The 115,343-nt window shown below is 42.6% G+C and carries 99 protein-coding genes, 5 tRNA genes and 6 pseudogenes (1 of these 110 only partly in view); 70 read left to right on the forward strand and 40 right to left on the reverse strand.

Annotated features, from left to right (window positions below):
- Window positions 1-487: 487 nt before the first annotated feature.
- Window positions 488-973, reverse strand: a complete 486-nt coding sequence (locus BM135_RS00270; RefSeq protein WP_092516747.1) for a thioesterase family protein — start codon at window positions 971-973, stop codon at window positions 488-490.
- A 221-nt stretch (window positions 974-1,194) separates the two neighbouring features.
- On the opposite strand from BM135_RS00270, the gene pldA reads away from it, so the two are divergent.
- The 6 genes and pseudogenes from pldA to BM135_RS17795 all read left to right on the forward strand — a co-directional run.
- The gene (pldA, locus tag BM135_RS00275) at window positions 1,195-2,055 is read left to right on the forward strand and encodes a phospholipase A (RefSeq protein ID WP_092516749.1); all 861 of its coding nucleotides are present in this window, start codon (window positions 1,195-1,197) and stop codon (window positions 2,053-2,055) included.
- A gap of 167 nt (window positions 2,056-2,222) precedes the next feature.
- The gene (recQ, locus tag BM135_RS00280; RefSeq protein WP_092516751.1) at window positions 2,223-4,040 is read left to right on the forward strand and encodes an ATP-dependent DNA helicase RecQ; all 1,818 of its coding nucleotides are present in this window, start codon (window positions 2,223-2,225) and stop codon (window positions 4,038-4,040) included.
- A gap of 36 nt (window positions 4,041-4,076) precedes the next feature.
- On the forward strand, window positions 4,077-5,075 hold the full coding sequence (gene pldB / locus BM135_RS00285) for a lysophospholipase L2 (protein ID WP_092516752.1): 999 nt from the start codon (window positions 4,077-4,079) through the stop codon (window positions 5,073-5,075).
- A 21-nt stretch (window positions 5,076-5,096) separates the two neighbouring features.
- Window positions 5,097-5,921, forward strand: coding sequence for a sugar/pyridoxal phosphate phosphatase YigL (gene yigL / locus BM135_RS00290; RefSeq protein WP_092516754.1), 825 nt, complete (start codon window positions 5,097-5,099; stop codon window positions 5,919-5,921).
- 729 nt (window positions 5,922-6,650) lie between these two features.
- Window positions 6,651-6,962: pseudogene (locus BM135_RS00295) on the forward strand (DUF805 domain-containing protein); the annotation flags it as partial.
- A gap of 309 nt (window positions 6,963-7,271) precedes the next feature.
- A pseudogene (locus tag BM135_RS17795) lies at window positions 7,272-7,496 on the forward strand (carboxymuconolactone decarboxylase family protein); the annotation flags it as partial.
- Window positions 7,497-7,664: 168 nt separating this feature from the next.
- Here the strand turns inward: BM135_RS17795 and mscM are convergent.
- The 3 genes from mscM to rsgA all read right to left on the reverse strand — a co-directional run bounded on the left by mscM (window position 7,665) and on the right by rsgA (window position 13,120).
- Window positions 7,665-11,018, reverse strand: a complete 3,354-nt coding sequence (mscM, locus tag BM135_RS00305) for a miniconductance mechanosensitive channel MscM (protein WP_092516757.1) — start codon at window positions 11,016-11,018, stop codon at window positions 7,665-7,667.
- A gap of 25 nt (window positions 11,019-11,043) precedes the next feature.
- The gene (gene asd / locus BM135_RS00310; protein WP_092516759.1) at window positions 11,044-11,967 is read right to left on the reverse strand and encodes an archaetidylserine decarboxylase; all 924 of its coding nucleotides are present in this window, start codon (window positions 11,965-11,967) and stop codon (window positions 11,044-11,046) included.
- 94 nt (window positions 11,968-12,061) lie between these two features.
- Window positions 12,062-13,120 (reverse strand): small ribosomal subunit biogenesis GTPase RsgA, encoded by a 1,059-nt coding sequence (gene rsgA, locus BM135_RS00315; protein WP_092516761.1) that lies wholly within the window; start codon window positions 13,118-13,120, stop codon window positions 12,062-12,064.
- 111 nt (window positions 13,121-13,231) lie between these two features.
- Here rsgA and orn point away from each other — a divergent pair, with 111 nt between their 5' ends.
- From orn to BM135_RS00335, 4 genes are all read left to right on the forward strand, one after another.
- Window positions 13,232-13,777, forward strand: a complete 546-nt coding sequence (gene orn / locus BM135_RS00320; RefSeq protein ID WP_092516762.1) for an oligoribonuclease — start codon at window positions 13,232-13,234, stop codon at window positions 13,775-13,777.
- 272 nt (window positions 13,778-14,049) lie between these two features.
- A tRNA-Gly gene (locus BM135_RS00325) sits at window positions 14,050-14,125 on the forward strand.
- A gap of 53 nt (window positions 14,126-14,178) precedes the next feature.
- Window positions 14,179-14,254: transfer RNA gene (locus BM135_RS00330), tRNA-Gly, on the forward strand.
- A gap of 274 nt (window positions 14,255-14,528) precedes the next feature.
- Window positions 14,529-15,965 carry an NAD(P)/FAD-dependent oxidoreductase gene (locus BM135_RS00335; protein WP_092516764.1) on the forward strand — a complete coding sequence of 479 codons (1,437 nt, stop codon included), beginning with the start codon at window positions 14,529-14,531 and terminating at the stop codon, window positions 15,963-15,965.
- Window positions 15,966-16,085: 120 nt separating this feature from the next.
- Here the strand turns inward: BM135_RS00335 and BM135_RS00340 are convergent, their stop codons facing one another.
- On the reverse strand, window positions 16,086-19,466 hold the full coding sequence (locus tag BM135_RS00340) for an indolepyruvate ferredoxin oxidoreductase family protein (RefSeq protein WP_092516766.1): 3,381 nt from the start codon (window positions 19,464-19,466) through the stop codon (window positions 16,086-16,088).
- A gap of 373 nt (window positions 19,467-19,839) precedes the next feature.
- Between BM135_RS00340 and BM135_RS00345 the strand changes: the two genes are divergently transcribed.
- Window positions 19,840-19,915: transfer RNA gene (locus BM135_RS00345), tRNA-Gly, on the forward strand.
- A 715-nt stretch (window positions 19,916-20,630) separates the two neighbouring features.
- Here BM135_RS00345 and queG read toward each other — a convergent pair.
- Window positions 20,631-21,788: a tRNA epoxyqueuosine(34) reductase QueG gene (queG, locus tag BM135_RS00355; protein WP_092516769.1), complete on the reverse strand. Its 1,158-nt coding sequence runs from the start codon at window positions 21,786-21,788 to the stop codon at window positions 20,631-20,633.
- Between the two features lie 205 nt (window positions 21,789-21,993).
- Between queG and tsaE the strand changes: the two genes are divergently transcribed.
- From tsaE to cysQ, 20 genes are all read left to right on the forward strand, one after another.
- Complete coding sequence (gene tsaE, locus BM135_RS00360) at window positions 21,994-22,458, forward strand: tRNA (adenosine(37)-N6)-threonylcarbamoyltransferase complex ATPase subunit type 1 TsaE (protein WP_092516771.1); 465 nt, start codon at window positions 21,994-21,996, stop codon at window positions 22,456-22,458.
- Window positions 22,455-23,732, forward strand: a complete 1,278-nt coding sequence (locus BM135_RS00365) for an N-acetylmuramoyl-L-alanine amidase (RefSeq protein ID WP_092516772.1) — start codon at window positions 22,455-22,457, stop codon at window positions 23,730-23,732. Before tsaE ends, BM135_RS00365 begins: the two co-directional genes overlap by 4 nt.
- Window positions 23,733-23,826: 94 nt before the next feature.
- Window positions 23,827-25,827 (forward strand): DNA mismatch repair endonuclease MutL, encoded by a 2,001-nt coding sequence (mutL, locus tag BM135_RS00370; protein ID WP_092516773.1) that lies wholly within the window; start codon window positions 23,827-23,829, stop codon window positions 25,825-25,827.
- A complete protein-coding gene (gene miaA / locus BM135_RS00375; RefSeq protein ID WP_092516774.1) occupies window positions 25,820-26,761 on the forward strand; it encodes a tRNA (adenosine(37)-N6)-dimethylallyltransferase MiaA in 942 nt (313 codons plus the stop codon). Before mutL ends, miaA begins: the two co-directional genes overlap by 8 nt.
- Window positions 26,762-26,869: 108 nt before the next feature.
- Window positions 26,870-27,172 carry an RNA chaperone Hfq gene (hfq, locus tag BM135_RS00380; protein WP_092516775.1) on the forward strand — a complete coding sequence of 101 codons (303 nt, stop codon included), beginning with the start codon at window positions 26,870-26,872 and terminating at the stop codon, window positions 27,170-27,172.
- A 97-nt stretch (window positions 27,173-27,269) separates the two neighbouring features.
- Window positions 27,270-28,550, forward strand: coding sequence for a ribosome rescue GTPase HflX (hflX, locus tag BM135_RS00385; RefSeq protein ID WP_092516777.1), 1,281 nt, complete (start codon window positions 27,270-27,272; stop codon window positions 28,548-28,550).
- A 320-nt stretch (window positions 28,551-28,870) separates the two neighbouring features.
- Complete coding sequence (gene hflK, locus BM135_RS00390; RefSeq protein ID WP_092516778.1) at window positions 28,871-30,082, forward strand: FtsH protease activity modulator HflK; 1,212 nt, start codon at window positions 28,871-28,873, stop codon at window positions 30,080-30,082.
- 2 nt (window positions 30,083-30,084) lie between these two features.
- Window positions 30,085-31,089 carry a protease modulator HflC gene (hflC, locus tag BM135_RS00395; protein WP_092516779.1) on the forward strand — a complete coding sequence of 335 codons (1,005 nt, stop codon included), beginning with the start codon at window positions 30,085-30,087 and terminating at the stop codon, window positions 31,087-31,089.
- Between the two features lie 255 nt (window positions 31,090-31,344).
- On the forward strand, window positions 31,345-32,643 hold the full coding sequence (locus BM135_RS00400; protein WP_092516780.1) for an adenylosuccinate synthase: 1,299 nt from the start codon (window positions 31,345-31,347) through the stop codon (window positions 32,641-32,643).
- Between the two features lie 247 nt (window positions 32,644-32,890).
- Complete coding sequence (gene nsrR / locus BM135_RS00405) at window positions 32,891-33,310, forward strand: nitric oxide-sensing transcriptional repressor NsrR (protein ID WP_092516781.1); 420 nt, start codon at window positions 32,891-32,893, stop codon at window positions 33,308-33,310.
- 44 nt (window positions 33,311-33,354) lie between these two features.
- The gene (gene rnr / locus BM135_RS00410; RefSeq protein WP_092516782.1) at window positions 33,355-35,838 is read left to right on the forward strand and encodes a ribonuclease R; all 2,484 of its coding nucleotides are present in this window, start codon (window positions 33,355-33,357) and stop codon (window positions 35,836-35,838) included.
- Window positions 35,839-35,956: 118 nt separating this feature from the next.
- Entirely contained in the window at window positions 35,957-36,694 is a 738-nt protein-coding gene (gene rlmB, locus BM135_RS00415) for a 23S rRNA (guanosine(2251)-2'-O)-methyltransferase RlmB (RefSeq protein ID WP_092516784.1), read from the forward strand.
- A 195-nt stretch (window positions 36,695-36,889) separates the two neighbouring features.
- Window positions 36,890-37,297 (forward strand): 30S ribosomal protein S6, encoded by a 408-nt coding sequence (gene rpsF, locus BM135_RS00420; RefSeq protein WP_092516786.1) that lies wholly within the window; start codon window positions 36,890-36,892, stop codon window positions 37,295-37,297.
- 5 nt (window positions 37,298-37,302) lie between these two features.
- Window positions 37,303-37,620 carry a primosomal replication protein N gene (priB, locus tag BM135_RS00425; RefSeq protein WP_045960003.1) on the forward strand — a complete coding sequence of 106 codons (318 nt, stop codon included), beginning with the start codon at window positions 37,303-37,305 and terminating at the stop codon, window positions 37,618-37,620.
- A 4-nt stretch (window positions 37,621-37,624) separates the two neighbouring features.
- Window positions 37,625-37,852, forward strand: coding sequence for a 30S ribosomal protein S18 (rpsR, locus tag BM135_RS00430; protein WP_000135199.1), 228 nt, complete (start codon window positions 37,625-37,627; stop codon window positions 37,850-37,852).
- Window positions 37,853-37,890: 38 nt separating this feature from the next.
- Complete coding sequence (gene rplI, locus BM135_RS00435) at window positions 37,891-38,343, forward strand: 50S ribosomal protein L9 (protein WP_092516788.1); 453 nt, start codon at window positions 37,891-37,893, stop codon at window positions 38,341-38,343.
- A gap of 432 nt (window positions 38,344-38,775) precedes the next feature.
- Window positions 38,776-39,066 (forward strand): type II toxin-antitoxin system RelB/DinJ family antitoxin, encoded by a 291-nt coding sequence (locus BM135_RS00440; protein WP_092516790.1) that lies wholly within the window; start codon window positions 38,776-38,778, stop codon window positions 39,064-39,066.
- Window positions 39,047-39,322, forward strand: a complete 276-nt coding sequence (locus BM135_RS00445; protein ID WP_092516791.1) for a type II toxin-antitoxin system YafQ family toxin — start codon at window positions 39,047-39,049, stop codon at window positions 39,320-39,322. The genes BM135_RS00440 and BM135_RS00445 overlap by 20 nt, the downstream gene beginning before the upstream one ends.
- A gap of 210 nt (window positions 39,323-39,532) precedes the next feature.
- Entirely contained in the window at window positions 39,533-40,153 is a 621-nt protein-coding gene (gene bamJ / locus BM135_RS00450; RefSeq protein ID WP_092516793.1) for a BamJ family beta-barrel-assembly machinery protein, read from the forward strand.
- 250 nt (window positions 40,154-40,403) lie between these two features.
- Complete coding sequence (gene cysQ / locus BM135_RS00455) at window positions 40,404-41,147, forward strand: 3'(2'),5'-bisphosphate nucleotidase CysQ (RefSeq protein WP_092516995.1); 744 nt, start codon at window positions 40,404-40,406, stop codon at window positions 41,145-41,147.
- Window positions 41,148-41,265: 118 nt separating this feature from the next.
- On the opposite strand, the gene BM135_RS00460 is transcribed toward cysQ, so the two are convergent.
- Window positions 41,266-41,823, reverse strand: coding sequence for a YtfJ family protein (locus BM135_RS00460; RefSeq protein WP_092516795.1), 558 nt, complete (start codon window positions 41,821-41,823; stop codon window positions 41,266-41,268).
- 326 nt (window positions 41,824-42,149) lie between these two features.
- On the opposite strand from BM135_RS00460, the gene BM135_RS00465 reads away from it, so the two are divergent.
- On the forward strand, window positions 42,150-42,356 hold the full coding sequence (locus BM135_RS00465; protein ID WP_092516796.1) for a DUF1107 domain-containing protein: 207 nt from the start codon (window positions 42,150-42,152) through the stop codon (window positions 42,354-42,356).
- A gap of 124 nt (window positions 42,357-42,480) precedes the next feature.
- Here the strand turns inward: BM135_RS00465 and paeA are convergent, their stop codons facing one another.
- Complete coding sequence (gene paeA, locus BM135_RS00470) at window positions 42,481-43,812, reverse strand: polyamine export protein PaeA (RefSeq protein ID WP_092516798.1); 1,332 nt, start codon at window positions 43,810-43,812, stop codon at window positions 42,481-42,483.
- A gap of 156 nt (window positions 43,813-43,968) precedes the next feature.
- The gene (msrA, locus tag BM135_RS00475) at window positions 43,969-44,616 is read right to left on the reverse strand and encodes a peptide-methionine (S)-S-oxide reductase MsrA (protein WP_092516800.1); all 648 of its coding nucleotides are present in this window, start codon (window positions 44,614-44,616) and stop codon (window positions 43,969-43,971) included.
- A 137-nt stretch (window positions 44,617-44,753) separates the two neighbouring features.
- On the opposite strand from msrA, the gene tamA reads away from it, so the two are divergent.
- Genes tamA through BM135_RS00490 form a run of 3 tightly spaced genes read left to right on the forward strand, consistent with a single transcriptional unit; the run spans window position 44,754 to window position 50,640 of the window.
- Window positions 44,754-46,496 carry an autotransporter assembly complex protein TamA gene (gene tamA, locus BM135_RS00480; protein ID WP_092516802.1) on the forward strand — a complete coding sequence of 581 codons (1,743 nt, stop codon included), beginning with the start codon at window positions 44,754-44,756 and terminating at the stop codon, window positions 46,494-46,496.
- Window positions 46,493-50,290 carry an autotransporter assembly complex protein TamB gene (gene tamB, locus BM135_RS00485; RefSeq protein WP_092516803.1) on the forward strand — a complete coding sequence of 1,266 codons (3,798 nt, stop codon included), beginning with the start codon at window positions 46,493-46,495 and terminating at the stop codon, window positions 50,288-50,290. Before tamA ends, tamB begins: the two co-directional genes overlap by 4 nt.
- A gap of 2 nt (window positions 50,291-50,292) precedes the next feature.
- Window positions 50,293-50,640, forward strand: coding sequence for a gamma-glutamylcyclotransferase family protein (locus BM135_RS00490; protein WP_092516804.1), 348 nt, complete (start codon window positions 50,293-50,295; stop codon window positions 50,638-50,640).
- A 102-nt stretch (window positions 50,641-50,742) separates the two neighbouring features.
- On the opposite strand, the gene ppa is transcribed toward BM135_RS00490, so the two are convergent.
- Both ppa and fbp read right to left on the reverse strand, forming a co-directional pair.
- Window positions 50,743-51,273, reverse strand: coding sequence for an inorganic diphosphatase (ppa, locus tag BM135_RS00495; protein WP_092516805.1), 531 nt, complete (start codon window positions 51,271-51,273; stop codon window positions 50,743-50,745).
- A gap of 107 nt (window positions 51,274-51,380) precedes the next feature.
- Entirely contained in the window at window positions 51,381-52,385 is a 1,005-nt protein-coding gene (gene fbp, locus BM135_RS00500) for a class 1 fructose-bisphosphatase (RefSeq protein WP_092516806.1), read from the reverse strand.
- A 172-nt stretch (window positions 52,386-52,557) separates the two neighbouring features.
- Here fbp and mpl point away from each other — a divergent pair, with 172 nt between their 5' ends.
- Entirely contained in the window at window positions 52,558-53,928 is a 1,371-nt protein-coding gene (gene mpl, locus BM135_RS00505; RefSeq protein ID WP_092516808.1) for a UDP-N-acetylmuramate:L-alanyl-gamma-D-glutamyl-meso-diaminopimelate ligase, read from the forward strand.
- Between the two features lie 117 nt (window positions 53,929-54,045).
- Here mpl and argR read toward each other — a convergent pair whose 3' ends face one another.
- Window positions 54,046-54,516: a transcriptional regulator ArgR gene (gene argR, locus BM135_RS00510; protein ID WP_092516809.1), complete on the reverse strand. Its 471-nt coding sequence runs from the start codon at window positions 54,514-54,516 to the stop codon at window positions 54,046-54,048.
- A gap of 505 nt (window positions 54,517-55,021) precedes the next feature.
- Here argR and mdh point away from each other — a divergent pair.
- Entirely contained in the window at window positions 55,022-55,960 is a 939-nt protein-coding gene (gene mdh / locus BM135_RS00515; protein ID WP_092516810.1) for a malate dehydrogenase, read from the forward strand.
- 105 nt (window positions 55,961-56,065) lie between these two features.
- Here the strand turns inward: mdh and BM135_RS00520 are convergent, their stop codons facing one another.
- On the reverse strand, window positions 56,066-56,332 hold the full coding sequence (locus BM135_RS00520; protein ID WP_092516811.1) for a helix-turn-helix domain-containing protein: 267 nt from the start codon (window positions 56,330-56,332) through the stop codon (window positions 56,066-56,068).
- A gap of 187 nt (window positions 56,333-56,519) precedes the next feature.
- Here BM135_RS00520 and BM135_RS00525 point away from each other — a divergent pair, with 187 nt between their 5' ends.
- Together BM135_RS00525 and BM135_RS00530 are read left to right on the forward strand one after the other, a co-directional pair.
- Window positions 56,520-56,867, forward strand: coding sequence for a DNA-binding protein (locus tag BM135_RS00525; RefSeq protein ID WP_092516812.1), 348 nt, complete (start codon window positions 56,520-56,522; stop codon window positions 56,865-56,867).
- Window positions 56,868-56,942: 75 nt separating this feature from the next.
- The gene (locus BM135_RS00530; protein WP_092516813.1) at window positions 56,943-57,323 is read left to right on the forward strand and encodes a DNA-binding protein; all 381 of its coding nucleotides are present in this window, start codon (window positions 56,943-56,945) and stop codon (window positions 57,321-57,323) included.
- A 27-nt stretch (window positions 57,324-57,350) separates the two neighbouring features.
- On the opposite strand, the gene ispB is transcribed toward BM135_RS00530, so the two are convergent.
- Window positions 57,351-58,322 (reverse strand): octaprenyl diphosphate synthase, encoded by a 972-nt coding sequence (ispB, locus tag BM135_RS00535; RefSeq protein ID WP_092516815.1) that lies wholly within the window; start codon window positions 58,320-58,322, stop codon window positions 57,351-57,353.
- 251 nt (window positions 58,323-58,573) lie between these two features.
- Here ispB and rplU point away from each other — a divergent pair, with 251 nt between their 5' ends.
- From rplU to cgtA, 3 genes are all read left to right on the forward strand, one after another.
- Window positions 58,574-58,882, forward strand: coding sequence for a 50S ribosomal protein L21 (gene rplU, locus BM135_RS00540; protein ID WP_010845219.1), 309 nt, complete (start codon window positions 58,574-58,576; stop codon window positions 58,880-58,882).
- Window positions 58,883-58,902: 20 nt separating this feature from the next.
- Complete coding sequence (gene rpmA, locus BM135_RS00545; protein WP_010845218.1) at window positions 58,903-59,160, forward strand: 50S ribosomal protein L27; 258 nt, start codon at window positions 58,903-58,905, stop codon at window positions 59,158-59,160.
- Between the two features lie 127 nt (window positions 59,161-59,287).
- On the forward strand, window positions 59,288-60,454 hold the full coding sequence (cgtA, locus tag BM135_RS00550; RefSeq protein WP_092516821.1) for an Obg family GTPase CgtA: 1,167 nt from the start codon (window positions 59,288-59,290) through the stop codon (window positions 60,452-60,454).
- A gap of 86 nt (window positions 60,455-60,540) precedes the next feature.
- On the opposite strand, the gene dacB is transcribed toward cgtA, so the two are convergent.
- A complete protein-coding gene (gene dacB, locus BM135_RS00555) occupies window positions 60,541-61,989 on the reverse strand; it encodes a serine-type D-Ala-D-Ala carboxypeptidase (RefSeq protein ID WP_092516830.1) in 1,449 nt (482 codons plus the stop codon).
- Window positions 61,990-62,261: 272 nt separating this feature from the next.
- Here dacB and greA point away from each other — a divergent pair, with 272 nt between their 5' ends.
- Complete coding sequence (greA, locus tag BM135_RS00560) at window positions 62,262-62,738, forward strand: transcription elongation factor GreA (RefSeq protein ID WP_092516831.1); 477 nt, start codon at window positions 62,262-62,264, stop codon at window positions 62,736-62,738.
- A gap of 139 nt (window positions 62,739-62,877) precedes the next feature.
- On the opposite strand, the gene yhbY is transcribed toward greA, so the two are convergent.
- A complete protein-coding gene (yhbY, locus tag BM135_RS00565) occupies window positions 62,878-63,171 on the reverse strand; it encodes a ribosome assembly RNA-binding protein YhbY (protein ID WP_139204057.1) in 294 nt (97 codons plus the stop codon).
- Window positions 63,172-63,305: 134 nt separating this feature from the next.
- Between yhbY and rlmE the strand changes: the two genes are divergently transcribed.
- The 16 genes from rlmE to BM135_RS00645 all read left to right on the forward strand — a co-directional run bounded on the left by rlmE (window position 63,306) and on the right by BM135_RS00645 (window position 81,864).
- Window positions 63,306-63,935, forward strand: a complete 630-nt coding sequence (rlmE, locus tag BM135_RS00570; RefSeq protein ID WP_092516835.1) for a 23S rRNA (uridine(2552)-2'-O)-methyltransferase RlmE — start codon at window positions 63,306-63,308, stop codon at window positions 63,933-63,935.
- A gap of 48 nt (window positions 63,936-63,983) precedes the next feature.
- Complete coding sequence (gene ftsH, locus BM135_RS00575; protein ID WP_092516837.1) at window positions 63,984-65,921, forward strand: ATP-dependent zinc metalloprotease FtsH; 1,938 nt, start codon at window positions 63,984-63,986, stop codon at window positions 65,919-65,921.
- Window positions 65,922-66,248: 327 nt separating this feature from the next.
- Window positions 66,249-67,103: a dihydropteroate synthase gene (folP, locus tag BM135_RS00580; protein ID WP_092516839.1), complete on the forward strand. Its 855-nt coding sequence runs from the start codon at window positions 66,249-66,251 to the stop codon at window positions 67,101-67,103.
- Window positions 67,104-67,204: 101 nt separating this feature from the next.
- A complete protein-coding gene (glmM, locus tag BM135_RS00585; RefSeq protein ID WP_092516841.1) occupies window positions 67,205-68,542 on the forward strand; it encodes a phosphoglucosamine mutase in 1,338 nt (445 codons plus the stop codon).
- A gap of 179 nt (window positions 68,543-68,721) precedes the next feature.
- Window positions 68,722-69,063, forward strand: a complete 342-nt coding sequence (gene secG, locus BM135_RS00590) for a preprotein translocase subunit SecG (protein WP_092516843.1) — start codon at window positions 68,722-68,724, stop codon at window positions 69,061-69,063.
- Between the two features lie 97 nt (window positions 69,064-69,160).
- Window positions 69,161-69,250: transfer RNA gene (locus BM135_RS00595), tRNA-Leu, on the forward strand.
- A gap of 58 nt (window positions 69,251-69,308) precedes the next feature.
- Window positions 69,309-69,385: transfer RNA gene (locus tag BM135_RS00600), tRNA-Met, on the forward strand.
- Between the two features lie 223 nt (window positions 69,386-69,608).
- Entirely contained in the window at window positions 69,609-70,061 is a 453-nt protein-coding gene (gene rimP / locus BM135_RS00605) for a ribosome maturation factor RimP (protein ID WP_139204059.1), read from the forward strand.
- Between the two features lie 21 nt (window positions 70,062-70,082).
- Window positions 70,083-71,591: a transcription termination factor NusA gene (gene nusA / locus BM135_RS00610; protein ID WP_092516845.1), complete on the forward strand. Its 1,509-nt coding sequence runs from the start codon at window positions 70,083-70,085 to the stop codon at window positions 71,589-71,591.
- Window positions 71,592-71,616: 25 nt separating this feature from the next.
- Window positions 71,617-74,388, forward strand: coding sequence for a translation initiation factor IF-2 (gene infB, locus BM135_RS00615; RefSeq protein ID WP_092516847.1), 2,772 nt, complete (start codon window positions 71,617-71,619; stop codon window positions 74,386-74,388).
- A 75-nt stretch (window positions 74,389-74,463) separates the two neighbouring features.
- Window positions 74,464-74,874, forward strand: coding sequence for a 30S ribosome-binding factor RbfA (gene rbfA / locus BM135_RS00620; protein WP_092516849.1), 411 nt, complete (start codon window positions 74,464-74,466; stop codon window positions 74,872-74,874).
- A complete protein-coding gene (gene truB, locus BM135_RS00625) occupies window positions 74,874-75,818 on the forward strand; it encodes a tRNA pseudouridine(55) synthase TruB (protein ID WP_092516851.1) in 945 nt (314 codons plus the stop codon). Before rbfA ends, truB begins: the two co-directional genes overlap by 1 nt.
- A 198-nt stretch (window positions 75,819-76,016) precedes the next feature.
- The gene (gene rpsO, locus BM135_RS00630) at window positions 76,017-76,286 is read left to right on the forward strand and encodes a 30S ribosomal protein S15 (protein ID WP_092516853.1); all 270 of its coding nucleotides are present in this window, start codon (window positions 76,017-76,019) and stop codon (window positions 76,284-76,286) included.
- Between the two features lie 260 nt (window positions 76,287-76,546).
- The gene (pnp, locus tag BM135_RS00635; RefSeq protein WP_092516855.1) at window positions 76,547-78,685 is read left to right on the forward strand and encodes a polyribonucleotide nucleotidyltransferase; all 2,139 of its coding nucleotides are present in this window, start codon (window positions 76,547-76,549) and stop codon (window positions 78,683-78,685) included.
- Window positions 78,686-78,865: 180 nt separating this feature from the next.
- Entirely contained in the window at window positions 78,866-79,750 is an 885-nt protein-coding gene (nlpI, locus tag BM135_RS00640) for a lipoprotein NlpI (RefSeq protein WP_092516856.1), read from the forward strand.
- Window positions 79,751-79,920: 170 nt separating this feature from the next.
- The gene (locus BM135_RS00645) at window positions 79,921-81,864 is read left to right on the forward strand and encodes a DEAD/DEAH family ATP-dependent RNA helicase (RefSeq protein WP_092516858.1); all 1,944 of its coding nucleotides are present in this window, start codon (window positions 79,921-79,923) and stop codon (window positions 81,862-81,864) included.
- A gap of 287 nt (window positions 81,865-82,151) precedes the next feature.
- Here BM135_RS00645 and BM135_RS16825 read toward each other — a convergent pair whose 3' ends face one another.
- The 6 genes and pseudogenes from BM135_RS16825 to BM135_RS00670 form a co-directional block, all read right to left on the reverse strand.
- Window positions 82,152-82,310: a hypothetical protein gene (locus tag BM135_RS16825; protein ID WP_175485859.1), complete on the reverse strand. Its 159-nt coding sequence runs from the start codon at window positions 82,308-82,310 to the stop codon at window positions 82,152-82,154.
- 58 nt (window positions 82,311-82,368) lie between these two features.
- Entirely contained in the window at window positions 82,369-83,088 is a 720-nt protein-coding gene (gene btsR / locus BM135_RS00650; RefSeq protein WP_092516860.1) for a two-component system response regulator BtsR, read from the reverse strand.
- Between the two features lie 2 nt (window positions 83,089-83,090).
- On the reverse strand, window positions 83,091-84,788 hold the full coding sequence (locus BM135_RS00655) for a sensor histidine kinase (RefSeq protein WP_092516862.1): 1,698 nt from the start codon (window positions 84,786-84,788) through the stop codon (window positions 83,091-83,093).
- Window positions 84,789-85,091: 303 nt separating this feature from the next.
- Complete coding sequence (locus BM135_RS00660) at window positions 85,092-88,154, reverse strand: inverse autotransporter beta domain-containing protein (RefSeq protein ID WP_092516871.1); 3,063 nt, start codon at window positions 88,152-88,154, stop codon at window positions 85,092-85,094.
- A gap of 297 nt (window positions 88,155-88,451) precedes the next feature.
- A pseudogene (locus tag BM135_RS00665) lies at window positions 88,452-89,077 on the reverse strand (IS1 family transposase).
- A 239-nt stretch (window positions 89,078-89,316) separates the two neighbouring features.
- Entirely contained in the window at window positions 89,317-89,979 is a 663-nt protein-coding gene (locus BM135_RS00670; protein WP_245737244.1) for a LysR family transcriptional regulator, read from the reverse strand.
- Between the two features lie 124 nt (window positions 89,980-90,103).
- On the opposite strand from BM135_RS00670, the gene BM135_RS00675 reads away from it, so the two are divergent.
- The 3 genes from BM135_RS00675 (at window position 90,104) to BM135_RS00685 (ending at window position 92,532) form a co-directional block, all read left to right on the forward strand.
- Window positions 90,104-91,297 carry an MFS transporter gene (locus tag BM135_RS00675; RefSeq protein WP_092516876.1) on the forward strand — a complete coding sequence of 398 codons (1,194 nt, stop codon included), beginning with the start codon at window positions 90,104-90,106 and terminating at the stop codon, window positions 91,295-91,297.
- 348 nt (window positions 91,298-91,645) lie between these two features.
- A complete protein-coding gene (ubiT, locus tag BM135_RS00680; protein ID WP_092516884.1) occupies window positions 91,646-92,020 on the forward strand; it encodes a ubiquinone anaerobic biosynthesis accessory factor UbiT in 375 nt (124 codons plus the stop codon).
- Window positions 92,014-92,532 (forward strand): GNAT family N-acetyltransferase, encoded by a 519-nt coding sequence (locus BM135_RS00685; RefSeq protein ID WP_092516892.1) that lies wholly within the window; start codon window positions 92,014-92,016, stop codon window positions 92,530-92,532. Before ubiT ends, BM135_RS00685 begins: the two co-directional genes overlap by 7 nt.
- A 58-nt stretch (window positions 92,533-92,590) precedes the next feature.
- Here BM135_RS00685 and BM135_RS00690 read toward each other — a convergent pair.
- Window positions 92,591-92,875 (reverse strand): annotated as a pseudogene (locus BM135_RS00690) (GIY-YIG nuclease family protein); the annotation flags it as partial.
- A 292-nt stretch (window positions 92,876-93,167) separates the two neighbouring features.
- On the opposite strand from BM135_RS00690, the gene bhsA reads away from it, so the two are divergent.
- Window positions 93,168-93,419 carry a multiple stress resistance protein BhsA gene (bhsA, locus tag BM135_RS00695; RefSeq protein WP_092516899.1) on the forward strand — a complete coding sequence of 84 codons (252 nt, stop codon included), beginning with the start codon at window positions 93,168-93,170 and terminating at the stop codon, window positions 93,417-93,419.
- 117 nt (window positions 93,420-93,536) lie between these two features.
- A complete protein-coding gene (locus tag BM135_RS00700; RefSeq protein WP_092516901.1) occupies window positions 93,537-93,968 on the forward strand; it encodes a YhbP family protein in 432 nt (143 codons plus the stop codon).
- Between the two features lie 46 nt (window positions 93,969-94,014).
- Here the strand turns inward: BM135_RS00700 and nrdG are convergent, their stop codons facing one another.
- From nrdG to pyrI, 4 genes are all read right to left on the reverse strand, one after another.
- A complete protein-coding gene (nrdG, locus tag BM135_RS00705) occupies window positions 94,015-94,479 on the reverse strand; it encodes an anaerobic ribonucleoside-triphosphate reductase-activating protein (RefSeq protein WP_092516998.1) in 465 nt (154 codons plus the stop codon).
- 4 nt (window positions 94,480-94,483) lie between these two features.
- Window positions 94,484-96,412 (reverse strand): anaerobic ribonucleoside-triphosphate reductase, encoded by a 1,929-nt coding sequence (gene nrdD, locus BM135_RS00710; protein ID WP_422646159.1) that lies wholly within the window; start codon window positions 96,410-96,412, stop codon window positions 94,484-94,486.
- Window positions 96,413-96,702: 290 nt separating this feature from the next.
- Complete coding sequence (gene ridA, locus BM135_RS00715) at window positions 96,703-97,089, reverse strand: 2-iminobutanoate/2-iminopropanoate deaminase (protein ID WP_092516903.1); 387 nt, start codon at window positions 97,087-97,089, stop codon at window positions 96,703-96,705.
- Between the two features lie 131 nt (window positions 97,090-97,220).
- Window positions 97,221-97,694 (reverse strand): aspartate carbamoyltransferase regulatory subunit, encoded by a 474-nt coding sequence (pyrI, locus tag BM135_RS00720; RefSeq protein WP_092516905.1) that lies wholly within the window; start codon window positions 97,692-97,694, stop codon window positions 97,221-97,223.
- Window positions 97,695-97,948: 254 nt separating this feature from the next.
- On the opposite strand from pyrI, the gene BM135_RS00725 reads away from it, so the two are divergent.
- Window positions 97,949-98,698 carry a M15 family metallopeptidase gene (locus tag BM135_RS00725; RefSeq protein ID WP_092516907.1) on the forward strand — a complete coding sequence of 250 codons (750 nt, stop codon included), beginning with the start codon at window positions 97,949-97,951 and terminating at the stop codon, window positions 98,696-98,698.
- A 65-nt stretch (window positions 98,699-98,763) separates the two neighbouring features.
- On the forward strand, window positions 98,764-99,975 hold the full coding sequence (locus tag BM135_RS00730; RefSeq protein WP_092516909.1) for a DUF819 family protein: 1,212 nt from the start codon (window positions 98,764-98,766) through the stop codon (window positions 99,973-99,975).
- 75 nt (window positions 99,976-100,050) lie between these two features.
- Here the strand turns inward: BM135_RS00730 and BM135_RS00735 are convergent, their stop codons facing one another.
- From BM135_RS00735 to BM135_RS00750, 4 genes are read right to left on the reverse strand one after another with little or no spacing between them, the layout of a single operon-like run.
- Entirely contained in the window at window positions 100,051-100,794 is a 744-nt protein-coding gene (locus BM135_RS00735; RefSeq protein ID WP_092516911.1) for a metallophosphoesterase family protein, read from the reverse strand.
- Window positions 100,791-101,489, reverse strand: coding sequence for a VUT family protein (locus BM135_RS00740; RefSeq protein WP_092516913.1), 699 nt, complete (start codon window positions 101,487-101,489; stop codon window positions 100,791-100,793). Before BM135_RS00740 ends, BM135_RS00735 begins: the two co-directional genes overlap by 4 nt.
- Window positions 101,486-101,968, reverse strand: a complete 483-nt coding sequence (locus BM135_RS00745) for a hypothetical protein (protein WP_092516914.1) — start codon at window positions 101,966-101,968, stop codon at window positions 101,486-101,488. The genes BM135_RS00740 and BM135_RS00745 overlap by 4 nt, the downstream gene beginning before the upstream one ends.
- 10 nt (window positions 101,969-101,978) lie before the next feature.
- Window positions 101,979-102,632 (reverse strand): helix-turn-helix domain-containing protein, encoded by a 654-nt coding sequence (locus tag BM135_RS00750; RefSeq protein WP_092516916.1) that lies wholly within the window; start codon window positions 102,630-102,632, stop codon window positions 101,979-101,981.
- A gap of 865 nt (window positions 102,633-103,497) precedes the next feature.
- Here BM135_RS00750 and BM135_RS00755 point away from each other — a divergent pair.
- Complete coding sequence (locus BM135_RS00755) at window positions 103,498-105,816, forward strand: FdhF/YdeP family oxidoreductase (RefSeq protein WP_092516918.1); 2,319 nt, start codon at window positions 103,498-103,500, stop codon at window positions 105,814-105,816.
- A gap of 365 nt (window positions 105,817-106,181) precedes the next feature.
- Here BM135_RS00755 and pyrB read toward each other — a convergent pair whose 3' ends face one another.
- The 4 genes from pyrB to BM135_RS17845 all read right to left on the reverse strand — a co-directional run bounded on the left by pyrB (window position 106,182) and on the right by BM135_RS17845 (window position 108,865).
- Window positions 106,182-107,129: an aspartate carbamoyltransferase gene (gene pyrB, locus BM135_RS00760; protein ID WP_092516920.1), complete on the reverse strand. Its 948-nt coding sequence runs from the start codon at window positions 107,127-107,129 to the stop codon at window positions 106,182-106,184.
- A gap of 299 nt (window positions 107,130-107,428) precedes the next feature.
- A complete protein-coding gene (locus tag BM135_RS00765) occupies window positions 107,429-107,626 on the reverse strand; it encodes a carboxymuconolactone decarboxylase family protein (RefSeq protein WP_245737246.1) in 198 nt (65 codons plus the stop codon).
- Between the two features lie 117 nt (window positions 107,627-107,743).
- Window positions 107,744-108,661, reverse strand: a complete 918-nt coding sequence (rnz, locus tag BM135_RS00770; protein WP_092516922.1) for a ribonuclease Z — start codon at window positions 108,659-108,661, stop codon at window positions 107,744-107,746.
- A 45-nt stretch (window positions 108,662-108,706) separates the two neighbouring features.
- Window positions 108,707-108,865: a hypothetical protein gene (locus BM135_RS17845; RefSeq protein WP_422646158.1), complete on the reverse strand. Its 159-nt coding sequence runs from the start codon at window positions 108,863-108,865 to the stop codon at window positions 108,707-108,709.
- 110 nt (window positions 108,866-108,975) lie between these two features.
- Here BM135_RS17845 and BM135_RS16465 point away from each other — a divergent pair.
- Window positions 108,976-109,080, forward strand: a pseudogene (locus tag BM135_RS16465) (RtcB family protein); the annotation flags it as partial.
- A 59-nt stretch (window positions 109,081-109,139) separates the two neighbouring features.
- Here BM135_RS16465 and BM135_RS00780 read toward each other — a convergent pair.
- Window positions 109,140-109,532 carry a type II toxin-antitoxin system VapC family toxin gene (locus tag BM135_RS00780; protein WP_092516924.1) on the reverse strand — a complete coding sequence of 131 codons (393 nt, stop codon included), beginning with the start codon at window positions 109,530-109,532 and terminating at the stop codon, window positions 109,140-109,142.
- The gene (locus BM135_RS00785) at window positions 109,532-109,795 is read right to left on the reverse strand and encodes an antitoxin (RefSeq protein WP_092516926.1); all 264 of its coding nucleotides are present in this window, start codon (window positions 109,793-109,795) and stop codon (window positions 109,532-109,534) included. Before BM135_RS00785 ends, BM135_RS00780 begins: the two co-directional genes overlap by 1 nt.
- A 197-nt stretch (window positions 109,796-109,992) precedes the next feature.
- On the opposite strand from BM135_RS00785, the pseudogene BM135_RS00790 reads away from it, so the two are divergent.
- A pseudogene (locus BM135_RS00790) lies at window positions 109,993-110,352 on the forward strand (LysE family translocator); the annotation flags it as partial.
- Between the two features lie 97 nt (window positions 110,353-110,449).
- Here the strand turns inward: BM135_RS00790 and BM135_RS00795 are convergent.
- Genes BM135_RS00795 through BM135_RS00805 form a run of 3 tightly spaced genes read right to left on the reverse strand, consistent with a single transcriptional unit; the run spans window position 110,450 to window position 114,081 of the window.
- Window positions 110,450-111,445, reverse strand: coding sequence for a D-cysteine desulfhydrase (locus BM135_RS00795; protein ID WP_092516939.1), 996 nt, complete (start codon window positions 111,443-111,445; stop codon window positions 110,450-110,452).
- Between the two features lie 22 nt (window positions 111,446-111,467).
- Entirely contained in the window at window positions 111,468-112,892 is a 1,425-nt protein-coding gene (locus BM135_RS00800; protein WP_092516941.1) for a Na+/H+ antiporter NhaC family protein, read from the reverse strand.
- 43 nt (window positions 112,893-112,935) lie between these two features.
- Window positions 112,936-114,081 carry a trans-sulfuration enzyme family protein gene (locus BM135_RS00805; RefSeq protein WP_092516942.1) on the reverse strand — a complete coding sequence of 382 codons (1,146 nt, stop codon included), beginning with the start codon at window positions 114,079-114,081 and terminating at the stop codon, window positions 112,936-112,938.
- 1,257 nt (window positions 114,082-115,338) lie between these two features.
- Here BM135_RS00805 and BM135_RS00810 point away from each other — a divergent pair.
- Window positions 115,339-115,343, forward strand: the 5' end (the start) of a protein-coding gene (locus tag BM135_RS00810) for a beta-ketoacyl-[acyl-carrier-protein] synthase family protein (protein WP_092516944.1). It continues 1,231 nt past the right edge of the window; the window shows 5 of its 1,236 coding nt (coding positions 1-5); it begins with the start codon at window positions 115,339-115,341; its stop codon lies beyond the right edge, outside the window.

A 115,343-nucleotide genomic window follows, 5' to 3' on the forward strand; every position in this document is an offset into this window, starting at 1 on the left:
AATAGTTGTTTTGAATGTTTTAGCGATTGAATTAGTGGCTCTATGATTGGTTTATTTATGCGTCTTATATTTATAATATATTTTGGAGTATTATTTAAAAATCAACTAAAACAGAACGTTTCTTGGAACTGTGAAAGGTATTTTTTCAAAAGTGTCTTCCATTATCTCAAATAATTTTTTTAGTAGGGTAGTATCATGAATTGGTTTATACCTACAAAATAAGAAAAATCGCCATTTTTACTATTATCTTTAAAGTATCCTTCACCTTCTGTATCTGTTGCTATTATTACTATTCGTTGACCAATAGGATGATTTAATTCACATGACGATAATAAAGATGTTAAAGACTCGATATCAGGATAAATACGCCTAAATGACTTGCCTAACAAGGGGCGTCTATGTATGCATGATAAAGTCATCGCTACTTTCATTGAACGTGAATACTCTGTTTGATGTCAATCAACGGATTGAATACACGACCAAATCATCAACCAACCAAATAAGTTCCTACTGCACTAGCAATATGCACTTGTTTCTCATTATGTAATTCAATTCTGGCGACAGAAACTTTATTGCCAGCGCGGATAATGTTGCAACTGGCGGTAAATACTTCACCACGTCCGGGTCTCAGGTAATCCACGCGCAAATCAATAGTGCCCAATGTCGTAAGACGTTTTTGGATCTCTGCGATTGTGAGCGTTTCAATCGCTGTCAGTGCATTGCCTGCACAAACCAGCCCTCCGGCAACATCTAATATGGAAGCAATCGCACCACCGTGCAGAATTTTATGCACCATATTACCGACCAATTTTTCCTGATAGCGAAATTGCAATTCTACGTAGTCTTGTTCGAAGCGGAGCAATTCGAGACCCAACAGCTGGTTGAATGGCATATGATAAACAAACACTTCACCAATAAATTTACGGGCTTCTTCTGGAGTTAATGTTGTGTCTGTTCGCTGGATATTTTCCATGGTGGATTTCCTGATAATGAAAAGTAAAACCGACTGATATTAGATGGATCTTTATAGTTAATAACTTGTTAAGTTTATTCTTTCGTTACCGACTTTGCCAGTCTGTGACGCATTTCGAAAAACAATACATAGAAAAAAACAGACTACAAAAAATAACCATATAGTGTGTAGAATAAGCAGTAATTTTTTAGTTTGAAATTACCACAATAGGAAAACCAGAAATGCGCTTGTTATGGAATATACTGGTTATTATCGGTTTATTATCGCCATTGGCTCATGCAGCAGGCAATCAGGTTGGTGAAGTGAGAGGAAGCGTGCTCTCAATGATGTTGGGCGAGCAAGAGTCTACGTTAATGCTCTATCCCTATGATACGAATTACATTATTTATACTTACGGGAGCCATATTAATAAATCGGCGATTCATAGCTATAATTGGGCAGATCACGCCCGTAAAGATGAAGTCAGTTTTCAGATAAGTTTTGGCTTTCCATTGTGGCGGGGAATTGTTGGAGAGAACTCGTTGCTTGGCGCTTCTTATACACAGCGTTCATGGTGGCAGTTCAGTAATAAACCGGAATCGTCTCCGTTTCGTGAAACGAATTATGAACCACAACTCTTTCTGGCATGGCTAACTGACTATGAATTTGCTGGTTGGCACTTGCGGGAAATTGAGGCTGGGTTTAATCATCAATCAAACGGGCGACCAGAAGCGACTTCCCGCAGCTGGAATCGGCTTTACTCGCGCTTCATGGCACAGAATGGCAATTGGCAGGTGGATTTGAAATCGTGGTATCGACTACCTGAAAGCTCCCGTCGTGACGATAACTTGGACATGAACCGTTATATGGGATATTACCGACTGAAAGTTGGCTATATCTGGGGAGATAGTGTGTTTACTGTTCAAGGGCGCTATAACTGGAACCATGGTTATGGTAGTGGAGAATTGGGGTGGAGTTATCCGATATCGAAATATGTTCGTATTTATACCCAGTTTTTCAGCGGTTATGGCGAATCGATGATTGACTACAATTTCAAGCAGACCCGTTTTGGTATCGGTGTCATGCTGAATGATATGCTGTAACCATTTTTATACTGTAACTGTTTTTTTATACTGTCACTACTTTTTATACTGTCACTACTCTTACAATGAGATTGCATAATATACAGGCGATTGGATCGCGGGTGTATTTTTTATAGCCTGATTTTTAGGCTTTTTCAGGGATTAGCTTCTAACGATCGAGGAAAGGCGTGTCTACCGCAGAACTCATCAGCACGGCATCGCTGGCTGAACAAGCATTACGAAAAACATTCGGATACCAGCAATTTCGTCCGGGACAGCAGCAGGTTATCGACGCCGTTCTTGACGGGCGAGATTGTCTGGTAATTATGCCAACGGGAGGTGGTAAATCGTTGTGTTACCAGATTCCCGCGTTGGTTAAAAATGGGCTGACTCTGGTTGTGTCTCCATTAATCTCATTGATGAAAGATCAGGTTGATCAGCTACGTGCGAATGGAGTTGAAGCAGAATGTCTGAACTCAACCCAGAGCCGTGAACAGCAATTTGATATCATCCAACGTTGCCGTCAAGGGATCATTAAGCTGCTCTATATCGCCCCTGAACGGTTGGTAACGGATAACTTTCTTGATCAACTTCACCATTGGCAACCTGCTTTACTGGCTGTTGATGAAGCCCATTGTATTTCTCAATGGGGACATGATTTTCGCCCAGAATATCGAGCATTAGGGCAACTTCGCCGCCATTTCCCCGATCTTCCTGTGATTGCACTAACAGCGACAGCAGATAAAACTACCCGCCAGGATATCGTACGTTTATTGGAGTTGCATGAGCCGATTATCCATATCAGCAGCTTTGATCGTCCCAACATTCGTTACACTTTAGTGGAGAAATACAAACCGCTTGATCAGCTTTGGTTATTTGTCCGTAGTCAGCAAGGGAAAAGCGGAATTATTTACTGTAATAGTCGCACTAAAGTGGAAGAAACTGCGGAGCGTCTGCAAAAGCGGGGGCTAAGTGTTGCGCCTTATCATGCGGGGCTGGAAAACAACCAACGTGCATGGGTACAGGATGCTTTTCAGCGGGATGATTTGCAGGTCGTTGTGGCAACCGTAGCATTTGGTATGGGAATTAACAAACCTAATGTGCGCTTTGTTGTGCACTTTGATATTCCCCGCAATATTGAATCTTATTATCAAGAAACTGGCCGGGCTGGGCGAGATAGTTTACCAGCAGAAGCAGTATTGTTTTATGATCCTGCGGATATGGCGTGGCTGCGTCGTTGCTTGGAAGAAAAAACCGCTGGTGAACAACAGGATATTGAACGACACAAACTCAATGCCATGGGTGCATTTGCAGAGGCACAGACTTGCCGGCGTTTAGTGTTGCTGAATTATTTCGGGGAGAGCCACCAAACAGCTTGCGGCAATTGTGATATTTGCCTTGATCCCCCCAAGCGTTATGACGGTCTGGTGGAAGCACAAAAAGCGCTATCCTGCATCTATCGCGTTGGACAACGTTTTGGGATTGGCTATATTGTAGAAGTGTTACGCGGCGCGAATAATCAACGCATTAGAGATTTTGGGCATGATAAATTGCCTGTTTATGGCATTGGTAAAGAGCAGAGTCAGGAACATTGGATGAGCGTTTTGCGTCAGCTCATTCACTTGGGACTGATTAGTCAAAACATCGCCAACTATTCTGCGCTGCAACTGACGGAGGCTTCACGGCCTGTATTGCGCGGCGAAATGCCTCTACAACTTGCCGTACCACGCATCCAGAACTTGAAAAGCCGCAATCAGCAAAACAAATCATACAGTGGGAACTATGATCGTAAATTATTTGCCAAATTGCGCAAATTACGTAAATCCATTGCTGATGAAAACAACATTCCACCCTTTGTCGTTTTCAATGATGTCACATTAATTGAAATGGCAGAACAGTGTCCAATAACACCAGATGAACTTTTGCTGATTAATGGTGTTGGGCAGCGGAAATTGGAACGTTTTGGAGATGCATTTATGACGTTGATCAGTGAGCATTTTGAATGACTTGAGTAACCAAAGGATAATGACAGAGGATGATGAATGGTGCCTGAGATATTGAAAGCAAGCTGGTTAAACCGTGAACCTCAGTTCTCTGCCTTTACAAATGGACTATTACTGGACTTTTGGCAAACGAGGGAAGAAAGGCAATTTATGGGGATTGATGATGTTCCCATCCATTATGTCTCCTTTTGTTCCCCCCTCCACGACAAAACACTCGTGATTTTGCCCGGCCGAAGTGAAAGCTATGTGAAATATCCTGAAGTGGCTTACGATTTTTATCACTTGGGTTACGATATTTTTATTATTGATCATCGCGGGCAAGGTCGTTCTGGGCGAATATTGGATGATCGACAAAAAGGCCATGTCGAAGAGTTCGATCATTATGTGGATGACTTAGCTAAATTTATTGATCTTGAAGTGGCTCCCCGTCAGGCTCATCGCTGTTATGCACTGGCCCATTCGATGGGCGGTGCGATTTTGAGTCGTTTTCTGATGCGTTACCAAGAGCCGATTTTTCGTGCTGTGGCGCTATGTGCACCGATGTTTGGTATTTATTTACCGATGCCTCGTTGGTTAGCCAATATTCTGGTTGAACAGGCGGAACCCCATTTCAAAAGGCGTACCGCTTATGCTCTCTCAACGGGGAAATGGCAACCATTGCCCTATTTTATCAATTTATTAACGCACAGCTATGCGCGTTACCAGCGTTATTTGCGTTACTGTGCTGATTATCCTGAATTGCGCCTTGGTGGGCCGACTTATCATTGGATGCGTGAAAGTATGCTGATGGGGGATAATCTGATTGAAAATGCGGGTAAAATTCAGAACCCACTCATGGTCTTGCAAGCGAGTGAAGATAAGATAGTGAGTAATCGGGAGCTATTGGCTTTTTGTGAGTCACGCCAAAAAGCAGAAACAGGAAAAGAAGAACAAAATCCTCTAATTATCCAAGGAGCTCATCACGAAATCCTGTTCGAAGAAGATGCATTGCGGGCGCAGGCTCTCAATGCAATTTGTGATTTTTTTGACCAGAACTGATCTAGTTTAGGAACCATAACCATGTACCATGTTGTTGCTTCAGATTTAGATGGCACTTTGTTGTCTCCCGACCATAAATTAACCCCGTATACCAAGGAAACGCTGAACTTGCTGACGGAACAAGGAATTCATTTTATTTTCGCAACAGGGCGCCATCATGTTGATGTGGGGCAGATCCGTGATGGGTTGGGCATTGATGCTTATATGATCACATCTAACGGTGCAAGAGTTCACAATATTCAGGATGAATTGGTATTCAGCCATAACTTAGATCCTGAGATTGCCCATGATTTATGTTTATTGGAGTTTGATAATCCCGATATCCTGACAAATTACTTCAATAATGACGCTTGGTTAATGAATAGGGAAGCTCCCGAGCAAGAGGAGTTTTTTCAGGAGTCAGTATTCCATTATCAGCTTTTTCAACGCGATAATTTTCCCACTGATGGCGTGTGTAAAGTTTATTACATCAGTGAAGATCATGATTATTTGGTGGATTTGGAAGAGAGAATTAAAGCGCGTTGGGGAGCAAGGGTTAATGTCAGCTTTTCACTGAGAAATTGCTTGGAAGTGATGGCTGGTGGTGTTTCTAAAGGTCATGCGTTGGAGCAAGTTTGTCAATTGATTGGATACCAATTGAGTGACTGCATTGCTTTCGGCGATGGTATGAATGATCGGGAAATGTTGAGTGTGGCAGGCAAAGGCTGCATTATGCAGGGAGCGCACCAGCGCTTGAAAGACATTCTACCTGATATGGAAGTTATTGGTTCCAATGCTGATGATGCTGTTTCTTGTTATTTGAGGAAAATGTATCAAGTTGGAAGCTATTTGAAGCTAATAGTCTGAATAATTGTTTTAAAACAGCATCCGATGTGATGCTGTTTTTTATGTCATGATAGATGTTTTCTCAGTCACATTTGATAACTCCCCTGCCGTGTAATGTAGAAAATCGCAAAATAGATTTGGATAAATATTAGGATTGATTTTCGATTAAAAGAGTCAATAAGCTTGCCAATAAAAGGGGTTAAGAAAAGAATCAAGATAGCGGAAGGAGTGCGGGTTCACCTGAGGTATTACTGATATACCACGGAATAAGATACATCCCGATGGAAACGGTAACTGATGAAGAGAAGTTGGATATCAAAAAAGTGCTATCAGAAGCCAAGTCCGCCCGGAAAAAAAATAGATATTTTCATATCTATACTAATGATTTTAAAACAATAAAATAATTAATTACTTTTATAAGACAAATCATAATCTAACCCAGATTAATAATAGAATAATTAGTTTTGTTTTCCTGATCAAATCATACATAACTTTGATATATGCTAGAGATATTTATGTTGTTTTTGTTTTAAATTTTGTATTTGGAAGTTTTTTTTAATTCACTATCTACTAATGGTATAAATAATGAGATGTTAATCAACCAATAATTGGATATAGACTTTAAAAGATAAATAGGTATAAAATTTACCATCATTTATAGTTTGCCTGTTTTTCTTTTATATAAATTAATTTCAATAAAGAGACATTATGAATTAGTATCTTAGTTTTTTTAAAAATTATGCTGAGTTTTCAGGTCGTGCGCGTCGTGAAGAATATTGGATGTTCCGTTTATTTGATATTATTATATCTGTATCCTTATTTATATGTGGAACAGTAATTAATGAAAGCGCTGGTTTTGGGTTATTGGTTGTTTATGGGCTCTTAACTCTTATTCCAGGTCTGGCTGTAGCAGTGCGCCGCCTTCATGATACGAATCATTCTGGTTGGTGGTTATTGATGTCCCTAATTCCATTTGCCAATATTGTTTTATTAATATTTTTCTTCCTGAAAGGAACGACTGGCGATAATAATTACGGAGAAGATCCGAAAAAATTATCCTAATATATCAGAGTATATATAGTATGAGTTAAAAGTTTAGTTTGCCATATAATATAAAACGCCACTTTATCCTTTAGTGGTGTTTTTTTTTACTAATCGTATAATTTATTTTATTGATTTCTTTTTGAGAGAATGAATTTTTTATAAAAAATAATCATGCCCTTTGCATAAATAATTTATCTGGAATATAGTGCTTGCGATATTAAAATAAGGAATATTATTTATGAATGATTTACGCTTTGCTTACTATAAATTATCTCCAGAACTATTGCAGGGGTTCCGTGCGGTAAAAGAAGGGTTGGAAAAAGCTCACTAGATGAATTAGCCGGATGGCGGGTCAGCGGTCAGTTTAGTCCCCGTGAAAAGGCAGCGTTAGAATGGGCGGAAGCTCTTACTCATATTGTGGCAACATACGCAGACGATTATGCCTATTTACCTTTGAAAGGTTATTTCACTGATCAAGAAATTTCTGATTTGACCTTTGCTATTGCGCTTATGAATGAGATGAATCGGCTTGTAATCGGAATGCGTCAGTAACATGACGTTATTAATTCTGCAATATATCCGATAGGCTTCAAGTTGCAGCGCTGCCAATAAAGCTGCAACTTGAAAGAAAAAGAAGATATGTTTTATTTGGTTCTTTTATGCATCAACCAATAATCCACTAACCTGAAAAGGTATGCGTCTGGTCATGTTGCTGTAAGGTTACAGTGATCCCGGTTTACGTGGAGGATTACGACCCGTGTAGTTAGTTGTCGCACTGCGGATCTCTTGCCCAAAAATATCAACACGTGCCTGAAATGGTGGAAATGGCAAGGTGATATCATGTTTGCGGAATTCCTGCAAAACGTGCTGATGTATTTCATGACGGGCAGGCATACGATGCCCCATTTCTGCCGCGTAGGCACGCAGTTCATAAATTTGGATGCCTTGTTGTAAATCCACTAAATATACTTCCGGCACCGGATTATCAAGAATTAATGGTGAGCTTTTGGCTGCGGTCGTTAATATGTCGGTGGCACGGATAGAGTCAACATCAGCCGGAACTGGGATCGTCAGGACGATACGAGTAATCGTATCAGACAGTGACCAGTTGATGAATTGCTCTGTAATAAATGCCTTATTGGGAACAATAATCTCTTTCTTGTCCCAGTCAGACAGCGTTGTTGCCCGTGTATTGATTTTTGTGATGCTGCCGGTCAGACCACGGATAGTCACGGTATCACCAATGCGGATCGGTTTTTCAAATAAGATGATCAGTCCGGAAATAATATTGGCGAAAATTTCCTGCAAGCCAAAACCAAGCCCAACCCCCATTGCGGCAACCAGCCATTGTAACTTCGACCACTCAATTCCCACCAGAGAGAAACCAACCAAACCGCCAATGAGTGTAATGCTGTATTTGGTCAGTGTCGTAATGGCATAACCTGTTCCTGGTGACAGCACCAGATGTTGTAATAGAGCAAGTTCCAACAGGGCTGGCAAATTACGGACAAGTTGCGTAGTAATGACAATAACCAAAATAGCAATTAACACTGAGCCTACGGTAATTGGCTGAATGCTATTAACACCGTTGATGGTTGTACTGACGTTCCAGAGCCGAATATTTTCAAGGAAAGAGAAGGCTGAATGTAACTCAGACCACAATAGGATCAGAGAAACTAGCGCAATCATTGCCAGAATTGAACGCACTAACCCTAACGACTGGGCACTGATGGCATCCAAATCAATAACAGGTTCCTCAACCTCGATCGAACCCTCTACACTACTATTAATATTGGTTGAATCTTCTTCACTTTTAGCACGCTGGGCCAATATATCCGCACGGCGTTGTTTTGCTCGTTCAAAAGCGATTTTGCGGCGCTGGATCAGCATCCATCGACGCACAATATGGTAAATTACCAGCAGGAAGAACCAGATGGCGACAGAAGTTTCCAGACGCACCAATAGCGCCTGTGAGGTTTGCAGATAACCAAGGGTCGAAGCAAGTGCCGCCAGAATTGGAGCAGAGAGCAGAATCCACCATAGAACAGAACTAAAGATATTTTCTCCTGAACCATGTTTGTCCATATAGAGTGGAACGCCGGCACGCTTTAAGCTGTTAGTGACTAAACTCAGCGCAATGCACAGCATGATAAAACACAGTCTGCCGAGGGTTGAGATAAATTTTGAGTCGTCGTAATAATTAAAGGCAATCACTGCCATCATAAGAGGTACGATTAGGAAAATGGAAAGACGATAGAAACGCATAGCCCGCTTGATACGTTCTTCCGGCCAGCGAAAATGTGCGATAAATAAACCATTGGGATGGGCAAATGCTGCGCTAAGCATAAAGACCCACAAAATTGGAGTTGTTGCACTTATACCGTCGCCTATTGCCACAATTATCGGATATTGCCAAGCATTTTTCAGGCCGTAGCCAATGGCTGACCAGAGCATGGGTAGCGGTGATGCTGCGACGATAGACCAAAAAACTGTTCGCATAGTCAGAGAGAAATGATCTTGTGTTACTTTGCCAATGCGATTGCTGGAACGTTCAAGAAAAGCATGATATTGGCGGTGTGAGCTAATACTGAAAAAGACCAGTAGCAAGGTGCCTAGCAAATAAAGCAGAGTATTCTGCGTGGTCAACATTTCGAGGATTGCGACACCCAACTGCGAGAACGTATCCAGAGACAGTAGGCGTGTCAGATCTTGCACTACCAATAGTGGATAATTCAGCGATATGGGATCGACATTTACTACCCAGAATAGATAGCGGTGGGTAACATCCTTTACTTCTTTTAAAACATCATTTAATTGGCTGGTGGTTACCTTTAATTTTGTCAGTTCCAGTATTTTATTGTCATATACTGAGAGCAGAGAAGTTAATAGCTTTTCCTGCGTGCGTATTGATGAGTTATAGGTTTCCTTTTGTTTTGGCGTCAGTGAATTGTATAAAGGTGATGTCTGCCAGGAAAATAATTGTTGTATGTTTTCCCGCATATTTTCATATTTCAGTCTGCTGAGACGTAATTCGGCAATATCTTTGTCAATTTGCTGAATTTTTTGCGTTTTAGGGATAGAAGTGAATTGAGCTCTCAAAGATTCGCTAAGTGCAGCGGATGAGTTTAGCCATTGTGCCTGTTCACGGATTGTATTGAATATTTTGTGCAGTTTCAGAATAGTATTGGTTACTAAGCGTTGTTGCGAGCTAATGTCATCCATGCTCTCCCTTTGCTGCTCAGTTATTTGTGATAATTGGCGGTTTTGCAGGATTTTATCCTGCAATAATTTAGGAATCTGTTCTCCGCTCTGCTCCGCCAGCATTTCTGTGTGCTTTAAGTCAAATTCTGTTTTCTTCTGTTGTTGAATATTTAACTGATAGCGCAATTGCTGGAGTTTATTATCCAGTCGTTGAGAGCGTTTTTTGAATAAATCGGCGCGCATGTGCGCAATTTCCTGACGATTATTGACAGAAAGTTGAGCTATCCTCAGCTCATTGATTACAGCGTTATGAGCTTCGACTTCCGCTTGCGCCAGTTTCAGTTGTGCAAAGGCCAGTGGCGTGGAAGGTGAGCTCAGAGACTGGAGCCGAGAAGCTGCTTCAGCCTGCAAACTCTTTGCTTCAGTCTGCTGTTCAGGTAATTGACTTATGAACTCACTGATTTTTCGGGTTTCGTCCAGTTCTTGCTGTAATTGGTGTTCTTGCTTCTGTAATTCGCTATTTGTCTGGGTGATTTGCTGATCTAACTGGCTGATAGTCTGATTGGTTGGGATGGATATGTTCGTATTGCTTTCAGTAAGAATTTCCTGACGTAATTTTTTGATAATATTAGGAAATTCATCAATCGTTTTTTGGTACTCCCGGGCATTTGCATTGGCAGAGTTGGCCTTGTTAATCCAACTTATAGCCCCTTGATTTGTTCGAGCGATTTCAGAATATTGTGGGTTTTTGTTGCCTTCAACTTTCTGCAACTCTTGCTTCAGTTGGTTTTCATCCAACGGTATTGGTATTATAGAGGCAAAAGCCGAATTCGCAATTAAAAGGCTGAACAGTAAACTGATAATCAGGCGCACAATAAGGGGCTCCATGGATCTAAAATTAGTTGACGATATCTTTATTCATTGATTCATCAATATTCACTGAAGGTTCTTCTGATGATGTGATGGCTTGCGCCATCATGGTTCCCATGCGGGTTTGTGAACCACTGTATAAGTTGTTGGCAAAACTAATCTGATTAGCAGCAAATAGGTTGATAACGGTTGAACCCAGCTTGAAGCGTCCCATTTCTTCTCCTTTTTTGAGGAAAACTACACCCTCCTGACCCTCTGTTGGGTAGGTCCAGCGCTTGATGATCCCTTCACGCGGAGGTGTGACACAACCACTCCAGACGGTTTCAATACTACCCACAATAGTAGCACCAACCAAAATTTGTACCATTGGCCCGAATGCCGTCTCAAATAAACAGATAACACGTTCATTACGTGCAAACAGGTTTGGTACATTGGCTGCTGTCAAGGGGTTGACTGAAAACAGATCGCCGGGAACATAAATCATCTCTTTAAGAACGCCGTCACATGGCATGTGAACACGGTGATAATCCTTTGGCGATAAGTAAGTCGTGATAAATTGACCATTGCGGAACTGTTCGGCCAGCTGATACTGTCCTGCCAGTAGTGCTTCTATCGTGTAATAGTGGCCTTTGGCCTGAATAATCTGATCTTCGCGGATCGCCCCAAGCTGACTTACTGTGCCGTCTGCTGGCAGAGCCAATTGGTGGACTTCATTGACAATAGGGCGAATGTCCTCTTTGAGGGAACGGACAAAAAACTCATTGAATGTTGAGTAAGCGGTGAATAAAGGATCTTTGGCTTCATTCATATCCACTTTATAGGCTTTGGCGAAAGCTTTGATTACAAGCTGTGTCAGCCAGCCAGCCTTTTTATTGGCAAACCAACCAGCCAGATTAGTAATGCATTGTTTTGGAAGTAAATATTGTAGCCTGATTTTAAAATTATCCAGCACGTGAACCTCTTAGATCTTTTCTTGGCAAATTGGACAAAAGGCGACTATTGTACCTGCCATTATTTTGAATGTCAGGGTATCGTTAATTATTGTCTTATTTTTGACCGTCTGTGAAATTTCTGCGTGGTTTAACCTGTGCCATGCTTTCCAGAATCCGGTGATAATTTTCGAAACGTTCTTCAGCAATGGTACCTTGTTCCAGCGCTTCTCTTAAGGCACATCTAGGATCATCCTGATGTTTACAATCACGGAATTTACATCCTCCCAGATATTCACGGAATTCGACAAAGCCTTGTGTAACTTGTTCTGGCGTTAGATGCCACAATCCAAACTCACGGACACCTGGGGAATCGATCACATTTCCCCCCAGTGGGAAGTGGTAGAGGCGCGCGGTGGTGGTGGTATGCTGACCAAGACCAGAGTTATCTGAGACATTATTGACCAGAATATCTTTTTCATTGTCAGGCAGCAGGGTATTGAGCAAGCTGGATTTCCCGACACCGGATTGCCCAGCAAAGACACTGATTTTTTCAGCCAGCAGAGAGGTAAGCTCAGGAATACCTTCATTAGTATAGCTGGAAACTTCAAGTACGCGGTAGCCGATATGACGGTAGATATTCATGACATTATTGACCCATTCACGGCTTTCGGCATCCAACAGATCAATTTTATTGAGTACGATCAAAGGCTCGATATTGAGTGTTTCACATGCGACTAAATAGCGATCGATAATATTCAATGAGAGTTCAGGTAAGATAGCGGAAACAATCACGATCTGGTCGATATTTGATGCAATTGGTTTGATACCATCATAGTAGTCAGGGCGTGTAAGTACGGAAGTGCGTTCATGGACCGCTTCTACGATACCATTAACTTTGACATCAGACTGGAGTTGCAGCGCAGGGCGCCATATAACACGGTCCCCTGTGACCAATGAGCGTATTGTCCTGCGGATATTGCAACGTTGTATGGAAGAATCTGCTGCTTCAATATCGGCATGTTGCCCGAATCGGCTGATCACCAGCCCTTCCTGTGGTTCACCAAACTGGCTATCATCCATTTCTGGTTTATTGGTATCAACTTTATGTAACCTGCGTTGATGATTGGCTTGCACACGGCGTTGTTGCCCTTTGGAAAGTTTACTTTTAGCCACCGAATCTCACTTATTTTCACTTATCTTGCTGATTATCGCTGTGAATGTTCAAAAACGTTATGATACATCACGGATACAGACTACCTCTTTTGAAGGAAATTAGGATATATCATGTCAAAAAGCGAGAACAATCTTATCTGGATAGATTTAGAGATGACTGGATTAGATCCCGAGCGCGATCGCATAATTGAAATTGCGACCATTGTTACCGATTCGGAATTGAATATTCTTGCAGAAGGGCCGATCATTGCGGTTCATCAGCCGGATGAGCAATTGGCATTGATGGATGATTGGAACGTACGGACGCATACCGCTAGTGGGTTGGTGGAACGTGTAAAGCAGAGTCAATTTGATGATGCACAAGCTGAAAAAGCAACTATTGCTTTTCTGGAACAATGGATTCCGGCTGGAAAATCACCAATTTGTGGTAATAGTGTGGGGCAGGATCGTCGTTTCCTATTCCGTTATATGCCTGAATTGGAAAAGTATTTTCATTACCGTTATTTGGATGTCAGTACGCTTAAAGAATTGGCTCGCCGTTGGAAGCCAGAGATGTTGTCGGGGTTCAGCAAGAAAAATACTCATCAGGCATTGGATGATATTCGAGAATCCATTGCCGAATTAGTGTATTACCGTGAACACTTTATTCAAAAATAGACATAGTCAACAATAAACAATAGCTATTAGTACATAGTTTGTATGTAAATGTTTGTGCATAAATAGTTTGTACATAATTAGTTTGCACAAATGGTTTGTACGTAAAACGTTCTCTGAGTTGATGGTTAAACGGATTATTTGCCGATTTAATCATCAATCAGAGAAAAAACGCAATTTTTTATGTTTTGGGGACTTGCCAGAAGAATAATTCCTCGTATAATGCGCTCCCCGTACCGATGAAGAATTTCAACAGTACAGTACACTAAATATATGCGGGAATAGCTCAGTTGGTAGAGCACAACCTTGCCAAGGTTGGGGTCGCGAGTTCGAGTCTCGTTTCCCGCTCCAAATTAAAAGTTATTTAGGTGTGAAAGAATTGGCTGACAGAAGCCATAATAAATGCGGGAATAGCTCAGTTGGTAGAGCACAACCTTGCCAAGGTTGGGGTCGCGAGTTCGAGTCTCGTTTCCCGCTCCAAATTCAGGACGGTAGATTTTTATTAAAATCTGCAAGTCATACAAAAAAAGCGCCCTTGATCGGCGCTTTTTTTGTTTTCAAAAATCAAAATCCTTTGGTAGATTAAATCATTCGATATAATCACTATTAGACACAAATCTGTCGTGATCTCCCTAAAGTGAAAATAAGCTCATAACGGAAGCGCTCTCCATAACCTAGCTGTCTGCAAAGCATCTCTAATCTGTCTCTAAGAGTTTCTTAGGGACGTTTATCTATCAATGAAGAGGTAGAGCCGATGAACTATGATGTCATTGTTGTAGGATCTGGCGCTATTGCAGGTTCGATTGCGTATGAACTTGCTAGTCGCCAATTGAAAGTATGCAGGTTGGGACGCCTTGATCGTAGCAATGCTGCGTCAAAAGCCGCAGGGGCAATGAATGGTTGTTTTGGTGAAGTAACCAGCGGGCTTGTCGCGAGCGATTATGGAAAACTGAAACTCAGAATGGATCGTATTGCGAAGGATCGCTGGTCAATATGGGCGCAGCGTTTGGTCGCGTCTTCAGGGGATACCCGCCCTCTGTTTACCGCAAAAGGTACTCATGTCATTCTTAATACCGCAGGAATGGCTGCCGTTGATAGTGGTAATTATGATGCTATAGAGAGTACTCTTCGTGAGTATAATGAACCTTATGAGGTTGTTGATCCGCAATCGATTAAGGGAATGAAAGCTAATGATTTGGTGCGTTCGTTACAAGGACTTTATATCTCAGAAGAACATGCCCTTAATTCCCACATATTGCTTGAAATGTTGGATGCTGCATTTCTTAGGGAAGGGGGAGAGATCGTCGATAACAATGTTAAATGCGTTCTCACAGAAAATGGAGCCGTAACGGGTGTTGAAACGGTCGATGGAGTGCGCTTTACCGCAGATAAAGTGGTTATTGCGGCAGGAGTGCAGTCACTCGATATATTATCAGACCAGCTTTCTATCGTGCAGAAAATTCCTCCGCTCTTCGCTGGTCATGGCGTGTCTGTTTTACTCAAAGTTAAAAATCCCGATGAATTACCAACATCAGTGATTCGTACACCTAATCGTGCGTTTGCTTGTGGGCTACATTGTGTTCCGCGTGGTGATGGTGTTCTTTACGTCGGCGCGACCAATCTTTTGTCCAATCAACCTCATGCATATGCGACAGTTGCTACCATACAATTCCTTGTGGAGTGCGCTTATAACCAGATAAACGTTGATTTGTTTGAATCAGAGGTTCTTGCAATTCAGGTCGGCAATAGACCCATTTCCGCTGATGGTTTTCCATTGATTGGGGAGTGTGGCATAGATGGGTTGTGGCTTGTGACTGGCACATACCGGGATGGCCTACACCAATCACCGCTTTTGGCGGATTATGCTGCGAATGCACTCATGGGGCTACCTAATTTGGAGATTGACTTAGGCGATTTTACGCCTATTCGTCGACCCTTAATCGGACTTGACCGAGATATGACCATTTTGGAGGCTGCACAGCAAACAGCAGCGATGGGTTATGAATGTCTCTGGAATATTAGACCGGGATGGAGTGAATTAATCCATGAATGTTTACTCAATAAGTATCGTGCGCAAGTTGAATCTATTGATGCTACCTATACGCCTCCCCCTGATTTAGTTGCATTTTCTTGTCATGACGAGCAGATAACAAAGCGGTTACGTGATTACTATAGTTGTTGGAGAAAATGAGTTGTTGGAAGAAATGAGTAACTGGAAGGAATTAAAATTGCTGGAAATAATGGATTATGAAGAAAAGCAGAATCTCGAAAAGTGTTGGACATTACTATTAATAATGTCCAACACTTATTATCACATCATTTTTTGCAATTCTTTCAGCAATGTTTCCTTACGTTCCATCATGTTTTTTATCGCTTTGTGTTTCACATGACCAAAACCACGTACTTGATTGGGAAGCTCTGCGAGTTGCTGACAGGTTACCAAATTATAGCGATCCATTTTTTCGATCAAAACATCAATTAATCGCTCATATTCAAGCAGCAAATTTCTTTCCTGCTTACGCTCTTCCTGATAGCCAAAAATATCGAAAGCAGTACCACGCAGTGGCTTACATGCAGCGAGGAAACGCAATACAGGAATGATCCACGAGCCATATTCTCTTTTTCCTCGCTGGCCTGTGCGGGGATCTTTGCGATTAAAGAGCGGAAGGCTGAGGTGAAAGCGGATGTTATCCGTATTATCAAATTGCAAGCGAAGCTTATCGAAAAAATCGGTTTTGACATAGAGTCGGGCGACTTCATATTCATCTTTATATGCCATCAATTTAAATAAATTTTCAGCAACGGATTTAGTAATTTCTTCTGCATCGATCTGCTGGGCCACCATTTGGATTTGGGCAATACGACTGAGATAACGCAGCGCATATCTTTCATTTTGATAATCCACCAGAAATTGATACCGATGCATAATGAGGTCGTCCAGACTTTTTATATTTTCTGACGAGGTCATATTGAGGTTTTTTTGTAGAATATCTGGTTGTACTGCCGCGATTCTTCCTATACAGAAAGCCCGTCGGGCATGATCTGCGGAGGAGCCTAGTTCTTGAATGACATTATCAATGGAAGATAATGTGATTGGGATTTTGCCGAGTTGCCAAGCATAACCAATTAATATGATATTTGTTTGGTTCCTGTCACCAACTAGATGAGCAGCCATCATTTCTGCATCAATGGAGCGTAATGTCTGTGTGTGTTGACTTAGGACATCTAGCATTTTGCGATGATCCAAATTCAGCATAGGGGTGCGAAGCATAGTACCGATTTGGGTTTCGTGGGTGTTCAATATGCATTTTGTTGATCCCCTCGACATCACTTCCAGAGAGTTTTGTCCTGTTGCTGCTACTAAATCAGCGGCGATGATCAAATTGGCACGTCCGCGATCGATCCTGACTTGGTGCAGTTTGTCCTGATCATGGCATAACCGAACATGAGCTATGGCTTCCCCTCCCTTTTGAGCAAAACCAGTAAAATTCAGCAGACTGACGAAGCAATTATCCAATTGTGCCGAATTTGCAAGCAGATGCCCAGCAGTGATGATTCCTGTACCGCCGATACCGGCTAACAGGATTTCATAAGGTGTTTCGGTAGAAGCCAGCGTTGGTAGTGGTAATTTGTGGATAATTTTGTCTAACTCAGTATGTGGGATGATTTTGCTGAGATCTGCCCGTGGATTGGCATTCTCGACAGTGATAAAGCTGGGACAAAATCCTTTCAGGCAAGAGAGGTCAGAGTTGCAAATATGTTGGTCTATCTTACGTTTAGTGCCTAAAAGCGTTTTAACCGGAATGACGGCGAGGCAATTTGATTGTATTTGACAATCACCACATCCTTCACAAACCAATTCATTGATGACGGCATGGCTCGTCACTTTTGGCATCAAGCCCCGTTTTCTTTTACGGCGTAGTTCCGTGGCACAGATTTGATCGTAGATGATGACGGTTACACCAACGATATCTCGAAGACGTTTTTGTACATCTTCGAGATAATCCCGTTCATAGAGTTTCACATTGGCAGGAAGGCTATTTTTACCTTTGTATTTATCAAGATCATCCGTCACGATAACCACTTCTTTCACACCTTCTGCCAGCATCAAAGAAACAATTTGCGATATGGTTATATTCCCATCCAGCGGCTGCCCACCTGTCATTGCTACGGCATCATTGAATAGCAATTTGTAAGTAATATGACTCCCAGCGGCAACTGATTGGCGAATAGCTAAGTGACCAGAATGGAAATAGGTGCCATCTCCCAGATTTTGAAAGACGTGGGAGCGATTCACAAACGGAGCATGTCCTATCCAGTCGATACCTTCTCCCCCCATAGGCAAGAGGCCGCTTCCGGTGTTGCGATCCATCCACGCTGCCATGACATGGCATCCTATGCCAATCTGGGCTTGGCTACCTTCCGGTAAGCGTGTTGAAGTGCTATGAGGGCATCCAGCGCAGAAATAAGGTGTGCGTTTTGGCAAAGCGGCATCGTGCTGAATGGGATTTATGGACCATTCCGGAGGCACGGAAAGAAATAGATTGAATTGCTGTAACCATCCTGAAAGTGGGGCGGCAACCCGTGAAGGGCGTAACTCAACGTCAGCGGGCAACAATTTTTTACCAAGATGGTTATGCTTACCTATCAGGTTGGTATTTTTTTGTAATTTAACCAATTGATGTGCCAACAGCATTTCAACTATGGCCGCTTTTTCTTCAATGACAAAAATATTATTGACTTGAATGGCAAGTTTGCTGAGAAGTGGTGATAAAGGATAAACCAAGCGGACATGGAGAAGGGCAACGCCTTGTTGGGCCAGTTCTGAAGGCGTTAAGCCTCCGACACGCAAGGCTTCCATAACATCCTTGTGGGCTTTGCCAACAGTGACTAATAAAGCGTGTGGATGCCCGCAAGGGGCGAGTAGGTAATCAATGGGATTAAGTTTAGCGAAATCTTCAACGGCTTTCAGTTTATAGGCCAAACGCTTTTCAATTTGCGGGCCGGGAAGATCAGGCCAGCGCCAATGCAGCCCATCAGGGCCAGAGTCAACCTGCGGAATTTTATAATCAGGGAATGGCTTACTTTCTATGGCAGTACCACTTTCCACAATTTCACTGATTGCCTTAAAACCAAACCATGCACCACTTATACGTGATGCCGCCCAGCCCCATAAGCCGACATCACGATAATCAGCAATTGATGCAGGATGTAAGATGGGCATAGTCCACGCCATCATTGCGAGATCAGATTGATGGGACATGGAAGAAGAGACACAACCATGATCGTCTCCGGCGATAACAAGCACACCTCCGTGCGGAGAGGAACCGTAGGCATTGCCATGTTTAAGTGCATCACCCGAACGATCTACGCCGGGTCCTTTGCCGTACCACATCCCAAAAACACCGTTAACCTGCCTGTCAGGATCTGTTTCGACTTTTTGCGTGCCGATCAATGCATTGACAGCAAGATCTTCATTGACAGCAGGCTGAAAACGAATCTTGGCTTGGATAAGTTCTTTGCTGTGTTGCCATAATGTTTGATCTAAACGGGCTAAAGGTGAACCACGATAGCCCGAAACAAATCCTGCTGTGTTGAGATTGTGGATTTCATCTAGCTCAGCTTGAGCGAGTAGAAGGTCAACCAGCGCTTCAGTGCCCGTGACAAATTTAGATTGATAATATCGAGCCATAATTTTGACCCTCTCTCAGGAGAATAATCATCTAAGTAACAACCAAAATTGATGCTAATCTATTTCTACAAAATACTTACGACAACCATAAATCTTGTTAGATGTTGGTTATTTGTTTATTTAATGTTAATTTCCGGCTATTGAGTATTCAAGATAACTATTGAGGTTATGGTATGGTTTTTTTGTATCAAACTCCGGCGAATGTCTTTTGAGCGTTTAGCGCGGGAGTGGATGCAAAGGGGTTGCCATCTTATCTGAACATGTTCATAATGGCGCCCATATCCTGATATGCAGGTTTTACGGGTTATATCGTTAGCCGAACTCAAAATTAGCATTCAGGCATCTCAGGTTAATCATGTTAACCATCAGTGACGCGGGAATAGCTCAGTTGGTAGAGCACAACCTTGCCAAGGTTGGGGTCGCGAGTTCGAGTCTCGTTTCCCGCTCCAATTCTCTTCATACTACTTTTCTACATTAATTATTTCCTATATCTTAAATCCGTGGAATTTTAATAAACCTAGCTTAGAACCATAGCTTCCGTTGATTAAGTTAATCCATCTGTTATTCATTATCACTATGTTAAAAAGTAAGTCCTTTTTTTGTTGGCACTGGGAAGGCAATGTATCTCCATGATCATCATTGTAAGCCTGCGGTTTTAGCTTAATCTCACCCCAAATATAACTCCCTATTAAAAATACAATTTCACTCAAAAATAAATTGTTCATAAAGCGCTTGCTATCTTACTTCAACAGGCTCATAATGCCGCCTCATTTTTGAAGAGGCAGAGGAAAATTTCTCCATTAGCGTCTAGAATGGATGAGTGGACTATTACTTTGCTGCTGATTTCTGGTGTTTTCTACTAGAATTCAATTCTTGTTTTTTATCCACAGAATTTAACATTACCGCTCTATTGAGTCACCTGATGATGCTCGTCTTATTACACAGAGTTATCCACAGGAGGCTATTTCGTATTTGGCTTTTCTAACTTATCTATTAAAATAATAGTTAAAGCTTAACTTATTGATTAATTGAAATAATTGATCTGATTTCAAAATATCGTTATCAATATTCATTTTCTATTTGTTAGTTGATCAGAAAAGTATTTCTATTTTATTCACAAGGAGATAAAGGATTTTTTTGACAATAAATTCAGCTGACTGATTATTAAGCATCCCGGGGTAATCCTTTGGTTATTGCTCGTATCAATCGTTTTTGTTGTGAGGTTTGAACTTCAATTGTATTAGCATTTCGGCGAACCATTTGTTGAGCTATAGCCCAGTGGATATGTTCATCCAAAACTTCACTTAAACCGATTCTTTTTTCCAACGCCAACACGATATCAGCTTGATACGGCGCGTTGCCTAAAGCGACGGAAATGTTGCGTAGCCAGCGTAAATATCCAATACGGCGAATTGCCGAGCCTTCTGTGATACGCAGGAACTTTTCCTCACTCCAATTGAATAGATCTAGTAGCTCAGGAGTATGCAGTGCTGCTCGTGGGCTGAAGTCGGCTTCATCCGTCAATTGAGAAAAACGGTTCCAGGGACAAATAAGCTGGCAATCATCACAGCCATAAATCCGGTTGCCCACCAGTGGACGAAATTCTTCCGGAATAGCACCTTCCAATTCAATAGTCAGATAAGAAATGCAGCGTCGGGCATCTATCGTGTAAGGCTCGACAATAGCACCCGTTGGGCAAGTTGTCATACAGGCTACACAGCGTCCACATTGCTCATCTTGTGGAGCATCAATGGGTAAGGGAAGGTTAACCAGCAGCTCACCAAGAAAAAACCAGGAACCTGATTCACGGTTCAATATAAGTGAGTGTTTACCAACCCATCCAAGCCCTGCTTTTTCTGCGAGTGGGCGTTCCATTATAGGGGCGGAATCGACAAAAGGACGAAAATTCAGCGTTCCCTGATATTCATGAGTGTCACAATATTCTTGAATCTTGTCACCCAGTTTTTTGAGACGTTGACGCAGCAGTTTATGGTAATCTCTGCCTAGCGAATAGCGGCTGACATAACCCATTTGCGGATTGTTAAGTGTACTGGCAAACGCGGCCTTAGCGGGCAGATAATTCATGCGTATACTGATAACCCGCAAAGTTCCCGGCAGAAGTTCATGAGGGCGTGCACGCATCATGCCGTGACGATCCATCCAGTCCATTTCGCCGTGATATTTCTTATCAAGCCATTCCTGTAGTTTTGGCTCTTCTGCCGATAAATCGGTGTCACAGATGCCGACTTGCTGGAAGCCAAGGGAAAGGCCCCATTGCTTGATATTTGTTGCTAGAAGATTCAGATCGAGGGGGGTTGTCATGGAATATCAAATTACTGCTGAAAGAAGGCATTTAGCTTAACACAGTAGGGATTGAATACAAAAAATGTAGTATGTGACCTTACGGCAGTGTAGAAGATGCTAAATGGTAATGTCTGAATTATGTTATGGTTATTGGTTAAGCTGTTTAACTGATATGTCTACCTGATTAGTCTCTAATTCAATAAATCAAAATAGATATTTTTCGATGAAAGAACTCATTTTATCACTTCCAAATGAAGATGCTACAGTCGCATTGGGTAATGCAGTGGCGGCAGTTGGCGATCGTGGCTATGTTATTTATTTATACGGCGATCTTGGCGCGGGGAAAACTACGTTCAGTCGTGGTTTTTTACAAGCCCTCGGTCATCAGGGGCATGTGAAAAGCCCAACTTATACGCTAGTCGAGCCTTATACCTTACAACCACGGCCTGTCTATCATTTCGATCTTTACCGTCTGGCGGATCCTGAAGAGCTGGAATTTATGGGGATTCGTGATTATTTTCATCAGGATTCCATTTGTTTGGTGGAGTGGCCTCAGCAGGGGGGGGGTGTTTTGCCTGATGCTGATATTGAGCTGCACTTAAGTTATGACAGTGAAGGGCGACAGGCTCGTTTTGTTGCGTTATCTGAATATGGTGAAAGTCTGTTGGATAATTTGAAGTCCTTATGAAGGAATACCCAACCATGATGAATGCCTTTTTCGTGAATATTTTCGTGAATGTGATAAAAAATCGGCGTGCCCATTGGGTGATGGCCTGTGTTTTGTCTTTCATGTTGAACCAGTTGGTTATGACAGCAGCAGCGGCTACGTTGTCGAATATTCATGTGAATAGTGGTCCATCCAAGACCATAGTGACGTTGGAATTCGTTGGCGGGTATCCTGATTATCGATTCTTTCCTTTGCATTCTCCTGAACGAGTGGTGGTAGACATTCGGCAAGCCAGTAAAATTTCTGGATTGCCGATGCGTTTATCTGATCAGAATCTGGTAAAACTGGTACGTTCCAGTCAATCACCTGATGCACATCATCAACGGGTGGTGCTGGAGTTGGCACATAAGGCCACGACCATTTCCACGGTGAAACATGTTGGTAATAAATCGCAAGTAGTGATGACGTTGAAAGCCAATGGAGCAGGGATAAATTCATCTGTATCCAATAAACACATTTCACAAAGTGAAAGTAAGTATTTACTTACAAATAATGCGCCAATGACGGGAAAAGAAATAGAACGCCGTACGGTTGTTATCGCCATTGATGCGGGGCACGGTGGACAAGATCCTGGTGCGATTGGGCAACGAGGGCTGAGAGAGAAAAACGTCACTAATAGCGTTGCCCGTAAACTGGAAGCCCTTTTGCGTAATGATCCCATGTTTACGCCTGTATTGACGCGAAACGGCGATTATTTTGTCTCTGTGGCTGGGCGTTCTGAAGTTGCCCGTAAGCATAAAGCCAATATGCTGGTCTCGATTCATGCGGATGCAGCTCCTAATCACAGCGCCAGAGGTGCTTCTGTCTGGGTGCTCTCTAACCGTCGTGCAAACAGTGAATTGGGGAATTGGCTGGAGCAGCATGAGAAACAATCGGAATTATTGGGAGGGGCGGGAAATGCCCTCGCCAATGGCACTGATCCTTATCTGAGTCAGGCGGTGTTGGATTTGCAATTTGGGCATTCCCAGCGGGTTGGCTATGACGTTGCTATGCAAGTGTTGAACCAGTTATCTAAAATTGGTTCCCTGCATAAGCGTACGCCAGAACACGCCAGCCTTGGCGTGTTGCGTTCGCCGGATATCCCGTCCATTTTAGTCGAAACGGGTTTTATCAGTAACTTGTCTGAAGAAGGGTTATTAGGTTCCAATCAGTATCAAGAAAAATTGGCACAAGCCATTCATTTGGGATTGCGTCACTATTTTCTGGCTAACCCATTACAGGCGGAGCCGAGATAAATAGGCTGTGCCAAAGTAACCAATGTATGTCTGTCAAAATAGGCTCGGTAGGTTCTAAATTGCGATAGGCTCTAAATTGTAAGTAAGGTTAAATATGGCTATCAAGATATTACCCCCGCAATTGGCAAACCAGATTGCTGCCGGTGAAGTGGTTGAACGTCCTGCTTCTGTAGTGAAAGAATTGGTGGAAAATAGCCTTGATGCCGGTGCAACCCGCATTGACATAGATATTGAACGGGGTGGCGCAAAGCTGATTCGGATTCGTGATAATGGCTGTGGCATTAGCCAGCAGGATTTGACTCTGGCATTGGCGCGCCATGCAACCAGTAAAATAGCTTCATTGGATGATTTGGAAGCGATTGTCAGTATGGGGTTTCGTGGGGAAGCTCTGGCTAGTATCAGTTCTGTTTCAAGGCTGACATTAACTTCCCGCCCTGAAAGCCAGACAGAAGCGTGGCAATCTTATGCAGAAGGCCGTGATATGGAAGTCACGGTGAAACCTGCCGCTCATCCTGTGGGGACAACGGTTGAAGTGTTGGATCTGTTTTATAACACACCTGCCCGCCGAAAATTTCTGAGAACGGAAAAAACAGAATTTGGTCATATTGATGAAGTGGTGCGCCGGATAGCTCTGGCACGGTTGGATATCGCCATCAATCTGAATCACAATGGAAAATTGGTTCGCCAGTATCGTCCTGCTAAAGATGAGTCTCAGCATGAGAAACGCTTATTGGCCATTTGTGGGGCAGCGTTTGTGCAGCAGGCATTGGCGCTGTCATGGCAGCATGATTCGTTGTCTATTAAGGGTTGGGTTGCTGATCCTGTGAATGCCACGGCAATAAGCGATATTCAATATTGCTATGTTAATGGACGCATGATGCGGGATCGTCTGATTAATCATGCGATTCGTCAAGCTTATCAGGACTTGATTCAGGGTGAACAACAGCCTGCTTATGTTTTGTATCTCGAAATCGATCCGCACCAAGTGGATGTCAATGTGCATCCAGCCAAACATGAGGTACGTTTCCATCAGGCTCGCTTGGTGCATGATTTTATTTACCAAGGAGTGGCTGCGGTACTTAAACAACGCAGAGCAGGAGATGAGTTGGAGCTTGGCTGTCAAGAGACTGCTGCAAGCTGGGTGCCGGAAAACCGTCCTTCTGCGGGAGAAAACCATTTTCTCCGTAATCGTGTAAATCGTGTAGTACAGGCAGATGCCGTATTTTCACAACATCATGAGCATCATGATGGCAGCAAGGATCATGGTGGCAGTGGCGCACAGCACATGCATCATGGGGAAAACTACCAGAAAAAGCAGGGTGAGTTGTACCAGAAGTTAATGCAGCTTTCACCGGAAGAAAAACGTCCGTTATTTCCAGAAAAAGATCAACGGGAAAGCACTCTTCTGAGAAAAGATATACCCAAATCGGAAAGAATTTCTCCATCACCGAGCGCGCCGGCTTCCAATCCGGCATCTGTTCCTGCTGCATCTGTCCTTACTACATCTATCCTTACTAGATCAGTGCAAGCAGGGCAGGGAAAATATAGTTTCGGAAAAGTATTGTGTATCTATGCAGGTTGTTATGCTTTGATCGAATCCCCATTGGGAATTGGGCTGCTTTCTCTGCCAGTGGCTGAACGCTGGTTGAAACAGGCACAACTGACTCCGGGGGAGCAAGGGCTAAAATCTCAGCCGCTATTGATCCCACTGAAACTAGCTCTCAATCAGTCAGAAATGAATGTATTGAAGCAGAATAGTGACCTGTTAAAGACTTTTGGCATTGAATCGACAGTCACGCATGGAAAAGTAACCATTCATGCGGTATCGTTGCCTTTGCGACAACAGAACCTGCCGAAACTCTTGCCGGAGCTGTTGGGTTATCTAGGGGAACAACCAGCGGCTTCTGCTGAGCAGGTTGCCATTTGGCTTTCCCGTCACGTGGGTAGCGAGCATGAAATGTGGAACGTCGCGCAAGCCGTCCAGCTTTTGGCTGATGTCGAGCGTCTTTGCCCTCAACTGGTGGGATCGCCACCGGATGGGTTATTACAGTTAATTGATCTACAAGCAGTGGTGGCACTTCTTAATCATGAGTGATTTAAAAACTCAACATCTGCCGACAGCCATTTTTATCATGGGGCCGACGGCCTCCGGGAAAACGGCATTATCGATCGCCTTGCGTCAGCATCTTCCTGTTGAATTAATCAGCGTTGATTCTGCGTTGATTTATCGTGGAATGGATATTGGGACAGCAAAACCTTCCGCAGAAGAGCAGGCACTGGCACCTCATCGTTTGATCGATGTTCTTGATCCTGCCGAAGTTTATTCTGCGGCTGATTTTCGCCGTGATGCATTACAAGAAATGGCAGAAATCACCGCTGCTGGGAGAATTCCACTCCTGGTTGGTGGAACCATGCTATATTTCAAAGCCTTGCTGGAAGGATTATCGCCTTTGCCTTCTGCAGATCCAGAAATTAGGATTCAGATTGAGCAACAGGCGGCGGAACTTGGATGGAATGCATTGCATCGGCAATTACAGGAAATTGATCCGGTTTCTGCTGTAAGAATTCACCCTAATGATCCACAACGCCTTACTCGAGCACTGGAAGTTTTTCGGATTTCGGGTAAAACTTTAACGGAATTAACTGAAATATCAGGGGAAGTGCTGCCTTATAGAGTTCATCAATTTGCGATCGCGCCAGCAAATCGTGAAATTTTGCATCAGCGCATCGCGGCTCGTTTTGAACAAATGATCAAATCAGGGTTTGAAGATGAAGTGAAAGCGCTTTATGCTCGTAAGGATTTGCATACAGATTTACCCTCCATTCGTTGTGTTGGTTATCGTCAGATGTGGTCTTATCTTGCGGACGAAATATCTCATGATGAGATGGTTTATCGTGGTATCTGTGCGACACGCCAGTTGGCGAAGCGTCAGATCACGTGGCTCAGAAGTTGGAGCAATGTGACCTGGTTGGATAGCGATCAACCTAAACAAGCCTTAAATACAATCATGAAGGTTATTAGTACATAAATTCATTGATTGTGTACAATTGATCAGTACAAAGTATCATTTTTGAGTAGTTACTTTTTCGAACCAATCGGTTCTTAGTTAAAAACAACAAAATAAGGAAAATATAGAATGGCTAAGGGGCAATCTTTGCAAGATCCATTCCTGAACGCTTTACGGCGTGAAAGGGTCCCGGTTTCTATTTATTTGGTCAATGGCATCAAATTACAGGGTCAGATTGAATCTTTTGACCAATTTGTCATTTTACTGAAAAACACGGTTAGCCAGATGGTTTATAAACACGCCATCTCGACTGTTGTGCCTTCCCGTCCGGTATCTCATCATGGTAACAACCAGAATGCGCCGACTGGAGTTGGAAATTATCATGCTGGCACTAGCACAGCAGCACAACAAGAAAGTGATGGCGCTGAGTAAATCAGCGGCCGTGCCTGACGTAAATAAAACATAGGTAGGGAGACTTTACCTATGTTTTTTCTTATTGGGTTTTTACTTAGCCTGAGGGGTTGCACCGTTGTTTGATCGTTATGAAGGCGGAGAGTTAGCCGTTCTGGTGCATGTTTTCTTCTCACAGGAAAAAGATACGGAAAATCTCAGTGAATTCGAGTCATTGGTAACTTCCGCAGATGTTTCTCCTGTGCAGATTGTAACGGGAAGCCGGAAGGCGCCTCATCCGAAATATTTTGTCGGAGAGGGCAAGGCAGAGGAAATTGCTGAAGCTGTCAAAAACAGTGGTGCAGATGTGGTGTTATTTAGCCATGCCCTTAGCCCTGCTCAGGAACGTAATCTTGAGCGCTTGTGCCAATGCCGTGTCGTTGATCGCACGGGAGTGATTCTGGATATTTTTGCCCAGCGGGCAAGGACACACGAAGGCAAGTTACAAGTCGAATTGGCACAATTGCGTCACTTGTCCACCCGTCTGATTCGGGGCTGGACTCACCTTGAACGCCAAAAAGGGGGAATCGGGCTGCGTGGGCCTGGAGAAACCCAGTTAGAAAGTGACCGCCGTATGTTGCGTGACAAAATCAAACAGATTTTGGGACGTCTCAACAAAGTAGAGAAACAGCGTGAACAGGGGCGTCAGGCACGCAATAAAGCCGATATCCCAACAGTTTCTCTTGTCGGTTACACTAATGCAGGGAAATCCAGTCTATTTAATAAAATAACTTCAGCTGAAGTTTATGCGGCTGATCAGCTTTTTGCTACCCTAGATCCGACATTGCGCCGGATAAGCGTGAATGATGTCGGTGCTGTTGTTTTGGCTGATACAGTAGGTTTTATCCGCCATTTACCGCATGATCTGATGGCTGCGTTCAAGGCGACTTTGCAGGAAACCCGGCAGGCGAGGTTGCTGTTGCATGTTGTTGATGCGGCAGATAATCGTCTTGATGAAAACATTATCGCTGTTGACAGTGTCCTTGAAGAGATTGAATCTCACGAGATTCCTTCGTTACTGGTGATGAATAAAATCGATATGTTGGAAGATTTTATTCCCCGTATTGATCGTGATGAAGAAAATCGGCCGATCAGAGTGTGGTTATCTGCACAAACCGGTGAAGGTATTCCCCTGTTATTGCAAGCGTTGACCGAGCGTCTTTCAGGTGAAATAGCGCACTATAAATTGCATCTCCCACCTGAAGCAGGGCGTCTGCGCAGCCGCTTTTATCAGCTTCAGGCCATTGAATGCGAATGGATGGAAGATGATGGTCAGGTTGGTGTTGAAGTCAGGATGCCAATGGTTGATTGGTGCCGTTTGTGTAAACAAGAACCTAATTTGCCAGACTATGTTGTCTGATTGATTGGCGCAAGACAACAAACAAGGTATCATTTTATCCGCCATTTCAGGGTACTTATCGTTATAGAGTAACAGAGATGAAATGGCGGTGATGAAATGATTGTGCCAGAATTGCAGTGACAGGATTAGCACTGTCAAAGGTATCACCCAATAATATTGGTTGCTTACAAAAACGATGAAGTTCGTCGTTTCTGCCCTCTGAGGCCGCTGTCATACCTGTTAGGGACAGGCAGCTGCCTGTGAAGTGGGAAGCCTCACCCATTCGGGTGGAGAGCAGTCACCTCTGAAAAACCAGTAAAACTAAAAAGTGGAGCTAAAACATGGCGTGGAATCAGCCCGGTAATAACGGACAGGACCGCGACCCGTGGGGAAGCAGCAATAATAATGGCGGCAACTCCAGCGGCAATAATAAAGGTGGTAGTAACCGCGGGGCAACTGATCTCGATGATCTGTTCCGTAAACTGAGCCAAAAACTCGGTGGTCTCGGTGGAAACAAAGGTGGGAATGGCTCTGAACAGAACTCTAAATTTGGCGGGCGTCTTATTGGTCTTGCCGTTGCTGCTGCAGTTGTTGTTTGGGTTGTAAGTGGTTTCTATACGATTAAAGAAACAGAACGTGGCGTGGTTACTCGATTGGGTAAATTCAGTCACCTTGTTCAGCCTGGCTTGAACTGGAAAATGACGTTTATCGATCAAGTGCGAGCCGTTAACGTCGAATCTGTTCGCGATCTGGCAACATCTGGTGCCATGCTGACTTCGGATGAAAACGTTGTAGTAGCTGAAATGAACGTTCAATACCGTGTTACTGATCCGGTAGCTTATCTCTTCAATGTTACCAACCCCGATAATAGTCTTCGTCAAGCTACAGACAGTGCTGTCCGCGGTGTTGTTGGCAAACACTCAATGGAAACAAATCTGACGGAAGGGCGTACTGTTGTTCGTAACGATACTCAGAAGGTACTGGAAGAAACTATCCGTCCATACAATATGGGTATTACGGTGGTCGATGTAAACTTCCAGACTGCTCGTCCGCCAGAAGCAGTTAAGGTTGCGTTCGATGATGTAATTGCCGCACGCGAACAAAAGCAGCAAACCATTCGTGAAGCCCGTGCTTACGAAAACGAAGTACTACCTAAAGCGAGCGGTGAAGCACAACGTATTATTGAAGATGCCAGAGCTTATAAAGTTAGCTCAGTATTGAATGCTAAGGGTGAAGTGGCAAGTTTTGCCAAAATCTTGCCTGAATATAAGGCAGCCCCGGAGATTACTCGCGAACGCCTGTATATTGAGGCGATGGAGCGTGTGTTGAGCAATACACGTAAAATCATTGCAAACGAGAAGAGTAACAACGTGCTGCTGTTGCCATTAGATCAAGCAGTGAATGATCAGACGCAAATGCAGCAAAAAGCATCCACTAACGCGGCGGTCAAGAAGGTGATTCATCAGAGTCAATCGACACAACGACCGGAATCGAATACTTATAACAGTAGCGATAACTCGCGTGGTGATATGATTAGAGTAGGGAGACCATAATTATGCGTAATTCATTAATTGTTGCGATTATCGCGGTATTGGTTGTTCTCTATTCATCAATCTTTATTGTGAAAGAAGGCGAGCGTGGCATTGTACTGCGTTTTAGTAAAGTTGTACGTGACGCAGAGAATAAACCGGTCATTTATGATCCGGGCCTACATTTTAAAATTCCGTTTGTGGAAACAGTCAAAACACTTGATGCCCGTATTCAAACTATGGATATCAAGGCTGACCGTTTCTTGACACGTGAAAATAAAGACCTAATCGTTGACTCCTACTTGAAGTGGCGCATTAATGATTTCAGTCGTTACTATCTGGCAACAGGTAACGGTGATATTTCTCGAGCAGAAATGTTGCTGAGACGTAAATTCAGTGACCGTTTGCGTTCTGAAATTGGTCGTCTTAATGTAAAAGGCATTGTGACTGATTCTCGCGGTACTTTAACTACAGATGTGCGCAATGCCCTGAATCAGGGAACTTATGAAGAAGGTGGGACAACGGATGCCGATAGTGAGATCGCATCTGCTGCTGCTTTGGTTGAAAAAGAGACGAAAAGCAAGCAACCAGACATTAACCCAAGCAGCATGGCTGCGTTAGGTATTGAGGTTGTTGACGTTCGTATCAAACAGATCAACCTGCCACAGGAAATTTCAGAATCCATTTACCAGCGTATGAGTGCTGACCGTGAAGCAGAGGCTCGTCTTCTGCGTTCAGAAGGCTTGGAAGAAGCTGAGAAGATCAAAGCTACTGCAGATAAAAAAGCAACTGAAATTAGGGCAGAAGCACAAAGTCAGGCATTGGCTTTACGTGGTGAAGGTGATGCAGAAGCCACTAAACTATTTGCTGATGCGTTCAATCAGGATCCTGAGTTCTACTCATTTATCCGTAGCTTGCGTGCTTACGAGAAGAGCTTCAAAAATAATGATGTGATGGTACTCAGTCCAGATAACGATTTCTTCCGTTATATGAAAGAGCCATCTAAGCAGCCTCATCATGCGAATGATTAAGTGGTTTTGACAGGAAAATAGCCTTCAGTCACGTTAATTGATAAAATAAATCTACAGCGACCAGCGTGTCTGGTCGTCTCCTAAGCCACTGTAAAAAAATATATAGTGGCTTTTTTGTATACTTTTTCCATTCCCAATATTTACTTGGTAGTTCGTTTATATGACTAAACGAAATAACAGAAGTAACAAAAAATACTGAAAGGTGCTAAATGAGATGATAGAATCCATTTTTAAGCAACCGAGTGAACTTTTGAAATGGGTAAGAACGTTGTCGTATTGGGCACCCAATGGGGTGACGAGGGCAAGGGTAAAATCGTCGACTTGCTGACTGAACGAGCTAAGTACGTAGTTCGTTATCAAGGGGGCCACAACGCGGGCCATACACTAGTCATCAACGGTGAAAAAACCGTTCTCCACTTAATCCCATCTGGGATCTTACGTGAAAATGTCATTAGCATTATCGCAAATGGGGTCGTTTTAGCACCAGATGCTTTGATGAAAGAAATGAAAGAGCTTGAATCACGTGGGGTTCCTGTACGTGAGCGCTTGCTTATTTCTGAAGCTTGTCCGCTGATCCTGCCTTACCATGTTGCATTGGATAACGCCCGCGAAAAAGCGCGTGGTGCCAAGGCGATTGGTACAACAGGCCGTGGTATCGGCCCTGCATATGAAGACAAAGTCGCACGTCGTGGTCTGCGTGTCGGCGATCTGTTTGATAAAGAAGATTTTGCTATCAAACTGAAAGAAATCATCGATTACCACAATTTCCAGTTGGTTAACTACTATAAAGAACCCGCCGTTGATTACCAGAAAACATTGGATGACATTTTGGCTGTTGCCGATATTCTGACTGGCATGGTAGTTGACGTTTCTGACCTGCTTTACAAAGCAACTCAGAAAGGTGAGCTTGTGATGTTCGAAGGTGCTCAGGGTACTTTGCTGGATATTGACCACGGTACTTATCCTTATGTGACTTCTTCCAATACCACCGCGGGCGGTGTTGCAACGGGTTCCGGTCTGGGTCCACGTTATGTTGATTATGTACTGGGGATCATCAAAGCTTACTCTACCCGTGTAGGTGCAGGTCCATTCCCAACTGAGTTGTTTGATGAAACAGGTGAATACCTGCGTGAGAAAGGTCAGGAATTTGGTGCAACCACAGGCCGTAGCCGTCGTACTGGTTGGTTGGATATCGTCGCTATCCGTCGCGCGATCCAAATCAACTCTCTGTCTGGCTTCTGCATGACCAAACTGGATGTACTGGATGGCCTGAAAGAAGTGAAGATCTGCATTGGCTACCGTCAGGCTGATGGCTCTGTCATTGACACGACGCCACTGGCAGCAGAAAACTGGGAAGGTCTTGAAGCAGTCTATGAAACCCTGCCAGGTTGGGATGAAAGCACTTTTGGCGTGAAAGATCACAGCCAATTGCCACAAGCAGCATTGAACTACATCAAACGTGTAGAAGAGCTGACGGGCGTTCCTGTTGATATTATTTCTACAGGCCCAGATCGTGCAGAAACCATGATCCTGCGTGATCCATTTGATGCTTAATAGATAGATTAATCTTTTAAGTATACATAACCGGGCTTAATGCCCGGTTTTTGTTTTTAGGAAATTGCCTTAGCTATTTTTATTTTTTATTTATTAAAGCAAAATAATAAGAGATAAATAAGCGAGTCTCCTGTTTTGCTTAATTTTTAAAATACCCACATAATGATGAGTAACTAACGAAAACCAATAAACATATATTTTTTGGTTCCAAATAAATTCCGTTATATTCAGTCTCCCAGAGGTGAGTGTGCAGTTAACCAGTTTTACCGACTATGGATTGCGTGCCTTGATTTATATGGCTTCTTTACCAGAAGGCCAAATGACGAGTATTACAGAAGTTGCTGAAGTTTATGATATCTCACGTAACCATATGGTAAAGATCATCAATCAACTGAGTCACTTAGGATTGGTGAATGCTGTCAGAGGAAAAAATGGCGGCATCAGTTTAGGTAAACCTGCCAACGAGATCAGAATTGGTGATGTGGTTCGCTCATTGGAACCGCTTTCATTGGTTAACTGTAGTGCCTGTCAAATCACGCCTGCATGTCGCTTAAAATCAGCCTTGAATCAAGCGGTAGAAAATTTTTTGGAAGAGTTGGATAAACATACTTTGGCCGATATGGTCAAAGACAATCGTCCCCTTTATCAATTGCTTTTGGTTAAGTGAAGCAAGGGGATAAACAGCTTGCTGATGACAATAGAGGAATGACGATGTCAAAAGATCCTTTTCAGGAACGAGAGGCTGAAAAATACGAATCTCCTATTCCAAGCCGTGAATACATCTTGGATATCATTTCTAAACACACCACTCCAGTAAACCGTCAGGAATTAGCACAAGAACTTCAGTTAACCACTCCAGATGCACAAGAAGCATTGCGCCGTCGTTTGCGGGCAATGGAACGCGATGGACAATTGGTTTTTACCCGTCGTCAATGTTACGCATTGCCAGAGCGATTGGATTTATTGAAAGGCACAGTGATTGGACACCGTGATGGCTATGGCTTTCTGCGTGTGGAAGGCCACAAAGAAGATTTTTACCTGTCCGCCGAACAGATGAAAATGGCGATCCATGGGGATGTTGTACTGGCGCAACCTTTGCGGCCAGACAGAAAAGGTCGCATTGAAGTACGTATCGTGCGGGTTTTGGAACCCAAATGCAGCCAAATTGTTGGCCGGTACTTTATAGACGCTGGCATGGGGTTTGTCGTTCCTGATGATAGTCGTCTGTGTTTTGATATCTTGATCCCAAAAGAAACAATCTGCGGAGCGAGAATGGGTAATGTCGTGGTGGTTGAATTAACAAATCGCCCGACCCGCCGCACGAAAGCCATCGGTAAAATTGTTGAAGTACTGGGCGAAACTATGGGAACGAGCATGGCGGTTGAAATTGCTCTGCGTACCCATGAAATTCCACATAGCTGGCCACCACTGGTAGAAAAACAGGTCGCTGATTTGGATGAAAATGTGCCGGAATCTGCCAAACAAGGTCGTGTAGATTTACGTGAATTACCGCTGGTAACAATTGATGGCGAAGATGCCCGTGATTTTGATGATGCGGTATTTTGCGAAAGAAAACGCGGCGGTGGTTGGCGATTATGGGTAGCGATTGCGGATGTCAGTTACTATGTTCGCCCGCAAACGGCTTTGGATACAGAAGCACGCAGCCGTGGTAACTCGGTCTATTTCCCGTCCCAAGTCGTACCTATGCTGCCAGAAGTACTGTCTAATGGATTGTGCTCCCTCAATCCAGAGGTTGATCGCCTGTGTATGGTATGCGAGATGACCGTTTCTGCTCAGGGCAAACTATCTTCCTATAAGTTTTACGAAGCAGTGATGAATTCACATGCCCGTTTGACCTATACAAAAGTTTGGAAGATTTTGCAGGGCGATCAAGAGTTGCGTGATCACTATAAGCCGCTGGTGAAGCATATTGAGCATCTGCATGAGCTTTATCAAGCACTGGAGCAGGCACGTGAACAGCGCGGAGCCATTTCGTTTGAATCAGAAGAAGCCAAGTTCATCTTTAATGCAGAGCGTCGTATTGATCGCATTGAACCTGTTGTACGCAACGATGCGCATAAACTTATCGAAGAGTGTATGATTTTGGCAAATATTGCGGCTGCTCGCTTTGTTGAAAAACACCACGAACCTGCGTTATATCGTATCCATGATCGACCAAAAGAAGAGAGTATTCTGAACTTGCGTTCGGTTTTCAACGAGTTAGGGTTGAGCTTGTTGGGTGGCATGACGCCAGATCCGAAAGATTATGCGCAATTGATGAAAGAAGTTGCCGACAGGCCGGATCGCGAATTACTGCAAACCATGTTGTTGCGTTCCATGAAGCAGGCGATTTACGAACCGGAAAACCGGGGACACTTTGGTTTGGCATTACGCTCTTACTCTCACTTTACTTCGCCAATCCGCCGCTATCCTGATTTGGCTCTGCATCGGGCTATCAAGTATTTGTTGGCACAAGAAGAGTTGGCACAAAAAGAACCCGTACAAAAAAATAGTGCTGCGGAGCATCGCTGGACCCCAACCGGGGGTTGGCACAACGACATGGAACACATGTTGCAATTGGGCGACCATTGCTCCATGACCGAGCGTCGTGCTGATGAAGCGACAAGGGATGTGGCAGACTGGCTGAAATGTGATTTCATGCAAGATCAGGTAGGTAATGTTTTCACCGGATTGATTACCAGCGTAACAGGCTTTGGTTTTTTTGTTCGCTTGAATGATTTGTTCATTGACGGCTTGGTGCATGTTTCGAAGTTGGATAACGATTATTACCGATATGATAATGTTGGTCAGCGCTTGATTGGTGAATCTTCCGGGCAAACTTATCGTCTCGGTGATGAGGTGGAGATCCGTGTGGAAGCAGTTCACATGGATGAGCGTAATATCGATTTTGCTTTGCTTTCAACGACTCGTAAAGCGCGTAATCAGGGTAAGACAGCCCGTGATAAGGCGAAAAAAATTACGCCAGAGCGTAAAAATGGTAAAAAAGGTCGTGATCATAAAAAATCAGTCAATTTTGAGCCAGATAGCGGTTTCCGTAAAAAGAAAAGTTCGGAAAAGCCTAAAGCGTCTAAGCCAAGTAATTCTGATCAAGGCAAAAAGAAAAAACCGTCAAGTAAGACTAAGAAAATCACGGCAAAACTGAAAGCGAAACGTGCGAAAAAAAGCGCAGAGTGATTATCAGTAAAGATTAGTCCGTAAAAATGAGTCCATACAATCGTAAATCAGGGCGGATTCTACCGCCCACTATTTTCAGTATCTTATAAGATATCAGTAAGTTAGGTGTCAGTCAGTCATGAGTGAAATTATCTACGGTATCCATGCCGTTAAAGCCTTGCTGGAGAGCGATCCACAACGTTTCATGGAAGTTTATATGTTGAAAGGGCGTGAAGATCGCCGTTTAACGCCATTATTGCAGGAATTGGAAAGTATCGGTATTGCGGTACAAATTGCCAATCGCCAATGGCTGGATGCCCAAACGGAAGGTGCTGTCCATCAAGGAATCATCGCACGAGTCAAACCGGGACGTCAGTATCAGGAAAATGATTTGCCGGATTTGTTATCCCGGTCGGATCGCCCATTCTTGCTGGTACTAGACGGTGTTACCGATCCACATAATCTGGGGGCTTGCTTGCGTACAGCGGACGCTGCGGGGGTTGATGCGGTTATTGTTCCCCGTGATCGTTCTGCACAATTGAATGCGACAGCCAAAAAAGTTGCCTGTGGTGCCGCAGAAAGTGTTCCGCTGATTCGCGTTACTAACCTTGCCCGGACATTGCGTTTACTGCAAGAGCACAATATCTGGGTTGTCGGAACTGCCGGCGAAGCCACGCATGCTTTATACGAGAGTAAGCTGACTGGCCCAATGGCCCTGGTGATGGGGGCGGAAGGTGAAGGCATGCGCCGATTGACTCGCGATCATTGTGATGAATTGATCAGTATTCCAATGGCGGGTTCAGTCTCTTCTTTGAACGTATCGGTAGCGACAGGGGTATGCTTGTTTGAAATCGTGCGCCAGAGAAGTGTCCTGTAATTATTTGTCATTTGTCTGCCTCGAATGATTTGAAAGAAGAATAAATGTGCTTTTCTCTACCCGGACCTTGAGTTTTTTTTTGTGTGTGGGTATAGTGACGCGTCAATTTTTCAGCCGTACTAAACACGTTCCTTGCCTCCATGGGCCACGGCTGACCCTGACAGGAGGCTGAATAATCCGTAAGGAGCAATGCTAATGCGTCATTACGAAATCGTTTTTATGGTCCATCCTGACCAAAGCGAACAGGTTCCGGGCATGATCGAGCGTTACAGTGCGACTATCACTAACGCGCAAGGTCAGATTCATCGTCTGGAAGACTGGGGTCGTCGTCAACTGGCTTACCCAATCAACAAACTGCACAAGGCTCACTACGTTCTGATGAACGTTGAAGCGCCACAAGAAGCGATTGATGAGCTGGAAACTAACTTCCGCTTCAACGACGCCGTTATCCGCAGCATGGTTATGCGCGTTAAGCACGCAGTAACTGAAGCATCACCAATGGTTAAGGCTAAAGACGAACGTCGCAGCCGTGATCTGGTCCTGGAAGAAGGCCTGGTTGATGATGCTGATGATGCTGATGAAGCTGGGGATTCTGAAGAGTAATTACCGTGACAACCAATCGTTTGGTGCTCTCTGGCACAGTATGCAAGGCACCGATACGAAAAGTCAGTCCATCTGGTATTCCACATTGTCAGTTTGTGCTTGAACATCGTTCACAGCAACAGGAAGCCGGATTCAGCAGGCAGTCATGGTGCAGAATGCCCGTAATTGCCAGCGGACAGTTGTTACAGGAACATACTCACAGTATAACGGTCGGCAGTCGAATAACCGTTTCAGGATTCATTAATTCCCATTATGGGCGTAATGGTCTTAGCAAACTGGTTCTTCATGCCGAGCAGATTGAATTGATAGATTCTGGAGACTAGCCAAATGGCACGTTATTTCCGTCGTCGCAAGTTCTGCCGCTTTACCGCGGAAGGCGTACAAGAGATCGATTATAAAGATATTGCTACGCTGAAAAACTACATCACCGAAAGTGGTAAAATTGTACCAAGCCGTATTACTGGCACTCGTGCAAAATACCAGCGTCAGCTCGCTCGTGCTATCAAGCGTGCACGCTATCTGTCTCTGTTGCCTTACACTGATCGCCATCAGTAATAGGCTCAGTCCATTAATGACTTTGAGAGGATAAGGTAATGCAAGTTATTCTGCTTGATAAAGTAGCGAACCTGGGTAGCCTGGGTGACCAAGTTAACGTTAAAGCGGGTTATGCCCGTAACTTCTTAGTACCACAGGGCAAAGCTGTTCCTGCAACTAAGAAAAACATCGAATTCTTTGAAGCTCGCCGTGCTGAACTGGAAGCTAAACTGGCTGACGTTCTGACCGCAGCGCAAGCTCGTGCAGAGAAAATCAGTGCACTGGGCGCTGTCACCATCGCTTCTAAAGCGGGTGACGAAGGCAAACTGTTCGGTTCTATCGGTACTCGTGACATCGCTGATGCAGTTACTGCAGCTGGCGTTGAAGTATCTAAGAGCGAAGTTCGCCTGCCTAACGGTGTTCTGCGTACTGTTGGTGAGCATGAAGTTCACTTCCAAGTACACAGCGATGTATTCGCACAGTTGAACGTTAACATCGTTCCAGAAGCTTAATCCCTGATTAGCTGAAGAACATGTGACAACAAAAAACGCTGGCATTGCCAGCGTTTTTTGTTGTTTCTGACAAACCTCGTTGAAAATAACGCGGTTTGTGTTTTTAATTATGAATAATTAATACTCCCATTTTCTTCATTCGGATCATACCTATTACCATTGCAGTTCCAGTACGTTTGCATAAACTCACATCTTCCTAAACAAATAGAGCAAGAAATTAATTCTGGTTCTGATAATACAAATTCTCCCATCAAATAAATAAAATTTACATGTTAAATTTAAATACTAATTTCATCGCAAAATGACCTATCTATACCCACATAGGTGATGATTCAGGTATAGTCAGCATATTTTGGTTAATATGAATCCATATTTGATTGTGTGGCTCAATTGAGCTACAGTCTAATTATCAACCAATATAGGAGGTTTAATATGGCTGCAAATGCGTTTGTTCGTGCTCGTATAGATGAGACACTAAAAAATGAGGCTGCCGAAGTACTTGCTGACATGGGGTTAACCGTGTCTGATCTGATACGTATAACACTGACCAAAGTAGCCAAGGAAAAGGCACTGCCGTTTGATATGCGTATTCCTAACGAGCTGACTGCTAAAACTATTGCTGACAGTGAGAAAGGCATAGATATCCATAAAGCGAAAGATGCTGATGATCTATTTAATCAGTTGGGTTGGGTATCTGACAGCCATGAAACAACGGGAAATTGAGTATTCAGGCCAGTTTCAGAGGGATGTGAAATTGGCTCAGAAGCGTCATAAGGATATAGGAAAGCTGAAAGAGCTGATGGGATTCTTAAGTAACAGTGAGCTACCTTTACCAGCCATATATAAAGATCATCCGCTACAAGGGAATTATAAAGGCTATCGAGATGCTCACATAGAACCAGATTGGATTCTTATCTACAAAATTACTGATGATCTGCTTCGATTCGAGCGAATGGGAACCCACTCTGATCTGTTCTAACTATAGAGGTCATTAATAATGAGTGGGCAGTGGTTCCATCCAATCCTTTGAAAATAACAGGTTTGTTTTATTCCTCAAATATAAGGACGTGGTAGTAGTTATACGTCAGTAATTGGTATCTCACGCTATTATTGATTCCCTTCACGCGTTTACCCATCTAGGCAGTGCTGTTATGCTTGAGCCTTCATTTATTTAATAACAGGTATTTTCATGACAAAACCTTCTTTTGAGTCTATTGAAGCGCGTGCGAGTTACGGTATTGGTTTGCAGGTTGGTCAACAATTACAGGAATCTGGCTTACAAGGGTTGGAACCAGAAGCACTATTAGCAGGGTTATGTGATGCGTTGGAAAGCCGTTCTCCTGTTATTCCTGTAGAAGAACTGCATCGTGCGCTACGTGAGATACATGAACGTGCTGATAACGTTCGTCGTGAACGTCAGCAGGTTATGGCGGAAGAAGGCAAAAAATTCCTGGCAGAAAACATTCAGCGTGAAGGTGTAAGCAGCACTGAGTCTGGTCTGCAATTTTCTGTCCTGACACAAGGTGATGGCGCTATTCCTGCCCGTACCGATCGTGTTCGTGTTCATTATACTGGTCGTCTGATTGATGGCGCTGTATTTGATAGCTCAGTACAGCGCGGTACACCAGCAGAATTTCCTGTCAGCGGCGTGATCCCGGGGTGGATTGAAGCGTTGACTTTGATGCCAGTAGGTTCTAAGTGGGAACTGTACATCCCTCACAATCTGGCTTACGGTGAGCGTGGTGCAGGTGCGTCCATTCCTCCTTATAGCACGTTGATCTTTGAAGTAGAATTACTGGAAATCTTGTAATTTTTTTGATCTGTAATTCTTTGAACTGTAATTATATTGATAATTAAGCAAATAGCCGGTTAGCCGGCTATTTTTTTACGTGTATTTGGGAATGATAGAAGAATAAAGTATTCACTATTCCATTAAAAAATACGCTAAAAATATAGCTTAAGGTGGTATACCCAAAATAGATTTCAATTTGCAGTACAACCAAAAAGTTGCAATTTGAAAACATGAGGGGATAGCTAAACAATGAACGCAGAGGTGTATGATGCTACAACAGATCTGCCAATTGGCACGGGAAGCAGGCGCGGCGATCATGGAGGTTTATCAGGCTGGGCAACCGTTGAAAGTAGAACATAAAATGGATGATTCACCTGTTACTGTAGCGGATATTGCCGCTCACCAGATCATTAAATCGGGATTGTTGCGGATTGCGCCTGATATCCCCTTGTTATCAGAAGAAGATCCACCAGCATGGGAAGAACGGAAAAACTGGCAGCGCTATTGGCTGGTTGATCCGTTAGATGGTACGAAAGAGTTTATTCGCCGAAATGGCGAGTTTACCGTCAATATCGCATTGGTAGAAAATGGTGTACCTGTGATGGGCGTTATTTATGTTCCTGTACAGAATGTCTTGTATTCAGGGCAAGGACGTCACGCATGGAAAGAGAGCAATGGTCAGATACTTCCCATTAAAGTGATTCCAGCGAAACCTCCGATCGTGGTAGTCAGCCGTTCTCACAAGGATGATGAGGAGTTAAAAGATTATCTTTCCCAGTTAGGTGTGCACGATACACTTTCGGTTGGGTCTTCACTCAAGTTCTGTATGGTTGCAGAGGGAAAAGCCCAACTTTACCCACGTTTTGGACCGACCAATATCTGGGATACTGGTGCCGGTCATGCCATTGCTATTGCTGCGGGGGCACATGTTACGGATTGGGAAGGGAAAACACTAAATTACACACCACGTGAATCCTTTCTGAATCCAGGCTTCAGGGTCAGTATTTTTTGATATTAAGACGATATTATTAAGATGATAACGTAAGGTGATAATGGTTCACAGTAGGAGAACCATTATCACTGTACGAGTATTAGAATTACCATGATTGAAGATCAGGATCATCTTTAGGTTATTTTTTCAATTCGTCTTTGATTAGGCTAATAACATGAGTGATTTCTTCGTTACTTAACTTGCCATCTTTGACAAATTTCGCGTTACCGTTTTTATCCAGCACAATGATTGCTGAACTTTTGGGTTCCAGCCCCCAAGCTTTTTTAACTAGTCCGTTGCTGTCCACAATAAATTGTGACCACGGGAACTGTTTTTTGCTGTCTTCGAGACTATTGAGAACAAAAATGCTGGTGCCAAAAATAGCATCATCGGTATTCACAATGCTGGTTGTTTGATATTTATCCTTGGGTAAATCAGCATTTTTCAATGCTTGAATCAAGGGATCGTTCATCTCTTTTGCGGAGCTACGACCGGCAATATGCTGGATCGTTCTTACTTTACCCGGAAGCTCAGTGCTGCTCCATTTTTGGTAGCTAAATTTACCATTGTTTAGTAACAGCTCACCTTTATCTGTCACACTGACTGCGGGAACTTGTTGTTCTAATGTGATGTTGTGGGCGAATGCAAATATTGGAGTTAAACTCAATATTGCAGGTAATACAATGTTTTTTATCATATTTATTCCTTATTTATCATAGTGTGGAATATTATCAGAGAATACCATATTCAGCATAGCGCTTGTTAACAGGGCTGTCCTCAAAAAAATAAACAATTTGATAACATTCGGATGAGATATAAGTAAACAAGGTAAAGCATATAATTTAATATGCATTAATATTATGACGTTATATGAAAGTAGTGATTGAATTTTGATATTCAGGGGAACAAATTTTTATATACGTAGTCTATACACTTTGCATAACAGTGACATGTCTTCTGATTCATTAGTTATGTGATGCAATAGAACGGTATCGTAAGAAGCATGGGAGGAAAAAAACAGAGATGAAAATCTTTCGCCATTATAACCCAATGAAAATTGCTCTCTACGTGAAAACTCTATTTCGTGGGCGTTTATATATTAAGGACATGGGCGCTTTTGAATTTAATTATGGAAAAATTTTACCCCCGAAGATAAGAGATAAACGTCATTTCCATGTAATGAGTGAAGTTAACCAGCAAGTATTACGCTTACAGACTGAAATGGGGTGATGTTTTTCAACGATCCATCTACTGATGGGGATGTAACAAGATCGACAGCATACATACCATTAGTATCATAACCATTAGTATAATAAACGGCCTTGCGGCCGTTTTTTGATCTTATGCGTTATGTTTACGTTTCATTCGATTGTTTGGTGTTGGGATGATTAGGTTGCGTGAGAGTATCGACAACTTTTGTCACCAGCAATTGATCGATTTTATAGTTATCAATATCTACCACTTCAAACTTATAACCACCGAATTTCACATAATCCGTGCGTTTTGGGATTTTTCGTAGGCGGAACATCATAAAACCAGCGATAGTTTCATAATTACTGGAGTCTGGGAAATCATCAATATCCAGAACCCGCATGACATCTTCAATCGGTGTGCCGCCTTCAACCAGCCACGAATTTTCATCCCGGATGACGATTTGTTCTTCCTGACCCTGCCCGACTAAGTCTCCCATTAAGGTAGTCATGACGTCATTAAGAGTGATGACACCCATTACCAAGGCATATTCATTGAGGATAATAGCGAAATCTTCCCCAGCGGTTTTGAAACTTTCCAGTGTATCAGAGAGTGAAAGCGTATCTGGGATCATCAAGGCGTTGCGGATTTGGACACCATCTTTCAGGTTGAGGCTTTGTCCGCTCAAGACACGGTTGAGCAAGTCTTTCGAGTCCACATAACCGATAACATGGTCAATGTCACCATCACAAACGAGGAATTTTGAGTGAGGATAAGTGGAGATTTTTTCTTTGATGCTGTTTTCATCTTCACGTTTGTCAAAATACACTACACTTTCACGGGAAGTCATGGCAGAAGGGACGGTACGGGACTCCAGTTCGAAAACATTTTCAATTAACTCATGTTCTTGTTTGCGAAGTACACCAGCAATGGCTCCCGCTTCAACGACAGCGTAAATATCGTCAGATGTAATGTCTTCATTACGTTCCATCGGGATCTTGAGGATTTTGAGGATGCAGTCGGCCAGGCCATTGAATAACCAAATCAGAGGACGGCAAATTGCCAGACAGAAACGCATTGGATTGACAATTCTCAAGGCAACGGCTTCGGGCTTAATCATGCCAATGCGTTTAGGGGTTAAATCAGCAAGCAGGATAAAGGTACTGGTAACGATAGTAAAAGAGCAGATGAATCCCAGTTGGTCTGCCCATTCTGGTCGCATGAATTTTATAAACAGTGCTTTCAATGCGGGTGAAAAGGCGGATTCTCCCATCACCCCCGCAAGGATTGCTACCGCATTTAGGCCGATTTGAACCACAGTAAAGAACATACCGGGAGTTTCTTGCAGCTTAAGGACATGAGCAGCATTGAGATTCCCTTCATCGACCATCTGTTTTAATTTTATTCTTCTTGAAGCAGCCAGAGAAATTTCTGATAACGAAAAAAATGCGCTAATAGCACAAAGTAAAAGTATCACTAATAAACTGTTTAACATAAAGTATCCGTGTCTTATCTCCAGCGATAGGGTAGGTTTTATTTGAATAGCACCGGAAATGGGATGAAAAATTATACAAATAAAAATATTACGGCGGGATGCCGAAAAATCAATAAGTTTAGCCCAACGATTATAGCATTGGGCTAACTAAATCGGCTAGTTTCTGTGCGTTGGCGGGAAACAGACTCCAATACCACCTAATCCACAATATCCTTCAGGATTTTTGTGGAGGTATTGCTGATGATAATCCTCTGCAAAATAGAATAGCCCGATTTTGCTAATCTCCGTTGTGATAGTGCGTTGGTCGCTATTTTGCTCCATTGCTTGCTGGTATTGGTTACGGCTGGCAATTGCCTGCTCATACTGTTGTGGTGAAACTGTGTAAAGGGCAGAGCGGTATTGGGTACCGATATCACCATGTTGACGCATGCCTTGGGCAGGATCATGATTTTCCCAGAACAGAGTGAGTAGTTGTGGATAAGTGATTTTGGTTGGATCAAATACGATCCTGACTATTTCTGCATGGCCGGTTAAGCCGGTGCAGACTTCTTCATAAGTTGGATTTGGTGTAGTGCCGCCACTGTAACCCACGGAGGTGGTGTAAATGCCTTCCTGTTGCCAGAAAAGGCGTTCAACGCCCCAGAAACATCCCATTCCTACATAGGCTATTTCCATATCTTCTGGGATGTTATCTATCGCATGCTTTGTGATGACATGGTAGGGTGATACGGTCAATGGGGTGGCTCTACCAGATAAGACATCCTGTGAAGAAACATGTTGGCTTTCATTGACTGAATTTGGCAAGATTCTCTCCCGTTATTCACGAATTTTATGTTTATGTGTTGCTTGTATATCTTTAAAACTTTACCAGAATTAATTTATTGCAGCATTTTTATATTGTTAGATTTTACTCTACAGATAGATAAATATTAGGAGTTCGAGTGCCACGATATCCCCTCATATGCGCGCTTTTTGTATCTATCATCACTCCATCGGCTTATAGTGCAAATTTACGACTGAAAGTAGAAGGGCTTTCTGGTGAATTAGAAAAAAATACCAGAGTACAACTTTCAAATATCAGTACCGATGAAGTTGCTCCTGATGGACGTTTTCGAGCTCGTGTGGAGAAAGCGATACGGCAAGGGCTTCGTCCATTGGGATATTATGATCCTACCATTACATTCACCTATCAAGAAAATACACCTCCTTCCCGTCCTGTTTTAACAGCAAAGGTAACACTTGGCGAGCCTGTGAGAGTCACTGAAGTGAAAGTTGATTTGGAAGGGGGCGCTAAAACAGATGAAGATTATGGCATTCTCATCAAAAAAAATATGCCAAAGGAAGGGATGATACTTAATCACGGCGAATATGAAAATTTTAAAAGCGCATTGACTAATTTGGCTGTTAAGAAAGGCTATTTTGACGCAGTGATGAAGAAAAGTGAGTTGGGAGTATCAAAAGAGCTACACGAATCTATTTGGGATTTTGATTTTGATAGCGGGCAACGTTATCGTTTTGGCCCTGTAGCATTCCACGGATCGCAAATTCGTGAAACTTACCTGAATAATCTGATTCCTTTCAAGCAAGGTGAATATTATACCTCAGAGCAATTAGCCGAATTTAACCGCCGTTTAGTAAATACTGGATGGTTTAACTCTGCGGTGATTGTGCCCGATTTTAAAGTCGGGCGTGAGAGCGATGATAAGATATTACCATTGAATGCCTCATTGATACCCCGCTCTGCCAACTATGTCGAATTAGGGGGCGGTTATGCAACGGATGTCGGGCCGCGTGTTCAGGCGAAATGGAAAAAACCGTGGCTAAATTCCCGTGGGCATAGTTTTAGTACCAGTTTTAACCTTTCCGCACGAGAACAATTCATTGATGGTTCCTACAAAATGCCGCTTAAGGTTAATCCTCTCGAAGAATATTATCAGCTACAAGCAGGTTATAAACGTAAAGATGTTAACGATACCATTTCGGATACGGCAACTTTGAACTTTTCTCGTAACTGGGATCGTTTTACGGGCTGGCAGTACAGTGTCAATCTGCGCTGGAGTCTTAGCCACTTTACGCAGGCCAACGTAACAAACACCACTATGTTGCTTTATCCGGGAGCAAATATCAGCCGTATTCGCCAACATGGCGGTACTATGCCTTATTGGGGGGATAGCCAGCGTTATTCGCTTGATGTTTCTGATACAAGTTGGCAGTCCAATGTTGATTTTTTCGTATTACAAGCACATCACGTCTGGATTAGAACTTATCAGGAGAATCATCGTTTCGTGGTGCGGGCGGATTTGGGCTGGATAGAAACTAATGAATTCAACAAAGTGCCGCCAGATCTCCGTTTCTTTGCAGGGGGAGATCGCAGTATTCGTGGATATGAATACCAGAAAATCTCACCGACAGATAGTAAAGGTAAATTAGTAGGGGCATCAAAGTTGGCGGTGGGTTCGTTAGAGTATCAATACAATATTTATGGCAATTGGTGGAGTGCCTTATTTGTAGACTCAGGTGAAGCGGTGGATGATATTAAGAGGAGTAATTTCAAAACAGGTGCGGGAGTTGGTGTGCGCTGGGCTTCACCTGTCGGGCCGATAAAATTTGATTTGGCGACTCCGATCGGAGATCCAAATAGTCATAATGTTGAATTTTACATCGGATTAGGGGCTGAACTATGAAGTGGGCAAAAAGGGTTAGTATTGCTTTCCTGCTGATTGTTGGCCTGTTATTGATGACTGTTGTGGGATTGGTCGGTACACAAACTGGCTTGCATTTTGTGATTAACAGTGCGGTACGTTGGGTACCCGGATTGGATATTGCCAGTGTCAACGGAGGTTGGCGCGATTTAACGCTAAAGGGCGTGAAATATCAGATGCCGGGAGTTAGCGTCAATGCTGACAATTTACACCTCTCTATGCGGCTTTCCTGCCTGAAACACAGTCAGGTGTGTGTCAACGCATTGACGACTGAAGGTGTTACTGTTTTGGTGAATACCGCTGAGCTTCTGCCATCAACTCCCTCTACTGAATTGGAACCATTGACCGAATTGCAAACCCCGTACCCTATCTCACTGGATTTGCTTTCCTTGAAAAATATTCATGTGAAGGTAGATGGTATCGCCATTGCATTGGATGAGTTTAAAGCGGGAGCTCAGTGGCAGGAAAAGCAACTGATATTAAGACCTACGGAAATTAATAACCTGTTGGTGGCATTACCAAAGAGTTCATCTGAAAAGATCGGGACAGTGCAAAAAACAGAACCAAAGAATAAGCAGCAGGCTGAACCTGAGAAACCATTGGGTGAAACGTTGAAGGCATTGTTTGCCAATCCACTGTTAGCGAAGCTGCCCAGCATTCCCATTCCTCTTGATGTCACCGTGGAAAGTATCCGTGGCAGACAACTGCATTTAACGGGTGATACCGATATCAAGATTAATGATTTGCAGCTACAAGCCAGAAATCAGGGGCAAACAGTTAATGTAAAAATGCTGAACCTACAGGCACCGGAAGGTTCACTGACAATACAGGGGATGGCAAAACTTTCTGAACAATGGCCTGTCAGCCTATCTGTTAAGGGAAGCGTAGCTAATTTAAACAATATAAATCTGGATGATCTGAAAGGGCAGAAAATTAATTTGACGCTAAAAGGTGCTTTGTTGCAGCAGCTTGATCTTGCGTTGGATCTTTCTGGTCCTGTCGTCGCCAGTCTGGATGCTCAGGCTGAATTGGCAAAAGCAGGCTTGCCTGTACGTATGACATTGAAAAGCCGACAATTACAATGGCCATTGAAAGGTAAGCCAGAATATCAGCTTGATGGTGTTAAGTTGCGCTTGAATGGTCAAGCCAGTGGTTACGATCTTTCCTTTCGCTCGGATATTAAGGGCAATAATCTTCCCCCTGCATTGTTGATGCTGGATGCGAAAGGTAATGAAGAATTACTGAAGCTAACGCGCCTGCGTTTGGCGGCCTTGCAGGGTAAAGCAGACATTTCAGGCGTAATTGACTGGAGTAAGGCCATTAGTTGGAATACCAATCTTGTTTTGGATGGCATTAATACTGCCAAACAGTGGCCGGAATGGCCTGCCAAAATGGATGGTAAAATAGCGGTGCGTGGCAGCTTATATGGGGGAAGCTGGCAGCTTCAGATCCCTAAAATTGAGCTTGATGGCTATGTGAAGCAAAATGTAGTTAAAGCATATGGTAAGGCATCGGGTAATGCAGCAGGCCAGTGGGATATACCTCAACTCAATCTTGCTGTTGGGCGTAATACACTGAATATACAAGGCCGGCTTACGGATAAAGCGTGGAAGCTTGATGGTGAAATTAATGCACCGCAATTAAACGGCTTACTTCCAGGCTTGGCTGGTTTTATTACTGGTAAGATCAATCTGCGTGGCAATATGAAAGCGCCACAAATCGTAGCAGATTTGAACGCACGTGGGTTACGTTGGCAGGATGTGCTAAGGGTGGATCGCGCCACGATTAAAGGGGATGTACGCTCGGATGAACAGATCCAAGGCCAGTTATCGGTTATTGTGCATCAATTGAAGCAAGCAGATTTAACCATCAAAAATTTGTCGCTCAACGCTACGGGCACAGAAAGAAAACATGATTTACAACTGAAAATTGAGGGGACTCCGGTATCAGGTCAGTTGGCACTTAATGGCAGCTTTGATCGTCAAGAAGAGCGCTGGAAAGGCAATATTAACAATACTTACTTCGATACACCTGTCGGTGAGTGGCGTTTAAGCAAGGCGATATCCATTGATTACTCGACATTGCAACAAAAAGTCTTGGTTGGTACTCATTGTTGGCTTAATCCTAATGCACATCTTTGTATTCCAAAACCCATTGAAGCGGGAACTAGCGGCCATGCACAAGTAGCGCTTGAGCGTTTTGATTTGGCTATGATCCAACCATTCCTTGATAGAAGCACTCAACTTAAGGGCATATTCAGTGGTAATGCTGATATCAGATGGTCAGCAGAGCAGGGTTTACCGCAAGCAAAAGTCGCTCTTCAAGGGAATGGTGTACAAGTTAGTCAGGTTGTAGAAGGTAGTGTATTACCGATTGATTTTGAAACAATCACCTTGAATGCAGAGCTGACAAATGGCAAGGCTAATTTGTCATGGTTATTCAAATTGGCTGGCAATGGACACTTGAAAGGCGATATGCAGGTTGCTGATTTAGAAGGCAGCCGAAAATTATCGGGGAATGTAGATATTCAAGCACTTTCCTTGAAACTGATTAAATCTGTTTTGGGTAAAGGCGAAAAAGCAGAGGGAGGATTAAATGCAAATCTACGCATTGGTGGAAATGCTAAGAATCCGCTGTTATTTGGTTTACTTAAAACTGATGACTTGAAAGTGAGTAGCCATTGGCTTCCATTTGATATCACCCAAGGCCAGCTAGCCGTTCAGTTTTCAGGTGCCAGCTCTAATTTGAATGGCATGATTAAAACGCCTAAGGGGCAACTAAATCTGAATGGTTATGCCGATTGGCGTAATTTAGATGAGTGGTACGCCAGAATTGCCGCTAATGGTGATAAGCTACGTGTCACTGTTCCTCCGATGGTGAAGGTAGATGTCAGCCCGGATTTGGTGCTGGAAGCAAAGCCAAATCTACTGAAACTTGACGGTAATGTAGATATCCCATGGGCGCGAATTACGGTTCAGGAATTACCGGAATCAGCGGTAGGTATTTCTTCTGATGAAGTGATGCTGAATAAAAGCCTCCAGCCAATAGAGAAGAAAAAATCATCTATTTTGATTCAAAGCAACTTAAATATTCAGATTGGCGATGATGTGAGTTTGAATGCATTTGGTTTGCAGGCACAGCTCAAAGGGGTTTTGAAAATCCTTCAGGGTAAACAGGGATTGGGGCTGAATGGCCAGATTGATATCCCAAAAGGACGTTTTCATGCTTATGGGCAAGATTTGCAAGTACGTAAGGGAACCATTCTGTTCTCTGGCCCGCCAGATCAGCCATTGTTGAATATTGAAGCTATCCGCAACCCTGAATCGACAGCAAACGCTGTTATAGTCGGCGTGCGTGTAACAGGTTTGGCAGATAAACCGAAAGTAGAAGTCTTTTCTGATCCGGTTAAATCACAACAGGAAGCCTTGTCTTATTTGTTACGTGGTGAAGGTTTAGAAAAAGGCAACTCTGACAACTCGCAAATGACGGCTATGCTGATTGGATTGGGGGTTGCCCAAAGTGGTCAATTAGTCGGTAAGATTGGGGAAACGTTTGGTGTTTCTGATTTGGCTTTAGATACTCAGGGTATTGGCGATAAATCTCGGGTTGTTGTCAGTGGTAGAATTACCAACGACTTACAAGTGAAGTATGGTGTTGGTATTTTTGACTCTTTGGCGACACTGACATTACGTTATCGTGTTATGCCAAGATTGTATCTGGAAGCAGTATCTGGTATTGATCAAGCTTTAGATCTGCTCTATGAGTTTGAGTTTTAAAGATGCGAGTTATTGTTTATGGTAGCCTGAGGCAAAAACAAGGCAATCATCACTGGATGACGGATGCCCAATTGTTAGGAGAACACAGATTAGAAGGTTATGAACTTTATGATCTGGGGCATTATCCGGCAGTTATCAGTGGCGAAGGAACAATCGAATGTGAAGTATATCGTATTACGCCATCCATCCTGACAGAATTGGATGAGTTGAAAAAGAACTCTCAGGAGTACCGAAGAGAACTGATTGAAACACCTTATGGCAAGGCGTGGATTTACCTCTATAAATTGCCTGTTGAGGGATTGCATAGGATAACAAGAGGTGATTGGCTAACACGCCACAGTGAAGAATAAAAATTAGTGATTCATTGTTTGTGACCTTGTTTAGGATTAAAAACCTCTGCCCTGATAGGGACAGAGGTTTTTTGCATTAAAACCCGCAATTATCTGTTCGGATTATTTTTTTGCAGCGCGTTCGAAAGAAGACAGGATTTCAGCCTTAGCAGCCTCAACGTTATCCCAGCCATCAACTTTAACCCACTTGCCTTTTTCCAGATCTTTGTAGTGCTCGAAGAAGTGAGTGATTTGGGCACGCAGCAATTCTGGCAGATCGTTCACATCTTTGATGTGATCGTATTCTTTGCTCAGTTTGGTATGAGGAACAGCGACCAATTTCGCATCTTCACCTGATTCGTCAGTCATTTTCAGAACACCGACTGGACGGCAGCGAATAACGGAACCTGGCTGTAATGGGTATGGTGTTGGAACTAATACGTCAACTGGGTCACCGTCGAGGGACAGAGTATTATTGATGTAACCGTAGTTACATGGGTAGAACATCGCAGTTGACATGAAACGGTCTACAAACAGAGCACCAGATTCTTTGTCTACTTCATATTTGATCGGATCAGCGTTTGCTGGGATCTCAATAATGACATAGATATCTTCAGGCAGGTCTTTTCCCGCTGGTACATTGTTCAGGCTCATAAAAAGTTTCCTTCAATTTCAAACCAAAATGGAGAGCGGAGTATTATAGCCAAAACAGACTTAAAGTAATTTCATTTTTCGGTGTTATGCCCATATCCCGGCAGAGCTTATTCATCTGGAAACTCAGCCATAAAACTCTCGGCTTTTTCTACCATTGATTTAGTTCCCACGAAGAAAGGAACGCGCTGATGTAATTTAGTTGGTGCGATATCCAGAATGCGGTTAGCGCCATCACTGGCCTTGCCGCCAGCCTGTTCAGCAAGAAACGCAATTGGGTTGCACTCGTACAATAGGCGCAGTTTTCCGGTTGGATAGCTCGCAGTGCTTGGATAAATATAGATGCCACCCTTCAGCAAATTGCGGTGGAAATCTGCAACCAGAGAGCCGATATAACGGGTTGTGTAAGGACGCTGGGTCGCTTCGTCCTGCTCTTGGCAATATTTGATGTATTTTTTCACGCCCATCGGGAATCTGATGTAGTTCCCTTCGTTGATAGAGTACATATTGCCCTTTTCTGGGAATTGGACTTTTTCATGGGTCAGACAGAATACACCAAGGGAAGGATCATAAGTAAAAGTATGGACACCACAGCCTGTAGTGTAAACCAGCATTGTGGATGAACCATAAACCACATAACCTGCTGCAACCTGACGATTTCCCGGTTGCAGAAAATCTTCTTCGGTTACAGGCTGACCAATCGGAGTAATTCGATGGTAAATCGAGAAAATAGTCCCGACGGAAACGTTTACATCAATATTCGAAGAACCATCCAGTGGATCCATCAAAACAACATACTTCGCATTTTCTGCTCGGTCGCCATCAAAAATAACGATCTCGTCTTCTTCCTCAGAAGCAATACCTGCAACTTCGCCGCGTGCTTTCAGTGCTGCCTTAAGTTTTTCATTGGCATATAAGTCCAGTTTCATCTGAACTTCACCCTGAACATTAGATACACCACTCGTGCCCAAAATATCCACCAGACCAGCTTTATTGATATCTCTATGAATGATTTTGGCACCTAACTTAATGGCAGACAGCAATGCAGTCAGTTCACCTGTAGCATGAGGAAAATCGTGCTGTTTTTCGACGATGAATTCGCCTAATGTTTTCATGACAAAGGCCTTGAATTTGATTGTGGTTTTAGGAAGCGTGCTTCACTTTTGTGTTGCACTCATGCGCGGGCAGTTTAGCTAAAGAATCAGATGATTCATAGGCTATTGCATTTCTAATCTCTAATTTGATGGTTAGAATAGTGATACAGTTCATGATATCGGGTAGAAATAAATGCGTATTCATATTCTCGGCATTTGCGGTACTTTTATGGGAGGGTTGGCGATCCTCGCTCGTGCACAGGGCCATGAAGTGACTGGCTCTGATGCTAATGTATATCCACCAATGAGCACCCTGCTGGAAAAACAGGGTATTGAGCTGATCCAAGGATATGACCCGACACAACTTGATCCTGCTCCGGATCTGGTGATCATTGGTAATGCTATGACACGCGGTAATTCTTGCGTGGAAGCGGTACTGGATCGTGGCATTCCTTATACTTCTGGCCCGCAATGGCTACATGATCATGTATTGCCGGAACGCTGGGTATTGGCTGTCGCGGGAACCCACGGCAAAACAACAACGGCTGGCATGTTGGCCTGGATTTTGGAAGATTGTGGCTATAAACCGGGATTCTTGATCGGTGGTGTACCAGGTAATTTTGAGGTTTCAGCACAAATCGGTGAAAGCCCATTTTTTGTGATTGAAGCTGATGAATACGATTGTGCCTTTTTTGACAAGCGTTCAAAATTTGTCCATTACAATCCCCGTACACTGATCATGAACAATCTGGAATTTGATCACGCCGACATTTTTGAAAATTTGGCGGCGATTCAAAAACAGTTCCACCATCTTGTCAGAGTTGTGCCGAGTACAGGGAAAATCATTGTTCCTGATAATGATGTTAATTTGAAGCATGTGCTTTCAATGGGATGTTGGAGTGAACTGGAACAGATCGGAGAAAGTGGTAATTGGCAGGCGAAGAAAGTCAGCCAGGATAGTAGTAATTATCAGGTCTTCCATCATGGTGAATTGATTGGAGAAGTGAAGTGGTCACTAGTCGGTGAACACAATATGCATAATGGTTTGATCGCGATTGTGGCAGCCTATCATGTGGGAGTTCAACCTGTGGATGCTTGTCGGGCACTAAGCAAATTTATTAATGCTCGCCGTCGCCTTGAATTATGCGGCGAAGTCAATGGCATCTCAGTGTATGATGATTTTGCCCATCATCCAACGGCCATTTTAGCTACAATGGAAGCGCTGAGAAGCAAAGTGGGCGGAATGGCTCGCATTCTTGCTGTACTGGAACCTCGGTCTAATACCATGAAAATGGGAATGAGCAAAAATGATATTGCACCTTCCATGGGGCGCGCTGACGAAGTCTTTCTCTATCAGCCTACCAATATTCCGTGGCAAGTTATTGAAATTGCTGAACAGTGTATTCAGCCAGCTCGTTGGAGTGCTGATATTGATGCTTTGGTTAAAATGATTGTAGAAACAGCACAGCCGGGCGATCATATTTTGATTATGAGTAACGGCGGGTTTGATGGAATTCATGAGAAGCTACTGGCCGAATTGACGAAGAAAGCAAGTACAGTTTAATTGTTATGCTCTCTGCAATGGGGAATAGCGCCTATTGGGCAAATTCTTCATATAATCTTATATTTTGGTCTGCCGTAGGCCTATTTTGATTGGTTTGGCATACGGCAGATCCATAGATTAAAGTTCCTGCTCAAACAGGTTGAGAATTGCTTCGTAGAGTTGCTTGGTCGTAAAGTTTTGTGCTGGTGTAGAGAAAATAGTGTCATCTCCTGCAATACTGCCAAGAATCCCTTCTGCTTTCCCCAATGAATCTAATAGACGTGCAATTAACTGTGCTGCGCCAGGGCTAGTTCGTATGACAACAACGCTATGATTATAATCGACATCTAATACCAGATTTTTTAATGGGCTGGTGGCAGTGGGAACACCCAGTTCTGCTGGTAGGCAGTAGACCATTTCCATCTTTGCATTACGGGTTCGGACAGCACCAAATTTCGTCAGCATTCTGGAAACTTTAGATTGGTTGATATTTTCAAACCCTTCATCCTGGAGTGCTGAAACAATTTCACCTTGAGAGCTGAATTTTTCTTCTTTCAATAATGCCTTGAAAGCTTTTACCAAATCTTCCTGTTTCGAAGGAACACGCATATTTCACCATCGTTGAATCTGTTATCAGGCCGACATTATGCGAAAGAGTGAATTTTTATTCAAGAAAGAGAAGAAAAAACCAATATATAGAGCATAATTGTATATTTTTAGATATTACCTTACTGATAGTCTGGATATTAATATAGTTTTCTTTTCTCCAGATTAAGCATAGTAAATGTATTGTTAATTAAATGGTGTTGTTTAGTGTGAAAGAGAAGGATGAGGTAATTAACTAATTGATGAGTAATACAACTGAAATAATTCTCAAAAAAGTGTCCGTTATCTCATTAACAGATAAGCCTTTTGTCTAGAATAAGACAACTTTGGTATTCCATCATCGGGTCATTAGGTGGATAATCTGACTGTTAACAGATTGTTTTTAAGACGTAGTGATGAGTAGGATGAGAGCCTTCTCGATCATTATATTGATGATGGAAAAAATGAAAGCATTCTCTTAACCGTACAGGTTTAAACTTTTTATAGCACTTATTTAAGGAGTATCAGGATGAAAGTTGCAGTTCTCGGTGCAGCCGGTGGTATTGGTCAGGCACTTGCCCTTCTACTCAAGACCCAGCTTCCTTCAGGTTCAGAACTTTCCTTGTATGACATTGCTCCGGTGACCCCAGGCGTGGCAGCCGATCTGAGCCATATTCCAACAGCAGTCAAAATCACAGGTTTTGCTGGTGAAGATGCAACTCCTGCACTGGTAGGTGCAGATGTCGTATTGATTTCTGCGGGTGTGGCACGTAAACCTGGTATGGATCGTTCCGATTTGTTCAATATTAATGCGGGAATCATTCGTAATCTGGTTCAGCAGGTCGCTAAAACTTGTCCAAAAGCATTAATTGGGATTATTACCAACCCAGTCAATACCACTGTAGCAATTGCTGCCGAGGTACTGAAAAAAGAAGGGGTATACGATAAGAACCGCCTGTTTGGTGTAACAACATTGGATATTATCCGTTCCAACACGTTTGTTGCTGAATTGAAAGGCAAAAAACCAGAAGAGTTGGAAGTTCCAGTGATTGGTGGACATTCCGGCGTAACTATTTTGCCATTATTGTCTCAAGTTCCAGGTGTTAGCTTCACTGATGAAAAAGTTGAAGCATTGACCAAACGTATCCAGAACGCAGGTACTGAAGTCGTTGAAGCGAAAGCGGGTGGCGGTTCTGCAACATTGTCTATGGGACAAGCGGCGGCACGTTTGGGATTGTCTCTGATTCGTGGTCTGCAAGGCGAAAGCAATGTTGTTGAGTGCAGCTATGTTGAAGGTGATGGCAAATATGCCCGTTTCTTTGCGCAGCCTGTACGCTTAGGGAAAAATGGTATCGAAGAACGTTTAGATATTGGCAAGTTGAGTGACTTTGAACAGAAGTCATTAGATAACATGTTGGATGTTTTGAAGAAAGATATTGAATTGGGCGAAAAATTTATTAACGATTAATTCATTTATTATTAATTTATTAATATAAGAATTAAGTTAAATATATTAGATAACTAAAACCGCTAGTTCGAAATAACTAGCGGTTTTTTTCAATTATACTGATAGCTAATTATTCTTTTTATCTCGAACTTTCCTCTCTAATAATTCTCCTGTATGGGGATTGAAATAACGGCTTGGCCATATTTCAGACGGATGTAATTCTAAGTAATCCGCTATTATCCATTCTCCCTTGGGCCATGGGCGAGAAAGTGTATTCGCCAAAGTTGATGAACTCAGCCCCGCTTCACGAGAAACGGCTGCTAACGTAGTTCCACGTTTACGTAAAGCGGCAATAATATCAGCAGGATGCCAATCCGATTTCATAGAAATCATTTTTTTAATCCTTTCCTATTAAATTTGAAGCCACATTAGTGGTATAACTAAAGCGTTAATGTGAAATTAATAACGAACATGGATCTGTTATTAAGAAAATAAAATAACATTATTTTTTCTAAAAATATTTCTAAATTTTTCTTAATAACTTCTTTTTTGAACTTGGTTACAAAAATAGAGAAACATTATGAAAAAAGAGTGGTATACGGCAATGGAGTTGACCGGTGTAGGTGAGTTACCTAGATCACCACAAGGAGTTAATGCCAGAGCAAAACGTGAAGAGTGGTTGAAGCAAAAACGGACAGGTGTTCAAGGAAGGGCGATTGAATACCATTACTCTTGTTTTCCTGAATCAACTTTGACGGCTTTGGAACTTCATGAAACGTCAGCGGAATATCAGGTTCAGAAACAAGACCCTCTATCTATTTGGGTAAGTGCATTTAATTTACTCAACGAGGAAGAAAAAGAGGTAATTATCGAAGTGATATTACGAGATGGCATAAGAAGTTTTTTAGAAAAAATTACAGCTACTTGAGGCAGCTTTTGAAAAGCTAAATGTTTAAAATTTGGCTTTCTCTTCACTGCTCTAGTACAAAGCGAGGAGAAAAAGATGAAGAAAGAATGGTATTCTGCAAAGGAACTCATCGGCCTCGCAGGGCTGCCATCGTCTCCCCAAGGAGTTAATCTGATGGCAAGACGCGAAGGTTGGGAACAACGCCGTAAGCGCGGAGTGCAGGGAAAGGCGCTCGAATATAATGTCAACAGTTTGCCCGAAGAAGTACTGAATGTACTGACTGTCAGTGACAATTCGGTCGAGTACTACCGGAATAAGCGACAGGATCCATTTATAATCTGGGTGGAGGCTTATTACCAGCTGAGCAAATCCGAAAGGGAACGAATGGTCAAGTTCATTTTGAGAAAAGGGCTGGCTAGCCTTGTCCAATGCGTTGGTATTCAAAATATTGATAGTAAAGACAGTATCCCAGATTGAGTAATCTGGGATACTGATTGATTCAATTCAGGAAAGTCGCTGTACAGCGACATGAGCTAATCCCTCAAGGGCCGCCTTGTATGGAGAATCGTCCAGTATTTGCAATGCTGAAATTGCCTTATCTGCTTCTTCCTCCGCCCGTTGACGGGTGTATTTAAGTGAGCCACACTGTTTCATTGTTGCGAGTACGGTATCCAGCAAATGGCGGCCATTTCCTTGTTCAATCGCACTTCGGATTAAAGCGGATTGTTCCGGCGTTCCATGGTTCATGGCGTGCAAAAGGGGCAATGTTGGCTTGCCTTCGTTCAGGTCATCCCCAGTATTCTTGCCGAGCGTGTTGTTGTCTGCGTCGTAATCCAGCAGATCGTCAATTAATTGAAATGCTGTTCCCAGATAACGACCATAATCACGCAATGCTACTTCTTGCTCAGGAGTGGCATTGGCAAGAATGGCTGCCGAGTGGGCTGCGACTTCAAACAGGCGGGCAGTTTTACTATAAATAACCCTCATATAGTCATCTTCTGAAATATCAGGATCATTACAGTTCATCAACTGCATTACTTCGCCTTCAGCAATGACATTAGTGGCGTCAGACATCAATTTCAATACGCGCATGGAGTCAAGGTCGGTCATCATTTGAAATGAACGCGTATAAATGAAATCACCCACAAGGACACTGGTAGCATTGCCATAGATGGAGTTGGCTGTCGCCTTTCCACGGCGCATGTCAGATTCATCAACAACATCATCATGCAGCAATGTTGCTGTGTGGATAAATTCAATCAAAGCAGCAACTTTTATGTGCTTTTTGTCTTCGCAATGAAGAGCTTTGCCTGCCAGTACTGCTATCATTGGCCGAATGCGCTTGCCACCACCGCTGATAATGTAGTAACCAAGTTGGTTGATCAGCGCAACATCAGAATTTAATTGGTTAAGAATGGTTTCATTAACCGCTGTCATATCATTAGCGGTAAGTTTAATTATCGATTCTAAATTCATGTTTTGGCTTTGGACTCTGATTCAGAGCTGTGCTCATTAATTAGCATATCAATAGATATCATGATATATCGATTGTACTTGAAAAACCGTTCAAATAAATGACAATTGAAAAACTCTGTTTTTTTCTCATCTGTTCTAATTCTGCACTTGTCTTCCAAACGGTTTTTGCGTAGAATTCGCGCCCTATTGTGAATATTTTATAGCGCACTCTGGAAAGAATTTTTAGGGGGTGTGCGGAAAGCGGAGTTTATATGTACGCAGTTTTCCAAAGTGGTGGTAAACAACACCGAGTAAGCGAAGGCCAAACAATTCGCTTGGAAAAGCTGGACATCGCAACAGGTGAAACGGTTGAGTTTGACCAGGTGCTGATGGTCGCTAATGGTGAAGACATCAAAATCGGCGCTCCAGTAGTTGAAGGCGTTAAAATTAAAGCTGAAGTTGTTGCTCACGGTCGTGGCGAGAAAATTAAAATTGTTAAGTTTCGTCGTCGTAAACATAGCCGTAAGCAACAGGGCCACCGTCAGTGGTTCACTGATGTTAAAATCACTGGCATCGCTTAAGATTTTAGGAGAGCAGATTAATGGCACACAAAAAGGCTGGCGGCTCGACTCGTAACGGTCGCGATTCTGAAAGCAAACGTCTGGGTGTAAAACGTTTTGGTGGTGAGTCTGTTTTGGCAGGTAGCATCATCGTTCGTCAACGTGGTACTAAATTCCACGCAGGTAACAACGTAGGTTGTGGCCGTGACCACACCCTGTTCGCATTAGCTGACGGAAAAATTAAATTCGAAGTTAAAGGTCCAAAAAACCGTAAATTCATCAGCATCGAAGCTGAATAAGTTTTTTGAATCTTAATCGAACCGGAAGCCCTGCAATGTGTTGCGGGGCTTTTTATATTTTGGATTACGCCATCTCTGGGTACATCAGCCATCCAGCTTTACAGTGGCTATCCTACGGAGAAAAATGATGAAATTTGTAGATGAAGCCAGGATTCTGGTTGTCGCGGGAGATGGTGGCAATGGTTGCGTCAGCTTCCGTCGTGAGAAATATATTCCCAAAGGTGGGCCGGATGGCGGTGATGGTGGTGATGGTGGTGATGTCTACCTACTGGCAGATGAAAACCTCAATACACTGATTGATTACCGTTTTGAAAAATCCTTCCGCGCTGAACGTGGTCAAAATGGACAAAGCCGCGATTGCACTGGTAAACGTGGTCAGGATATTACCATTAAAGTTCCAGTTGGAACTCGTGTGCGTGATATTGCCACGGGAGAAGTACTTGGGGATATGGTGCGCCATGAACAGCGTTTTATGGTTGCAAAAGGAGGCTTCCACGGCCTTGGCAATACCCGTTTTAAATCTTCGGTGAATCGTGCTCCTCGTCAAAGAACGATGGGAACACCTGGAGAAAACCGTGAGCTGATGTTAGAACTGATGTTGCTGGCTGATGTGGGAATGCTGGGTATGCCAAATGCAGGCAAATCCACCTTTATCCGCGCTGTATCGGCAGCAAAACCGAAAGTAGCTGATTATCCGTTTACAACTCTGGTGCCAAGTCTTGGCGTCGTGCGTATGGATAACGAGCAGAGCTTTGTAGTAGCGGATATCCCTGGTTTGATTGAAGGGGCATCAGAAGGTGCTGGATTGGGCATTCGTTTCTTGAAACATTTGGAACGTTGCCGTGTATTGCTGCATTTGATTGATCTCTGCCCGATCGATGAGTCTGATCCGGTTGAAAATGCCCGTATCATCATCAAAGAGTTGCACAAATATAGTGAAAAATTGGCAGAAAAACCGCGTTGGTTGGTGTTTAACAAGATAGATCTCACAGATCCAGAAGAAGCTAAGCAGCGGGCAAAAGCCATTGCTGATGAGCTTGGCTGGGAAGGTGATTATTACATGATCTCAGCTGTGAACCGTCAGGGCGTGAAAGAGCTTTGCTGGGACATTATGGAATTTATGAAGACGCAGCCTCGTAGCATGGAAACGTCGGAAGAATCTCAGCCCGAAAAAGTCGAATTCATGTGGGATGACTACCATAAAGAACAGTTGCAGCAATCATCTGATGAAGATTGGGATGATGACTGGGACGAAGAAGATGACGAAGGTGTTGAGTTTATTTATAAACACTAATCTTCATGTAGATATTCGAATATAACAAAAGGGCGCTAAATACAGCGCCTTTTTTCGTTCAATCTTTTTTGAACAGCTGAGTCTGTTTAGTGGTTTTGGTATAACGTTTTATACAGATTATTTTCAAAACGTGATAATGGAACACGGCGAGTTCGTTGCTCCTCAGGGGGAACAGAGTACCCAGAGATAAATTGGACAAAAGCAATTTGTTGCCCACTGGCGGTAGTCATAAACCCTGCGAGATTATAAACCCCTTGTAATGATCCCGTTTTGGCAAAGACGTTACCATCAACCCCCGACTCATGCAGACCAGGACGATAAGCCAACGTGCCATCATATCCTGCACGGGGCAACATGGAGATGAAATTCAGTTCATCATTGTGCTGAGCAATAAATTGCAATATCGCCATCATGGTTGCCGATCTGATTAAATTGTGGCGTGAAAGACCCGAACCATCCACCATGATGGTATTCCTTAAATCAATACCAGCTTTTTGTTTCAGAATCTGACGAACGGCATCAGAACCTGACCGCCACGTGCCCGGAACATTGAAATAACGATGACCGAGGGTACGAAAGATTGTATCTGCAATCATGTTATCTGATTTTTTCAACATGATTTTGAGCATATTATTTAATGGTACAGACTGATTCAGGGCGAGAATTTTTTCTGGGCGTAGGGGGATTGATTGGCGTCGTATATGGCTTTTTAACTCAATATCTGCAATATTCAGTTCATTTTTCAGGATATTGCCAGCATAACTAGGTCCATTTTGGATGGCAAATACCAGTGGGAGTGGTTTATCGCGTTGTGCCAGACAACCTGTGAGAGTGTATCGATTCAAGTCGCCCACCGTAACATCAAGTTCACAATACTTTGCTTCTGGTGATCCCTTAGCCAATGTTTTGACTTCACTGAACACATTGACAGGATAAAAAGAGGGTACAAGGACAAATGCCTGCTCATCAGGTTGTTTTGAGCTGAAAAGTGAAACAGAAAAGCAGTTCTTATCCACGATTGCTGCTGATGGAGGAGCACTGAAGCATTGGGTCATATCGTTCCATGCCCAGCCGGGCGCTTTATCGTGGCTGGCAAAAATTGAAACATCTATGATGAGATCGCCATTAATTTTTTTGATGCCAGATTGTTTTAAGTTCTCGACCATATTGCGCAGTTGCGAGCGCGTTAGCATCGGGTCACCTACAAAACGGGCCACTAGATTACCTTCTAATACGCCATCGGAAATATTAGCATCACTTTCCAGTGTTGTTATAAAACGGTAATCCTTACCAAGCTGTAATAGAGCTGCCAATGCCGTTACAATTTTCTGCGTACTTGCAGGTAAAGCCATCTGTTGCCCACGGTAATCAATTAATGGTTCTTTTGAGCCAACTATTTGGGCGATAAATGAAAAATTAGTTCCCGTAGGTAAATATTGGGCACTTTTCTCAATAGAAGAGGCACTTGCACTGAAAATACTCAGGCTTAAACTGAGTATACAAGCTATTCTGTTGGTAATTTTTAAAAGAGCCATAGATCTCGCATACGAAGGTGAATGTATTCCAAAAATATTTGTATTAATAATACTAAGGTGCAATTCAACGGAAAAGTAAACGATGATCCATCATCAACTCTACGTTAGAATGCTAGATTAGCAGGTAAATATGCATGTGAACTTCAGATTATGCTGGGTTTACACTCCTTTTATTGTCTGGAGGCCCGCCTGATAGGGTGTGCTCATTGTGCTGTTATTACAAAAATCAGGAAGATGTGTTTGGGCTTAGGATTGATTTAGAGGTTTTATAAATGAAACAAATTCCGATGACTGTACGTGGCGCGGATAAATTGCGCGAAGAATTAGAACATTTGAAAAATGTACGTCGCCCTCAAATTATTGCCGCAATCGCTGATGCACGTGAGCACGGTGATTTGAAAGAAAACGCGGAATATCATGCCGCTCGTGAGCAGCAGGGTTTCTGCGAAGGCCGTATTCAAGAAATTGAGGCTAAACTTTCTAATGCACAGGTGATTGATGTTACGAAGATGACTAACAGTGGCCGGGTGATTTTTGGAGCAACGGTAACGGTACTGAACGTGGATTCTGATGAAGAGCAGAACTACCGTATTGTAGGTGATGATGAAGCAAATATTAAAGAAAATCTTCTTTCAGTAAATTCACCGATTGCTCGTGGCCTGATTGGTAAAGAAGTGGATGATGTTGTTGTGATCACCACGCCCGGCGGTCAAGTGGAATACGAAGTTTTGAATGTGGATTATCTCTAAAACACCATGATAATCGGCTATTGTGCTGATATGTGAAGTTGACATGGAAGTTGATATGGAAGAAAAAAAGGCCAGTTTTTGGCCTTTTTTATCATAGTAAATGCAATCAATATGGCATTTTTGTACAAATATGCCGTGATTATTTAGGTAGACTAATCTTGCGTTCTTCTGATGGACGGTAGAGAACTAACATTTTTCCAATGATTTGCACATTATGTGCACCAGTTTCACGAACAATCGCTTCAGCGATCAAAGTTTTTAGCTCACGGTCTTCGCCTGCAACTTTGACTTTGATAAGCTCGTGATGTGAAAGAGTTTGTTCGATTTCAGCCAACACGCCTTCGGTTAGCCCATTATTGCCGATCATAACGACAGGCTTTAATGAATGAGCGAGGCTTTTCAGGTATTGGACTTGTTTCTTGTTAAGAGTCATCGTTTTTTTACTTAGTTGGGATTGAAAACGGCATATTCTACCGCCATCTCATATCTATCACCATAAAAGTGTGGTGTGGTTTGATAAGAGAGCGCAAAAAATAAGGCTCTTTATTAGTATAGTTGGAAAGAACAATGGCCAATAAAAAACGTTCAGCAAGCTCAAGTCGCTGGTTACAGGAACATTTTAGTGATAAATATGTTCTTCAGGCGCAGAAAAAGGGGCTTCGCTCTCGCGCTTGGTTTAAACTTGATGAGATACAGCAAAGCGACAAAATCTTTAAACCGGGCATGACCGTTGTTGATTTAGGCGCTGCTCCGGGGGGATGGTCTCAATATGTAGTTAGTCAGATTGGCAATAATGGACGAGTAATTGCTTGTGATCTGTTGCCGATGGACCCGATAGTTGGAGTCGATTTCCTTCAAGGAGATTTTCGTGATGAGCTCGTATTGAAAACATTACTTGAGAGAGTTGGTGATAATAAAGTCCAGGTCGTCATGTCGGATATGGCTCCCAATATGAGTGGAACCCCCGCGGTCGATATTCCCCGATCCATGTATCTGGTTGAGTTAGCGTTGGATATGTGTCGTGATGTGCTGGCCCCTGGGGGTAGTTTTATTGTCAAAGTGTTTCAGGGAGAAGGCTTTGATGAATACCTGAGGGAAATACGCTCCCTTTTTGCGAAGGTAAAAACTCGTAAACCAGAAGCTTCGCGGGCAAGATCACGTGAAGTATATATTGTAGCGACAGGGCGGAAAGTATAGTACCCTGACTACTATTTGTTAACACAGTTGTAATATGAGGTTAATCCCTTGAGTGACATGGCGAAAAACCTGATTCTCTGGTTAGTCATCGCAGTTGTCTTGATGTTATTGTTCCAGAGTTTTGGTCCCAGCGACTCTAGCGGTCGTAGGGTAGATTACTCTAATTTCATCAATGAGATATCGCAGAATCAAGTTAGCGAAGTAAATATTTCGGGTCGTGACATTAATTTCACTAAGAAAGACAACGGTGGAAAATACAGCACTTATATGCCGATTCAGGATGAAAAGTTGCTGGATACCCTACTCAGTAAGCAGGTAAAAGTTATTGGTGAACCACCAGAAAAACAAGGCCTGTTGGCGACCCTCTTTATTTCATGGTTCCCAATGCTACTGCTAATTGGCGTCTGGATCTTCTTTATGCGTCAAATGCAAGGTGGTGGCGGTAAAGGGGCTATGTCTTTCGGTAAAAGCAAAGCCCGTATGTTGACGGAAGACCAGATCAAAACCACGTTTGCTGATGTTGCTGGTTGTGACGAAGCAAAAGAAGAAGTGGGCGAATTGGTTGAGTACTTGCGTGAACCTGGCCGTTTCCAAAAACTGGGTGGCAAGATCCCGAAAGGTATCCTGATGGTCGGTCCTCCGGGTACTGGTAAGACGTTGCTGGCGAAAGCTATCGCTGGTGAAGCAAAAGTACCTTTCTTTACCATCTCTGGTTCTGATTTCGTTGAAATGTTTGTTGGTGTAGGTGCTTCTCGTGTTCGTGATATGTTTGAACAGGCGAAAAAAGCAGCGCCGTGCATCATCTTTATTGACGAAATTGATGCAGTAGGCCGTCAGCGTGGTGCTGGCTTGGGTGGTGGACACGATGAACGTGAACAGACATTGAACCAGATGCTGGTTGAGATGGATGGTTTTGAAGGTAACGAAGGTATTATTGTTATCGCAGCCACTAACCGTCCTGATGTTCTGGATCCTGCCTTGCTACGCCCTGGTCGTTTTGATCGTCAGGTAGTTGTTGGCTTGCCGGATGTACGTGGTCGTGAGCAAATCCTGAAAGTTCATATGCGTCGTATTCCATTGGATACTGATATTGATGCATTGATCATTGCTCGTGGAACACCGGGTTTCTCTGGCGCAGATTTGGCTAACCTTGTGAATGAAGCTGCTTTGTTTGCTGCTCGTGGTAACAAGCGCGTTGTTTCTATGGTTGAGTTCGAAAAAGCCAAAGATAAGATCATGATGGGAGCAGAGCGCCGCTCAATGGTGATGACGGAGGAACAAAAAGAATCCACCGCATACCATGAAGCAGGACATGCCATTATCGGTCGCTTGGTGCCAGAACACGATCCTGTGCATAAAGTGACGATTATTCCTCGCGGCCGTGCGTTAGGTGTGACGTTCTTCTTGCCAGAGGGTGATCAGATCAGTGCGAGCCGTCAGAAATTGGAAAGCCAAATTTCAACTTTATACGGTGGTCGGTTAGCTGAAGAAATTATCTACGGTGTAGATAATGTTTCTACTGGTGCATCCAATGATATTAAAGTAGCGACTTCTATTGCGCGTAACATGGTGACACAGTGGGGTTTCTCAGAAAAACTGGGGCCATTGCTGTATGCGGAAGAAGAAGGTGAAGTTTTCCTCGGTCGTTCGGTTGCCAAGGCAAAACATATGTCTGAAGACACTGCGCGTTTAATTGATCAGGAAGTGAAGGCTATCGTCGATCGTAACTATTTACGTGCTCGTCAGATTCTGATGGATAATCTTGATGTTCTTCATTCAATGAAAGATGCATTGATGAAGTATGAAACTATTGATGCACCTCAGATTGATGATCTGATGAATCGTACAACAGTACGCCCACCAGCAGGTTGGGAAGGCGACAATAATAACGGCGGTAATAGCGGCAGTAGTAATAGCAATAACCGTCATCACACATCATCCCCGCAGCAAACTTCAAAGCCAACGGATGATAACCGAACCGCATAATCTGGTTAACAATCTTACCAACCAAGGGCAATAGTGAATTGTTGCCCTTTTGACTTGAAGACTGTATTTCTTAAATTAAACCCCAGGCTTGTCCTGGGGTTTTGATTATATATAGAAAACCCCCTGCTAGGCCTGTCTCTTATACACAACTTTGTATCCTGCTGTTTTTTATATAAATTATTTTAAACTCCTCGAGACAGCATTGGAGAATATTTCCTTTAAAATCAGTTGGGTATATTTATCAAATTACGGTTATTTGCTCGTAATTTAAGATGTGACTAAAAGATAGGGCTATGCCGGGGGATACTTATATTAAGGTACCTAGCGATGAAACTAACAGCCAGAGGCAGTGTCCTCAATCTTTCCTGCCCACAAGTGATGGGAATTTTGAACGTTACTCCCGATTCTTTTTCTGATGGTGGAACCCATAATACTTTTGACATAGCATTGAAACATGCCGCTAAGATGATTGAAGAAGGAGCGACCATTATTGATGTGGGAGGAGAGTCAACTCGTCCCGGAGCTGATGAGGTAAGTGAGCAGGAAGAATTGGATCGTGTTATTCCGGTGATTGAAGCACTGGCACAGCGCTTTGATACTTGGATCTCTGTGGATACGTCAAAAGCTGCTGTTATGCGGGAATCAGCCAAGGCAGGGGCTCATATTATCAATGACATTCGCTCGTTGCAGGAACCAGGAGCACTTGATGCGGCAGCGCAAAGTGGCTTGCCTATCTGCTTAATGCATATGCAGGGACAACCCCGTACAATGCAAACTGAACCTCACTATGAAGATGTCTTATCGGAAGTAAAAACATTTCTGATACAGCAAATTGAGCGCTGTATTATGGCGGGTATAGCAAGAAACAACCTGATTCTTGATCCTGGCTTCGGTTTTGGTAAGAACTTATCGCATAATTATCAGTTATTGGCTCGCTTGCAAGAATTCCATTATTTGGGTTTGCCTATTCTGGCGGGGATGTCACGTAAATCTATGATTGGTCAATTGCTTGATGTACCACCGCAGGAGCGTGCGACAGGAAGTGTCGCTTGTGCTGTAATTGCAGCCATAAAAGGTGCCCAAATTATCCGTGTACATGATGTGAAAGAAACCGTTCAGGCAATGCAAATCGTTCATGCAACACTGTCTGCCAACATGGCTTGCAAGGAGTACGGTATCTGAAAAGCATACGATTTTTGTAAAATGCACAGTTTGTAAAGTATAACGTTTGTAAAATACAACGTCTGTAAAGCACATGATGTCAGCAAAGGAAAAAGAAATTTATGAGTAACCGTAAATATTTTGGTACTGACGGTATCCGTGGCAAAGTGGGTAATACCCCGATTACCCCTGACTTTGTTTTGAAACTTGGTTGGGCTGCGGGAAAAGTGCTGGCGCGTCATGGTTCTCGCAAAATCATCATTGGTAAAGATACCCGAGTCTCCGGTTATATGCTGGAATCTGCACTAGAAGCAGGGTTGGCCGCTGCGGGATTATCAGCATCTTTTACCGGCCCTATGCCAACACCTGCTGTAGCATATCTAACACGTACTTTTCGTGCAGAAGCTGGCATTGTCATTTCCGCTTCCCATAATCCTTACTATGATAACGGTATTAAATTTTTCTCCATTGATGGAACTAAATTACCTGATGGTGTTGAAGAAGCGATTGAAGCAGAAATGGAAAAACCCCTGACTTGTGTGGAATCTGCTGAGTTAGGACGTGCAAATCGGATCGTTGATGCGGCAGGTCGTTACATTGAATTTTGTAAAGGAACATTTCCCAGTGAGCAAAGTTTAAATGGACTGAAAATTGTTTTAGATTGCGCCAATGGTGCTACTTACCACATTGCTCCGAATGTTCTCAGAGAGCTGGGAGCGGATGTTATTATGATTGGTTGTGAGCCTAATGGTATCAATATCAATGAAGAATGCGGTGCAACAGATGTTCGTCTATTGCAAAAGCGAGTATTGGAAGAGCAGGCACACGTTGGTCTGGCATTTGATGGCGATGGTGACCGTATCATCATGGTTGATCAGCTGGGGCAAAAAATTGATGGTGATCAAATTCTTTATATCATCGCACGTGAAGCCTTGAGACAAGGCCAGCTACGTGGTGGAGCCGTAGGTACGTTGATGAGCAATATGGGGCTGGAGTTGGCATTAAAACAGCTTGGCATCCCATTTGCACGTGCGAAGGTCGGCGATCGCTATGTGCTGGAAAAATTGCAGGAGAAAGGTTGGCGTCTTGGCGCAGAAAACTCAGGCCACGTGATTTTACTGGACAAAACTACAACAGGTGACGGAATTGTTGCTGGATTGCAAGTCTTGAGTGCTATGGTACGCAATAATATGAGCCTGCATGACTTGTGCAGTGGTATGAAACTGTTGCCTCAAATTTTGATTAACGTTCGCTTTGCAGGTGATACCGATCCCCTGCAATCAGAATCGGTGCTGGAAGCCGTAAAATCAGTTGAGGGTGAATTGAATGGTTGTGGTCGTGTTCTGTTGCGTAAATCGGGTACAGAGCCACTGATTCGCATAATGGTGGAAGGTGAAGATGAAGAGCAAGTCACTGCATTGGCTCATCGTATCGCAGATGCAGTGAAGAAAATCGGTTGATTTGTTGATTTTTTCTTCGATTAGCGCCAGTATTTAAAATTAATCTTGCGTGTCTGATACGCTTTGGTTAGTATTCACACTCGCTCAATGAGTTAATTTTTCTAATTTTGTGAGCGGGTGATGCAATATAACGTTGCTACGAAATTGTAGTAAATCCCACGAGGAAACGGGTACAACATATGTATGAAGCTCTTTTAGGTATATTCTTGCTGGTTGGTATCGGGCTGATTGCTCTGGTTCTGCTACAGCAGGGTAAAGGTGCTGATATGGGTGCTTCTTTCGGCGCGGGTGCATCTAGCACGTTGTTTGGTTCATCGGGTTCTGGTAACTTCATGACCCGTATGACGGCTATTTTGGCCACACTGTTTATTGTTATTAGTCTAATTCTGGGTAATATGACCAGCAATAAGACGAGTTCCAATAGTAAATGGGATAATCTTGTTGAGCCTGTAAAAGCTGAAAAACATATAGAAATTCCGGCAACGCCAGTAAAACCAAATAACAGTGATATTCCGCAGTAATTTTCAGTAATAGAATTAAAATAGGGTTGTTAGTTTTAGTCGTGTTGTTTTTAATTATTAGTAAATAACCATTAAAATAACAGTTCTATGAATCAGTGCCGAGGTGGTGAAATTGGTATACACGCTACCTTGAGGTGGTAGTGCCTAAACAACGGGCGTACGGGTTCAAGTCCCGTCCTCGGCACCATTAATCTAGAAACTTGCGTTTTTAGTATTATCAGCGTAAGATTTGCCACGTTTTCGAACGCGGGATGGAGCAGCATGGTAGCTCGTCGGGCTCATAACCCGAAGGTCGTCGGTTCAAATCCGGCTCCCGCAACCACTTCTTGATAACATGTACCTTTTCAACAGTAATAATTCAACAGCCATTGAGATATCGATCCTGATTTGGCAGATTGCTTTGAAAGGTATAGAAAGAAGTTGGTTGAGACCACTGGCAGTAAACAGGGTCCAGTTGCTTAAAGCCCCGAGTCTCGGGGTTTTTTGTTATTTGACAGCAGAACTACTGGGCTATATAGCCCTTTTTTTATGTCTTGGGGGTGGGCTTGTCCACATTAGAGCAAAAATTAACAGAGATGATTTCAGCACCAGTTGAAGCTTTGGGTTTTGAATTAGTTGGCCTGGAGTTTATTCGCGCACGTGTATCAACATTGCGGGTCTATATCGATAGTGAAGAGGGTATCACTGTTGATGATTGTGCTGATGTTAGCCACCAGGTCAGTGCAGTGCTTGATGTTGAAGATCCGATTTCAGTACTTTATAACCTGGAAATATCTTCACCAGGGCTTGAGCGTCCACTGTTTAAAGCTGAGCATTACCAACGTCTTATGGGTGAAAAAGTCAGTTTGGTTTTACGCATGGCAATGCAGAATCGTCGCAAATGGCAAGGTATCATCAAGGCCGTTGATGGTGAAATGATTACGGTTACGGTGGATGGAAAAGACGAAGTGTTCGCACTGAGCAACATCCAGAAAGCGAACCTGGTACCCCACTTTTAAAGTTCGGATGAGGCAACTAGGATGAATAAAGAAATTCTGGCTGTTGTGGAAGCGGTTTCTAATGAAAAATCTCTCCCTCGCGAAAAAATCTTCGAAGCATTAGAGATTGCACTGGCGACAGCCACCAAGAAAAAGTATGAGCAGGAGATCGACGTTCGCGTTTGCATCGATCGTAAATCAGGTGATTTTGATACCTTCCGTCGTTGGTTAGCCGTAGACGAAGTGACTCAGCCAACGCGCGAAATCACACTAGAAGCTGCAAAATATGATGACCCAGAGATTGAACTGGGCGGTTATATTGAAGATCAAATTGAATCAGTGACTTTTGACCGTATCACGACACAAACGGCAAAACAGGTTATCGTACAGAAAGTACGTGAAGCTGAGCGTGCGATGGTTGTTGATCAATTTCGTGAACAGCAAGGCGAAATTGTGACCGGTCAGGTCAAAAAAGTGAACCGCGAAAATATTACTTTGGATTTAGGTAATAACGCTGAAGCGGTCATTTTGCGTGAAGATATGCTGCCACGGGAAAACTTCCGTCCAGGTGACCGCGTACGCGGTGTCCTGTATGATGTTCGTCCTGAAGCGCGTGGCGCACAGCTTTTCATCACCCGTTCTCGTCCAGAGATGTTAGTTGAGTTGTTCCGCATTGAAGTACCTGAGATTGGCGAAGAGATAATTGAGATCAAAGCTGCTGCCCGTGATCCGGGTTCCCGTGCAAAAATTGCAGTAAAAACCAACGACAAGCGTATTGATCCTGTTGGCGCTTGTGTCGGTATGCGTGGTGCAAGGGTACAGGCCGTTTCCAGCGAGCTGGGCGGTGAAAGAATTGACATCGTGCTGTGGGACGATAACCCTGCGCAGTTTGTCATTAATGCAATGGCTCCGGCGGATGTTGCATCTATTGTGGTTGACGAAGATAACTGCACAATGGATGTTGCCGTAGAAAACAGTAATCTTGCTCAGGCGATTGGACGTAATGGTCAAAACGTTCGTCTGGCGGCACAGCTGTTGAAAAAGCATCGTGGTGATGACAAGTGGGAACTGAATGTCATGACTGCGGAAGAGCTACAAGCAAAACATCAGGCAGAAGCACATGCTTCTATTGATACATTTACTAAGCATCTCGACATTGATGAAGATTTCGCCACCGTATTGGTCGAGGAAGGCTTCTCTACACTGGAAGAGTTGGCCTATGTGCCAATCAATGAACTTCTGGCAGTAGAAGGTCTTGATGAAGAAACTGTTGAAGTTCTTCGTGAACGCGCTAAAGCGGCCTTGACGACGCTGGAACTGGCTCAGAAAGAGAGTCTTGGTGATCAGCAACCTGCCGAAGATTTATTGAATCTGCCTGGCATGGAGCGTACTTTGGCGTTTGACCTGGCTGCCCGTGGCATCTGTACTCTGGAAGATCTTGCCGAGCAGGGTATCGACGACTTATCTGATATCGAAGGACTGAATGATGAGAAAGCAGGAGAACTCATTATGGCAGCCCGTAATATCTGTTGGTTTGGCGATGATGCATAAATAAACTGTAGCAGGAAGGAACAGAATGACAGAGGTAACCGTAAAATTACTGGCAGAAGAGATCCAGACATCGGAAGAACGTCTAATCCAGCAATTCGCTGATGCTGGCATTCAGAAAACCGCAACTGACTCTGTTTCCCAGAAAGAAAAAGAAGCTTTGCTGGCCCACCTTAACCGCGAACAAGGCGGTTCTGGCGGTCAGCCAGGTAAATTGACACTACAGCGTAAAACGCGCAGTACACTAAACGTTCCTGGCACCGGTGGCAAAAGTAAATCGGTAGCGATTGAAGTCCGCAAAAAACGCACATATGTAAACCGCGATGCCATTGAACAGGTTACAGCGGAAGAACAGGCGCAGCGTGAAGCGGAAGAGCAAGTTCGGCGCGAGGCAGAAGAGAAGGCGCGGCTTGAAGCTGAAGCGAAACAACTCGCGGAAGAGCAAGCTAAATGTGTAGCTGAAGAAAAGGCGAAACGTGAAGCAGAAGAGAGCGCTCAACGTGAAGCAGAAGAAAAAGCCAAACGTGAAGAGGCTAAACTGTCTCAGCGTGAGGCGGCGGAAAAAGAAAAAGTGACTAAGCAACATACCGAAAACAAACAAAAATCAGTTCAGACTGACTCTGCTGCGCAAAATGAAAAAGCGCGTCGTGAAGCGGAAGCTGCAAATTTAAAACGTAAAGCTGAAGAAGAAATGCGCCGTAAGGTGGAAGCAGAAGCTAAGCGTGTTGCAGAAGAAGCACGTAAAATGGCAGAAGAGAATCAAGACAAATGGTCTAATGTCTCTGATAACAATGAGAATAGTGACTACCACGTAACCACTTCCCGCTATGCTCGTGATGCGGAAGATGAAAATGACGCCAAAGTAGAAGGCGATCGTCGTTCCCGCTCCCGTGGCGGCAAAGCAGCCCGCCAGAAGAAGAATAACAAACATTCTGAATCGAAAGCAGATCGCGAAGAAGCACGTGCAGTGGGTCGTACCAAAGGTAAACAACGTAAGCCTAGCTCTTTACAGCAGAGCTTTACTAAACCTGTTGCCGCGGTTAACCGTGATGTCGTGATTGGTGAAACAATTACTGTAGCTGAATTAGCTAACAAAATGGCCGTTAAAGGTGCTCAGGTTATCAAGACCATGATGAACATGGGAGCAATGGTAACCATCAACCAAGTTATCGATCAAGAAACAGCTCAACTGGTTGCCGAAGAAATGGGGCACAAAGTTATCCTGCGTCGTGAAAACGAGCTGGAAGAAGCGCTAATGAGCGATCGTGATACGGGTGAAACTCTGGCAGAATATCGTGCTCCAGTTGTAACTATCATGGGTCACGTTGACCACGGTAAAACCTCTTTGCTGGACTATATTCGTTCCACTAAAGTGGCTTCCGGAGAGGCTGGCGGCATTACCCAGCACATTGGTGCGTATCATGTGAAAACTGAAAAAGGCATGATCACCTTCCTGGATACTCCAGGCCATGCTGCGTTTACTTCCATGCGTGCACGTGGTGCGAAGGCAACAGATATCGTTGTTCTGGTTGTAGCAGCGGATGATGGCGTGATGCCTCAGACCGTAGAAGCTGTCCAGCATGCTAAAGCGGCCAACGTACCGGTTGTTGTTGCTGTGAACAAGATCGATAAGCCAGAAGCTGATCCGGATCGTGTGAAGAATGAACTGTCACAATACGGCATCATTCCAGAAGATTGGGGCGGTGAAACCCAGTTCATCAATGTGTCTGCTAAAGCAGGTCTTGGTATTGATGAATTGCTGGAGTCAATTTTGCTTCAGGCTGAAGTCCTTGAACTGAAATCTGTACGTACTGGCATGGCGAATGGCGTAGTCATTGAATCCTTCTTGGATAAAGGTCGTGGTCCAGTTGCAACTATTCTGGTTCAGTCTGGTACTCTGAACAAAGGCGATATCGTTCTGTGTGGCTTCGAATATGGCCGTATCCGTGCGATGCGTAACGAATTAGGCCGTGAAGTGACCTCCGCTGGCCCATCTATCCCAGTGGAAATTTTGGGTCTGTCCAATGTTCCATCTGCGGGTGATGAAGCGACTGTTGTTCGTGATGAGAAAAAAGCGCGTGAAGTGGCTCTGTATCGCCAGGGTAAATTCCGTGAAGTGAAATTGGCTCGTCAGCATAAGTCCAAGCTGGAAAATATCTTCGCCAACATGGAAGAAGGTAAGGTATCTGAGCTGAACATCGTTCTGAAAACTGATGTTCAGGGTACATGTGAAGCAATCTGTGACTCATTGCTGAAACTGTCCACTGATGAAGTGAAAGTGAAAATCATCGGTTCTGGTGTGGGTGGTATCACTGAAACTGACGCAACACTGGCAGCGGCATCCAACGCAATTATTCTGGGCTTTAACGTTCGTGCTGATGCGTCTGCGCGTCGTATTATTGAAAACGAAAGCTTGGATCTGCGCTACTACTCCGTTATCTATAACCTGATTGATGAGATCAAACAGGCAATGAGCGGTATGCTGGCACCAGAATATAAACAGCAGATCATGGGTCTTGCCGAAGTTCGTGACGTATTTAAGTCACCGAAGTTTGGTGCAGTTGCTGGTTGTATGGTGACAGAAGGTTCCATAAAGCGTAATAACCCGATCCGCGTACTGCGCAATAACGTCGTAATTTACGAAGGTGAATTGGAATCCTTGCGTCGCTTTAAGGATGACGTTAACGAAGTCCGTAATGGTATGGAATGTGGTATCGGTGTGAAGAACTACAATGATGTTCGCGTTGGCGACATGATTGAAGTCTTTGAAGTGATTGAAATCAAACGCTCCATTGATTAATACCATTATTTATCCAATAGATTTATTCCATTTTTGGGGGGCTTAATGCCCCCCAAAATGTCAGGAGATATAACAATGGCAAGAGAATTCAGTCGTACTCAACGCGTTGCACAGGAAATGCAAAAAGAGATTGCCATCATCTTACAGCGCGAAGTTAAAGATCCCCGTATCGGAATGGCGACGGTCTCTGGTGTTGAGGTTTCCCGCGATCTGGCTTATGCCAAAGTATTTGTAACCTTTCTGAATGTACTGGTGGAAGGCCATGATTCAAATAGGGTGGAAGAAGGTATCAAGGCATTGAACGAAGCTTCTGGTTTTATTCGTTCCCTGCTGGGCAAAGCAATGCGTCTGCGTGTCATTCCTGAACTGACATTTTCTTATGACAGTTCTTTGGTAGAAGGGATGCGTATGTCGAACTTGGTCAGCAACGTCGTTAAAAACGATGAGAAGCGTCGCGCCTCTGCGGATCACAACGAGGAAAAATGATGGGACGCTGTCGTAGAGGCCGTGCTATACACGGTGTACTGTTGCTGGATAAGCCACAGGATATTTCCTCCAATGATGCGTTGCAGAAAGTAAGGTGGATTTTCAATGCCAGTAAGGCGGGTCATACTGGCGCATTAGATCCATTGGCAACAGGTATGTTGCCGATTTGTCTTGGTGAAGCCACCAAATTTTCCCAATTCTTGCTGGATTCTGACAAACGCTATCGTGTGATTGCCCGTTTGGGACAGCGTACGGATACTTCGGATTCACATGGAACAATCATTAGTGAACGTGAAGTAAAAATCACCGAATCTCAGCTTGATGTTGCATTGGATACATTCCGTGGTGATACCATGCAGGTTCCTTCCATGTACTCTGCATTGAAACATCAGGGAAAACCGCTATACGAATATGCCCGTAAGGGGATTGAAGTTGAGCGGGAAGCGCGTCCTATTACTGTTTATGAATTACAATTCATTCGCTGGGAAGAGAATGAGCTGGAATTAGAAATACACTGTTCCAAGGGAACTTACATTCGAACCATCATTGATGACTTAGGGGAACTTCTGGGCTGTGGCGCTCATGTCATTTACTTGCGTCGTTTGCAGGTTGCCAATTATCCCAATCAAAGAATGGTAACGTTGGAACAGTTACATGAATTAAAACAACAGGCTGAAGAACAAGAGATTGAGGCGTGGGAATTGCTTGATCCATTGTTGTTACCAATGGATACCGCCGTTGCCCATTTTCCTGTCATCCATTTAACCTCCGTGGTTGCGTCTTACTTTAAACAAGGCCAACCAGTTCGAAGCAAACATAATTTGACTTCAAATGAATGGGTGAGAGTCATTGAAGGAGATGAAAATAAATTCATCGGCATTGCGGTGATTGATGATGATGGCTTAGTGGCTCCGCGCCGCCTGGTTGTTGAAGAAACTAAATAGCTGAAGAAACTGAAATCGAATAATGATAGCAACCGACAAGGAATTTAAAGCAGGTAAATTGAGTAGAGGCGTAGAATGACGATGATTGTGCTGTCTTGCGCTTCACTTATTTGCAGCGTAGAATACCGCGTCTATATATGAGTTGCTGAATTAGAGATCGGCACTTGTCATTTTAAATTACATATTTGGAGTTATACTATGTCTCTAAGTACTGCTGCGAAAGCACAGATTATTACTGAATTTGGTCGCGGCGCTAACGACAGTGGTTCCAGCGAAGTTCAGATCGCACTGTTGACTGCTGACATCAACCAATTGCAAGGTCACTTTTCAGAGCACAAAAAAGATCACCACAGCCGTCGTGGTCTGCTGAGAAAAGTTGCACAGCGTCGTAAGCTGCTGACCTACCTGAAGGGTAAAGATTTGGCACGTTATATTGCTCTGATTGAGCGTCTGGGACTGCGTCGCTAATTGATGTGTTTCAGTGAAAAGGGGCCTAATCGGGCCCCTTTTCTTCTAGGAAACGGAATTGATAGAAACCGGAGTTAAGAGATTTAAACCCTATTTTTACCGTTTCTAAAATTTAAACCTCTTCCGCTACAGTGACTCGCGCGGCTAATGAGAGTCCTTAAAGGATTGAGCACTGTCATTAGTCGTGAGGGTGTAGCAAGAAGAGAAAATCCATTGTTTTCGTTCTGTTAAAACGACAACACTAATAAAGGAACATTATTTTGCTGAATCCGATTGTTCGTAAATTCCAGTATGGTCAACACACTGTGACCATCGAAACCGGCATGATGGCTCGTCAGGCGACAGCAGCCGTTATGGTAAGTATGGATGACACAGCGGTATTTGTAACCGTCGTAGGTCAAAAGAAAGTCAAAGCAGGTCAGGATTTTTTCCCTCTGACTGTTAACTATCAGGAGCGTACTTACGCTGCTGGTCGTATTCCGGGAAGTTTCTTCCGTCGCGAAGGTCGTCCGGGAGAAGGTGAAACGTTAGTTGCCCGTCTTATCGACCGTCCTCTGCGCCCTCTGTTCCCAGAAGGTTTCCTGAATGAAGTTCAAATCATCGCGACAGTCGTTTCTGTTAACCCACAAGTAAATCCTGATATTGTTGCCATGATTGGTTCTTCTGCTGTATTGGCATTGTCTGGTATCCCATTCAATGGCCCAATTGGTGCTGCGCGTGTTGGCTACGTCAATGATCAGTACGTACTGAACCCAACCAGTGATGAGCTGAAAAACAGTCGTCTGGATCTGGTCGTTGCAGGTACTGAAGGTGCGGTACTGATGGTAGAATCTGAAGCGGATCTGCTGACTGAAGAACAAATGTTGGGTGCGGTTGTATTTGGTCACGAGCAACAACAGATTGTGATTGATAATATTAATGCATTGGTCGCTGAAGCGGGCAAAGAGAAGTGGGATTGGTCACCAGAGCCTATCAATCAGTCTCTGCACGATCGCGTTGCGGAACTGGCTGAAAGCCGCCTGGGTGATGCTTATCGTATTACTGAGAAGCAGGAACGTTACGCTCAGGTTGATATTATCAAAGAAGAAGTTTCTGCGGTTATTCTGGCAGAATCTGCGGAAAAAGGCATTGAACTGGAAGAAGCAGAAATTCTTGAAGTTCTGTCTGTTCTGGAGAAAAACGTTGTTCGTGGTCGTGTCCTGCGTGGTGAGCCTCGTATTGATGGTCGTGAAAAAGACATGGTTCGTGCTCTGGACGTTCGCACAGGCGTGCTGCCACGTACTCATGGTTCATCTCTGTTCACCCGTGGTGAAACTCAGGCACTGGTTGCTGCGACACTGGGTACAGAGCGTGATGCTCAAGTTATTGATGAACTGATGGGTGAGCGTACAGATCGCTTCCTGTTCCATTATAACTTCCCTCCATACTCTGTAGGCGAAACTGGCATGGTCGGTTCACCAAAACGTCGTGAAATTGGTCACGGTCGTCTGGCGAAACGTGGCGTATTGGCTGTAATGCCAAGCATCAACGAATTCCCATATACCGTTCGTGTAGTTTCTGAAATAACTGAATCCAACGGTTCTTCTTCTATGGCTTCTGTCTGTGGTGCTTCATTGGCACTGATGGATGCTGGCGTGCCAATCAAGGCTGCCGTTGCAGGTATCGCAATGGGTCTGGTGAAAGAAGGGGATAGCTTTGTTGTTCTGTCTGACATTCTGGGTGACGAAGATCATCTGGGCGACATGGACTTTAAAGTTGCAGGTAGCCGTGATGGTGTCAGCGCATTGCAAATGGACATCAAAATCGAAGGCATTACCCGTGAAATCATGCAGATTGCTTTGAATCAGGCTAAAGGTGCCCGTTTGCACATCCTTAATGTCATGGAGCAGGCAATTCAGAGTCCACGCAATGATATTTCTGAATTTGCACCACGTATTCACACTATCAAGATCAATCCAGACAAAATCAAAGATGTGATTGGTAAAGGTGGTTCCGTGATCCGCGCATTGACAGAAGAAACAGGCACCACCATTGAAATCGAAGATGATGGTACAGTCAAGATTGCGGCGACTGACAGTGATAAAGCACGTCATGCCATCAGTCGTATTGAAGAAATCACTGCTGAAGTTGAAGTTGGTCGTATTTATACTGGTAAAGTTACCCGTATTGTTGATTTTGGTGCATTTGTTGCCATTGGTGGCGGTAAAGAAGGGCTGGTACATATTTCTCAGATCGCGGACAAACGTGTAGAGAAAGTCACTGATTACTTGCAAATCGGGCAAGAAGTTCCTGTGAAAGTGTTGGAAATTGACCGCCAGGGTCGTGTCCGCCTGAGCATGAAAGAAGCCCTGATCACGACTGATGAAGCACAACAGTCAACAGAATCATCAGTAGAATAAATTTGACGTAAAGAGCGGCATCCTGTAAAAAGGGCGCCGTTTATCTCAATAGATTTCGAGTTGGTGTTTACAGTAACTTGAAATATGAGAGAAAGTTAATTTTGGGCAGGAAGCCTGAAACATACAATGTGGGTGGAGTAACAGGGCATTCTGATTAATGTCTGACTTCGGGAGTGGGAAATGAATTCTTTTCTGCGCTGGTGTTATGTTGCGGCTATTTTTCTTCTTGTGGGATGTAGCAGCAATGGGTGGCGTAAAAATGAAGTTATTGCTATTCCATTACAGCCAGCATTGCAACAAGAGGTTATCCTGGCTCGTATGGAACAAATACTTGCGAGTCGGTCTCTTACGGAAGATGAGTATGCACAGCTTTTATATGAACGAGGTGTGCTGTATGATAGCCTTGGGCTGAGGGCACTGGCACAGAATGATTTTTCAGTGGCTTTGTCTATCCGTCCTGATATTCCTGATATTTTTAATTATCTAGGAATTTATTTTACGCAGGCAGGCAATTTTGATTCTGCCTATGAAGCGTTTGATTCTGTTTTAGAACTTGATCCAACTTACAATTACGCGCGAATGAATCGCGGCATTTCACTGTATTACGGTGGCCGTTATCGATTGGCGCAGGATGATCTGCAGGCGTTTTATCAAGACAATCCGAATGATCCCATCCGTTCGTTGTGGTTGTACCTTGTGGAAGAAAAAATTGACTCTAAGGTTGCAATGACGAATTTGTCGTACCATTTTGACAAAGCGAACCGGGGGCTATGGGGCTGGAATATCGTTGAATTCTATTTGGGCAAAATCAGTGAAAAAACACTGATGGAGCGATTAAAACAGAACTCAACGGATAACACTTCGCTCGCTGAGCATCTCAGTGAAACTGACTTCTATTTAGGTAAACATTACCTAAGTCTGGGGGATGAGGATAGCGCAACTGCGTTATTCAAGCTGACGGTAGCTAACAATGTCCATCACTTTGTTGAGCACCGCTACGCATTGTTGGAATTGGCGTTATTAGGCCAAAAACAAGATGACTTATCGGAATCGAACCAACAATAGCTGACGAACATATTCACGACAGATTTTAAAGTCCACATCTTTAGAGGTGGGGGCTTGTTTGTTCGTTTAATAACATAATTTGAGCCAGTTCACATTTTAAATGAAAATGATAGAAATTCTTTTCACTGTGTTATGTAGACTGGCCGCCACGATTAATAAGGCACCATTACATGACCACTGAGACTGAAATCTCTTTTGCTGATTTAGGTTTATCAACTCCTATTCTTTCTGCACTGGAAGGGTTGGGCTATGAAAAGCCTTCTCCTATCCAACAACAATGTATTCCTCACCTGCTGAACGGCTGTGACGTGCTGGGCATGGCACAGACGGGTAGTGGTAAAACTGCGGCATTCAGCTTGCCTTTACTGCATAACATTGATGCTGAACTTAAAGCTCCACAGATCCTTGTGTTAGCACCAACCCGTGAACTGGCGGTACAGGTTGCTGAAGCGTGTTCAGAGTTCTCTAAACATATGCGCAATGTGAATGTTGTTGCACTTTACGGTGGGCAGCGTTACGACGTCCAATTACGTGCATTGCGTCAAGGGCCACAAGTTGTGGTGGGAACGCCTGGCCGTCTGTTAGATCACTTGAAACGTGGAACATTGGATCTGTCCAATCTGAAAGGTTTGGTACTGGATGAAGCCGACGAAATGTTGCGTATGGGCTTTATCGAAGATGTTGAAAACATCATGAGCCAGATCCCTGCTGAACACCAGACAGCTCTGTTCTCAGCAACGATGCCTGAAGCGATTCGCCGCATTACCCGTCGCTTCATGAATAACCCACAAGAAGTTCGTATTCAGAGCAATGTCACCAACCGCCCTGACATCAGCCAGAGCTATTGGTCTGTTTACGGCGTGCGCAAAAATGAAGCACTGGTACGTTTCCTTGAAGCAGAAGATTTTGATGCTGCGATTATTTTCGTGCGTACCAAAAATGCAACGTTGGAAGTGGCAGAAACTCTGGAGCGCAACGGTTACAACTCTGCTGCACTGAATGGTGACATGAACCAGGCTTTGCGCGAACAAACGCTTGAGCGCTTGAAAAATGGTCGTTTGGACATTCTGATTGCGACTGATGTAGCTGCTCGTGGTCTGGATGTTGAACGCATTAGTTTGGTTGTTAACTACGACATCCCAATGGATGCAGAATCTTATGTACACCGTATCGGTCGTACTGGTCGTGCAGGCCGTGCAGGCCGTGCCCTGTTGTTTGTTGAAAACCGTGAGCGTCGTTTGCTGCGTAACATTGAACGCACCATGAAACTGACAATCCCAGAAGTTGAACTGCCGAACGCAGAACTTCTGAGTCAGCGTCGTCTGGAGAAATTTGCCGCTAATGTTCAGCAACAATTGGAAAGCAGCGATCTGGATCAATACCGCTCATTGCTGTCTAAGCTGGGCACTGGTGATGAACTGGATATGGAAACACTGGCAGCAGGCTTACTGAAAATGGCACAGGGTGAGCGCCCACTTATTCTGCCACCAGACCCAGTGCGTCGTCCTCGTCGTGAATTCAACGAGCGTGATGACCGTCGTCGTAATGGCAACGGTTTTGGTGAGCGTGACCGGGGTGACCGAAATGACAGAGGTGACAGAGGTGATCATCCTCGTCGTGAACGTCGTGACGTGGGTGACATGGAACTGTATCGCATTGATGTGGGTCGTGATGATGGTGTTGAAGTTCGCCATATAGTGGGCGCAATTGCAAACGAAGGTGATATCAGCAGCCGTTACATCGGCAATATCAAACTGTTTGCGACACATTCCACGATTGAGCTGCCAAAAGGGATGCCAGGTGAATTACTGTCTCACTTCACCCGTACCCGTATTTTGAACAAACCACTGAACATGCAGCTGTTGGGCGATGCGCAACCATTTGAACGCCGTGAGCGTCGTGGTGGTGGCCGCAATGGTAACGGCGGCAACGGTGGCAATGGCCCACGTCGTGACCGTGAGGGTTTCGGCAATAATAGCAATAATAATGGTGGTCGCCGTTTTAACAACGAACGTCGTGGTGGTGAGCGTAATTCTTTCCGCGGTCGTAGCAACGATGACTCCAATGGTGATGGTGGTGCATCTCGTCGCCGTCAAAGCAATGGCAACGTATAAGATAACGTATAAATACATACGAACGTCTGATTGACTTGCTTGATTCATTGCGTTGAAAATATCGCAATGATAGATTGAATAAAGCCCTTTCTCTGTAAGAAGAAAGGGCTTTTTCTATTTATAGCATATGGTTATTTATGACATGAGATTATGTCTTATGAAATTAGAATTGAATTTAGGCTGCTTTCTTGGCGATACATTTGTTTAACTCGGCTTTGCTCCAATGGATGAGTTAGTACACGGTGTTTACACTCAAAAATCTGCTTAATTCTTTTCAAAAAGCCATGCTAATGAAGCAGTGTGCGTAACTGAAATTCTGCATCATAAAACTCACCGATAAGTAAACGTGATGTACTGAAATTTCCCTCAATCTCCACCTCTTTCTGATTATTGAGGTTTTTCAGGATCATTCTATTTGTCTTAATTTTGAGATAAAAATCCGCCAAGGGCATCTCCTTTGTTTATTTTTTCTGTAGGATCAGGAGATTATGCCCTAAGCGATGATTAATTTAACCCCAATTCTTCTTTTAGGGGTTTCAGATAACGACGACTCACGGGAATACGTTTATCATTGCTCAGAACCAGTTCTGCCTGTCCGCTTTCGACAAAAACAATTTCCCGCAAATGGATCATATTGATGAGATACTGGCGATGGCAACGAGTCAGTGAAGTACGGGTTTCCAGAGTACGCAGAGTCAACTCGGTAAAGCCTTCCTGTCCGTTGGCGCTCATGACATATACACCACTTAGTCGGGAAGTGACATATAGTACATCGCCCAATGGAATCAACCAGATTCGGCTATGCCCAGTACAGGGAATGTATTTCAGTTGCTCATCTTCGCGTTGCAGATCTGCCAAATTCTGTTTTTGATAACCGGAACGCAGCCGTTGCAAAGTTTTACTCAAACGCTTTTTTTCCAGCGGCTTTAACAAATAATCGAAAGCGTGCTCTTCAAAGGCTTGCACCGCATACTCATCAAAAGCGGTCAAAAAGACAATATAAGGGCGATGCTCAGGATCGAGCATTCCTACCATTTCAAGCCCAGTAATGCGGGGCATTTGAATATCAAGGAAAACAACATCGGGTTTCAGACGATGGATAGCACCGATTGCTTCCACTGCATTGGCACATTCTCCAATGATTTGAATATCCTTTTCCTCTTCTAGCAGACAACGTAGGTTCTCACGTGCCAGAGGCTCATCATCAACAATCAATACATTCATACTTACGCCGCTTTGTCAGCCCCTTTTTCCAACGGTAAACATAAAATAATACGGGTAAATGCTTCTGGCTGGTATTCAACATGCACGCCGTAGTGCTCACCATAGCGAAGACGCAGACGTTTATCTACCAGACTCATCCCAAGTCCATCCCCCCTCTGTTCAGGGTGATAAAGTCCTGCATTGTCTTCAATTTCTACTCGCAGCAGATTAATATCCTGATAGGCACGGATCGTAATTTGTCCTGTATCTAATAACTGTGACGTACCATGTTTGATGGCATTTTCTACCATAGGTTGCAGAGAAAATGCGGGTAATTTTGCGTAGCGCAGCGCTTCGGGTATCTCTATAGCAATCTGAAGACGTTCACGGAAGCGTGCTTTCTCAATTTGTAAGTAAGCATTCACATGCTCTATTTCATTCTCCAATGTGGCGATGTCTTCAGACCGTTTCAAATTCTTACGGAAAAATGTTGAAAGATACTGTACAAGCTGGCCTGCCTGCTGGCTATCCCGACGAATGACCGCTTGTAACGTATTTAAGGCATTAAATAAAAAGTGAGGATTCACTTGCGCGTGAAGGAGCTTTATTTCTGATTGCAGTAACGATTGCTTATTCCGTTCATATTGTCCGGCAAGAATTTGGGCTGAGAGCAGACTGGCAATACCCTCGCCTAATGTGCGATTAATAGAACTGAATAAACGATTCTTGGCTTCGTAAAGTTTGATAGTACCAATGACCTGCTGGTTTTCTCCACGCAAAGGGATAACCAATGCGGAGCCGAGTTTGCAGGTTGGGCTGAGGGAACAGCAATAAGGTGTTTTATTGCCATCGGCATACACGACTTCATTATTCTGAATAGCACGATGAGACTGTTCGGCAGCAATAGGAGTACCGGGTAAATGGTGATCTGAACCGGTGCCGATAAACGCCAGTAACTTTTCTCTGTCTGTAATCGCGACAGCACTGACCTCCAACTCCTGATAGATAACTTTTGCTACACGCATACTATTATCTTCATTGAATCCTTTATGCAAAATTCCCTCTGTACAGACAGCAATTTTTAAGGCTTGGGCAGAAAAAGCGTTGTTGTATTTTTCGAAAATAGCACGTCTGTCCAATAAGATACGGATAAACATGGCCGCTCCTACACTATTGGCGATGATCATAGGAGCAGCGATATCTTTCACCAAATTCAGTGCATCCCCAAAAGGATTGGTAAGAAGCAGGATGATCCCCATCTGGATGCATTCAGCAAAGAAAGTGACAATAGCCGCCGTCCACGGGTTCAGCAACTTATTAATCTGGCCTCGTTTCATCAGGTAAATATGGACAAGGCCACCAAGAACGCCTTCCACAATGGTGGATACCATACAACTGAACGCAGTCATCCCTCCGAGAGAATAGCGATGCAGACCTCCAGTGAAGCCTACCATTGCCCCTACTGAGGGGCCACCGAACAGCCCGCCCAAGACAGCACCGATAGCACGGGTATTGGCAATGGAGTCATTAACATTCAGCCCGAAGTACGTCCCCATAATGCAAAAAATAGAAAAAATAACGTAACACATCAATTTATGTGGTAAGCGAATGGTGACTTGCAGCAGGGGAACAAACAGAGGTGTTTTACTTAGCAGCCAGGCGGTCACCAAATAGACACACATCTGCTGAAGTAATAACAACACGAGGTTAAATTCGTACATATATTTTCATTGTGAGATTAATAACGATGAATAAATTTAAAGTAGCATTATCAAAGGTTGAATTTCATGTCGTCAATAGACTTTTATATAGTCAAGAAACTTCGGTAGAAGCACGTATTTATTCTCACGAGATTTCAAGTTGCCTTGAGGTGGTGTCATTAAAATGGTAAGCCATAGCTTTCTATGTGACGATTGAATGAACGTAGTCAACAAAAAGTAATTCGAAAGATGAAGGGGATATAAATACAGGCAGGATGATCCGCCCCTTATCAGGACGGATTTTTTGCTAAGAAATGAATGGTATTAGTTCGTGCAGCTAACGTAATCGAAGGTATTATCTGAGATGACATGTGGATTGTAGCGATCGATGGTTATCGAATAATATCCGGATACTGGTCTTTTATCTTTTTGTCCCTGTTCTCCATTTGGGTCTGTTCCCGGCGTTGAAGAACGATAGGCGCGACCGTCTGGCCAGCCAAACATATCTTGTATTTTACCCGCATAGACTTGACTCAGGTTGATCAACTCATCTTTTGTCGGTAGTTTTGCGTGCATTATGCTCTGACAATATGATAATGCCCCTTTATTGTTACGGCGATGCCATAATTCACCATGCTCAAAATGTGTGGCCTTTCCTACCCTATAGCCTTTTTCTGCTTCTACTTGTAATAGCGGTCGTCTAAAAGTGACTCCATTTAGAGTTATAGTTTCAGCCATATGCCCCCAAAAGTTTGCATCTGGCACGTCTGGGCTGGTAATCACAGTGAAAATAACATCTTCTGATTCAGGCGCCGCGCTGCCATCTGCTTTGGCAGACAGTATTGTTTTCACCCCAAGTCCGTTCGGATCGGTCAAGGCGACGGGCAGAATACCTTGGTTATCACTGAAATCCTGATACATGCCTAATTTACCATTGAGCAATATCGAAATCTTCTGAGACTGATTCTGGCGGCTTAGCGCTTTGATGGCTTTAAGATTTACAGCTACATTTCGGACGAATTTCCCATGATTCAGCGTTTTGATTTTCAGGGTGATTGGTTCACCTTTTTTAACTTTATTGGAACTCATCGTAATCGTGATTTTGTCGGCGAGTCCTCTGACTGTGCCACCTCTGCCACCATCAAGTGTATGATTGCCTTGCTCACTTCCCATGCTGCTATCAACGATTTGGGTATTCCCAATGAGGCCAAGCCCGTTTTGTGCCTGCACAGCAAGTGCTTTCACTGTACCTGCATCTGATTGTGTCAGTGTATAGTCAGGGATCTTGCCGGAATCAGTAATCGTATTACCCTTGCTAATATCAATATTGCCTTTGTTACCCCACACATAACGGGATTTATCCGCTGTATCGCCGTGATTAGCGTAAAAAATATAGGTTGCTCTCAGTTTTTGCCCCATAACTAACTTACCGGTTATGGTCAAATTTTTGACAATTGGTGCATCGGGATGCACGAATGTGATTTCTACGGGATTGATAGTTATTCCATACACTTCCGGCGTAACTTTCAGGATCCCCGTCTTTTTACCGGCAGTAAGCAGAGATTGATAAACACCCGGTTGCGTTTCTTTCATTGTTGCGATCTTTGGATCGCTGCCTTCCCCACTTAATACATTGGTGAGCAATTTGATATCTGAAGCAATACCGCTGACGGGATGGTTATCTTTGTTTTTTAAAGTTAGCGTCAGGATTGTGGTGGAATGACCATCAGCCAGCAGTTCTGTATCTTTTGTGGTAAAGGTTGATTTGCCATTATTGATTCTCTCTGGGAGGACTTGTACCTGAGTTTCTACTCGTTTGGAGGCATTACCACGCTTATCATAAGCAATGGCTCCTACTGTATAGATATTATTGCCTTGAGATTGGTATTTTGGCAGGGTCAGCAGATAGCTAAGGTCACCCTTGCGTTTGATCTGCCCGCCATTGGCACGCAGCCTTGTGGCATCCCATTGGATATAGTTAAACCCATACTTGCTGTTGACACTGATACGGAGAGGCTTGATCTCACCCGCATGACCGATAACCTGATTATCCATCGCCAGAGAGATCACTTCACGTTTGCGGTATTCAAGAACGATTTGATTATTGCGATCAACCAAATCATAGCGACTGCCTTGCAGGGTACGTTTAGACGCTACTGTATCCGGATCAATTTGTTTTGACCACGGTGTGCCTATTGCATAATTCAGCTCCATGTTGAACTGAGTATCCCCGCTACCGGACATATTTTGTTTACGGTCAATACCGAAAGTCAGTAATGGGATAGGAGTATAATTAATCCCGATAGTGAAGGCGGAAGGATCTTTTTTGCGATGGTCTTTATTTATTAGCCCAACTTCATCTCCGAAGTATTGTTCATACATCAACTTACCACCGAGTTGTGGTAAATAAGGCCAATAGCCTTGTATTTTCAGGTCGAATCCATTCGCGGGGCGCTCATCATAATTGGTCAGAAGGTGCGATTCTTTCCAATTACTTAAACGAAAATAGCCGTTCGTAGACAATTTAAGGTAATTGCGGGCATATTCTGCACCAAGGCCAAGTCGGCTATTATCACCAGTGATATCGTGGTCGAAGAAAGCGTTGTAACCCAGCATCCAATTGTCAAAAAACTGACGTTGTCCAAATCCGATATTGATGGTGTTACGTTTATCAATATGGCGCAGGCCGAATTGTGTAAAAGCCAGCTGATGAGGGGTATCATACAGTGGCAACAACATATCAAACTGACTGTTATTCAAATGACCATGACTATCCATATTAGCCTGCACACGAGCGGTGCCGTAGCGTCCCAACCAATTTTGGATTTGCTGACTGGCTTCTCCCATTGCCAGATTGTTTAATTGACTTACCGCATTATTTTTAATGTCGTCACTGCCCAGCAATTGGCCAATTCGAGAGGAAACTTCAGCCAGACGCCTAGAGTTTTCGTCTGTATTATCTGTAATCGAGGCCTTTTCTACAGTAATCGGAGCCTTATCTAATGAAGACTGTTGTAATGAATAATAATTAAAGGGAAGAAGTTTATTGTTTCGAGGTTTTGGGACATCAATCTCACTACCAACTCCGAGTGCGGTAAAAGACTTATTAAAAATACGTAGCTGGTTGATTTTTCTTAAGTCAGAGACGGTTAAGCCATAACGTTTGGCGACAGAATTGACTGTTTCCCCTGATTTCAGGACATAATGCTCTGTTGGTAAAGCCCATTTTTCATTTTGAAAAGTTGAGTGTATTTTGGCAGGAGCGATAGCGGGAGTGAATGTACCAGCAATGGGAAGCACAAGTTGAGTGATAATGTTCACCCAAGCTACACGTTTCAACAACTCTTGCTGATTCAGTAGCCACGGCTTATCGGATTTTTTGTTCATAGCTATAAACCTGTAACAATAAAAAAACATCAGGTGATAGCTAGCAGTAAACTTATCCATTTCAGGATATTACTTTCTATTTACTACTTGCCATGAGTCGTGTAATCAGGGAGAAAAACGCCAGATAGTGACGAAATAAAAGAATGACAACACGGTATTACCTGATTTGAGATATTAAAAAATAGTTAACAAATTCTAATTTATAGTTAACTTCTAGATTATTGATCTAGTATTTTGTGTTTATAAGGTTTTTTATTCCATCATAAAATTAATTATTAATCAATATAACTTTCGTTATCAATCATTATCAATAAAAGTCCCTATCACCTTATCGTGAATTTCTTCGGATTTTGAATAACTGATCGTTTTTCTATTCAGTCTTTTGACTCGAGTACGCTGGGTTAAATTCGTTCTCTCTATACGCTGAGTAAACGTCTTTCCAGTCAGGTGCTCTTCCTCGGGAAGGGTGTCATAAACAATATAATCATCCGTGCAGTAAAACCGAATATTAAAGGGCGATAAGAGAGCAAGTAGCTTGTCTAACGTTTTTCTACTGCGATCGCCAAAAGCATGAGCCACTACTCGTTTCAGGCAGGGTTCCCAAGCATACCAAAGCCAACGTTGATTTTTTTGTTCCCCACAAATGACCCTTGCTCACAGACAAGCTGAATGTTATTTCCATTAAGGGGCAGTATCGTTACGTTTCGGGGCGTGAGGTTTTTAACATTTTCATAACGGTGGCTGTGGCGACTTTCAGGACTCGAGCGGTGTCACGAATTCCCCCGTTATTCATTGCCATGTCGACAATCTGCTCTTTCATGCTGGGTTTGCAGGCTTGGTAGGTGTATTCCAACTGAAAAACCTTACAGTAGGACATGTTCTGATTTATGACAATAACGGCAATAGACGTCAACTTTGGCCATGCTTCCCCCTTAAAAAGCCGGAAGCATATTACAACAACTAACCATTTAATATATGACCCGTTACGTGTTGATGGTGGCGTCATTCAAAGTATTTTGTAATATGACAGGAACAAGTCGGGATGATGTTAATTTTACTGACTTGTTCGGTTATTTATCCCAAGGGGGAATTCTCCACTCTTTGGTAAGGAACTCAATAAAACTTTTGATACGCTGTGGAGCCAGCCGTTTCCCAGCCCTTACTATATTAATTGGAGAGGTCTCTTCTTGCCATTCCGGCAAGATCTGGATGAGTTTGTTGTACTTTTATTTCCAGAGGCGGAAAAAAGCAGGCAATTATGGTTAACGAGTTCTTCTGGATACTGAGGTTCACCATGTAGTTTAAGGTAATCAGGTGAGGCTACTAAAATTCGTTTGTTCTCTGTTAATCGTCTGGCAATTAAACGTGAATCAGTTAAATTTGCGACTCTAATAGCTAAATCCATCTCAGCCTTATAAAGATCAACAACTTTGTCCGTCAAATGTAAGATGAATCCTACTGATGGATATTTTTTTCTAAACTCTGCAATTGCTTCTATTACATAAGTCTGACCAAGCGGCACTGGCGCGGTAAGTCTAATCAAACCCGTAAGAGATTCATTTCCATCCTTGGCAATTTCAGCCGCTTCTTCCACCAGTGTTAATGCAGCTCTTACTTTTTCAGCGATTAATTTGCCTTCAAGTGTAATGCGTAATGAGCGTGTACTTCGTACAAAGAGAACGATTCCAAGGTTTTTTTCCAGGCGTGCAATTTGCTTACTGACAGTTGTAGGAGATAGACCCAAAGTCCGAGCAGCAGCAGTGAAACTGCCTGTGTCGATGATTCTGATAAATACACTTAAGTCTTCAAGGTTACGCAATACCATTGATTACACCCTATCATAAGTTTTTATCCATTATGGATATTTATTGCACTAAATGGAAGAATGATACTTATCACTCATTTTGAATTCAGATTGATGCATTTTTAGCGTATAAGGAGAGTTTTCAATGCCATTCGTGATATATATATTTTCGCTTTGTGCATTTGCGATAGGGTTTACAGAGTTCATTACTATTGGATTGATATCTGTGATGTCAGTAGATCTTGGTGTAGATGTAACCAGTATTGGGTTAACAGTAACAGCCTATGCATTAGGTGTTGTAATTGGGGCTCTCATCTTGACAGCACTGGCATCTAATTGGTCGAGAAAACGCTTACTTCTTACCGCAATGTTGGCATTTACTCTTGGAAATCTAATAGCAGCCGCATCAGCAAATTTGGTTATTCTTTTAGTGGCACGTTTATTATCTGGTCTGGCACATGGCGTTTTTTTTGCTGTGGCTTCAGGTGTTGCGACTCGACTGGTTCCATCTGAACGCGCTGGAACTGCCCTCGCTTGGGTATTCGGAGGTGTCACTATTGCCATGTCCTTAGGCGTTCCTATAGGAACTTGGCTGGGTAGTATACTAAATTGGCATATCATATTTTTAATTATCGCTGTTTGTGGGTTGGTTGGAATGATTGGGATTGGATTCAAAATGCCAAAAGATGCTGGAGAGCAGGCTATGAAGGTCTCTGCTAGCTGGCGCCATCTTATCATCCTTTTTGATCGACGTTTACTGGCAGGTGCAAGCGTTCCGATGTTTTCCTATACCGCTTCATTTGCCCTGTACACATTTATTACCCCTATATTATTGACGATTACAGGAGTGAGTGTTGAAGCCGCCAGTGGAGTATTGCTTGCTTACGGTATTGGAGCCGCTGTTGGTACGGTTTGGGGGGGGCGATTGACAGATCGACAAGGAATGGATCTTGCCTCACTTATCCTTCTTGTCGGTATTGCAGTTGTACTTGCAGCAATGAGTTTCAGTCTTACCAATTCTGTACTGATGATTGGTTTGACGGCTTTACTTGGATTGGCAACTTATGGGGCAATTCCACCGTTGCAGTCAAGGATACTCATGTTAGCGGAGCGGCACACACCATATACAATGGATATAGCTTCTGGCATGAATATCGCGGCTTTTAATGCTGGGGTAGTTCTGGGTTCTGTGATTGGTGGTACTACGGTACGAGGATGGGGGTTAGAAATACTGACGTGGGTAGGTGCAGGAATTGGTGTACTGGCTATTGTTGTCCTTGTATGGCAAATGGTTATTCCATCCATGCGTGAACAACGTTCAATCTCTAACCCACCATAATTATCCTGTCGATCACTGTATACAAGGGCGGCTTCAATTGAGGCGCAAAAAAAACGCCTACTTTATTAAATTATAAGATTTTCTGTTACCGGAAGAAGCTGACGCTTTGGAAGAAACGATAACTTCCAAAGCGTCAGCTTGTGTGGTTTAGCTGCTTTAGAAAACATGTCCGAAGGTTTCCATCACAATGACTATGGATATAAGCCCCGCAAAAATAGCTTTTGCCGATATTTGCCCTGTAGACGTTTTGTGATTAGGGATTTATTATCGATTCTTGATATATGATCGGGAAATACAGCAGGATTTTGGCAGAATACGCGTCACTTTGTACGAGAAGGAGTCTGAGCTGTGTTAGATAAAATTCACTCCCATTTAATAAATCAAGGGCTTGCATTACTGCGCTCTCCATTAAAAGCAACTTCTTTTGTCTTACAGTGTCAGGTGCTGGAACAGTTTCTTGGTTGGCAATTTCAAGAGATATTCAACAATTTCATCCTTATCGCTGCCCGTAAGGAAGATCCTGATGCATTGTTTTTTCAGCGTCATTTACAAGTTGAAGGAAATACCGAATTGGGACTACACGTGAAAAATCTAATGGATTCTATCGAACTGGAATCTATACCACTCATTTTTCGCTTTGGTTTATTGCGTCTGGCTGAATTTATCAAAGCGGGACAGAAAGAGGGCGTAGATCAGAACGATCGCGCGTTATCGTCATGTTAATCAGGGTCGAAATTCCTGTCGATGCTATGGGGATTGATCGTTTGCTGCGCCAATCTTTTGAAACATCGGTAGAAGCTGAGTTAATTCACCAGCTAAGAGAAGATGGTTTGTTGACACTAGGTATTGTTGCGACCGACGATGAAGGCCATGTGATTGGCTATGCCGGTTTTGCGCCTGTTGATATTAATGGTGAAGATCACCAATGGGTTGGTTTGGCACTATTAGCGGTGGCAGAACAACACCATTGTCATGGGCTTGGTGAAAAATTGATTTATGAAGGGCTGGATAGTCTGAATGAGTTTGGCTATGGAGCGGTTGTGGTGCTTGGGGATTCTGAATACTACCAACGTTTGGGCTTTAAACTTGCCAGTGAATATCAATTGTATTGCCAGTGGCCTGATTGCGAAGATTACTTCCTGATCCACACTTTGGCTGATATTTCACAGGGGGATTGTCATGGACTGGTTACTTATCCTGCCCATTTTGATAGCCTGTGGTCATTATCTGAGTGATTGCTTTTTTTGCTGAACTCTTTGATTGAGTGAAAAGCTTCTCAGATAAACCGATTTTTATTAAATAAGTCGTTATGCATAGAGGCTGGTCAATAACCAGCCTTTCTTTTTGCTGTTTACTCAGTTTTTTCACGCGATATTCCACTTTCAGTGCCATTCCCTTATCTCTGACCGAACTTTGATAAACCAACGTCAAGGGATCTTTTCCTCTCAGGAATTTTGCGCCTTTTCCAGCCGCATGTTGCGTAAATCGACGGGATATATTTGTGGTAATGCCAGTATATAGTAACCCGTCCCGTGTTCTGATCAGGTAGATATACCAGTTAGATACTTTAATATTCATTATTTTTTTAATAATTTCAACAATTTGGTTTCTATATGAAATTAATTTATGTTTCAGTTATAAACATAATTATCAGCGTGATTCTAAGTTAGTTTTTTGATGTTTTGTTAACATAACCTAATGAATTTGTTTGGATTATATGTCATTTATCAACGAGTAGCAGTATTTTTTATTCAAATAAATTGAAAGATTATAGCAGGAATTGCTAATTATCATATTCTGAACAAGCGTATAACATGCTCACAAATACGAGGTGTTCATCCTGTTTTTAAAATTAGCAGAGAAGCAAAATATGAAAAATGTAAAAAATATCGTCGCAGTTTTAGCATTATGTGCGGTTTCATTCGGTTCTTTTGCGGCTACTGAAGTTCAAGTTGCTAAGGGAGATAAAATTGGTGTCGTTTCAGTTAACGGTGCAGCTACACTAGATAGTCTGACCGCAGAGTTATCCAAAAAAGCTGAAAAAGCTGGCGCGACATATTTCCGCGTTATTTCTGCAACGGGTCAGAACCAACTCAGCGGAGTTGCCGAAATTTATAAATAATTTATAGTGTTTCTATACAAATCTCTTGGTTTATTTAGTCAAATACAGAACATGTAACTGGATAGAAATTCAGTCGTGTTCTGTTAGTATTTGAATAAAATAACGGTATGGAAATATATGAATTTAACTAAAGAAATTTTAATTATTCGTCAATATCTCGCCAAGCAACATGTATTCACGCTTTGTACTTTTTCAGCTCAAGATTTATGGTGCGCTAGCTGCTTTTATGTCTTTGATACTGATAGCATGGCATTCTGGTTTATGACTGAATCAGATACCCGCCACGGTCAGATGATGCAAAACAATCCTATCGTTGCAGGTACTGTTGCTGGTCAAACACGCAACATCGCGCAAATCAAAGGTGTTCAGTTTCGTGGTGAAGTTATTCCGTTGACAGGTGAAGCCGAAAGTATCGCCAGAACACGTTATTGCCGCCGTTTTCCTATCGCCCTCACAGCCAAATCCCCAATCTGGCAGCTCAATATAAATGAAATCAAAATGGTGAATAACACCCTCGGTTTTGGCAAAAAATTGCATTGGCAGCGTTAATGCCGCTGCCTGATCACTAAGGGAATTTTCTATCTTAAGTCATTCTCTATCTTAAATAATGAATGATCTGATTATGGCTGCCTCGCCAGATTAACGAAGGATCATACAGCGCTTGTTCAAACTTCCCATCCACCACAACATGGATATAACTGATCACCTCTTGTTGGACGTCACTTAATTCATTGAGGATATAGCCTGTCCATAGCCAGATATCCTTATCTGGACATTCTGCTCGTACGCGTTTAACCAGCTGCAACACGCGGGGAACATTATGAGGATGCAGAGGATCGCCGCCAGATAATGACAAACCCTGCCGTTTAATTCGGATATCTTTCAGGTCAGTGATGATCTGATCTTCAATTGCCTGCGTAAAAGGCTGGCCCGAATCGGCTCGCCACGTGCTTTGGTTGTAGCAGCCACGGCATTGATGCAAGCAACCTGATACGAACAGCGTACAACGGGTTCCTGGGCCATTCACCACATCAACCGGATAATATTGATGATAATTCATGGCATTAACCGACTTGTCCATTGCCGAGATGTTTCACGCGGCGTTTCACTTCTTCCTGCTTACCTGCGTTGAATGGGCGGGCATCCGGGCTGCCGAGGTAACCACAAACACGGCGAATAACTGAAACATGGGCTGAATCATGATTGCCACATTGGGGACAAGTGAACCCTTTACTGGTACAGGTAAACTCTCCGGTAAAACCGCATTGGTAGCACTCATCAATTGGGGTATTGGTGCCATAGTAAGGCACGCGTGAATAGCTGTAATCCCAGACATCTTCCAGCGCTTTCAAATTATGTTGCAGGTTGGGATATTCGCCATAGCAAATAAATCCGCCGTTTGCTAATGGTGGATAGGAGGCTTCAAAGTCCAGTTTATCGTAGGGATTGACTTTCTTCTCCACATCCAAATGGAAGCTGTTGGTATAATAGCCCTTATCGGTGACACCTTGGATTACTCCAAATTCAGCGGCATCCAAACGGCAGAAGCGGTCGCATAAATTTTCGCTTGGCGTACTGTACAAACTAAACCCATAGCCCGTTTTCAGTTTCCATTGATCGACGGCCTTACGTAAGTGTTTTACAATGGAAATGGCTTTTTGTTGGCGCTGTTTATCATCAAAGAGATGAATGTGATGACCATATAACGCGTTTATCGTTTCATGAAGGCCGATATAGCCCAACGAGATAGAAGCCCGGCCTTGCTTAAAAATATCGTCAATATTGTCATCGGCTTTCAGACGCACACCACAAGCACCTTCCATATAGAGGATCGGGGCAACGCGAGCCTTAGTATTTTCGAGGTGAGAAATTCGGGTCATCAGCGCTTTTTTTGCGAGCAACAAACGTTGATCCAAAAGTTGCCAAAAATCAGCTTCATTGCCTTTGGCTTCAAGCGCAATGCGGGGCAGATTCAGGCTGATAACACCCAAATTATTGCGCCCTTCGTGAATTTGCTGACCGTCTTCCTCATAAACGCCGAGAAAACTGCGGCAGCCCATTGGCGTTTTAAACGATCCTGTTACCTTGATCACTTGATCATAATTGAGAATATCGGGATACATGCGTTTGCTGGCGCACTCCAGTGCCAATAATTTAATGTCATAGTGAGGATCACCAAACCGATGGTTCAATCCATCGCGAATGGTAAAAACCAGTTTGGGGAAGACGGCAGTCTTGCGATTTTTCCCCAAACCAGCAATGCGATTGCGCAGAATTGAGATTTGAATCAGACGGGATTCTTTTGTTATTCCCAACCCGAAACCGAAAGTGACAAACGGCGTTTGTCCATTGGCGGTATGCAGCGTATTGACCTCATATTCCAGAGACTGGAAGGCGTCATAACACTCTTTTTCTGTGCGAGCTTCTGCGTAGGCTACCTGATCTGCAATATTCCACTCTTTGGCAATGGCCAGATGCTTGTCATAACTGGCTTTTACAAAAGGTGCGAGGACTTCATCAATGCGATTAATGGTCGTGCCACCATAAATATGGCTGGCAACTTGTGCGATGATCTGAGCGGTGACCGCAGTGGCGGTGGAAATGGATTTGGGCGGTTCAATTTCCGCATTACCCATTTTAAAGCCGTTGGTCAGCATACCCTGTAAATCGATCAGCATACAATTGAACATAGGAAAAAACGGGGCGTAATCCAGATCATGATAGTGAATTTCGCCTTTGTCATGTGCCTGTACTACATCATGCGGCAGCATATGCTGCTTGGCATATTGTCGAGCGACAATCCCCGCCAATAAATCACGCTGGGTTGGGATGACCTTACTGTCTTTATTTGCGTTTTCATTGAGCAGAGATAAATTGTTTTGCTCGATTAGGCCACGAATTTCTTGATCCAATCGATCATGCCATTCATGGGAAACCTGTTCACAGGTATTGCCTTTACTAACATCAAATTGGTGGTCATCCTGCTGTGTCACAACCCTTTTCACGATATGGCTCCTCAATATGTTATCCACAGGCGAAAATGGCAGGAATGCTCGTTTTTGTTTGAATGTGGATAATCTTGTGTATAAATACTAGTGCCAACCACTATATGTAGTTATTTGTTTTTATTTAAACACAATATATAGATCATTTAAGCTAATATACAACCTAAAAACTTGATCTGAGACAAAGAAAGAGAAGGTTATCAAGAAAGGAAAAGAGGGGTACAAGACGGGGCTAACAACCCTGATACCGGAGTTATCAGGGCTGAGAGAACGACAAATTAGCTACGAACGGCGATCGCTTCGATTTCGATTTTCACATCTTTTGGCAGACGGGCAACTTCAACACATGAACGAGCAGGGAACGGAGCATTGTGTTCAGCGAAGAACGCTTCGTAAGTTGCGTTCATGGCAGCAAAGTCATTCAGATCTTTGACAAATACCGTAGTTTTTACGATATCAGCCACTTTCAAGCCAGATTGTTCGATGATAGCTTTAACGTTTTCCAAAGATTGACGGGCTTGGGCAGTCACCTCTTCAGGGATGGCACCGGTTTTTGGATCAACAGGGATCTGACCGGAAGTGATAACTATGCTGCCCAGATCAACACCCTGAACATAAGGACCGATTGCTGCTGGTGCATTTTCGGTATGGATAGAACGTGACATTAGAAACTCCTGTTTGACGTCTAAATGGAAAAATTTCCTGGATCGCCATTATAGTGATCCTCTGTCCCGTATCAATTGATACAAGACATTCTTATAAATTGTTTGAACTTGTAGATTGCTTGAACTGGGAATTAATCGTTATCAATGACGGCCTGACGATCAAACTCTTTCTCACAGTACTTACAGCGCAACACTACATCATCTTTCTCATCTTTCTCTGACGTAATATGGAAGCTGCTGTTGACGGGTTCATTATGGCTGATGCAATTACTGTTCGGGCAAACAAGGATACTGTCGATCTGGTCTGGCAGATTGATAGGCATCTTTTTGACTACAATATAATTTTCAATGTTATTGATTGTAGCGTGTGGTGCATACATAGCGAGTTGGTTTGCTTGTTGCTCTGTCAGAAAGGTGTTTTCAATTTTGATCAGATCTTTTTTACCCAGATGATTGGAAGGCAGATTCAGGCCAATGGTAACGCGCTGGTCTGTTTCGGTAAGTTTGAACAGTGACAATAGCTTAAAGCCGACATGAGCTGGAATGTGATCGATAACTGTGCCACATTTGATAGCTTCTACTTGTAATTGATGGTCTTGTGTCATGTTGTGTCATGAATACCGTTTCGGTATTCCTCCTCCAGATATTAGGGGGTCAATGAAATCGGTTTATTTTGTCACAGACGATTTGGCATTTCACCTGATTAACTTTTTAATTTTAAAGATGATTTAATTTAAAAGGCGATTTAATTCAATGATAGAAAATAAATAAAATTTGATGATTTTCACTTGCGTTGCTAACCTGTAAATATATTGTTATTTAAATAATTGCATTCCAATATTACAGCGCAAGGTCGAACATGTTGCTCTCTATTTCTTCTGAAAATATAGATCTGAAAAAAAATTCTGCGGAAAAAATACCAATAACAAAAGATTTTGATTGGGAAATAATTAATGACATCCCTATTTATGAAGGTGGTGAATCTTTAGAGAAAATTACTGATTCAGATAAATTAAAGCAAACGCCTGTTTATTATATTGCGGGAATAAAAGGTACTATTGAATATTGCATGGTGAGAAAAAGCGTGGCTGAAAAATTAGTGATGGCATCACAATTACTTCCTCCCCATTTAGGAATTTTGATATTGGATGGTTGGCGTTCACGGGAAACTCAGCAGGCATTGCAAGATAAAACCCAGGCAAAAATAGCAGCTCAATATACTGAATTATCCGCTGAAGAACAGCAGAAACTATTACGGCAATTTGTCGCTCCAGCACCTGTAGGGAAAAATCAAATCAGCCCACATCTGACGGGAGGATCGGTGGATGTTACTCTTTTCGACATGAAATCTGGTCATGTATTGTTTTTGGGGACAGAGTTTGATGAAGTGAGTGAACTTTCCTACACCGTAGCATTAGAAAAAGAGCCAGAAAAAAATATGCCAGCCACGTTATATCGTCGATTACTGTATCAAGCCATGATGCAAGTGGGGTTCACCAATTTACCAACTGAATGGTGGCATTTTGATTACGGTAACTCCACGTGGGCATTTTATAAAGACCGGACTGCCATTTATGGTGCAATAGATGAAATTCCACACTTTCAATAAGTAAATACTTTAATGAGTCAGTGAATAAATATCTTATTTTTCATTTGAAAATATCAGGATAAATAATGAAAATCACATTGATTGCAGAAGATAATTCATTAATGCTCTGGGCTTTTATTATGATTGCTGTTGCTGCTGCCATAATGTCTGAGCAGCATTTCAAATGGGCATCTAAAATACCGGGAGCTGTGATTGCATTGATAATTGCGGTCTTTGCTTCCAATTTACATATTATTCCTACCGAAGCATCGGCTTACGATGCTGTTTGGGAGTTCATTCTGCCATTGGCGATCCCTCTATTATTATTCAAAACTAATTTACACAGCATTTTTAAAGAGAGTGGGCGGTTACTGGTAATTTTCCTGATTTCTTCCATTGCTACCATGATTGGCGCGATCGTTTCTTTCTGGCTTTTCAAGGCTTACATACCTGAATTAGATAAGATCAGTGGCATGATATCCGCCTCTTACACAGGAGGAGGTGTTAACTTTGCGGCAATGGCTGCCAAGCTGGAAACTTCCCAAAGCATGGTAGCATCGACCATCGTTGCTGATCATTTTATGATGGCAGCTTATTTTATTATCCTGATGGTCTTATCCGGCTGGGGAGTGGCGAGAAAATTCTGGGGCAGCCCCCATACCGACATGGTTGAAAATGCATCTGATTTGGATAAATCGCAGCCGTTGGCAGCAGCTTATTGGAAACCAAAAAATATCGCCCTGAAAGACATTGCCTTATCGCTGGCATGGTCGATTTTTATTGTCGCATTGTTATTTCATCTTTCATCATGGTTAAAAAGCCTGCTTGGGCAACCAAACAACATTTATCAAGAGCTGGTTTTCAGCCTGATTTCCGACAAATATTTGCTGCTTACTACTGTCACTTTTATTATCGTCTCGATATTTAGAAGGGCATTTAGCAAACTGAACGGTACTCAGGAATTGGGGACTTATGCCATCTATATGTTCTTTGTGGTGATTGGCATACCTGCTTCCATTCAAGCCATCATCAATCATGCGCCACTACTATTCGCTTTCGTCTTTGTGGTTGCGATGATCAACTTAATCCTGACTTTTGCTGTAGGCAAAGTGTTTAAATTCAGCCTTGAAGAAAGCATTCTGGCGTGTAATGCCAATATCGGCGGGCCAACTACCGCGGCTGCAATGGCAATCAGCCGTGGTTGGATCAATTTGGTCGGACCGATAATGGTGATTGGCACAGTCGGTTATGTGATTGGTAACTATGTGGGGACGTTTGTTTATTTTGTTGTAGGATGAAATAGCGGGATGAAATAGAGGAATGAACAAGCGCAGCTAACAGCACTGCAACTTGAAAAATAGTGGGAATCAACATTAATAAATACACGATGTTATAGAAACATCAGATGAAAAATCTATGATGTTGAAACCAAAGCCTTTTGATATCTTGACGGTATCTATACCCGGTAGCCATTGGAATACAACAGCGGGAGCAACACATGTCGTCATCGTATTATGATGCCAAACACGTGAAGTATGCGCATGCCCGCTGCCGATGAACTGAACCTTATATTTCTCACAAAGAGCCAATAATTCTTCGCCATTATTTAACATGCAGCAATCTACAATTGGTGTACCTACGGGAATAGCATGGTGATGCATGAATATGGCGATATTAACATTGCTATTTTTAATAATTTTTCTTTCTAATTCAGCTAAGTTAGCGTCGGATATCAAACCAAAATCTTCACCTTCAACAACAGTATCGACTGAAATAAAATGCCAGGATTTATTTTTATACTCGCGGGAATTGAGAATATACTTATTTTGCTCTTCTGAGAGAGCGGTATCAAATTTATTCTTGAGATCATGATTACCCAGTATAGATATATAAGGTGTTTTTAGTGATTCCATTTTTTTCAAAAAATATCTGTAGGCTTCAATATCACCATCATTTGCAATGTCGCCGGATACGATAATTAACTCTATTTCAGTGAGCGTTTTTATTCTGCATATTTCATCACAAACAAAATCAAAATTTTCATAAGGATTTACATTAAACATTTTTTGATCGCGGTTTTGGGTCAAATGTATGTCTGTTAAGTGAATAACTTTCATTTTTTATTACCTCTGAAAAGAAATGGATTGTATGATATATTCCAATCGTAAATATCAGTTGATTCTAATTTTTTTATTTTATCGGCTAAGAAGATGCCTATCGGTAGAAGAATGATGGACATGATAACTTTATAAGACCATGTTGTTACAATTATTGTCACTAATTCATTAAAACTATATTTTGAAGAGAGGCTTATGGGGTATGCTGATAGTAGAAGAGCTGCTTGCGTAATCATTGACGCAATGATATATCGGATGAAAAAAAATCGACCAAGGAAAACTTTTTTTAAAGAAGATATGACGAATCCGTTTATAAAATAAGAAATAGGTACAGAAGTCCATGTTCCCACCATTACTCGCCAAAATTCCCCAAACAGTGCGTTAAAATTCATTGATATTTGATTGTTTTCTGGTTGTGCATGTGATGCGGCAAAGATAATCATGACAAAAATTGATTGGCATAGAACTATTATCCAGACAGTATTAACGCCTTGCCGATATCCATAAACTTCTGTCTGAATTGTAGATATTAGGAAATAAAAAGAGAATAAGATCCCGCTGAATGTAATTTTAAAACCACTAAAGTCTAAAGTTTTATAGACGAGAACATCACAAGTTACCATTATTGTGACAGATAGAGCAACAAATAGGGAATCATATTTGAATTTTGTTTTATTGGGATAAGAGTGTGTCACTTTATTACCTTTAGTTTCGCAGATTTAGATGATTTTATTTTTTCTGTTCTTGAAATTTCATCAGAAATTTTTCTTCCGTCTTTTAATCCAGACATATAGGCTATTTTTATAAGGTTTGTTGGATCTAATTTATCGACTATATTTTGATCTATTAGTAATTCCTTTCCACTTATTTCTCTGCGAGAATAAGCATTCTGTATTGTGAATGAAAGATCTCTTCTCTCTTCTATTATTTCGAATTTCTGTTTCTCTCTCATATCATACTCTTCAAACCGAGTTATGAATATAATATCAATAGGGTTTATATTATATAATAAATCACTATCAAAAATATCTTCTGCGGTGGCTTTTATACATGTATGAGTGCCTAGTTCTTTCAATATATAAAATCCATTCTCTTTTATTGGCTCGAATTTTTGTAAACTATATATATAACGAGGTTTAAATGTTCTTTTGAAAAAATCAATTATTTTACTCATGATGAACATCCTATTTTAATTTTTTAATTGATTTAATCACAATCCCAATTATTGTGTAATTATGAGTTAATATAGTTTTAGGTTCGATTTCAATCCCTAATATAGAAAAATAAATTCCACTTTCACCTACAAAAATTTGTCTAAAGCAAATCGGAGCATCTTTAATTTTGACAAGGACGACATCACTATCACAAAATCTTTCGGTTTTGGAGACAATGGCAATTGTGTTGCTGTCGAAGTACGGAGATAATAAATTATTTGAAAATTCTACTGCGAAAAGAGAGTGTTCATGGTGACTATTGGTACTTATTCTGTATAAATTTGTATTAACTATTTTTCCGGTTATATAGCTATCTAGGTCACCATAACGAATTAGAGGTATTGTTGAAATAATTTCTTCATTTTCATTTGACTTATACAATTTGTTGTCGGTAATTTCACCAAGGTTTACACCAAATACATCCGCAATGGATGAAATAGTTGCGATAGTGGGGTTTCCGACACCACGTCTGAGGCTGTTAATAGTCGCGATTCCCAGACCTGTCAATCTGCTCAGGGTTTGCGGGTCTATATTGTTTTTTTTCATTAAAAAATCAATATTTTGTGCTATGTTGGATAACAGAGCATCAGCTTCGGTTGATTTTTTATTGTTCGATTCTTGCATTATATCATCTCTTTGATAATATATTATCGTGCGTTGATATTCATAATCTAATCTTATCTATTAGGATTTAGTAATACAAGTGCTCAGCATCAGGGAAATTTAGCGTTTTTGTTGGACATACTAAGGAAGGGATATGAAAGAAAGGAATCATATCTGTATGGTGAGAAGAGTGAATTTTGTGTCAAGAAATAGCGTTTTTGCTCGTTATGTTCAACATTTACTAGCTGAACATAACGAGTAATTGATGTTAACATGAATAATTAATAGGGTGTATTGTAATGGTTTCGCATGGATATAATCACATTAATTTTTGTTAAATTACTTGATTAATGTTTATGTCAATATTTGGTTGTGTTTATTTAATGAATGTAACCTAATGATATAATTTAATATGTATATTTTAAATTGTTATCAAATTATATTTTGAATAGGAAATTTGAAAAAATACTTATTTCTATAGATCTTTCATGTTTATTAAGTGCAATTATTTATCTACTGGAATTTGTCAGGATGATATTTATATAGGCTCATATATGAACCGCCTGGAAATTCTTTAGCACCATAAGAAAAATCTTTACTCTCGAATTAAAATAGAAGCCTTACTCATCACTTGACCTCTGATATCGTATATTTGATCTCCATCACATTATTGTCGTTATTTATTATCATTATTTATGACCGTTATAAACATCGTGAATAACTCTATCCACATGTGTCACTCATGCAATAGATCGGTTTTTTCGTTACATAAGCTCGGGATAACTATCATAATGGATGGATAGGAGTATGATTATAAAAAAGTGGTTATCGCTTGCAAATCTGTGGCCAGCCTGTGTTGACCATGACATAAAAAATAGAGATTTTTATGAAATTCAAATCAAAAATAAAACCTTACCACGCGGCTGCTGGTGGCTGGGGTTCACTGGAGGCAACAACCCGCTTTGTCTTTGATAGTAAACAAGCACTGAAAAATATGGTTAACCTGATGCGCATGAACAAGCCCAGAGGCTTTGATTGTCCCGGATGCGCGTGGGGAGATGATAATAAAAGTCTTTTCAGTTTTTGTGAAAATGGTGCCAAAGCAGTCACTTGGGAAGCGACTCGTCGGCATGTTGATCGGGAATTCTTCGCAACTCTCAGCGTGAGTAAACTCTATCAACAAAGTGATTATTTCCTTGAATATCAAGGAAGAGTGGTTGAGCCGATGAGCTATAACCCGCAAACGGATCATTATGAGCCGATTAGCTGGAATGATGCTTTTGCCCTGATAGCCAGCCATATAAAGGCAATGGATAACCCCAATCAGCTTGAACTGTATACCTCCGGGCGCGCCAGCAATGAGGCTTCATGGCTGTATCAATTATTTGGTCGCGTGGTGGGAACAAATAACTTCCCTGATTGTTCCAATATGTGCCATGAAGCCAGTGGCTACGGCATGTTGCAAAGTTTAGGGGTTGGGAAAGGCACTATTCGGCTGCAAGATTTTGATCGTGCTGATGCCATCTTTATTTTCGGTCAAAACCCCGGCACAAACCATCCTCGGATGTTGCATAGCTTACGGCATGCTGCTGAACGCGGCACTCGCATTGTTACTTTTAATACTCTGCGTGAGCGTGGTTTGGAACGTTTCGCTGATCCACAAAAACCGCTCGAAGTAATCACCCCGATGGCAGGGGAAATTAGCCACCGTTACTATCAGCCCAAACTTGGCGGAGATATGGCTGCGGTGCGCGGGATTGTGAAGGCACTTTTGGAAACCCATAACGTCTTATTGGCCGAAGGCAAATCAGGTATTTTTGATCTGGAATTTATTTCAACTTATACCGAAGGAGCGGATGCTTACTTGCAAGAAGTTGCTGCAACTGAATGGTCATTTATCGAGGATCAATCAGGATTGACTGAAGCACAATTGCGCGAGGTGGCAACCATTTACCAAAACGCTGAGCGCGTCATTTGTACTTGGGCAATGGGGATCACTCAGCATAAACATTCTTTGGTTACTGTGCGTGAAATCGTCAACCTTCAATTGCTTTTTGGCCAGTTGGGTAAACCCGGTGCGGGGCTTTGTCCGGTGCGTGGTCACAGTAATGTGCAGGGCAACCGAACAATGGGAATTAATGAGAAACCTGCCAAACTTTTCTTGGATAACATGGCCGCCCATTTTGGTTTCGAGCCATCTCGTGCTCATGGTCATAATGTTGTGAAAGCGTTGAATGCCATGTTGCGTGATGAAGTTAAGGTGTTGATCGCACTGGGTGGAAACCTTGCGGCAGCGGCTCCGGATAGCCCACGAACAGAAGAAGCCCTTAAACACTGTGATTTGACCGTACATATCAGTACAAAATTAAATCGGAGTCATCTCATTACCGGTAAAAAAGGTGCTCTTATCCTGCCGACATTAGGTCGTACCGAACGCGATATTCAGGCTACAGGATCGCAATTTGTGACGGTAGAGGATTCTTTCAGCATGGTTCATGCCTCAGAGGGAGTGAACAAACCGCTATTTGATACCCAACGTTCTGAGACCGCGATTGTTGCAGGCATTGCCAATGCGACAGTAGGTAATACCGCGACGATTAACTGGCTGGAATTAGCAGGGGATTACAGTAAAATTCGCGATCACATTGCAGCGACCATTCCTGGATTTGATAACTTTAATGCAAAATGCGAACACCACGGTGGTTTCTATCTTGGCAATGCTGCGGCTGAATTACGTTTTGCTACACCAAGCAAAAAAGCTGAATTCAGCCATGCTCCGTTACCAAAAACACTATTCCCGCAAATTGAAGGCACTGATGTTCCTTTCACGTTGCAGACTCTACGCTCGCACGACCAATACAACACCACGATTTATGGACTGGATGATCGTTATCGTGGGGTTTATGGTCAGCGGGAAGTGTTGTTCATGAATCCGGAAGATATTACCCAATCGGGATATCAGGCTGGCGATCTGGTAGATATCGAGACAGTATGGAATGACGGTATTAAGCGCAAAGTCTCTGGCTTTAAGTTGGTTCCTTACACTATTCCTCGTGGAAACCTTGCTGCTTATTACCCAGAAACCAACCCATTAGTGCCAATGGAAAGTGTTGGTGATGGTACGGGTACTCCAACCTCTAAATCTGTACCAGTGAGATTATTCCTTACTGAACAGGAAGCATCTGAATCTCAGCGTCTTGTATAAGATGCTTGTAGTTAAAATCAGTTAGTCATAAGCACGTCGATTCAGGCTCGGTTTTTGAAGATAACGATACGATCTTCATTAAAAACCGAGCAGGATAAGATGTCTGAACGGAATCTTTAATTGTTCTTAGGTAAACTAATCAACAATTTGTCATTCAATATGATGAGAACCCTGTTTGAAAGAAAATCGTCACCTAACAGGCCATCAAAATCTATCCGTTTATCAGGATCTATCTTGTCATCAGAAAGCCGGGGTTATGCATTCAATATGTGTATTCTGGTTTTATAAAGTCAATTTTAATGCCGAACAAAGCCAGTAGAATAAGACGATTGAACTAATCGAATGCTACCGTGTGTATTGCTAGATCAACAGATTGAATACTTGACAACATTTTCATTCAACACCAGCGACAACAATGCCTGACGGGCAAAAATGCCATTCCCTGCTTGCTGGAAATAGTAAGCATATGGCGTTTTATCGACATCTACCGTAATTTCATCAATACGTGGCAGTGGATGCAGCACTTTCAGGTTCTCTTTGACATTCACCAGATCCACCGCGCGCAGAACGAATTGAGCCTTAATATTGGCATATTCTGAAGGATCAAGACGCTCTTTCTGGACACGGGTCATATACAGAATATCCAGTTCAGGCAGGATATCTTCAAAATTATGGTGAAGGCTGTAACTTACCTGTTTTTCTTCCAGCATATGCAGGATATAGCTTGGCATCGCCAATGCATCGGGCGCGATAAAACAGAAATGGTTGCCATTAAATTTTGCCAGAGCTTGTGTCAGCGAGTGGACGGTACGGCCATATTTCAAATCACCGACCATGGCGATTTTCAGGTTTTCCAGTCTGCCTTGAGTTTCCTGAATGGTGAACAGATCTAGCAAAGTCTGGGTTGGATGCTGGTTTGCACCATCGCCGGCGTTAATAATTGGGATATGACCGGAGAACTCAGAAGCCAGTCGTGCCGCACCTTCCTGTGGATGGCGCATGACGATAGCATCGGCATATTGGCTGATGATAGAAATAGTGTCAGCCAGAGTTTCTCCCTTTTTACCCAATGAGGTGTTGCTGCTGTCAGCAAAGCCAACTACGGAAGCGCCGAGTCGCTGAATAGCGGTTTCAAAAGAGAGACGGGTGCGTGTTGAAGCTTCAAAGAAGCAACTCGCAATCACCTTGTGTTTCAGTAACTCAGTCTGTGGATTGGCTTTCAATGCAGCGGCCGTCTGCAATACCAGTTCCAGATCTGTGCGGCTCAGATCATTAATTGAAATGATATGCTTGCGATATAACGGGTTAGCCATGTTTACGTTCCTCTTTTATGACTTCTAGCCTTGGACTCGGCAGGCAAAAAAAAGCCCCTCAATTGAGGGGCTTTTTAAATGTTCGGTTAAGCAATGGAAAAAACAATGCGCTCACGCTGCCAGCAGACAGTGTTTTGTTAGCTTGATGTTTTTTAACAACCTTTACAGCGCAATCTTTCATGTTTTCTCCCAGCAAATCGTCGCGCATTATACTCACGATAGCATTCACCGCAAGGCTTGCAGGAAGAAATTTCTGTTTTAATTAATTGTCAGATTGAATAACCCGAACAATGATATGATTATTCGTCTCTATCACCCAAACTGATAGCCATTCTATTGAAAGCATGAAGATGACAACAATAAGCACAGCCATTTATTTGGGATACCCGTGTTTCCACCAGTAAAATAAGTTCTTGATCCAGTTCAGAAGCATGGATTTCTTCGTAGCTTTTATATAAAGGGTTAATAATACTAGGTGAAACTTTTGCGTAATTCATTATCATCTCTCCGGAACTTTTATTTTTGTTGAAGAGTGTTACCTATAAATAGGTAATATAAAAATAGTTCTATCAGAATGCTTTTGAGGTACTTCTTCTTTATTTTCTTGTGATAAGTTATTTAACTTTAAATACCATAAAATCTTCGGCCAGATTGGTATTCGGGAATATTTCCCGGCATTCCGCCAATAATCGTGGACAATCTTCGATACCATAGCGTCCGCTGATATGTGTGGCGATAAAGTGTTTTACCTTAGCATCACGTGCGAGTGTTGCGGCTTGCTTGGTAGTGGAGTGTCCGCGCTCATTAGCTTTTGCTGCAAATGCATCTTCCAGCGTGGCTTCATGCACCATCACATCAACATTGGCAGCCAGTTTCAGTGCTTCCGGAGTCGGTCCGGTATCCCCGAAAATGGCCAGTGACTTGCCCCGAATTGGTGTACCTAAATAATCTTGACCACAAATTGTACGGCCATCTTCCAGTGTCACCGTTTCGCCTTGTTTTAAGGCCTGCATCCACGGGCCACGGGGAATACCATCCTGATTCAGTTTTTGTGCATCAAGTGCGCCGGGTTTATCGTGTTCTTCAATACGATAACCATAGCATTCCACGCGATGATTCAGGGCATAAGCCGTGACTTTTAGTTCACCGTCATCAAACAGTTGTCCGGGCTGGACTTCGATGATTTCCAGCGGATAGGTCAGGAAAGAGCTGCTCAGTTGCAATGTGGTTTCCACAAACTGACGTATGTCGATTGGCCCATATAAAGTGAGGGGATCGGTGGAACCGCCCATTGAACGGCTACACAATAATCCGGGCAAACCGAAGATATGATCACCATGCAGGTGAGTGATAAAGATTTTCTCCAGTTTGGGTATTTTGATGGGGGAATGGAGGATTTGGTGCTGGGTTCCCTCTCCGCAATCAAACATCCACAGCGCGTTGCGGATGCCCTGTAAATCGAGGATCAGGCTGGTGACATTACGCTCTTTTGTAGGAATGCCTGCACTGGTGCCTAAAAATTTCAGTTCCATTTTATTGTACTCCTAATTGTTGTTGTTCTAATGTTTAATGTCGTTCTAATAATGTTGAATGCTCTCCCAATCCAGATCGAATCGGGCAAGGTACTTGCGTAATCTGTCGGCATCATTAGGCTGTTTTTTCTGTTGGTGGGAAACAGCAAATAACTTGCGGCCTGCTTCCGATAAGCTGCTGGATTCACGACATACTTTAATCACCGTTTCTAGTTATTGGCGGCCAAACAGATCGATTTCTGGAAGATGCTTTGGCAGCAGGGATACGTCTTCCTCTCCGTGCCAATTTTGCTTGAGCCGCGAGATTTCTTCTTCAACTTCCGATGGCGTACAAAGATATTGATGCTGTGATGGAAGCGCAGCCATCGCTGGTGGAAATTGTGCATACCTTGCGTCAGGTGGTGTGTGTAAAAGGATAAGAGTCAAAATAGCATTGCCCGTTAGGGCTTGGATAAGCGTGGGATCGTGGTTCCACTTGTCAATATTTGTTCCAGTCTTCAACATTTAGGCCATTAACCATCGCAAATGCAGAATCACTGGTAACAATCGACAGTTTTTTACTCAGGGCATGAGCAGCAATCATCAGATCCATCGTGCCCATAACACGACCAGTTTGTTCCATACTGGCACGGAGTTCGCCATAAGTTTTTACTGCGTCCCTATCCCAATCGTAAACAGTGATCAAATCAATAAACATATTAACGATATTTTCCAGCTCCTTGTTTTGCCGTTTGGCAACACCGTAGCGCAATGCAGCCTCAGTAATACTAGATATGCATATTCTTGATGGTGACACAGTGCGTAATTTGGCGGTTACTGTTGGATTTTTCCGAAAAATATAACTGACCGTGTTTGTATCCAACATGTACATTAAAGAATTCCTTCAAATGGATCGCGTTCTGTTATGTCCTGATTGCGTTCATTGGTGTCTAAAAAATCATTTGGAACAGAGAAATTATTTAACATATTGAAGAATAAATCCCAGTCATCACGCTTAGATTTGTTTTTTGACAATATGACATCTCCATTTGTATCTTGGCTGATATAAACTCTATCAGTATCAAATTCAAACATAACAGGTAACCTAATGGCTTGATTTCGCCCATTCTTGAAAATTTTTACGACCTTTTCCATCACTCCCTCCTAAATAAAAATATTTAGCATATGTCAAAGCATAGGTAAGATGTAGTTTTAACCACACAATTAAAAATAGAACATGATGATCGCTGCGAATTAAACAGTCAGTAAATGAGGCAGAATATAGCCTGTGTAAAGAGAGAGTTCACGCTTTTATCGAATCAGAGTTGGATGAAGTGTTGAATCTAATTTAAGGAATTCAAATGATCTGGTATCCTAAAAAGGATCTTGAAGGAGAGACTTCTCCTGTAAAAAGCCAGAATTGGTTTATCAGAGGTATGTTGGGGAATGTTCTTAATCCGAAAATGGGCGTGTTTTATGTTTCATTCCTGCCCCAATTTATTCCCCAAGGGCATTCCCCCATTTTATGGACATTCAGCTTAGTGACGATCCATATATTGCTTGGCACATTGTGGTCATTGTCACTGATTTATGCCACCCACTCCCTTTCCTATATATTACGCCGTGAAAATGTCATTAAGTGGATGAATCGCGCGACAGGTGGGTTGTTTTTGCTTTTTGCGTTTAAATTGGTGATGAGTAGTCGGCGATAATTTTGTTAATCTCAGAATAGACAACCGAATCGCCATAAATGTCATCATTTTTGTGCTATATATCGGTTGTCAACTAGCATGAATAGTTATTTATAAATTAATTGATTACTGCATCAATTCCAGAATAGGAAAATAATGCAGGAGCCCCACCTGTATGCACAAAGAGCAATGGTTTCCGACTTTCAATGGTATTATTCAATACATTATCAATTAATCCGGCCATAGCTTTTCCGGTATAGACAGGATCTAATAAAATCCCCTCTTTTTGTGCCAATAGCGTGATGGCGTCTGACCCTTTTTTATTCGGCATACCATACATAGGAGCGAAATAATTGTCCCACAAAAGGACATCCGGGCAGGTTGTTTGGCCTAAGAGTGAACTGATTTCTTGCTGCAATTGGTTGACTTTTGGCTCTTGCTCGGCTGTAACACGCGAGACGGTAACGCCAATAACAGGTGTTTGTGGTAGGGTGGCGTGTAACCCGATAGCCAACCCTGCATGTGTGCCTGCGCTTCCAGAAGCAACAATAACGGCAGCAAACTCCACATCTTTTGGGCGCTGCTCGGCAATTTCTAATGCACAACGCACATAACCCAATGAACCAAGGGCATTGGAACCGCCGACGGGAATAATATAAGCATCTTCGAGATTGCTTTGATCAACCAATTCCTTCATTTGCATATTTGGATCGGTCAATTCATCACATATGACACATTGGGTATTGAATAATTCCGTCAGTAATTTATTGCCATTATTCATAAAATTACTATCGTGGTTTTGAATTGGATTTTCTAATAAAGCGACGCATTTTAGACCATATTTCGCAGCAATAGCCGCTGTTTGCCGTACATGATTTGATTGAATTGCCCCAGCGGTGACAATAACTTTAGCCTTTTTTTGTAATGCGTCAGTAATAAGATATTCTAATTTACGTAATTTATTCCCACCCATCGCCAGAGGAGTTAAATCATCTCTCTTAATATAAACATCGCGCCCTAAATAGTGGGATAAATTCTCCAATTTATCCATCATAGTTATAGTTTTTAGTAAATCAATGCGGGCAAATTTTTCTAAATTTTCTTTTAAAGACATATTATCCTCAGCGGATTGTAAATTAATAAGTAAAGCCTAAATAGAAATAGATGATGAGGGCGAAGCTTGCAGTAACCAACGCATATGGCATTTGAGTCCGAATATGTTCAATATGGTCACAATCTGTCGCCATTGATGCAACGATAGCATCGCTGGAAATTGGTGATGTCATATCACCAAAAATAGAACCAGAAATTGCAGCACCAATCATATACTCAGGAGGCATACCAACTGAAATACCTAGCTGTACCCCAATGGGGATCATAATTGCGAATGTTCCCCATGAGGTGCCCGTTGCTAATGACATGATGGAACTAATCAGGAAAATAAAACCGATGGAAAACCCGGCCGGAATGATACCAGAAGTAATTTGTGCAATATAAGCCCCAGTATTTAAATCAGCGGAAACGTTACCCATTAAGAATGCTAATACCATGACAGAGCTTATTTTTATCATGCTGGCATAACCAATATAAAGCTCTTTAAAAAAGGTTTCGATGGTTAAAACGCGGCGTAATAAGAACCAGAAAAAAGAGACAGTGGTTCCAAATATAACACTCCAATAGATAGAGGTTGAACCGCTGCCCTTACTAAAATCACCATTACCTGTGATATAGAGGGCAATAGGGAGCATTAATACCGTCGATAAAATAGGAATAAAAAAGTTTAATGAAGTATGGCAGTTGGGGTGTTCAATAACATCATCACTATCTTCACTGTGCTTATCTTCAATATCACTATTTAAATGTTCATGTAAGGCTCGCATTTCTGCGGTTCTCATTGGCCCCCAAGAAACATTAGAAAAAATATAAAACAAGACAGAAGCCAGCGATAACCAAGCCATAATATTATAAACCATAGAACCCGCCAGAATATCAAATGGCTCACCGCTGATTAACCCCCTGGAAATTTGTACACCGATGACCCCCATCATTGCGGCACCCCAACCATTAATTATGGCAGAAGAACAAACAGAAACACAGGATGTTTGAATAATGTAAGACATTTTTTCTGGTGGGATACCGTAATTTTTGGCTAATTTCTTTGTTGATGCCCCAGCAATTAATTGGTTAATTGAGCTTTCAATAAAAATTAATGACGTAATGATCATTGCCAAAAATTGAACAGATCTTTTATTTTCAATAAGTTGCGTCTTATCTGTTAGTAAACGAACTAAAGATCGCACGCCACCTGTAACAACCACAAGCCGCATTATTCCACCAATCATTAACATAAAGATGATGGTTTTTGTATTGCCTGAGGAAGAAAAAGTATCAATAATACCTTCAATAGTTCCTTGTATACCTAAAATAACATGATGGTCATTAATGACAGTAAAGCCGACTAATATACCGAGTAGTAGAGATAAAATAACCTGGCGTGTAAATATAGCTAAAATAATTGTGACAACAGGGGTAATTATGGTCCAAATACCGTAATCATTCATTTTTTACTCACCTTATTTTTTGTTATTTTTATATTAAGTAACTTTATTCTAATGCTTGTTCAATATCAGCTAATAAATCGCAAATATCTTCAATACCGACTGATAAGCGTAATACAGTATCATAAATACCAACCTCTTCACGCTCTTCTTTTGTCATTGAGCCATGTGACATAGTTGCAGAATGGTTAACCATACTTTCTACGCCACCGAGAGATTCTGCTAGAACAAAATAGCGTAATTTGCTTAAAAATATTTTTGTGTCCTCCAGTTCGCCTTTTAATTTAATCGTGACGACGGCACCACCTGTACGCATTTGCTGTTGGCAAATGGAATAGTGCGGGTGGGTGGGTAAACCAGGATAATAGACCTGTTCAATGTTTGGATGAGATTGAAGAAAATTGGCAATTTTGAGCGCATTAGCACATTGCGCTGACATTCGTAACGCTAATGTCTTTAATCCACGTAGTGCTAAATAGGCATCAAAGGGAGATGCAATGACACCAATGGTTGTTTTTAAGAAATCTAATCTATTGGCTAAATCATTCCGATGTGTAATAACCGCTCCACCAATAAGATCTGAGTGGCCGCCAATATATTTACTTGTAGATAACATCACAAGATCTGCACCTAATTCAAGGGGTTTTTGATTCCATGCGGTTGCAAATGTATTATCAACACAAGTTAATATATTGTAATTTGTCGCGAATGCACAAATACTTTTGATATCAACTAATTCTAATAATGGATTAGTTGGGCTTTCTATCCAAATTAATCGAGTATTATCTTTTATTTTTGCCTTGACTTCAGTAAGGTTATTTAAGTCGACGTAGTCAAATTGATGACCATTATTTTCAATTGCTACCCGTTCAAATAAACGAAACGTACCGCCATAAACCCCTTTCATTGCAATAATGTGAGATTCTTTAGGTAACAGATTTAAAACTAAAGCAGCGGCAGCTACACCAGATGCGGTTGCAGTTGCGTAAATACCATTTTCTATTTCGGCTAATAATGTTTCATAGGCATAGCGTGTTGGGTTACTGCAACGGGAATAACAGTATTCACCATGCTCAGATAAATCTTTCTGTACAAAAGTACTGGCTGTTGTAATAGGTGGAAAAATAGCATGATTTTCTTTGTCCTGCTGTTTTCCACCGTGGATTAACACAGTTGCTATATTTTTTATCATTTTTGCAGTCCTATAAACTAATTATCAATGTTTTTTAGGGGAAATATTGCACTATTTAGAAAGAATATGGCATAGAGAGATGAAAAATTTCTTCCAAAAAGTAACTACATTTTTTAAATTTAGAGAAAATTTTTTCATAAAGTTATAATTTTCAATATAAATCAATATGTTGAATGGATATAATTTAATGTGATGACTATCAATATATTAGAAATTTGTGCATAGTGATATAATTATTTTCTGATTTTTCTCTGGAATCTGGTGGAGATATGTCCAACGTTTTGGTGGAGTTGGATGTTGTAAGAGATTCTATTTGGAATAGTCTAGGAACAATTTTGAGCGATTTTTGGTCATTTCTAGACGGAAAAAACACACAGAAAACTTTGTAGAGATTTTATAATGCAAAGAGTTTTTATGGTGATTCAGCTACATGTTTTACATTCGTCATTCCGAACCTAATTCAGGAATAAACTGTTTCATATAATTGTCCCAATATATCCAGAAGTTCATGGTGCGAGTCATAGGTAAAGACATTTGACATCGACTGTACAGGCTTGAGTACTGGAACCTACTCCTGATGAAGCGATTTCTTGGCTTCTGAACTTCAAAAACTCTCGTAATTCGAATATCTATCCTGATTCGGTTAATGCGCTCGCTTGATTGGACATAGACTTGATGACAAGGCGTGTTTTATTGGTTCATACAGGGAACTGAGTATCTGAACAATTATCACCTGAAGGTCATCACAGGCCTCTGTTTCAATTTACAGCAGGTTTGTTGTGGCAGCTTTATCATCAGCTGTTCAGAAATTTTGCAATGCTTCTGATCGCATATGGAATATATAATGTTCAACCGCCACAATAACCCTTGTTAGATTTTTGCCTGCTAACTTATACATGCCTGGGAATTTCCACTGTTTTGTTTTCTTTAGAAAAACTTTGCTCTTGCCTCAGGCACTTTAGTTCCCTTCTTAAACGAATATCAGGTTATTTATATAAAAAAAGGGTTTTATTGTTATAGTTTTTGAAATCTATACAGGGATTTATGAGTGTTATGATGATTTAAATTTGCATTATGATACTGGGCGATATTATTTTATGAGAGAGAGAATAATATTAATTTAATATATTTAATGTTAGTAATAATATGCTTTTATATGCTGCCTTTGTTTTATTTAATTAAAATATAATATATAAAAATATTTTGTTTAAAACAGAGATAGTCAGTTAAAAGAATTACCTCAAGTGGAGAGCTTGTATGAA

The organism is Xenorhabdus japonica (assembly GCF_900115195.1).
GTDB lineage: Bacteria > Pseudomonadota > Gammaproteobacteria > Enterobacterales > Enterobacteriaceae > Xenorhabdus > Xenorhabdus japonica.

Bases quoted from the DNA above. Each gene is read 5' to 3' on its own strand.
- BM135_RS00270 (WP_092516747.1), bottom strand. From the start codon at position 973: ATGGAAAATATCCAGCGAACAGACACAACATTAACTCCAGAAGAAGCC.
- pldA (WP_092516749.1), top strand. From the start codon at position 1,195: ATGCGCTTGTTATGGAATATACTGGTTATTATCGGTTTATTATCGCCA.
- pldB (WP_092516752.1), top strand. From the start codon at position 4,077: ATGGTGCCTGAGATATTGAAAGCAAGCTGGTTAAACCGTGAACCTCAG.
- yigL (WP_092516754.1), top strand. From the start codon at position 5,097: ATGTACCATGTTGTTGCTTCAGATTTAGATGGCACTTTGTTGTCTCCC.
- orn (WP_092516762.1), top strand. From the start codon at position 13,232: ATGTCAAAAAGCGAGAACAATCTTATCTGGATAGATTTAGAGATGACT.
- BM135_RS00335 (WP_092516764.1), top strand. From the start codon at position 14,529: ATGAACTATGATGTCATTGTTGTAGGATCTGGCGCTATTGCAGGTTCG.
- BM135_RS00340 (WP_092516766.1), bottom strand. From the start codon at position 19,466: ATGGCTCGATATTATCAATCTAAATTTGTCACGGGCACTGAAGCGCTG.
- queG (WP_092516769.1), bottom strand. From the start codon at position 21,788: ATGACAACCCCCCTCGATCTGAATCTTCTAGCAACAAATATCAAGCAA.
- tsaE (WP_092516771.1), top strand. From the start codon at position 21,994: ATGAAAGAACTCATTTTATCACTTCCAAATGAAGATGCTACAGTCGCA.
- BM135_RS00365 (WP_092516772.1), top strand. From the start codon at position 22,455: ATGAAGGAATACCCAACCATGATGAATGCCTTTTTCGTGAATATTTTC.
- mutL (WP_092516773.1), top strand. From the start codon at position 23,827: ATGGCTATCAAGATATTACCCCCGCAATTGGCAAACCAGATTGCTGCC.
- miaA (WP_092516774.1), top strand. From the start codon at position 25,820: ATGAGTGATTTAAAAACTCAACATCTGCCGACAGCCATTTTTATCATG.
- hfq (WP_092516775.1), top strand. From the start codon at position 26,870: ATGGCTAAGGGGCAATCTTTGCAAGATCCATTCCTGAACGCTTTACGG.
- hflK (WP_092516778.1), top strand. From the start codon at position 28,871: ATGGCGTGGAATCAGCCCGGTAATAACGGACAGGACCGCGACCCGTGG.
- hflC (WP_092516779.1), top strand. From the start codon at position 30,085: ATGCGTAATTCATTAATTGTTGCGATTATCGCGGTATTGGTTGTTCTC.
- BM135_RS00400 (WP_092516780.1), top strand. From the start codon at position 31,345: ATGGGTAAGAACGTTGTCGTATTGGGCACCCAATGGGGTGACGAGGGC.
- rnr (WP_092516782.1), top strand. From the start codon at position 33,355: ATGTCAAAAGATCCTTTTCAGGAACGAGAGGCTGAAAAATACGAATCT.
- rlmB (WP_092516784.1), top strand. From the start codon at position 35,957: ATGAGTGAAATTATCTACGGTATCCATGCCGTTAAAGCCTTGCTGGAG.
- rpsF (WP_092516786.1), top strand. From the start codon at position 36,890: ATGCGTCATTACGAAATCGTTTTTATGGTCCATCCTGACCAAAGCGAA.
- rpsR (WP_000135199.1), top strand. From the start codon at position 37,625: ATGGCACGTTATTTCCGTCGTCGCAAGTTCTGCCGCTTTACCGCGGAA.
- rplI (WP_092516788.1), top strand. From the start codon at position 37,891: ATGCAAGTTATTCTGCTTGATAAAGTAGCGAACCTGGGTAGCCTGGGT.
- BM135_RS00440 (WP_092516790.1), top strand. From the start codon at position 38,776: ATGGCTGCAAATGCGTTTGTTCGTGCTCGTATAGATGAGACACTAAAA.
- BM135_RS00445 (WP_092516791.1), top strand. From the start codon at position 39,047: ATGAAACAACGGGAAATTGAGTATTCAGGCCAGTTTCAGAGGGATGTG.
- bamJ (WP_092516793.1), top strand. From the start codon at position 39,533: ATGACAAAACCTTCTTTTGAGTCTATTGAAGCGCGTGCGAGTTACGGT.
- cysQ (WP_092516995.1), top strand. From the start codon at position 40,404: ATGCTACAACAGATCTGCCAATTGGCACGGGAAGCAGGCGCGGCGATC.
- BM135_RS00460 (WP_092516795.1), bottom strand. From the start codon at position 41,823: ATGATAAAAAACATTGTATTACCTGCAATATTGAGTTTAACTCCAATA.
- BM135_RS00465 (WP_092516796.1), top strand. From the start codon at position 42,150: ATGAAAATCTTTCGCCATTATAACCCAATGAAAATTGCTCTCTACGTG.
- paeA (WP_092516798.1), bottom strand. From the start codon at position 43,812: ATGTTAAACAGTTTATTAGTGATACTTTTACTTTGTGCTATTAGCGCA.
- tamB (WP_092516803.1), top strand. From the start codon at position 46,493: ATGAAGTGGGCAAAAAGGGTTAGTATTGCTTTCCTGCTGATTGTTGGC.
- BM135_RS00490 (WP_092516804.1), top strand. From the start codon at position 50,293: ATGCGAGTTATTGTTTATGGTAGCCTGAGGCAAAAACAAGGCAATCAT.
- ppa (WP_092516805.1), bottom strand. From the start codon at position 51,273: ATGAGCCTGAACAATGTACCAGCGGGAAAAGACCTGCCTGAAGATATC.
- fbp (WP_092516806.1), bottom strand. From the start codon at position 52,385: ATGAAAACATTAGGCGAATTCATCGTCGAAAAACAGCACGATTTTCCT.
- mpl (WP_092516808.1), top strand. From the start codon at position 52,558: ATGCGTATTCATATTCTCGGCATTTGCGGTACTTTTATGGGAGGGTTG.
- argR (WP_092516809.1), bottom strand. From the start codon at position 54,516: ATGCGTGTTCCTTCGAAACAGGAAGATTTGGTAAAAGCTTTCAAGGCA.
- mdh (WP_092516810.1), top strand. From the start codon at position 55,022: ATGAAAGTTGCAGTTCTCGGTGCAGCCGGTGGTATTGGTCAGGCACTT.
- BM135_RS00520 (WP_092516811.1), bottom strand. From the start codon at position 56,332: ATGATTTCTATGAAATCGGATTGGCATCCTGCTGATATTATTGCCGCT.
- BM135_RS00525 (WP_092516812.1), top strand. From the start codon at position 56,520: ATGAAAAAAGAGTGGTATACGGCAATGGAGTTGACCGGTGTAGGTGAG.
- BM135_RS00530 (WP_092516813.1), top strand. From the start codon at position 56,943: ATGAAGAAAGAATGGTATTCTGCAAAGGAACTCATCGGCCTCGCAGGG.
- ispB (WP_092516815.1), bottom strand. From the start codon at position 58,322: ATGAATTTAGAATCGATAATTAAACTTACCGCTAATGATATGACAGCG.
- rplU (WP_010845219.1), top strand. From the start codon at position 58,574: ATGTACGCAGTTTTCCAAAGTGGTGGTAAACAACACCGAGTAAGCGAA.
- rpmA (WP_010845218.1), top strand. From the start codon at position 58,903: ATGGCACACAAAAAGGCTGGCGGCTCGACTCGTAACGGTCGCGATTCT.
- cgtA (WP_092516821.1), top strand. From the start codon at position 59,288: ATGAAATTTGTAGATGAAGCCAGGATTCTGGTTGTCGCGGGAGATGGT.
- dacB (WP_092516830.1), bottom strand. From the start codon at position 61,989: ATGGCTCTTTTAAAAATTACCAACAGAATAGCTTGTATACTCAGTTTA.
- greA (WP_092516831.1), top strand. From the start codon at position 62,262: ATGAAACAAATTCCGATGACTGTACGTGGCGCGGATAAATTGCGCGAA.
- yhbY (WP_139204057.1), bottom strand. From the start codon at position 63,171: ATGACTCTTAACAAGAAACAAGTCCAATACCTGAAAAGCCTCGCTCAT.
- rlmE (WP_092516835.1), top strand. From the start codon at position 63,306: ATGGCCAATAAAAAACGTTCAGCAAGCTCAAGTCGCTGGTTACAGGAA.
- folP (WP_092516839.1), top strand. From the start codon at position 66,249: ATGAAACTAACAGCCAGAGGCAGTGTCCTCAATCTTTCCTGCCCACAA.
- glmM (WP_092516841.1), top strand. From the start codon at position 67,205: ATGAGTAACCGTAAATATTTTGGTACTGACGGTATCCGTGGCAAAGTG.
- secG (WP_092516843.1), top strand. From the start codon at position 68,722: ATGTATGAAGCTCTTTTAGGTATATTCTTGCTGGTTGGTATCGGGCTG.
- nusA (WP_092516845.1), top strand. From the start codon at position 70,083: ATGAATAAAGAAATTCTGGCTGTTGTGGAAGCGGTTTCTAATGAAAAA.
- infB (WP_092516847.1), top strand. From the start codon at position 71,617: ATGACAGAGGTAACCGTAAAATTACTGGCAGAAGAGATCCAGACATCG.
- rbfA (WP_092516849.1), top strand. From the start codon at position 74,464: ATGGCAAGAGAATTCAGTCGTACTCAACGCGTTGCACAGGAAATGCAA.
- truB (WP_092516851.1), top strand. From the start codon at position 74,874: ATGGGACGCTGTCGTAGAGGCCGTGCTATACACGGTGTACTGTTGCTG.
- rpsO (WP_092516853.1), top strand. From the start codon at position 76,017: ATGTCTCTAAGTACTGCTGCGAAAGCACAGATTATTACTGAATTTGGT.
- nlpI (WP_092516856.1), top strand. From the start codon at position 78,866: ATGAATTCTTTTCTGCGCTGGTGTTATGTTGCGGCTATTTTTCTTCTT.
- BM135_RS00645 (WP_092516858.1), top strand. From the start codon at position 79,921: ATGACCACTGAGACTGAAATCTCTTTTGCTGATTTAGGTTTATCAACT.
- btsR (WP_092516860.1), bottom strand. From the start codon at position 83,088: ATGAATGTATTGATTGTTGATGATGAGCCTCTGGCACGTGAGAACCTA.
- BM135_RS00655 (WP_092516862.1), bottom strand. From the start codon at position 84,788: ATGTACGAATTTAACCTCGTGTTGTTATTACTTCAGCAGATGTGTGTC.
- BM135_RS00660 (WP_092516871.1), bottom strand. From the start codon at position 88,154: ATGAACAAAAAATCCGATAAGCCGTGGCTACTGAATCAGCAAGAGTTG.
- BM135_RS00670 (WP_245737244.1), bottom strand. From the start codon at position 89,979: ATGGTATTGCGTAACCTTGAAGACTTAAGTGTATTTATCAGAATCATC.
- BM135_RS00675 (WP_092516876.1), top strand. From the start codon at position 90,104: ATGCCATTCGTGATATATATATTTTCGCTTTGTGCATTTGCGATAGGG.
- BM135_RS00685 (WP_092516892.1), top strand. From the start codon at position 92,014: ATGTTAATCAGGGTCGAAATTCCTGTCGATGCTATGGGGATTGATCGT.
- bhsA (WP_092516899.1), top strand. From the start codon at position 93,168: ATGAAAAATGTAAAAAATATCGTCGCAGTTTTAGCATTATGTGCGGTT.
- BM135_RS00700 (WP_092516901.1), top strand. From the start codon at position 93,537: ATGAATTTAACTAAAGAAATTTTAATTATTCGTCAATATCTCGCCAAG.
- nrdG (WP_092516998.1), bottom strand. From the start codon at position 94,479: ATGAATTATCATCAATATTATCCGGTTGATGTGGTGAATGGCCCAGGA.
- ridA (WP_092516903.1), bottom strand. From the start codon at position 97,089: ATGTCACGTTCTATCCATACCGAAAATGCACCAGCAGCAATCGGTCCT.
- pyrI (WP_092516905.1), bottom strand. From the start codon at position 97,694: ATGACACAAGACCATCAATTACAAGTAGAAGCTATCAAATGTGGCACA.
- BM135_RS00725 (WP_092516907.1), top strand. From the start codon at position 97,949: ATGTTGCTCTCTATTTCTTCTGAAAATATAGATCTGAAAAAAAATTCT.
- BM135_RS00730 (WP_092516909.1), top strand. From the start codon at position 98,764: ATGAAAATCACATTGATTGCAGAAGATAATTCATTAATGCTCTGGGCT.
- BM135_RS00735 (WP_092516911.1), bottom strand. From the start codon at position 100,794: ATGAAAGTTATTCACTTAACAGACATACATTTGACCCAAAACCGCGAT.
- BM135_RS00745 (WP_092516914.1), bottom strand. From the start codon at position 101,968: ATGAGTAAAATAATTGATTTTTTCAAAAGAACATTTAAACCTCGTTAT.
- BM135_RS00750 (WP_092516916.1), bottom strand. From the start codon at position 102,632: ATGCAAGAATCGAACAATAAAAAATCAACCGAAGCTGATGCTCTGTTA.
- BM135_RS00755 (WP_092516918.1), top strand. From the start codon at position 103,498: ATGAAATTCAAATCAAAAATAAAACCTTACCACGCGGCTGCTGGTGGC.
- pyrB (WP_092516920.1), bottom strand. From the start codon at position 107,129: ATGGCTAACCCGTTATATCGCAAGCATATCATTTCAATTAATGATCTG.
- BM135_RS00765 (WP_245737246.1), bottom strand. From the start codon at position 107,626: ATGAATTACGCAAAAGTTTCACCTAGTATTATTAACCCTTTATATAAA.
- rnz (WP_092516922.1), bottom strand. From the start codon at position 108,661: ATGGAACTGAAATTTTTAGGCACCAGTGCAGGCATTCCTACAAAAGAG.
- BM135_RS00780 (WP_092516924.1), bottom strand. From the start codon at position 109,532: ATGTACATGTTGGATACAAACACGGTCAGTTATATTTTTCGGAAAAAT.
- BM135_RS00785 (WP_092516926.1), bottom strand. From the start codon at position 109,795: ATGGAAAAGGTCGTAAAAATTTTCAAGAATGGGCGAAATCAAGCCATT.
- BM135_RS00795 (WP_092516939.1), bottom strand. From the start codon at position 111,445: ATGTCTTTAAAAGAAAATTTAGAAAAATTTGCCCGCATTGATTTACTA.
- BM135_RS00800 (WP_092516941.1), bottom strand. From the start codon at position 112,892: ATGAATGATTACGGTATTTGGACCATAATTACCCCTGTTGTCACAATT.
- BM135_RS00805 (WP_092516942.1), bottom strand. From the start codon at position 114,081: ATGATAAAAAATATAGCAACTGTGTTAATCCACGGTGGAAAACAGCAG.